Annotated in this window: 93 protein-coding genes and 1 pseudogene (1 of these 94 running past the window's edge); 75 read left to right on the top strand and 19 right to left on the bottom strand. The window is 34.6% G+C overall.

Annotated elements, in window-relative coordinates; genetic code table 11:
* The 11 genes from C8E03_RS17125 to C8E03_RS17080 all read left to right on the top strand — a co-directional run.
* Positions 1–1,460 carry the 3' portion of a peptidase domain-containing ABC transporter gene (locus C8E03_RS17125; RefSeq protein ID WP_110291684.1) on the top strand. The gene continues 736 nt to the left of window position 1, outside the view, so the window shows 1,460 of its 2,196 coding nt (coding positions 737–2,196); its start codon lies off the left edge, out of view; its stop codon occupies positions 1,458–1,460.
* 12 nt (positions 1,461–1,472) lie between these two features.
* Positions 1,473–1,991, top strand: a complete 519-nt coding sequence (locus C8E03_RS17120; RefSeq protein ID WP_094378414.1) for a hypothetical protein — start codon at positions 1,473–1,475, stop codon at positions 1,989–1,991.
* A 173-nt stretch (positions 1,992–2,164) separates the two neighbouring features.
* Positions 2,165–2,878, top strand: coding sequence for a LytR/AlgR family response regulator transcription factor (locus C8E03_RS17115; protein ID WP_110291683.1), 714 nt, complete (start codon positions 2,165–2,167; stop codon positions 2,876–2,878).
* A 251-nt stretch (positions 2,879–3,129) separates the two neighbouring features.
* A complete protein-coding gene (locus C8E03_RS17110) occupies positions 3,130–4,836 on the top strand; it encodes an ABC transporter ATP-binding protein (protein WP_094378412.1) in 1,707 nt (568 codons plus the stop codon).
* Positions 4,837–4,899: 63 nt separating this feature from the next.
* Complete coding sequence (locus C8E03_RS17105; protein ID WP_094378411.1) at positions 4,900–5,565, top strand: hypothetical protein; 666 nt, start codon at positions 4,900–4,902, stop codon at positions 5,563–5,565.
* Between the two features lie 62 nt (positions 5,566–5,627).
* A complete protein-coding gene (locus tag C8E03_RS22630) occupies positions 5,628–5,750 on the top strand; it encodes a hypothetical protein (RefSeq protein WP_278321197.1) in 123 nt (40 codons plus the stop codon).
* A 74-nt stretch (positions 5,751–5,824) separates the two neighbouring features.
* Positions 5,825–7,237 (top strand): Cys-rich peptide radical SAM maturase CcpM, encoded by a 1,413-nt coding sequence (gene ccpM / locus C8E03_RS17100; RefSeq protein ID WP_110291682.1) that lies wholly within the window; start codon positions 5,825–5,827, stop codon positions 7,235–7,237.
* Positions 7,237–8,319, top strand: a complete 1,083-nt coding sequence (locus C8E03_RS17095) for a TIGR04066 family peptide maturation system protein (protein WP_094378409.1) — start codon at positions 7,237–7,239, stop codon at positions 8,317–8,319. Before ccpM ends, C8E03_RS17095 begins: the two co-directional genes overlap by 1 nt.
* Before the next feature lie 10 nt (positions 8,320–8,329).
* The gene (locus tag C8E03_RS17090) at positions 8,330–8,578 is read left to right on the top strand and encodes a hypothetical protein (RefSeq protein WP_094378408.1); all 249 of its coding nucleotides are present in this window, start codon (positions 8,330–8,332) and stop codon (positions 8,576–8,578) included.
* Between the two features lie 177 nt (positions 8,579–8,755).
* Positions 8,756–9,595, top strand: a complete 840-nt coding sequence (locus tag C8E03_RS17085; RefSeq protein WP_094378407.1) for a GNAT family N-acetyltransferase — start codon at positions 8,756–8,758, stop codon at positions 9,593–9,595.
* Between the two features lies 1 nt (position 9,596).
* Positions 9,597–11,690, top strand: a complete 2,094-nt coding sequence (locus C8E03_RS17080; RefSeq protein ID WP_110291681.1) for a HelD family protein — start codon at positions 9,597–9,599, stop codon at positions 11,688–11,690.
* 183 nt (positions 11,691–11,873) lie between these two features.
* Here C8E03_RS17080 and C8E03_RS17075 read toward each other — a convergent pair whose 3' ends face one another.
* Positions 11,874–12,749: a LysR family transcriptional regulator gene (locus C8E03_RS17075; RefSeq protein WP_094378405.1), complete on the bottom strand. Its 876-nt coding sequence runs from the start codon at positions 12,747–12,749 to the stop codon at positions 11,874–11,876.
* A gap of 129 nt (positions 12,750–12,878) precedes the next feature.
* On the opposite strand from C8E03_RS17075, the gene C8E03_RS17070 reads away from it, so the two are divergent.
* Both C8E03_RS17070 and C8E03_RS17065 read left to right on the top strand, forming a co-directional pair.
* Entirely contained in the window at positions 12,879–14,213 is a 1,335-nt protein-coding gene (locus tag C8E03_RS17070) for a sodium-dependent transporter (RefSeq protein WP_207657815.1), read from the top strand.
* Between the two features lie 374 nt (positions 14,214–14,587).
* Positions 14,588–16,093 (top strand): methyl-accepting chemotaxis protein, encoded by a 1,506-nt coding sequence (locus tag C8E03_RS17065; RefSeq protein WP_110291679.1) that lies wholly within the window; start codon positions 14,588–14,590, stop codon positions 16,091–16,093.
* An 89-nt stretch (positions 16,094–16,182) separates the two neighbouring features.
* Here the strand turns inward: C8E03_RS17065 and C8E03_RS17060 are convergent, their stop codons facing one another.
* Complete coding sequence (locus C8E03_RS17060) at positions 16,183–17,715, bottom strand: PucR family transcriptional regulator (protein WP_094378402.1); 1,533 nt, start codon at positions 17,713–17,715, stop codon at positions 16,183–16,185.
* 260 nt (positions 17,716–17,975) lie between these two features.
* Here C8E03_RS17060 and C8E03_RS17055 point away from each other — a divergent pair, with 260 nt between their 5' ends.
* Together C8E03_RS17055 and C8E03_RS17050 are read left to right on the top strand one after the other, a co-directional pair.
* The gene (locus C8E03_RS17055; protein WP_110291678.1) at positions 17,976–20,789 is read left to right on the top strand and encodes an oxidoreductase; all 2,814 of its coding nucleotides are present in this window, start codon (positions 17,976–17,978) and stop codon (positions 20,787–20,789) included.
* Positions 20,790–20,846: 57 nt separating this feature from the next.
* Positions 20,847–21,623, top strand: a complete 777-nt coding sequence (locus tag C8E03_RS17050) for an SDR family NAD(P)-dependent oxidoreductase (RefSeq protein WP_094378400.1) — start codon at positions 20,847–20,849, stop codon at positions 21,621–21,623.
* 118 nt (positions 21,624–21,741) lie between these two features.
* On the opposite strand, the gene C8E03_RS17045 is transcribed toward C8E03_RS17050, so the two are convergent.
* Positions 21,742–22,386: a helix-turn-helix transcriptional regulator gene (locus C8E03_RS17045; RefSeq protein WP_094378399.1), complete on the bottom strand. Its 645-nt coding sequence runs from the start codon at positions 22,384–22,386 to the stop codon at positions 21,742–21,744.
* A gap of 447 nt (positions 22,387–22,833) precedes the next feature.
* On the opposite strand from C8E03_RS17045, the gene C8E03_RS17040 reads away from it, so the two are divergent.
* The 18 genes from C8E03_RS17040 to C8E03_RS16955 all read left to right on the top strand — a co-directional run bounded on the left by C8E03_RS17040 (position 22,834) and on the right by C8E03_RS16955 (position 44,611).
* Entirely contained in the window at positions 22,834–23,313 is a 480-nt protein-coding gene (locus tag C8E03_RS17040) for a RidA family protein (RefSeq protein WP_094378398.1), read from the top strand.
* A gap of 120 nt (positions 23,314–23,433) precedes the next feature.
* On the top strand, positions 23,434–24,801 hold the full coding sequence (locus tag C8E03_RS17035) for an ABC transporter substrate-binding protein (RefSeq protein WP_094378397.1): 1,368 nt from the start codon (positions 23,434–23,436) through the stop codon (positions 24,799–24,801).
* A 119-nt stretch (positions 24,802–24,920) separates the two neighbouring features.
* The gene (locus C8E03_RS17030) at positions 24,921–25,817 is read left to right on the top strand and encodes a carbohydrate ABC transporter permease (protein ID WP_408609923.1); all 897 of its coding nucleotides are present in this window, start codon (positions 24,921–24,923) and stop codon (positions 25,815–25,817) included.
* A complete protein-coding gene (locus C8E03_RS17025; RefSeq protein WP_094378396.1) occupies positions 25,810–26,667 on the top strand; it encodes a carbohydrate ABC transporter permease in 858 nt (285 codons plus the stop codon). The genes C8E03_RS17030 and C8E03_RS17025 overlap by 8 nt, the downstream gene beginning before the upstream one ends.
* 16 nt (positions 26,668–26,683) lie before the next feature.
* Positions 26,684–27,898: an enolase C-terminal domain-like protein gene (locus C8E03_RS17020; RefSeq protein ID WP_094378395.1), complete on the top strand. Its 1,215-nt coding sequence runs from the start codon at positions 26,684–26,686 to the stop codon at positions 27,896–27,898.
* Between the two features lie 21 nt (positions 27,899–27,919).
* Complete coding sequence (locus tag C8E03_RS17015; RefSeq protein ID WP_170123042.1) at positions 27,920–29,497, top strand: N-acyl-D-amino-acid deacylase family protein; 1,578 nt, start codon at positions 27,920–27,922, stop codon at positions 29,495–29,497.
* Positions 29,498–29,560: 63 nt separating this feature from the next.
* Positions 29,561–30,685 carry a hypothetical protein gene (locus C8E03_RS17010; protein WP_110291676.1) on the top strand — a complete coding sequence of 375 codons (1,125 nt, stop codon included), beginning with the start codon at positions 29,561–29,563 and terminating at the stop codon, positions 30,683–30,685.
* Positions 30,686–30,936: 251 nt separating this feature from the next.
* Positions 30,937–31,908, top strand: coding sequence for a Gfo/Idh/MocA family protein (locus tag C8E03_RS17005; protein WP_094378392.1), 972 nt, complete (start codon positions 30,937–30,939; stop codon positions 31,906–31,908).
* A 239-nt stretch (positions 31,909–32,147) separates the two neighbouring features.
* Positions 32,148–32,747, top strand: a complete 600-nt coding sequence (locus C8E03_RS17000) for a nitroreductase family protein (protein ID WP_110291675.1) — start codon at positions 32,148–32,150, stop codon at positions 32,745–32,747.
* Between the two features lie 214 nt (positions 32,748–32,961).
* Positions 32,962–33,402, top strand: coding sequence for an OsmC family protein (locus C8E03_RS16995; RefSeq protein ID WP_094378390.1), 441 nt, complete (start codon positions 32,962–32,964; stop codon positions 33,400–33,402).
* Positions 33,403–33,470: 68 nt separating this feature from the next.
* Complete coding sequence (lpdA, locus tag C8E03_RS16990; RefSeq protein WP_094378389.1) at positions 33,471–35,153, top strand: dihydrolipoyl dehydrogenase; 1,683 nt, start codon at positions 33,471–33,473, stop codon at positions 35,151–35,153.
* Positions 35,153–36,064 (top strand): lipoate--protein ligase, encoded by a 912-nt coding sequence (locus tag C8E03_RS16985; RefSeq protein ID WP_110291674.1) that lies wholly within the window; start codon positions 35,153–35,155, stop codon positions 36,062–36,064. Before lpdA ends, C8E03_RS16985 begins: the two co-directional genes overlap by 1 nt.
* Positions 36,065–36,149: 85 nt before the next feature.
* A complete protein-coding gene (locus tag C8E03_RS16980; RefSeq protein WP_170123041.1) occupies positions 36,150–36,590 on the top strand; it encodes a MarR family winged helix-turn-helix transcriptional regulator in 441 nt (146 codons plus the stop codon).
* 477 nt (positions 36,591–37,067) lie between these two features.
* Positions 37,068–38,774, top strand: a complete 1,707-nt coding sequence (locus C8E03_RS16975) for a methyl-accepting chemotaxis protein (RefSeq protein ID WP_094378386.1) — start codon at positions 37,068–37,070, stop codon at positions 38,772–38,774.
* A gap of 69 nt (positions 38,775–38,843) precedes the next feature.
* Positions 38,844–39,680 (top strand): MurR/RpiR family transcriptional regulator, encoded by an 837-nt coding sequence (locus tag C8E03_RS16970; protein ID WP_110291673.1) that lies wholly within the window; start codon positions 38,844–38,846, stop codon positions 39,678–39,680.
* Positions 39,681–39,913: 233 nt separating this feature from the next.
* Positions 39,914–41,395 (top strand): 6-phospho-beta-glucosidase, encoded by a 1,482-nt coding sequence (locus tag C8E03_RS16965; RefSeq protein ID WP_094378384.1) that lies wholly within the window; start codon positions 39,914–39,916, stop codon positions 41,393–41,395.
* Positions 41,396–41,553: 158 nt separating this feature from the next.
* The gene (locus tag C8E03_RS16960; protein ID WP_094378383.1) at positions 41,554–42,183 is read left to right on the top strand and encodes a DedA family protein; all 630 of its coding nucleotides are present in this window, start codon (positions 41,554–41,556) and stop codon (positions 42,181–42,183) included.
* Between the two features lie 172 nt (positions 42,184–42,355).
* Positions 42,356–44,611 carry a glycoside hydrolase family 95 protein gene (locus C8E03_RS16955; RefSeq protein WP_110291672.1) on the top strand — a complete coding sequence of 752 codons (2,256 nt, stop codon included), beginning with the start codon at positions 42,356–42,358 and terminating at the stop codon, positions 44,609–44,611.
* Between the two features lie 67 nt (positions 44,612–44,678).
* Here the strand turns inward: C8E03_RS16955 and C8E03_RS16950 are convergent, their stop codons facing one another.
* Positions 44,679–45,317, bottom strand: a complete 639-nt coding sequence (locus C8E03_RS16950) for an ECF transporter S component (protein WP_110291671.1) — start codon at positions 45,315–45,317, stop codon at positions 44,679–44,681.
* Between the two features lie 133 nt (positions 45,318–45,450).
* Positions 45,451–45,765: a DUF2089 family protein gene (locus C8E03_RS16945; protein ID WP_094378380.1), complete on the bottom strand. Its 315-nt coding sequence runs from the start codon at positions 45,763–45,765 to the stop codon at positions 45,451–45,453.
* Positions 45,766–45,962: 197 nt separating this feature from the next.
* Between C8E03_RS16945 and C8E03_RS16940 the strand changes: the two genes are divergently transcribed.
* From C8E03_RS16940 to C8E03_RS16905, 8 genes are all read left to right on the top strand, one after another.
* Positions 45,963–47,933, top strand: coding sequence for an alpha-L-arabinofuranosidase C-terminal domain-containing protein (locus C8E03_RS16940; protein ID WP_242993618.1), 1,971 nt, complete (start codon positions 45,963–45,965; stop codon positions 47,931–47,933).
* 85 nt (positions 47,934–48,018) lie between these two features.
* Positions 48,019–50,217 carry an extracellular solute-binding protein gene (locus C8E03_RS16935; RefSeq protein WP_094378379.1) on the top strand — a complete coding sequence of 733 codons (2,199 nt, stop codon included), beginning with the start codon at positions 48,019–48,021 and terminating at the stop codon, positions 50,215–50,217.
* 200 nt (positions 50,218–50,417) lie between these two features.
* Positions 50,418–51,116 (top strand): deoxyribose-phosphate aldolase, encoded by a 699-nt coding sequence (gene deoC, locus C8E03_RS16930; RefSeq protein WP_094378378.1) that lies wholly within the window; start codon positions 50,418–50,420, stop codon positions 51,114–51,116.
* A 26-nt stretch (positions 51,117–51,142) separates the two neighbouring features.
* A complete protein-coding gene (locus C8E03_RS16925; RefSeq protein WP_094378377.1) occupies positions 51,143–51,667 on the top strand; it encodes a DUF1097 domain-containing protein in 525 nt (174 codons plus the stop codon).
* Between the two features lie 10 nt (positions 51,668–51,677).
* Positions 51,678–52,604 (top strand): ribokinase, encoded by a 927-nt coding sequence (locus C8E03_RS16920; protein ID WP_094378376.1) that lies wholly within the window; start codon positions 51,678–51,680, stop codon positions 52,602–52,604.
* Between the two features lie 26 nt (positions 52,605–52,630).
* Complete coding sequence (gene rbsD, locus C8E03_RS16915; RefSeq protein ID WP_094378375.1) at positions 52,631–53,125, top strand: D-ribose pyranase; 495 nt, start codon at positions 52,631–52,633, stop codon at positions 53,123–53,125.
* 33 nt (positions 53,126–53,158) lie between these two features.
* Positions 53,159–54,277, top strand: coding sequence for a Gfo/Idh/MocA family protein (locus C8E03_RS16910; protein ID WP_094378374.1), 1,119 nt, complete (start codon positions 53,159–53,161; stop codon positions 54,275–54,277).
* A gap of 1 nt (position 54,278) precedes the next feature.
* Complete coding sequence (locus C8E03_RS16905; protein ID WP_094378373.1) at positions 54,279–55,178, top strand: sugar phosphate isomerase/epimerase family protein; 900 nt, start codon at positions 54,279–54,281, stop codon at positions 55,176–55,178.
* Between the two features lie 121 nt (positions 55,179–55,299).
* Here the strand turns inward: C8E03_RS16905 and C8E03_RS16900 are convergent, their stop codons facing one another.
* A complete protein-coding gene (locus C8E03_RS16900; RefSeq protein ID WP_094378372.1) occupies positions 55,300–55,680 on the bottom strand; it encodes a helix-turn-helix domain-containing protein in 381 nt (126 codons plus the stop codon).
* Between the two features lie 529 nt (positions 55,681–56,209).
* Here C8E03_RS16900 and C8E03_RS16895 point away from each other — a divergent pair.
* The gene (locus tag C8E03_RS16895) at positions 56,210–57,064 is read left to right on the top strand and encodes a GGDEF domain-containing protein (protein ID WP_094378371.1); all 855 of its coding nucleotides are present in this window, start codon (positions 56,210–56,212) and stop codon (positions 57,062–57,064) included.
* A 207-nt stretch (positions 57,065–57,271) separates the two neighbouring features.
* Complete coding sequence (dcm, locus tag C8E03_RS16890; RefSeq protein WP_170123040.1) at positions 57,272–58,564, top strand: DNA (cytosine-5-)-methyltransferase; 1,293 nt, start codon at positions 57,272–57,274, stop codon at positions 58,562–58,564.
* On the opposite strand, the gene C8E03_RS16885 is transcribed toward dcm, so the two are convergent.
* Positions 58,561–59,439 carry a PmeII family type II restriction endonuclease gene (locus C8E03_RS16885; RefSeq protein WP_094378370.1) on the bottom strand — a complete coding sequence of 293 codons (879 nt, stop codon included), beginning with the start codon at positions 59,437–59,439 and terminating at the stop codon, positions 58,561–58,563. The two genes, dcm and C8E03_RS16885, sit on opposite strands and share 4 nt — an antisense overlap.
* A 380-nt stretch (positions 59,440–59,819) precedes the next feature.
* Between C8E03_RS16885 and C8E03_RS16880 the strand changes: the two genes are divergently transcribed.
* From C8E03_RS16880 to C8E03_RS16840, 9 genes are all read left to right on the top strand, one after another.
* Positions 59,820–62,036, top strand: coding sequence for a helix-turn-helix domain-containing protein (locus tag C8E03_RS16880; protein ID WP_094378369.1), 2,217 nt, complete (start codon positions 59,820–59,822; stop codon positions 62,034–62,036).
* Between the two features lie 231 nt (positions 62,037–62,267).
* Positions 62,268–63,227: an ABC transporter permease gene (locus C8E03_RS16875; RefSeq protein ID WP_094378368.1), complete on the top strand. Its 960-nt coding sequence runs from the start codon at positions 62,268–62,270 to the stop codon at positions 63,225–63,227.
* Positions 63,228–63,237: 10 nt separating this feature from the next.
* Positions 63,238–64,161, top strand: coding sequence for a carbohydrate ABC transporter permease (locus C8E03_RS16870; protein WP_094378367.1), 924 nt, complete (start codon positions 63,238–63,240; stop codon positions 64,159–64,161).
* Positions 64,162–64,263: 102 nt separating this feature from the next.
* Positions 64,264–65,862 carry an extracellular solute-binding protein gene (locus C8E03_RS16865; RefSeq protein WP_110291670.1) on the top strand — a complete coding sequence of 533 codons (1,599 nt, stop codon included), beginning with the start codon at positions 64,264–64,266 and terminating at the stop codon, positions 65,860–65,862.
* A gap of 162 nt (positions 65,863–66,024) precedes the next feature.
* Positions 66,025–67,125 carry an alpha/beta hydrolase family protein gene (locus C8E03_RS16860; RefSeq protein WP_110291669.1) on the top strand — a complete coding sequence of 367 codons (1,101 nt, stop codon included), beginning with the start codon at positions 66,025–66,027 and terminating at the stop codon, positions 67,123–67,125.
* A gap of 98 nt (positions 67,126–67,223) precedes the next feature.
* Positions 67,224–68,714 (top strand): DUF1538 domain-containing protein, encoded by a 1,491-nt coding sequence (locus tag C8E03_RS16855; protein ID WP_110291668.1) that lies wholly within the window; start codon positions 67,224–67,226, stop codon positions 68,712–68,714.
* Positions 68,707–69,369 (top strand): P-II family nitrogen regulator, encoded by a 663-nt coding sequence (locus C8E03_RS16850; protein WP_110291667.1) that lies wholly within the window; start codon positions 68,707–68,709, stop codon positions 69,367–69,369. The genes C8E03_RS16855 and C8E03_RS16850 overlap by 8 nt, the downstream gene beginning before the upstream one ends.
* A gap of 292 nt (positions 69,370–69,661) precedes the next feature.
* Complete coding sequence (locus C8E03_RS16845; protein ID WP_094378440.1) at positions 69,662–70,819, top strand: trans-sulfuration enzyme family protein; 1,158 nt, start codon at positions 69,662–69,664, stop codon at positions 70,817–70,819.
* Between the two features lie 252 nt (positions 70,820–71,071).
* Positions 71,072–72,412 (top strand): sodium-dependent transporter, encoded by a 1,341-nt coding sequence (locus tag C8E03_RS16840; RefSeq protein WP_094378362.1) that lies wholly within the window; start codon positions 71,072–71,074, stop codon positions 72,410–72,412.
* 338 nt (positions 72,413–72,750) lie between these two features.
* Here C8E03_RS16840 and C8E03_RS16835 read toward each other — a convergent pair whose 3' ends face one another.
* Positions 72,751–73,566 (bottom strand): AraC family transcriptional regulator, encoded by an 816-nt coding sequence (locus C8E03_RS16835; RefSeq protein WP_094378361.1) that lies wholly within the window; start codon positions 73,564–73,566, stop codon positions 72,751–72,753.
* Between the two features lie 156 nt (positions 73,567–73,722).
* Between C8E03_RS16835 and C8E03_RS16830 the strand changes: the two genes are divergently transcribed.
* From C8E03_RS16830 to C8E03_RS16815, 4 genes are all read left to right on the top strand, one after another.
* On the top strand, positions 73,723–74,919 hold the full coding sequence (locus C8E03_RS16830) for a GDSL-type esterase/lipase family protein (RefSeq protein WP_110291666.1): 1,197 nt from the start codon (positions 73,723–73,725) through the stop codon (positions 74,917–74,919).
* A gap of 2 nt (positions 74,920–74,921) precedes the next feature.
* Positions 74,922–75,761: a polysaccharide deacetylase family protein gene (locus C8E03_RS16825; RefSeq protein ID WP_110291697.1), complete on the top strand. Its 840-nt coding sequence runs from the start codon at positions 74,922–74,924 to the stop codon at positions 75,759–75,761.
* Between the two features lie 18 nt (positions 75,762–75,779).
* Positions 75,780–76,580, top strand: a complete 801-nt coding sequence (locus C8E03_RS16820; RefSeq protein ID WP_110291665.1) for an alpha/beta hydrolase — start codon at positions 75,780–75,782, stop codon at positions 76,578–76,580.
* Between the two features lie 435 nt (positions 76,581–77,015).
* Complete coding sequence (locus C8E03_RS16815; RefSeq protein WP_110291664.1) at positions 77,016–79,046, top strand: beta-xylosidase family glycoside hydrolase; 2,031 nt, start codon at positions 77,016–77,018, stop codon at positions 79,044–79,046.
* 93 nt (positions 79,047–79,139) lie between these two features.
* On the opposite strand, the gene C8E03_RS16810 is transcribed toward C8E03_RS16815, so the two are convergent.
* The 3 genes from C8E03_RS16810 to C8E03_RS16800 all read right to left on the bottom strand — a co-directional run bounded on the left by C8E03_RS16810 (position 79,140) and on the right by C8E03_RS16800 (position 80,728).
* The gene (locus C8E03_RS16810) at positions 79,140–79,322 is read right to left on the bottom strand and encodes a hypothetical protein (RefSeq protein ID WP_146212340.1); all 183 of its coding nucleotides are present in this window, start codon (positions 79,320–79,322) and stop codon (positions 79,140–79,142) included.
* A gap of 103 nt (positions 79,323–79,425) precedes the next feature.
* Positions 79,426–80,049, bottom strand: a complete 624-nt coding sequence (locus C8E03_RS16805; RefSeq protein WP_110291662.1) for a hypothetical protein — start codon at positions 80,047–80,049, stop codon at positions 79,426–79,428.
* Positions 80,050–80,113: 64 nt separating this feature from the next.
* Positions 80,114–80,728: a hypothetical protein gene (locus tag C8E03_RS16800; protein ID WP_110291661.1), complete on the bottom strand. Its 615-nt coding sequence runs from the start codon at positions 80,726–80,728 to the stop codon at positions 80,114–80,116.
* A gap of 255 nt (positions 80,729–80,983) precedes the next feature.
* On the opposite strand from C8E03_RS16800, the gene C8E03_RS16795 reads away from it, so the two are divergent.
* The 6 genes from C8E03_RS16795 to C8E03_RS16770 all read left to right on the top strand — a co-directional run bounded on the left by C8E03_RS16795 (position 80,984) and on the right by C8E03_RS16770 (position 86,113).
* Entirely contained in the window at positions 80,984–81,709 is a 726-nt protein-coding gene (locus C8E03_RS16795; RefSeq protein WP_170123039.1) for a LytR/AlgR family response regulator transcription factor, read from the top strand.
* 103 nt (positions 81,710–81,812) lie between these two features.
* Complete coding sequence (locus tag C8E03_RS16790) at positions 81,813–82,718, top strand: LysR family transcriptional regulator (RefSeq protein ID WP_110291659.1); 906 nt, start codon at positions 81,813–81,815, stop codon at positions 82,716–82,718.
* Positions 82,719–83,242: 524 nt separating this feature from the next.
* Entirely contained in the window at positions 83,243–84,244 is a 1,002-nt protein-coding gene (locus tag C8E03_RS16785; protein ID WP_110291658.1) for a methionine ABC transporter ATP-binding protein, read from the top strand.
* Positions 84,234–84,902 carry a methionine ABC transporter permease gene (locus C8E03_RS16780; RefSeq protein WP_094378355.1) on the top strand — a complete coding sequence of 223 codons (669 nt, stop codon included), beginning with the start codon at positions 84,234–84,236 and terminating at the stop codon, positions 84,900–84,902. Before C8E03_RS16785 ends, C8E03_RS16780 begins: the two co-directional genes overlap by 11 nt.
* A gap of 21 nt (positions 84,903–84,923) precedes the next feature.
* Positions 84,924–85,751, top strand: a complete 828-nt coding sequence (locus tag C8E03_RS16775) for a MetQ/NlpA family ABC transporter substrate-binding protein (protein ID WP_110291657.1) — start codon at positions 84,924–84,926, stop codon at positions 85,749–85,751.
* A 92-nt stretch (positions 85,752–85,843) separates the two neighbouring features.
* Positions 85,844–86,113 carry a hypothetical protein gene (locus tag C8E03_RS16770; RefSeq protein ID WP_330410852.1) on the top strand — a complete coding sequence of 90 codons (270 nt, stop codon included), beginning with the start codon at positions 85,844–85,846 and terminating at the stop codon, positions 86,111–86,113.
* Here C8E03_RS16770 and C8E03_RS16765 read toward each other — a convergent pair.
* The 4 genes from C8E03_RS16765 to C8E03_RS16755 all read right to left on the bottom strand — a co-directional run bounded on the left by C8E03_RS16765 (position 86,110) and on the right by C8E03_RS16755 (position 88,372).
* Entirely contained in the window at positions 86,110–86,340 is a 231-nt protein-coding gene (locus C8E03_RS16765) for a hypothetical protein (protein ID WP_094378353.1), read from the bottom strand. The genes C8E03_RS16770 and C8E03_RS16765 overlap by 4 nt on opposite strands.
* A 40-nt stretch (positions 86,341–86,380) precedes the next feature.
* A complete protein-coding gene (locus C8E03_RS16760; RefSeq protein ID WP_110291656.1) occupies positions 86,381–86,569 on the bottom strand; it encodes a helix-turn-helix domain-containing protein in 189 nt (62 codons plus the stop codon).
* 15 nt (positions 86,570–86,584) lie between these two features.
* Complete coding sequence (locus C8E03_RS22060) at positions 86,585–86,737, bottom strand: hypothetical protein (RefSeq protein ID WP_170123038.1); 153 nt, start codon at positions 86,735–86,737, stop codon at positions 86,585–86,587.
* Between the two features lie 858 nt (positions 86,738–87,595).
* Positions 87,596–88,372: a hypothetical protein gene (locus C8E03_RS16755; RefSeq protein WP_110291655.1), complete on the bottom strand. Its 777-nt coding sequence runs from the start codon at positions 88,370–88,372 to the stop codon at positions 87,596–87,598.
* Between the two features lie 748 nt (positions 88,373–89,120).
* On the opposite strand from C8E03_RS16755, the gene C8E03_RS16750 reads away from it, so the two are divergent.
* Entirely contained in the window at positions 89,121–89,336 is a 216-nt protein-coding gene (locus tag C8E03_RS16750; protein WP_201798248.1) for a helix-turn-helix domain-containing protein, read from the top strand.
* Positions 89,337–89,521: 185 nt separating this feature from the next.
* On the opposite strand, the pseudogene C8E03_RS22970 reads toward C8E03_RS16750, so the two are convergent.
* Positions 89,522–89,836, bottom strand: a pseudogene (locus C8E03_RS22970) (DUF6017 domain-containing protein); the annotation flags it as partial.
* Between the two features lie 141 nt (positions 89,837–89,977).
* Between C8E03_RS22970 and C8E03_RS16745 the strand changes: the two are divergent.
* From C8E03_RS16745 to C8E03_RS16725, 5 genes are all read left to right on the top strand, one after another.
* Positions 89,978–91,129, top strand: a complete 1,152-nt coding sequence (locus C8E03_RS16745) for an ATP-binding protein (RefSeq protein ID WP_094378262.1) — start codon at positions 89,978–89,980, stop codon at positions 91,127–91,129.
* Positions 91,130–91,197: 68 nt separating this feature from the next.
* Entirely contained in the window at positions 91,198–91,779 is a 582-nt protein-coding gene (locus C8E03_RS16740) for a manganese efflux pump (RefSeq protein ID WP_094378263.1), read from the top strand.
* Positions 91,780–92,373: 594 nt separating this feature from the next.
* Positions 92,374–94,125: an aspartate--tRNA ligase gene (gene aspS, locus C8E03_RS16735; protein ID WP_110291654.1), complete on the top strand. Its 1,752-nt coding sequence runs from the start codon at positions 92,374–92,376 to the stop codon at positions 94,123–94,125.
* A gap of 198 nt (positions 94,126–94,323) precedes the next feature.
* On the top strand, positions 94,324–95,349 hold the full coding sequence (locus C8E03_RS16730) for a patatin-like phospholipase family protein (protein ID WP_170123037.1): 1,026 nt from the start codon (positions 94,324–94,326) through the stop codon (positions 95,347–95,349).
* Between the two features lie 217 nt (positions 95,350–95,566).
* Entirely contained in the window at positions 95,567–96,901 is a 1,335-nt protein-coding gene (locus C8E03_RS16725) for a diguanylate cyclase (RefSeq protein WP_110291652.1), read from the top strand.
* A 14-nt stretch (positions 96,902–96,915) separates the two neighbouring features.
* Here the strand turns inward: C8E03_RS16725 and C8E03_RS16720 are convergent, their stop codons facing one another.
* Entirely contained in the window at positions 96,916–98,247 is a 1,332-nt protein-coding gene (locus C8E03_RS16720) for a sensor histidine kinase (RefSeq protein ID WP_110291651.1), read from the bottom strand.
* A gap of 2 nt (positions 98,248–98,249) precedes the next feature.
* On the bottom strand, positions 98,250–99,002 hold the full coding sequence (locus tag C8E03_RS16715) for a LytR/AlgR family response regulator transcription factor (RefSeq protein WP_110291650.1): 753 nt from the start codon (positions 99,000–99,002) through the stop codon (positions 98,250–98,252).
* A 349-nt stretch (positions 99,003–99,351) separates the two neighbouring features.
* Here C8E03_RS16715 and C8E03_RS16710 point away from each other — a divergent pair, with 349 nt between their 5' ends.
* The 5 genes from C8E03_RS16710 to C8E03_RS16690 all read left to right on the top strand — a co-directional run bounded on the left by C8E03_RS16710 (position 99,352) and on the right by C8E03_RS16690 (position 111,697).
* A complete protein-coding gene (locus C8E03_RS16710; RefSeq protein ID WP_110291649.1) occupies positions 99,352–102,426 on the top strand; it encodes an EAL domain-containing protein in 3,075 nt (1,024 codons plus the stop codon).
* 112 nt (positions 102,427–102,538) lie between these two features.
* Entirely contained in the window at positions 102,539–104,515 is a 1,977-nt protein-coding gene (locus C8E03_RS16705) for a methyl-accepting chemotaxis protein (protein ID WP_110291648.1), read from the top strand.
* Between the two features lie 252 nt (positions 104,516–104,767).
* Positions 104,768–107,005 (top strand): AraC family transcriptional regulator, encoded by a 2,238-nt coding sequence (locus C8E03_RS16700; RefSeq protein WP_110291647.1) that lies wholly within the window; start codon positions 104,768–104,770, stop codon positions 107,003–107,005.
* A 189-nt stretch (positions 107,006–107,194) separates the two neighbouring features.
* Complete coding sequence (locus C8E03_RS16695) at positions 107,195–109,189, top strand: methyl-accepting chemotaxis protein (RefSeq protein WP_110291646.1); 1,995 nt, start codon at positions 107,195–107,197, stop codon at positions 109,187–109,189.
* A gap of 507 nt (positions 109,190–109,696) precedes the next feature.
* Positions 109,697–111,697, top strand: coding sequence for a methyl-accepting chemotaxis protein (locus tag C8E03_RS16690; protein ID WP_110291645.1), 2,001 nt, complete (start codon positions 109,697–109,699; stop codon positions 111,695–111,697).
* Between the two features lie 235 nt (positions 111,698–111,932).
* On the opposite strand, the gene C8E03_RS16685 is transcribed toward C8E03_RS16690, so the two are convergent.
* The gene (locus tag C8E03_RS16685) at positions 111,933–112,361 is read right to left on the bottom strand and encodes an Lrp/AsnC family transcriptional regulator (protein ID WP_110291644.1); all 429 of its coding nucleotides are present in this window, start codon (positions 112,359–112,361) and stop codon (positions 111,933–111,935) included.
* Positions 112,362–112,690: 329 nt separating this feature from the next.
* Between C8E03_RS16685 and C8E03_RS16680 the strand changes: the two genes are divergently transcribed.
* Entirely contained in the window at positions 112,691–113,953 is a 1,263-nt protein-coding gene (locus C8E03_RS16680; protein ID WP_110291643.1) for a Glu/Leu/Phe/Val family dehydrogenase, read from the top strand.
* Positions 113,944–115,149: a pyridoxal phosphate-dependent aminotransferase gene (locus tag C8E03_RS16675; protein WP_330410851.1), complete on the top strand. Its 1,206-nt coding sequence runs from the start codon at positions 113,944–113,946 to the stop codon at positions 115,147–115,149. Before C8E03_RS16680 ends, C8E03_RS16675 begins: the two co-directional genes overlap by 10 nt.
* Positions 115,150–115,343: the final 194 nt, after the last annotated feature.

The raw sequence follows: 115,343 nt of genomic DNA, 5'->3' as shown, positions 1-115,343 counted from the left end.
ATCATGTTATTAAACTTCCGATGAATTTTTTTGGTACGAGAAAAGTAGGAGAAATTATCTCAAGATTTAATGACGGTGATAAAATTAGAAACGCTATATCTTCTGTTACATTAACTTTAATGATTGATGTCTTAATGGCAGGTGTGGGTGGAGTGATTCTATATCTTCAGAATGCAAAATTGTTTTTTACATGTTTTGTTCCCATAATTTTATATTTAGTATTAGTATTTGGTTTTAAAAATATAATAAAAAAAGTAAATAGAAGAGTGATGGAAGATAATGCTTCTCTAACCTCTTTTTTAGTTGAATCATTAGAAGGGATAGAAACGGTAAAAGCTTTTAATGGTGAAGGTTTAGTACAGGTGAAGACGGAAAATAATTTTTTAAAGTTTATGAAAAGCTGTTTTAAACATGGATGCACTTATAATGTACAAGAGACATTAATGAATACCGTTAGTGGTGGATTTAGCATATGCTTATTATGGTTTGGGAGTAGTCTTGTGCTAAATGGTGAAGTCAGCATAGGTGAGCTTATTAGCTTTAATGCACTTCTTGCCTATTTTATTCAGCCGATAGGAAGATTAATCAATTTACAGCCACAGCTTCAAGGGGCAATCGTTGCCAGTGACAGATTAGGGGAAATATTAGATTTGGAATTAGAAAAATCGGAGAATGAATGTATCAAGCCAGAAACTCTTGCGGGTTGTATCTCTTTAGAAAATGTGAATTTTGCATACGGTGTGAGGGATAATGTTTTAAACGACATAAATATTCATATAAGCAATGGAGAAAGAATTGCTTTAGTAGGAGAAAGCGGATCAGGAAAAACAACGATAGCTAAGCTTTTAATGGGATTTTATGAAGTAAAGCAAGGTAAAATAATTATAAATAATTATGAGATAAATGAGATAGATAAAGAAATTTTAAGAAGTAAGGTAAGCTACATTTCGCAGGACTCCTTTTTCTTTTCAAGTACCATAAAAGAAAATTTAGAGTTTGCAAGAGAGGGCATCACTTATGAAGAGATGGTTGATGCTTGCAAAAAAGCTCAGATACATGACTATATAGAAAGTTTGCCATTAAGATATAAAACTCCTTTGGAGGAAAAGGGATCAAACCTATCAGGTGGACAAAGACAGCGATTATCTATCGCAAGAGCACTACTAAAGAATCCAGAAATACTTATCATGGATGAAGCAACATCGAATCTTGATTCTATAACTGAAAGAGCAATACAAAGAACGTTAGATGAATGCACAAGGAATGTTACTACAATCATAATCGCACATCGATTAAGCACGATTAAAAAATGTCAAAAGATTTATGTTATGGACAAGGGCAGAATAATTGAAGAAGGTGACCATAAAAAACTTTTGTATAAAAAAGGATATTATTACAATCTATGGGCAGAACAAACATTAGATAGTGAAGAACATAAAATAGTATCCAATAACGAATAGGAGGAAGCTATAGTGAGATATAAGATTGAAAACCTGGAAGATTTAACAGATGCTAAAAGTTTTGTGAATGGCTACTTAGCATCATGTTCCTATAAATTTTTAAAATATATCGTTTATATTATTGCGGCCATTTTAATTAGTATCGTAACATGGTCTTTGTATGCAGAAAAAGAGGTCGCAATCACTGCTTCTGGTGAAATAGACAGAAATCTTAATATATGTAAGATATATATTGAAAATACTAGTATAGGCAGCATCAAAGAAAATGATGATGTTCGTATAGAAATAATATCATTATCAAGAAGTGTTTATGGTGTGATAAATTCGACAATAGATAGTATTAGTCATGATGTAGTAGTAGATCAAAACAGTGGCATGAAATACTATACAGCATCTTGTATCCTTGATTGTAACGTACTTACTGACAAAAAAGGAAATATTGTAGAGATAAAAAATGGAATGGAAGCTAAAGTTAGTATAATTAGTTATAAGACAACCTATTTCAACTACATATTGGAAAAAGTAATATGATTTCATTATTGCTTCTTTATTGAAATTTAGTTGATAATATATTAGTTTTATTTCAGAGATAATACTTTGTTGTTCTAAAATTTTGTAAAGTATTACTCAATGAAAACTAATAAAATCAAATAGTATACCGATATATTTATTAATTCTATCAGTAATTTGGAGGTATTTAGAGATTGCTTAAAATAGCTATATGTAATGATGAAATATTTCATATAAAAAAAATAAAATATCAGTTAGATGATTTATTATTTCATTATAATATAAATGATTGTGAGATTAAGACATATGATTCGTTAACTAAATTTTGCAGTCTGGACTTAGAGGTATGTCAATATCAGGTTGTATTTTTTTATATTGATAGACCGGATATTAATTTTTTAGAAGTAACAAGAAAAATGAGAGAACTTAATAAGGAAGCATTTTTGGTAGTTGTATCAGAATTTATTTATTATGCAATTGAAGGATATAAAGTAAATGCTTTTCGATTTATATTGAAAGACAAGATTCATGATATGTTACCAGAGTGTTTAGAATCTATTATTCAAAAACTTGAAATTAGTAATTTAAAAGTAAAGTTTGATTTTCTGGAAGGAGAAACAGTGATATTAAGAGATCATATCATTTATATAGAAAGTAAAAAACATAAAGTGATATTTCATTTACTATTAAAAAGTGAGGTTACATATTCCTTGTATGATAAACTAGACCATATAGAAGAAATTTTAGATAGAAATAAGTTTATGCGAATTCATAAAAGTTTTCTAGTAAATCAGAAATATATTAGCAGTATTATTAGATATAAAGTTCAGTTAAGGACAGGAGAGTTTTTGCCAGTTCCGAGACAAAAATATAAACTGGTTGAAGATAAATATTATGAAATAAAATAGAATAATTTTTATAGTTATTATAGTATATATACTAATTATAGCATGTTTTTTTTTGCTCTTAAATGACGAATTATGTAGACGATATATAAATATAGAATTTTAAATGATATAATTAAAAGCAAAAGATAATTATATTTGACTGATGAAAATGAGATAGAAATAAAATATGCAATTTAAGAATTTAACTATTAAATGTATTGATATATAGACGCATATTAAATTTTGGCCGTATATATTAATGGGAGCTATTTATGAATGATAAAGAAGCAGTAAAAAAATTATTAAATTTGCTTAAAGATTATAAAAAAGCAATCATATCGATTATCTTGTGTTTGCTGATATCTACAATATTTAATATGTGTATACCTTTATTAAGTAAGAGTATAATGGATAAAGGTTTTATTGGAAGAGATCAGCAATTACTTGTAAAATTAGTGGTATTATCAGCTACTTTGTATGTAGCTAATTTGATCATTGATGTTTTTAAGGAGAAACAAAGGATTAGTATAGCAGCAAAAATAGAATATATGCTTAGCAAACAAGCCTTTTCACACTTATTGAAAATGAAGATAGATTATTTTGGAAACTTCAATTATGCTGAAATCTTGAATAGCATTAATACGGATATTAGCAAAATGACTTCCATTACTGATAAAGGAATGTTTTTTGTAGTAACACAAATGTTCTGCATAGCAGGGGGAATTATAGGTCTTTTTTTAATAAATTTTAAAATGACTTTAATAGTGCTTCTTATGATTCCGGTAAAATATTATTCGATGAAGTATTTTGCAAAAAAAAGAAAAACTTTAATGGATGTCTATATAGAAAAAAGTAGAGATTATGCTAAATGGTTTGGAGATTCAATTGGTGGAATACGTGAAGTAAAACTTTTTGGAATATATGAGAATAAATACAGTGAATTTAAAGAAAAGAAAAAGTTTGTAGTTTCAGAAGAAAAAGAATTGAATATGTTGGATCAATGGAATTCAACGATAGATGTACTGATAATTCAATTCTTAACTATGATTATATATATAATTGGAGCCAATATGGTATTTAAATTTCAACTCACGGTAGGAAGCGTGTTTGCTTTTATAACTTATAGTACATATGTGACAGAGCCAATCTCAAGTATATTAAATATAGGATATCTATTATCAGGTGTAATTCCATCTACAAAGCGTTTTTATGAATTTATGATATTAGAAGAAGAAATTGAAAATATAAATGTCAACGATAATCCAGATAGCGGAGATTTAGTAATCCAAAATGTTACTTTTTCTTATGAAAAAAGTAAAGTGGTATTAGATAATATAAATATTGTATTTCCAGAAGGAAGTAAAACAGCATTAATTGGAAGAAATGGATGTGGAAAAACTACAATTATAAATTTAATTAACAAGATGTATGAGCCAAATCAAGGAAAAATACTGTTAAATGGCCAGGATATATCTACTTATTCTCTTAAAAAATATAGAAACCTGATAGCTGTAGTAAGTCAGCAGGTTTATTTATTTAATAACACGATACGTAATAATATTGCACTATATAAGCGAATCACTGAGGCTGAGATAATGAGAGCTGTTAAGGATAGTGGATTGGAAAGTTTTGTAAAAGAAGTATCTTTGGATTATAACGTAGGTGAAAATGGAATACTGCTTTCGGGAGGACAGAAACAAAAAATAGCAATGGCAAGAGCTTTGATTCATAATAAACCAATTATTATATTGGATGAGGCAACTTCTAATGCAGATATATTTTCTGAAATGCAAATAAATAATTTACTATATTCTGGACTAAAAAATAGAACTGTTATCTTAGTTACACATAAACAAGATGTTTTAAAGAAAGTGGAACGAATTGTTTTTATGCAGTCAGGAAAGGATGTGGAAATAGGGGATTATGAAAGCTTATATAAAAATAATAAAATGTTTAACAGTATGATAGTTAAAATTTAAAGTGTTATTGCCAGTTAACAATTTATTTACTTAAAAAAATTTAGTTTTTATAAAGGAGAGCCTATGAATATTAATAGTATCAACAAAACAGTTAGTAATATAGCAGGAGAAAAACCATATAAAAAGGAAATGTCCAATTTTAAAAATAAATTAGACGCTATAATCAATAATGACTCAAAACTAGATACATATATACAAGAAAATATGGAAAATGAATTAGACAGTAGTATAACGTATAGTAAGGCAGATAGTACTATACCAATTCTAAACATGAATTCAAAAAGTAAAACCTTAAATATTAATGAAGATAATCAAGATAATTCTAATTTGGGTGTAAGTTCGTCTGTTAGTAAGGAAACTGCTGATGAAATTACTGAAAAGTTGGGGAATAAAGAATTTTGGAATAAAATATTTGAAGATTTAGAAAAAGATGATATTAACAGTTTAAAAAAGTCGGATAAAGCGAAAACAAATACTGATTCTGAAATAGTAGTTAAAGCAGATGGATCCAGAGTTCTTGTAATTACTACTAGTATGGGGGGAATGGAAGTGACAATGAGTTTGGAACTATCGAAACCAACAGAGACTCTTGTTGACGATCAGGGAAGAAATCACGGATTAAATAAAGCCGAAGAAAGCTCTGCAGATAATATTAGTTCAGACGATTCTCTTTCAAATGAAACGGAGGGAATGATAAACAATATAGCGGATATCGCCAGTCGCGCATAAGTATATACACAAAGAAATCTTTGTTAAGTATATAAATATTGAATACAAAGGAGGGATGTATAATGAAAAAACTTGGAAAAAGAACAACTGGGAGCTTTGACATCAGCACAACATATGGCAGTTGTTATTGCTTCAGCAAAAGCATGTATTATTATTGGGGAGAAAGACTTGAAAATAATATGTGAGTAAGATGGGTCATAATCATCTTAAACCAAGGCTATTGCTTAAAGCAATAGCCTTTTGACAAGGAGGAAATAGTATGAATGATAGTCCGTTTATACATTTATTTAACGTAGCAGATGAATATTTTCTTTATGATGTAAATAAAAATAATATTTTACAAATAGATTTTTTGTTATTTAAATACTTTGTGAATAAAAATTCAAAAGAAATGGATAAAAGTATATATTCGAGCATAGAACGATTAAAAAAAAGAGGATATTTATCTTGTAACAAAATTGAAAAAATAGAACATCCAATGAGCAAAATAATACAGAGCTATCTAACAAGTAAACTACAATCAATTTGTTTGCAAGTCACACAGGATTGTAACTTACGCTGTGAATATTGTGTATATTCAGGAAATTATTTGAATAGGTCTCATGATAAAAAAATAATGAGTTTAGAGACGGCTCAAAATGCAATAGATTTTTTGATTCAAAATAGTTCAGAATCAGATAGGGTTTGTATAGGCTTTTATGGTGGTGAACCTTTATTGAATTTCGATGTAATAAAAGATACTGTTTTATATGCTTTAGAAAAATATCCAGGTAAAAACTACTATTTTACATTAACTACGAATGGAACAGTTTTTAATGAGAACTATTTAAGCTTTTTAGAAGAACATAAATTTTCTATAACAATAAGTATTGACGGAGATCAGAAAATACATGATATGAATCGAAAATTTAAAGATAGTGATAAGGGCTCATTTTATACTATTATGAAAAATATTGAAAGGATAAAAGAAAGCTATCCTAATTTGGCTAAAAGAATGATGTTTAGTGTTGTTCTTTCTGTCTCGTCAGATTTTATGGGCTGCAATGAATTTTTCACAAATACAAATATACTAAAAGAAACAGAATTATCGGTTTCTACTGTTAGCAACCGATACAAGGATGGAGAACATAATGTTCAAAAAGAAAATAATATTATTTCTCAGCGCTACGAATTGTTTAAATGTATTTTAATTCTTATTGGAAAATTAGATGAGAGCTGTTGCTCAAAAATGGTTAAAAATTATTATTATAAATTAAGAGAACATTATAAGCAATTCTACATAACTGAAAATGGTGTAAAACCTATATCACATCCATCTGGGCCATGTATTCCGGGAGCATTTCGCTTGTTTGTCAATGTAGACGGTAATTTTTTTCCTTGTGAGAAAGTAAGTGAAATATCTTCAGTTTCAAAGATTGGAGATTTAAAAAATGGATTTTTTTATCAAAATATTAATACAATATTAAATATAGGCAAGCTAGGAGATGATATGTGTAAAGAGTGTTGGGCATACAGATATTGTAAAGTATGTGTTGCTTCTGTTGATAATCTGACAAATTTGTCAATTGAAAAGAAAAAAGATTGTTGTAAACGTATTAAAAAAGAAGTTGAAATGATGATGAAAGAATACTGCTTTGTTAGCAAATACAATGCAATAGAGGAGGGCAACTAATGAATAATAGAACGACATTGTTGTTTGCTGATCGTGAGACAATAGCATTAATGCGATATAAAAGTAAATTAGTAAATAATATGGATTTAAGTAATGCAGTTGTACTAACTGGGTGGGGAACGAAAAACCTATCAGATATAGATTATAGAGAAAATGATAATTCAATTCGTTTTTATAATTCTGAAGATATATTTAATATTGGTACTTTAATAATAAGTGAGCCGTATAGGTATTGCATATTAGAAAGTAATATTTTACCTTTTTTAGAAAATAATAAAAAAACTATTGAAAAAATTTTTTGCTATTGGGATAGTCAGTCAAAAACAATAGAAACATTTTGCAAAAAATATAAAATAGAATTTTATAATAATGAAAATGAGAAAGTAATAATAGAAAATAAGAATAAAAATTTGTATCAGTTAAGAGTTCCTATTGTATATATTTCAAGTATATCAGAAATGTCAGATAAATTTTTGTGTCAAATGGAAATGTTTAATTATTTTAAAGAAAAGGGTTATAACGTACAATTAGTTGGAACAAAATCATATAGCAAGTTGCTAGGTATCAAAAGCTTTCCGTCATTTATGATTGAAAATTATTTTTCCAATACCGAAAAAATCATTGCTTTTAATCATTATTTGAAATATATAGAGGACATAGATAATCCGGATTTAATTATAATTGGTATACCGGGTGGAATAAACGGATTTATAAATGAAGTACCTGGTTATTTTGATGATTTACAATATTTAGTATCAAGAGCGACAAAGCCAGATATTACAATAATATGTGGATTATATAATGAAGTTCAAGAAGCCGAAAAATTATCTAGCATTATAGAGAATAAATATGGATGGAGATTAGATGGAGTTTTTATAAATAATATGTTGTTTGATTTACAATTATCCAAAATCTATGATAAAAAAGAATATGTCAAAATAAACAACGAGGTAGTGCAACAAAAAATTATAGAAGCAAATCAAAATAAAATTACTTCTTTTTATTCATATGAAAATTTAAATAAGTTATATGAAAGTATAGAAGATAAACTAATAAGTTATGGGAATGAAAATTTGATTTAGGAGACCAAAAATGCAGGAAGAAATTAAAGAAAAAGTATTAGATATAGTTAGTAAAAAATTTAATAAAACGATAAAGGATTGTAACGAACCTTTATTAGGGCATAATATTAATTTTACTCCGGTAGAGTTGGCTATTTTTCTAAAAGAATTAGAAAAAGATTTTACTATATATTTTCAGCAGGAAGATATTATACTTGGAAGATTTACAGATATTGAAAACATTGTGTTGCTTATACAAAAAGAACGTGAAAAGTCTTGATGTTGGTTTTTTGAGATAAACTTAGAACATGTCTTTTGATGCTACGATAACAAAATTAGATAGACAGTGGCTTCAACTGTCCGATACATATATAAGAAATGGATTAAAAAGGGCAAGAATCATGAAAAAATGTAGTGAAATAATTGGTATAATCGTTGGTCAGGAGGTGGATTGTAATTGAATAAGAGGAAAAATGTCAGTGAGGTGATCTGTTTTATAGAGGAGCATCTTACTGAAAAACTAGATTTGGATATTGTAGCAAGAGGAGTCCATTATTCAAAATACTATTTGCATCGTATATTCACGAATACGGTAGGACTAACCATTCATGATTATGTACAGCGAAGACAATTGACGGAAGCTGCAAAGCTTTTGGTGTTTTCGGAAAAACCTATTCTGGATATTGCCCTAGAGGCAGGCTACGAGAGTCAGCAGGCCTTTACGGATAGCTTTAAGTTAATGTATAAGCAACCCCCGAATCAATTTAGAAGAAATGAGGTGTTTTATCCATTGCAGCTTAAATTTGAAATCAATGAGCATTTGGATTTATTGAATAACAAGAAGGTCAACTTAAAGCCAGAGATTTGCTTGGCAACAAAAGAAGACATTCCTCTGTGGATGGAGTTGGTACAGCACGTAATTGACGGGTTTCCTAATTTAGAAGAGAAGAAGCATATGCAGGTACTAAAACGCTATATCGATGAGAAACAGGCATTTATTATGAAAGATGAAACAGTTGCCATTGGTATAATGATGCTGTCGCATCAGACCGGAAGTATTGATTTTTTGGGCATCCATCCACTTTTTAGAAATCAGGGGTATACTAGAGAGTTTTTAGACAAGGCAATCCGTGAGATACTTAATAAAAGGCAAATCAGTATCACTACCTTTCGAGAGGGAGACAAGGCCGATACTGGATATCGTAAGGCTCTTAAGGAGCTGGGGTTTGCAGAAGCTGAGCTGTTAACGGAGTTTGGATATCCGACGCAGCGGATGATATTGTCTAAGGAGGGGTAATATGATCCAAGAAAAGACGATCAGTAAAAATGAAATTAAAAAGCAAAAGGTCACTAGTGAAGCTTCTTTTCCTGACGAAGCTTTTCATTTAGTGGATATTAATGGAAAGCTTGAGGATGCCATTCAAAAAGCGAATGTTTCCGTTGAAAAATATGATGGTGATTATAAAAAAACTAAGTTATATATGGTCGAAAACCGTGGTGAGATTGACCCGCATGAAATGTTTCAAAATGAATTACTGTTAAAGCAGATAGACCAGATAGGAGCATTTTCTGTAACCATATTAGATAAGCTAATGAAATTGCAGGATTCTCCTTATTTTGCAAGAATTGATTTTAGAGAAGAAAATGAAAAGCAGGCTATGGCTACCTATATAGGTAAATTTTCCTTTACATATGACAATGAATTACTTATATCAGATTGGCGCTCACCGGTAGCAAGTATGTTTTATGATTTTGATGTGGGACCTGCCTCATATGATGCTCCCATAGGAAAAGTCAGCGGGAGTTTAAAGAGAAAACGTCAATTTAAGATAAAAAACGGTGAGCTAAATTATGTATTGGAAAGCTCAACGAATATTCAGGATGATATATTACAGCAGGAGTTAAGCCATACATCTGATGAAAAGATGAAATCTATTATTACAACAATACAAAAGGAACAAAATCTGATTATAAGAAATGAAAATGCTCAAACTCTGATTATACAAGGAGTTGCAGGATCTGGTAAGACTTCGGTTGCATTGCATCGTATCGCTTTTCTCCTATATAGATTCAAGGATCGGCTTTCGGCACAAAATATTGTAATACTGTCACCCAACAAGGTATTTGGTGATTATATTTCAAATGTCTTGCCAGAGCTTGGAGAGGAACCTATCTATGAATTAAGCTTTAGCGATATTGCAAGAGTACAGCTTGAGGGAGTGATTGACTTTGAAGAAGAAAAAAATCCCCTTGAAACAAATGACAAACAATGGGTAAAACGAGCTTGCTATAAAACAACTCTAGAGTTTGTACAGACTATGGACAGCTATTTGGAGCAGGTTAATGAAACAATTTTTGAAGCAACAGATTTTAGCGTAAAAGAATTTTTTGTTGCTAAAGAATGGATAGAAAAGCGCTTTCATAGCTGTAAGGATTATCCGATAAAGCAAAGACTTCAAATTATTGCTGACAACATATATCATCGTTTGGAAGCAGACAATCCAATGGATGAGCCGGTTCCTAAGCCCAAAACGGTACTAAAAAGTCTTAACTCAATGCTGCAGATAAAGAGTACATTAGCTCTTTATAAGGATTTCTATATACGAATGGGTATTAAAGATCTGTTCGTAATGCCGGCAAAGAATACACTGGAATGGTCGGATGTATATCCCTTTCTATATTTTCATGCAAGGCTTCAAGGCCTTAAGCAAAGCAAATTAATTCGTCACCTTGTAGTAGATGAAATGCAGGATTATACACCAATTCAATATGCTGTTCTCAATATTATATTTGCATGTCCTAAAACTATTTTAGGTGATTATGGGCAGCTTATTAATCCAAATCATCAGCATACACTAAAACAGCTTTGTCAAATTTATCATGGAGCTGAGTTGATTCTGTTAAACAAAAGCTATCGTTCTACCTATGAAATCATCAATTTTGCTAAGCAGGTTCAAAACGACAGCAGTATTGATGTGATTGAACGTCATGGAGAAAAGCCAAGTATATTTTATTGCCAAACGAAACAAGAGGAAACGAAGCAAATAAAAAAGCAGATTAAGTCCTTTAAACAGAGTAAATATGCTACACTTGGTATTATTCTTAAAACAAATGACAATGCAAAAATGCTCTACGATGAATTGTCAAAGGATTATGAGGTTTCTCTTATCACACCGGACAGTACAGCCTTTCAAAATGGAATTATTATTACCTCTATACAAATGTCAAAAGGTTTGGAATTTGATGAGGTTCTGATTGTTTCCGTCAATCAAAACGAATATCATACAAGCTTTGACCGAAGTCTCTTATATATTGCCTGCACGCGAGCGATGCATTTATTGAATCTTACTTGTGTAGGAGAGCCTTCTTCATTACTTCCTGATTCCATGTAGTGTTGGGATGTTCCTTACCCCATCAAATACAATAATAAGCGTTATGAACAGAAAAATATAATCTGATTCATAACGCTATCTTTATGTAATAGTAATAGGAAATTGCGTCCTATTACATAAAAATGCTCCGCAGGATGCGCACGCAATGCAAGTGGAAAATGTCACTTTGGTTTGCGGAATAAATCAAATTTCAATAAATTGAATCAGCGCTTTCATAGCAGGAGTTAATGCTTTTCCCCTATGACAAATCAACTGAACCCAAACCGTAATTGGAAAATGGGGATTTGAAATAGGAAGAATACTTTTTTGTATTAGCTCCTTTTTTACGACAAATTCAGGGATAAATCCAATTCCATCTGAATCTAATATCAGTTCCTTAATTACCTGCACATTACCAATTTCATAGGTAGGAATGATAAATTGATTCAGTTTGGCCAGCTTATCATCTAAATCTTTACGATAGCTGATATTTTCTTCCGTTAGATAGATGGGATATTGTTTTATATCTGCTATTGCGACCTGCTTATTTTGGGCAAGAGGATGTTTAGAGGATAGATAAAAATTTGCATTTACAGCAGTTTCTTTTAAAATATAAAAATCAGGACGCTGTATTTTAAAATCAAGAGTACATACCATATCTACCTCATTATTAGACAGCAGGGAAAAGATTTCAGAAGTCACACCTGTTTTTATAATGATTTTAACCTTAGAATATTGATGTTGAAAATCAATCAGAATATTTGGGAAAATAGAGGTACAGATGGAATCTGCCATTGCAATGCGGATCGTTCCGGATAAATCAGTTCCGCCATTTAGCTGTGTATTCAGTTCTTCAGTTAAAAGCTGTATGTTTTGCGTGTATTGTAAAAAGAGGATACCGTTAGCTGTCAGTGAGATTTTATGACCAATACGGTCAAAAAGTAATTGACCCAATTCCTTTTCCAGATTTGAAATTTGTGTAGAGACTGCCGATTGTGAATAACCAAGCTCTAAAGCCGCTAAGGAAAAACTTTTAAGTTCTGCGACCTTGATAAAAGTCTGTATGTTTTTAAAGTCCATGTAACCCTCCTTTGTGTATCAAAATTATTGATAATAATATCTATATTATCGATTTTATTTATTCTAAGTAATATGATATAGTAATTCATGTAGAAAAACAACATAAAATACATAAAGGTGAGACACATGATGAAAAAGCGGGAAGAGACAACAGCAAAGAATGGGATATTTGACAGTAAATGGGGATTTATATTAGCCTGTGTAGGCTCAGCAGTAGGCTTAGGAAATATATGGCTTTTTCCATATCGCCTGGGACAATACGGAGGAGCGGCATTTTTGATACCATATCTCTTTTTTATTCTTCTATTTGGCTATGTTGGTTTATCAGCAGAGTTTGGGATAGGCAGAATGGCACAGACAGGTACTATTGGAGCTTATGAGACTTGCTGGAAGAACAATCGATGCAAAAAGGCAGGAAAAGCATTAGGTTGGATTCCACTTATTGGTTCTCTTGGGATAGCAACAGGCTACGCAATTATTATAGGCTGGGTGCTGCGTTCTTTATTCGGTTCTGCAACAGGAGAACTGTTTAATAGTTTAAGTTCTGATTATTTTGCGCAGGCAACAGGAGATTTTGGAAGCATTATTTGGCATTTTATTATTTTATTTCTAACACTTCTCATATTATTTACAGATTCCGTAGCAAGAATTGAAAAGGTGAGTAAGGTAATGATGCCGGTATTTTTTATTCTTTTTACTTTTTTAGCTGTGAGAGTATTCTTTCTGCCAGGATCTGTTGAGGGATATAAATTCCTCTTCATTCCGAAGTGGGAGGCTTTGTTACATATAAACACATGGGTTATGGCAATGGGACAGGCATTTTTTTCTTTGTCTATTACCGGTTCTGGTATGATCGTATACGGAGCTTACTTGAAAAAAGAAGAAAACATTGTAGAAGCGTCTTTGCATACTGCTTTATTTGATACGTTAGCGGCACTACTTTCAGCATTGGCAATTATGCCTGCAGTATTTTCATTTGGTATTGAACCAACAGCCGGACCATCGCTTATGTTTTTGGTAATACCTGATATATTCAGACAGCTTGCTTTTGGTAAACTATTAGCATGTATATTCTTTTTTTCAGTGCTATTGGCGGGAATAACCTCGTTGATTAATATGTTTGAGGCTGTGATTGAAAGCTTACAATATAAGCATAAAATACCTCGAAAAGCAGCAGCAGTAATTAGCGTTTTAACATCATTTATGATAGGTATCTTTTTGGAAAATGAAGTAAATGTAGGTAGCTTTATGGATTTTATTACGATTCTGGTCGTGCCGTTTGGAGCTGTATTTGGAGCGATATCCATATATTTCATATTAGGAAAGAATAAGATTGAAGACGAATTAAACTTAGGCAGAAAGAAAAAGCTGCCAAAACAGTTTTTTATAGTAGCTAGATATATATATGTTCCACTTACGATTCTGATATTTATATTAGGTATTATTTATAAGGGAATCGGTTAATTAAGGTTTTCCAAAACACAACAATAGATATAATTTACACAAGGATAAGAGTGAATCATTTGATTGGCTCTTATTCTTTATGTTTCAGATTTTTGTGGTGTATCGTGCATCATAAACAAATTGACAAATTAATATCATTTATGGTATACATTGCTTTTTTTCTGCTTTTTTATTATCATATATGATATTATGGACTTAATTTAATGAAAGATATGAAGTGATACAAAGAACAGGATTCGAAAAAGGAAAAAGGGGAGGAGATTAAATTTCTAAAAGAATCGAATTATCGTGTTTCATTCTGTAGCAGGTTTGTGTTTTACCAAGATAAAATCTTTTATAAGACTAAAATGACATAATGAATAAGGAGTAAAATAATGAATACTACAAATCAGGGGTTAAAAATCAGGAAATATAATGAAAAATCAGCCAGAAACAAAGTAATAAACTGGTTTATGCTACTTGGAACCACCATACTATATGCATTATATATTGGAGTATTAATCAATGGCTATTTGAAGCACACCAATACATTGCTCATTACAATCTTCATAATTGCCTGTTGTTGTTTGGCGATTGTTATTAATTGGGGCGTTTACATCAAGGATGCAACAGCCGATAAATTAGGCTGGGGCTGTCTGACCAGCTATATGGTAATATACTCATTTTTTCTACTCTTTGCAGGAAACAGCTTTGTAAGAATCAGCGCGGTTCCGGTATTATGCGCTGCAATTTTATTTTATAATGTCAAATTATCAAAGATATTTTGTCTTTGGGGTTCTGCTGTTAATGTGATCTATACACTGATTCTGGCATTTTCAAAGGCCGATAATATGTCACTGAACTATTTGGAACTAGTAATTATCCTATTAACCATCAACACTATTTATAAATGTACTGAAATTGGTCAACGTTTTACCTATGACTCTCTTCATGCGGTAAAGGATCAACAGGAGATTCAAGAGGCATTGCTTAAGGATATTTTGGAGATTGCCAAAATTGTTCAAAGCTCTACTACCCAAAGTAATGAATTGGTAATCGGATTAAGCGAATCAACACAAATCGTTAATTCTGCCATCGGTGAAATATCTGCAAGCACGCAGGCTAACGCAAATAACATTCAGGAACAAAATATAATGACACAATCCATACAACAATCCATTAATAAAACGGTAGAACATTCTGAACAAATGGTTTCTCTGGCTAACAACTCTACTGACTCAATTACGGACGGTCTGGAGATTATGAATGATCTTAAGGAGCAGTCATCTTCAATTGCATCGACTAATTCCATGGTAATTCAATCAATGGAAAAGCTTCAGGAAAAAACGAAGGAGGTTCAGGACATTACTAATATAATTTTTAGCATATCAAGTCAGACGAATTTGTTAGCACTGAATGCCTCTATAGAAAGTGCAAGGGCAGGAGAGGCAGGAAAAGGTTTTGCGGTTGTGGCAGATGAGATCAGACAATTGTCTGAGCAGACCAGAAGCTCAACAGAGAATATCTCGAATATTATTGGGGAATTGAATCTGAATGCACAAGAGGCTTCAGAAAATGTCAGAGAGTCTATCAAATCAACTGAGAACCAGGGGAGTATGATTTCCACAGCTTCACAAAGCTTTGAGAAGATTAATGACAATGTAGGTGTCTTAACAAACAACATTGCAGAAATAGATCAAATGTTAACAGAGCTTGCACAGGCCAATAATAAAATCGTAGATAACATCAGTCAATTATCAGCCACTACCGAGGAAATTATGGCAAGCTCACAGGAAGCAGCCGCTATTAGTGAGAGAAATCTTCAAAACGCAGAAAGCACAAAAGATAATCTAAATCATGTAATGCAAACGACAAATCGATTTGATAAATATTTACAATAGAATTCCCCTCTGGAAATCTGTTTTTGAAAGCGCAGTTCATACTGCGCTTTTGATAGTTAAAAACCAAGTTTTCATTCTTAAAATTATTTTTACTGCCATTCCTTGCTTGTGTTCAATTCGTTATATCGGTCTATGAGAAAGGAGAGTCGAAGCAGAAAGAGTGTATTAATATCCGAAAAATCAATCTGACAGATATCAGTAATGCGGTTTAGGCGATAGACCAAAGAGTTGCGGTGTATGTATAAGCTTTCTGATGTCAGTTTAATATTACACCCCTTATCAATAAAAACGCATAAAGTTTTGTATAGTTCGGAGCTGCTTTTATGGTCGTACTGCCTTAAAATTGCCAAAGCAGGATGGCAAAAGTGTCCTAATTTATCAGGATTTTTTAATTCTGAAAACAAATCATAAATCTGATAGTCTTGGTATCGGCAAATCAATTCTTCGGTTTTTAGCTTCTGCCCCAGTTCTAAGGCAGCATGAGCTTGCTCATAGTAATCTACGAAGTTTTCTATGTTGGTAAAGGAATTACTGATGCCAATCCGAATATGTTCTTTTTGACAAATATCCTTTAACATATTCAAAAGCTCCAATTCCATTTCTGCATCTTCCTTTAACGGAATCACCGCAACAATACCCTTGTTGTGATAGGTGGCATGAGTCCCCTGTATTTGCACTTTCAAATTCTTGTAAGTGAAGTTCTTTAAATATTGCGGTCCCATATATCTGGTGGGACGAATAAAGAGCACAAGCATCTTAGGTGGAAAAGGAAGTTCGGTAAGTCTTGGAAGAATGTCCTTTGACGGCGCACCAATCAGCATATCATATAATAATTCATGATACTGACTGTTGCCCTCAAATAAATCAGGTGTATAGTAGGCAATGGTATAGCTGATAACATGACTGATTGTACTCATCATTTCGTAATGGGATGGGAGTATATTGTTCTCGCTTTCAATCATCAACAAAAACCCAATCTGCGTTTGATTATGAAAGACTTTACTGCTAAGCTTTTGGTAAGGAGACTGCGGGCAGGTAACTTCAAAGGCAGCCGTAGTCGATGAAGCACTTTTGATAGATTTCAACTCCTTAACGCTGCTGATGAACTCGTAAGAGCAGTAGCCTTTTTTGGTATTCTCAACCCATAGAGGGTCAAGAACAGGAATGGTAGTGGAATAGGCAAGTATTTTATAATTCATGTCACAAAACAGCAATGAATTTCCAAGTCGTACTGAGGCAGTATTGATTACTGCTTCAAGGCAGTGAGTTTTATCGGCAAGAGCGGTAAGCTCTTCAAAGATTCCCTTACTGCGTGTAGCTTCAATGAATGCTTTTGCCTCATTAAATACAGTAAATAAATTGTCTTCTGTAACCAAAGCAATATTTGTCAGTGAAAAATTGGTAAGATTCATATCGGGCGTTTTAGCAAGAATGCATTGTGATGGCAAAAAGGCTAAATTTTTTAATTGTCTATCATAACCAAAGTATAGAGTGTTTTTGTAGGAATTGTCATGCTTGTTATCAATTAGGGCAACATCATGTATTTCCATATCCGTCCCAACCGATAAGATATCAATAGAATACTCTTTTGAAATTTTCTCTACTAGCTTTGTAAATGTCATGGTTTCCTCCATTCGTGCTGCTTATAAAACACAAAAAGTAAAATGCAAAGCAGTTATTTTGCACTTTTTCCTTATTTATCATTTCAGTATTAAAAACCTGCTTTAACTATAGTGCATCATAAACAAATTGTCAAATATTTATCATACATCATACACGTTGAAAATTGATTGCCTATCACGTATTCTTAGAACAACGGGAGGGTTATAGTAACTGTTGATTACCTATTATTTCTTTTTGAGTTCAGAGCAGGAGGTAGAAAATGTATCATAAGATATTTGAAGCCGGAAACATTGGAAAGGTAACACTTAAAAATCGATTGGTTATGTCTCCAATGGGGTGTGGGCTGGCTAACCTGGACGGAACGCCCTCAAAGGACATGATTGCCTTTTATGAGGCAAGAGCCATTGGTGGGGCGGGGCTTATCATACCAGAAATTACGCGTATCAATGATGTACATGGAGCAGGGCTGTTAAGACAGTTGTCTGTGACAAAGGACAGACACATTGAACCGCTGTCAAGGCTTGCACAGGCGGTGCATAAACATGACAGCAGGATTTTTATTCAGTTACATCATCCAGGACGTGAAACCGTGTCTGCGCTGATAGGAGGTCAGCCGGTGGTTGCTCCGTCTGCGATTCCGTGCAAATTAGTAAAGCAGGAAACAAGGGCACTTACAACGGACGAAGTGAAGCAATTAATCAATCAGTTCATTGAGGGTGCACAAAGGGTACAAAAGGCAGGCTGTGACGGCGTAGAGCTTCATGCGGCACATGGCTATCTTTTACATCAGTTTTTGTCTCCTTATACAAACAAAAGGGAAGATGAATATGGTGGAAGCTTTGAGAAGCGTCTTAGAATGCTTGTAGAAATCATTGAGGGGATTCGTAAGGTGTGCGGTCATGATTTTCCTGTCGGAGTAAGGCTTAGTGTAGAAGAATTCTTAGATAAGACAGGGGTTAGTGAGGACTACATTCATATTCAGGATGGAATCAAAATTGCAATGGCATTAGAACAAGCAGGAATTGATTTTATTGATGTCAGTTGCGGATTATATGAAACAGGTATGACCTGCATTGAACCAATTTCTTTCGCTCAGGGTTGGAGAAATGAAATGCTTTTGGCTGTTAAAAAACACGTTAGTATTCCTGTTATTGGAGTATCGGTTGTGAGGGAGCCGGTAGTAGCAGAGAGATTACTTGAGGAGAACATTGTGGACTTTGTTTCCATGGGTCGAACCTGGAATGCAGACGCACAGTGGGGGAAAAAGGTACAAGAAGGCAGAGAAAAGGAATTACGAAAATGTATCTCCTGTCTTCGCTGCTTTGAAAGTCTAAATGAATACAATAGCGCTGGTTTACCGCCGGAATGTGCGTTGAATCCTACTTATGCAAGAGAGATAAAATATGGAGATTTAACACAGGATACCGTAGGGCATAAGACAGTTGTTGTGGGAGCAGGTCCTGCCGGAATGTGTGCGGCACAAACGCTTGCACTACGTGGTGTGAAAGTGACCTTAATTGACAGACAAAGTGAACTTGGAGGAACGGTTAATCTGGCAAAAAAACCTCCGTTAAAGGAACGTATGCAATGGATTGCAGATTATTACCACAATGAATTTGACAGACTAGGCGTTAGCGTTAGATTAAACACAGAGGCAACCAAGGAGCTTATTATGGCAGAGAAGCCGGACGCAGTTTTGCTGGCTACAGGATCGGTGTCAATTATTCCTGAGAAAATAAAAGGAGTAAACAATGCTAATGTATATACAGTTGAATCTGTATTATCAGGTAAAGCTGCATTAAAAGAGAAAAAAATAGCAGTAATCGGAGCCGGACTAACGGGACTTGAAACGGCAGAATATCTCATGGAAGAGGGAAATCAGGTTACCATCGTCGATATGCTTGATCAACCTGCCCCGGGTGCAAACCATACAAATGTAGCCGATGTCTGTGGTCGTCTGGCCAAAGGAGGTGTAAGCTACCTGCTTGCACATTCTTTAACAGAAATTAAGGATGACTGCGTGATATTAAAGAGACTTGCCGATAATGAGGACGTAATACAAGAAGCAGATGCCGTTGTTTTGTCTTTGGGTTTTAAGCCGGATCAGACCTTAGTTTCTGATTTAGAAGAAAAGGGTGTGACGGTTAAGGTAATCGGAAGTGCTGTTAAGGATGGAACGATCGCTCCTGCTACGCGTATGGGCTATGAAGCAGGAAGAGAGTTATTTTTAAAGAAGCAAAAGAAGCCAAGCTTTAAGATAGCAAAAGAAGAGGTTTCTGACTTTGGCAAAATTTCTCTTATGGATAATCAAGAAGGAATTTACATAAGCTATCTGACAGATCCATCTGCCATTGCTAAAATTCTACCGCCACCTTTAAAGCCATTTTCTATGCCAGTTGTTACCATATCGATTTGTCATGTGAACAATCCAAGTTTTGCAGATGACTATTATGAAGCAATTTTAGGAGTATATGCAACCTATGGAAAATCGCTTGGATTATATACGGTGGGGCTTGTGCTTGGCGGAGCAGGAGCTGAGATGGCGGTACAATGTGGTCGAGACAATGGAAGCATTCCTAAAAAAATGGGAGCAGAGTTTGTCATTCGTAAAAATGATGATATAATAACAGCAGGAGTAACCAGAAGAGGAACACAGCTAATTGATGTGACCTTAAAACTTGGTGAATATAATAGTCCGCTGACTGCACCACTTTATCAATTTCCGGCTGCAGGCAAGCAGACCTTTGGCGGCGGTTTTTATTTTCATTTTGATCGTATTCCGGATGAAAATGGAGAAGCACATTTTGTAAATGGGGCGTTATTGATGAATCAATGTGAATATAACTATCAGGCATGGGAACCGGCAACCGTATCCATGAAACTGAAATCAAGCATTGATGATCCATGGGCAGAGCTTCCGATTAACACAATAATAGGAGGTGCTTATTCCAAGAATAGCTTACTGGTTCATAAATTAAATTTAGTTGAAAAATTAGAAGCAGATGATATTATTCCATACTTATTAACAGGAAGATATGATCGTACCACATTTATGGAGACGGGTCGTATCTAATACCAGTGTTTAAGGTAGCGTTATTACCTTTAAAATGAAAAGAGAGGATGTATGTACATGGAAAATTTATTTGATTTAACCGGTAAAGTAGCAGTCGTAACAGGAGCAAGTTCAGGACTTGGAGCAGATGCAGCACTTGCGTATGCAAAGTCAGGAGCAGATGTTGCCTTATTGGCAAGACGTGTTGAAAAGCTAAATGAGGTAAAAACAGAAATTGAGAAAACAGGAAGAAAAGTCATTGCTGTTGGCTGTGATGTGACAGACGAAGAAAGTGTTAAGACAGCCATGAAAACTGTTTTTGATACTTTTGGTCAGATTGATATATTGTTAAACAATGCAGGGATTGCGGTACGAGGCGGAGTTGACAGTATGACAGTAGAAGATTGGGACAAATCTTTTGATACCAATGTAAAGGGAATCTTTTTGGCAAGCAAATATGTCGTGCCTCATATGAAAGAAAAAGGCTATGGTAAAATTGTTAATATTGCATCCGTTAATGCGATTGTTGCAGATAAATTTGATGTTTTTATCAGACATTCTTATAATTCCTCCAAAGCCGCTGTAGTAGGCTTGACAAGGGGAATGGCAGCTTCCTATGCGAGATATGGCATTACGGTAAATGCCATTGGACCGGCTTTGTTTGAAAGTGAAATGACAAGTGGAACTTTGTTTAAGTCAGAAGAATTTTTGAACAAATATAATGCTTTAAATCCTGCCGGACGTCCGGGAAGCAGAGGAGAATTAAATGGTACAGTCCTTTATCTGTCAAGTGATGCTTCTAGTTATGTACAGGGGCAGTTTATCATTGTAGATGGTGGAGGAGCTTTGGTATAGGCGGATACAATCATTGCAATTGCTTCTTTTTTACGAAGTGTCTTTATATAAAAAAATTCCAACTACAATAAGAAACGCTCAATGCTTATCATTTATTAGGCATTGAGCGTTTTTATAATCAGGCATTAATATAATTGTACACGGTAAATCTGGAGATCCCAAGACGATCGGCTACCGCTTCAGCAGACTTTTTAATTAAAAATGCTCCTTTTTCATCAAGATATTTAACAATGTTTATTCTGTCGTCCTTAGACAGGTCGTTTATATTTTTGCCTGTTATCTCAATTGCCTCTTTTAGTAACACATCGATTAATTCATCCACATTTTTTGCAAAAATTTCATTACCTGATGAGCTTCTTTTGATATTAATATCATTGTTTATATTTGTGATTTGCTGTAAGCTGTTTTGCAGTGAAATTAAATCAGTAATATCATAATTAATGCATAAACTGCCGACAATCTTACCATTTTCGTCTTTAAAATATTTGCTGGAAGATTTGAATGTTCTTCCAGAATCAGAATAATTGATATAACCATATTCATCCTCTGCTTTTGCTGTACCTCGTAAAATGGCTAAACCCATGTTGGTTCCACCGTCTCCAATTTTTCTGCCTGTTAAATGTCCATGATAAATGGCAACAATTGTATTGTTGTAAGGTCTGGTTAGGTCGTGCAGTACTACTTCGCAATTAGAACCAAACTCTTCTGCAATACATTTTGCAATCTCTGACAACATTTCAAAATTATCATTTACAAAACTCATATAATTACCTCACTGATTATTCATATTAAAGAATTAATTATTTGAGGCTATCATAAAGCAATATCAACAAAATGTCAATATAGTACATAAATATCCCTTATATATGTAAAAAAATTAAAGATTAATTAAAAAATTTGTTTAAAACATGATTTATTTTTGTAATCGGAAACAATGACAAAGAATAACTGATTTTTGTAATGGAATTAAAAACCAAATTGCTAAAATCAACAATTTGTTTAACCTAAACATAAACATAAATCAACAAATTATCAAATCTATTACAGTAAAAAAACTCGTATTAATCAATAGATAAATCAATATAAATTAAAATTTCAAAAAAATGTTTAAAAAACATATTGCAAATTTCAACAAAATGTGATTAACTATAATTAAATTACTTTGAAATTTCAATTGTAAGTAAAAAAAGTAAATAATCAGCAGGAGAATATGTTTATGATGGATGTATATCAGATTTTAAAAGAAAAAGGGATTATACTGCCTTCCCCACCACCAAAAGGAGGTATTTACAGTCCAGTAATGAATTTTTCAACAAACTTACTTTATTGTTCTGGATGTGGTTGTGATATTGGTGACGGTAAATCATTTGTCGGCAAATTAGGTAGAGAATTTACGATAGAACAAGGGCAAGAAGCGGCATATAATTGTGTATTAAATTTATTGGCAAACTTAGATGCAAAACTTGGAGATTTAAATCGTATCAAAAAATTTGTGAAGATACTGGCGTTTGTAAATAGCACAGAAGATTTTGAACAACAGCCTATGGTGGTAAATGGAGGTTCAAAACTTTTACTTGATATTTTTGGAAGTGAGGCTGGTTTACCTGCTAGGACTGCAGTCGGCTGTAATACACTGCCAGATGGCATTGCCTGTGAAATGGAGGTATTGCTGGAGATTAAAGATTTGTAATTTTAGAGCAGTAAAATTTGAGGGTAAGAAGTCACTTTGATGCAAGAAGCGATTGAGAGGACTAGCAAGTTTATGAAGTGGTAACTATTTATAGTATAGCAAAAACTAGGAGGAATGAATATGTTAAAGAGATTTTTAGCATTGGTTTTATCGGGAATTATGGCAACAGCGTTACTAACTGGTTGTGGTGGCAGCACTGCAACAAATGATGCAGCTACAGATGGTAGTGCCTCTGCAACAACAAATGAGGAACAGGGGAAGGAAACAACAGAGGAAGAACCTGTTACTATATCAGTTATGTGTGCATATGCAAGCGAAGACCCTCATGGACAGTATGTTTATCAGTATGCAGATGCCTATATGGCAGCACATCCGAATGTTACAATTGAGATTACCGCAATCAGCAGTAATGATATTTATACTAAGCTTGCTGCAATGGCAACATCACCGGATGATCTTCCTACACTATTTTTTACAAGTGCGGATCAAGCCCCAACTTTGTACGATTTAGGTTTGACAGAAGACTTAAATAAATGGCTTGATCAAGATGTTTTAGGACAGTTTGCAAATGGTGTGGTGGAAGCATGTACGTTAGATGATACTATGGCTTTTTATCCGATTGATGTTCAGCCGTCCGCAGTCATCTACAGAACAGATTTATTTAAAGAAAAAGGTCTGGAAGTGCCAAAGACTTGGGAAGATTTTCTAAACTGTGCTAAGGCTCTTACAGGGGATACAAATGGGGATGGAGAAGTGGACCAATGGGGATTTTCCATGGTTGGTTCGAATAATTCCTCTGGACAAAGCCGTTTTATGAGCTATTTATGGAGTAACGGTTATGATTTGATTAGTCAAAATACAGATGGTACATGGAAAAATGATCTTGATCAGGAAGGCTTTTTGGATGCATTTTCTTTTTGGACAGATATGAATAACGTACATGGTGTGGTTCCTACCGGAATTACAGAGGTTGATTATGCAACAGCAGCAAATTACTTTGCTATGGGTTATACAAGTATGATGCTTTCCGGATCAAATGCAATAGGCGTTGCATATGCCAATAACGAGGATTTAAAAGGAAAAATTGGTTCTTTTAAGATTCCGGGAGATGCACCAGGTACTATGCTAAATGCGGAAGGTTATGCGCTTTGTAGTAAAGCAACAGAAAGTGAGAAAGCAGCAGCAGTTGATTATTTGAAATTCTTTACTTCAAATGACAGTGACTTAATGTTTTGGCAGTCAAGTGGTAAAATACCTGCAACGATTGAAGGACAAAAAGCAGAGTATATTACAGGTGATGATTATGCAGGTTACCTTGATACAATTGCCAGCGGATGTATTCCTACAGTAAACTTTGCAGGACTTAGTGGATTAAAAACAATTTTGGGTGATGGTTATTCATCTGTGTTCAGTGGTGAAAAGACGAATGAACAGGCGGTTGAAAATATGAAGACAGAGCTGGATACGCTACTGGACGATTATAATTAAAGAAATAATAAAATCCAAATCATGGGGACGGGTCAAAAGCTCATCCCTATGATTTCTCTAAAAGAACAGGATGCTTTGATATAGAATTTAATTAGAAATAGTGAGGTATTGCTCTTATGTTGACCAAATCAAGTGCAAAAATATCCAGAAATAAGATAAAGAATAAAGATGCAGCAGGATATGGGTTCATTTCACCGGCTGCTATGGCAATGTTAGCTTTAATTGTTTATCCAATGTTTTATGGCTTATACCTAAGTTTTTTCAATACAAATCTTGTGAATAAATGGAAGTTTGTAGGTTTTAAATACTACTTGCAGGCAATTACAAAATCAGATTTTTATTCATCCGTTTTCTTGACCTTTGGATTTATGATTTTAGTTGTTGCAGGGCATTTTATTTTGGGATTTATATTGGCTAATTGTCTTAATAAAAAATTTATAGGCCGTACATTTCTCAGAGTAATCTTTATGTTACCATGGTTATTTCCCGAATCGGTAATCGCACTGCTTTTTACATGGATTATGAATCCGATGTATGGGATATTGAATTCAATCCTAAAAGGACTGGGGTTGATTTCATCCAGCATTTCATGGCTGGGATCCGCTAAATTAGCTTTTCCAGCAGTAGTGTTTGCCTGTATATGGAAAGGGTATCCCCTAGTAATGACGATGGTGCTGTCTGGAATGCAAAGCATTTCCCAAGACCTTTATGAAGCTGCTGAGATTGATGGTGCCAATAAATGGAGACAGTTTTTAAACATTACAATTCCTAGTCTGAAACCAGTACTTACAACAACTTTAATCCTGGATAGTGTATGGTGGTTTAAACAGTATACATTGGTATATACCATGACAAACGGAGGACCGGGAACGGCAACAAACCTAATCAGTCTTAATATTTATGGAACTGCATTTAATGATTTACAGTTTGGTAAGGCGGCTGCTTGGGGAATTATTGTATTTATCATTTGTTATATTATTAGTAAAGTGTATAGGATGGTGCTAAAAGATGAATAAAAAAACATGGCTTGGACATAAGAAGAAAAAATGTTTAGGAGTGTTGCTCCGATATTTGTTGCTAATCGTTCTTGCTTTATTTGTAGTAGTACCGATTCTTTGGATGCTTTCTACTGCTTTTAAGTCGGAGGCGCAAACCTATTCGCCAACACCAATTTGGATACCGAATCCGATTTCCTTTGATTCCTTTAAAAAATTCTGGAAGCTTTATAACTTTGGTAAAATGACCCTGAATAGCTTAATTACTTGTCTGGGAGCAGTAGTACTTTGTGTTACTTTTTCCTGCCTTGCCGGTTATGGAGTGACAAGATTTAAGTTTAAAGGGAACAAACAATTTATGGGATTTCTTCTTATCACGCAAATGTTTCCAAGTGTAATGCTTGTGGTACCTTTTTATTCTGTACTTACAACCTATCACTTAACCAATTCTTTGATTGGTTTGATTATTGTATATGCAGCTACTAACATTGCATTTAGTACATGGATGATGGTATCGTATTTTAAAACAATTCCAGTAGAATTGGATGAAGCTGCACGTGTTGACGGAGCATCCAATTTTAGAATATTTTGGAATATTGTTCTGCCATTGACGGTTCCGGGAATTGCAGCGGTGGCTATCTTTGTGCTAATTAATGGCTGGAATGAATATATGTTTTCTTCCGTACTGATTTCAAATGATTCATTAAAAACATTGACCGTTGGTATTGTTGCATTAAATACGCAAAATCAGGTACATTGGAATGATATGATGGCGGCTTCTTCCGTTTCTTGTCTGCCATTAGTAATTTTATTCTTATGTTTTCAAAAATACTTTATTGCAGGTATGACCGGCGGTGCTGTTAAGAACTAACAGGTTAGGAGATAAAATGAATACCGTTACAATTCGTGATATTAAAGTTTTTGTTACAGCACCACATAACATCAATTTGGTTGTTGTAAAGGTACTGACAAGCGAACCTGAGCTTTATGGTTTGGGTTGTGCTACTTTTACATGGAGATATAAAGCTGTAGTAACAGCAATTGAAGAATATTTGCGTCCATTTTTGATTGGAAAGAATGTTGCTAATATTGAAGATATTTGGCAGTCTGCCATGGGAAGCTCCTATTGGAGAAACGGTCCAGTTTTAAACAATGCTCTGTCAGGCGTGGACGAAGCGCTTTGGGATATAAAGGGAAAGATGGCTAATATGCCGCTTTACGATTTGTTTGGCGGAAAATGCAGAGAAGGCATAGCGGTTTACCGACATGCAGACGGTAATAGTATTAAAGAAGTAGAAGAGAAAGTACTTGGTTTTATGGATCAAGGTGTGCGATATATTCGATGCCATATGGGAACCTATGGAGGGAATTTTGACGGAACAATGCAAACGATGGTTCATCCGATGAATTCACCTAAAGGTGCTTACTATTCTCCAAAAGACTATATGAAAAGCGTAGTGAAATTATTGGAGCATATTAGGAATGACATTGGCTGGAATTTGGAAATTATGCATGATGTCCATGAAAGACTGTCTCTTGCAGATACGCTGGATTTTGCAAAAGAAATGGAGCAGTTTAAGCTCTTTTTTCTGGAAGACAGCCTGGCTCCAGATCAGAGTTCCTATTTTGAATTTTTAAGAAAGCAAACATCAGTACCTCTTGCAATGGGAGAGCTGCTAACCAACCCAATTGAATGGAGAATAATGGTTCAAAATCAATGGATAGATTTTATACGCTGTCATTTAAGTGATATTGGTGGATTGACGCCTGCACGAAAGCTGGCTGCATTTTGTGAAGCATATCAGGTACGTACTGCCTGGCATGGTCCCAATGACTTATCACCGGTAGGTATGGCGGCACAAATGCATTTAGACTATTCAAGCTCTAACTTTGGTATTCAAGAATTTGCTGGTTTTAATGAAGAAGAAGAGGAAGTGTTCCCGGGATGTCCTATAGTAAAAGATGGATATGCATATTTAAATGATAAACCTGGAATTGGTGTTGATTTTGATGAAAAAGCGTCAAAGAAATATCCTTGTGTAAATATGGATTTTAGTTGGCTTTATAGCAGATTACCTGATGGAACGGCTGTGAGACCGTAAAGTGATAAGGAGATGGATGAAATGGATGTCTTGATTAAAAATGGTATCGTAGTAGACGGAAGCGGCAATCAACCGTTTATTGCAGATGTGGCAATAGAACGGGATATTATATGTGGTATTGGTCATTTTGAAAAGTCAGAGGCCAGGAGAGTGATTGATGCGGCAGGAAAAATGGTTACTCCGGGTTTTATTGACGGGCATACGCATGCTGAGCTTACTTTGCTAAAAAATCGACAGTGCCCAAATGAAGTATATCAGGGAATATCTACTATTGTAACCGGACAATGCGGACTTGGTTTTGCTCCGATAAAGAATGACCAGTTTGAGGATTCTATCAAAATCAATTCAGGAATCTTTGGAGATTGCAGACACTATTTAAAGCATTGGAATTCATTTCAAGAATTCTTAAATCAACTGGATGGTGCCGCAATCAATGCAGCGGCGAATGTTTCTCATAACGCGATTAGACAAATGGCTTTGGGTTTTGAGAATAAACCGTTAAAAGGAGAGGCCTTGCAGATAGCAAAGGAAGCACTGGATCAAGCAATGAAAGAGGGTGCTCTTGGAATGTCGGTTGGTTTATCTTATTATCCGGGTGGCTATAGTGACACCAATGAGCTGATTGAATTGTGCAAAATAGTGAAAGAAAATGATGGGCTGTTTTGCACACATTTAAGGCTTAATAACAATCAGATACCACTAAGTCCTGTAGAAGAGATGGTGCAAGTGGTTAAAAAGACGGGTGTTCGTCTTAATATGCTTCATTATCGAACAGGAGGTTACGAAGATATTTCAACACTCTTTCAGCCATTTAAGGAGCTTGAGGAGCGGGGAGCGGATATTCATTACGAGTATTACCCTTATCTGGTGGGAGCAGGATTGGTATTGGCACTTGTGCCAGACTGGGCGCAAGAAGGCGGATATTCAATAATTATGGAGCGCCTTCAATCAGCAGAATTACGTGATAAACTGTTGAAAGATATGAAAGAGCGGCATCAATACTTCTTTGCAAAGGGTCAGACTGCCATGATTAATATAACAAAGGATATGTATGCAAAAGAGATTGGAAAATCTATTTCTGAAATTGCTGAGGAGCATGGAGAGAGCTTTTCAGAAGCAGTCATACGATTGCTGATAGAAAATGAATTACAGGTTGGCTTTATTGGGATTGAAAATCAATCAGAGGAATTAAAAAGTAAGTTATATGAGGATCAATATCAATTGTTTATGGATCCCCGCTACACGATGGGAAGCGACACGATACCAGAAGGAGTAATATGCCATCCGCGCGGATTTGGAAGTTTTCCAAGAACGATATGCCAAATGAGAGAGAGAAGTGTAGCACCGGAATATATTATACAGAAACTAACCTCTGTTCCGGCACAGCTTTATCATTTAAAGGACAGGGGATTGATTGATGTTGGTAAGAAAGCAGATGTATGCATACTGGATTTTGATAAGGTAAGGGATACGGCAACCTTTTTAGATACAAGAAGACAGCCAGAAGGTATTGAGTCATTATTGGTTAATGGTCTGCCTGTCATGTTAAATGGTTCCCTGACTGGTATACTAAGCGGCAGAGCTTTGAAAAAAGAATAAGAATATCTGCTGATAGAGAGAATGTTAAGACATTAAAATGATGTTTAGTTAGAAGGAGAAGGTATGAATTTTTATGATAAAATGGGATTAACTCCAATTATTAATGCAAGTGAAACATACACCATTTTAGGAGGATCACTTATGGATTCCAGAGCCCTTCAAGCAATGGCAGAAGCTGCTTCTGGTTTCATAGATCTGAATCAACTAATCAGTGCAGTGTGCCAAAAAGCGGCAGAGCTTACTAAAAACGAAGCAGCTTTTGTGACAACAGGGGCGGCAGGTGGTATTATTTTATCCGCTGCAGCATGTATTTGTAAAGGAGATACTGCCAAAATGGATATGCTTCCGGTAACAGATAATTTTGAAAAAAATGAAATACTTATCTATGATGGAAACTTTCATGAGCTGGTTCCCTATTGGAAATTAATTAAACTTACAGGAGCCAAAATTGTCAGTGTGAAACCTTCCTTAGATGCAATTTCAGAAGCGGTGAATGAACGTACCGCTGCCTTTTTTCTGTTTCCAGCTTCATTATATGAAAAAGGAATTCCGGCCTGCGAGGAAACGATACCTGTGTTAAAAAGATTAGGAATACCAGCGATAGTTGATGTTGCGGCTCAATTACCACCTGTCTCTAATTTGTGGTATTATACCCGACAGCTTGGAGCTGATGCAGCAATTTTCAGTGGAGGAAAACACATCAAAGGACCACAGAGTACAGGTTTGATTGTTGGAAATACTGATTTTATAAACAGTTGTAAGCTTTTAGCAAGCCCGAATTGCAGAATCGGACGTGCATTTAAAACTGGTAAAGAGGAACTGGCTGGTTTTATAACAGCACTAGAGCTATTTGTAAATGAATCTGAAGAGGATAAGTTTAATCGACAGTTACTGCTTCTTAAGGAAATAGAGAAGAAACTTTCCCTAAATAAAGAACTACATTTGGAGATGATTATGGAAGGCAGACTGGGAACTCACCAGCCTCTTTTGCTCGTCACTCTGCCAAAAGGAAAAACAGCCAAGGAATGCAATCAATTTACTAGAAATTCTAAAATTCCAATTGATATAGGGGTATATCCACCAGAATTTGAAATGCAAGAAGATGTCATTTTTCTAAATGCCTATAACTTGAATAGTCAGTGCGTGGACATCGTTGTGAATACTGTATTGGAATATTGTAAGGCATAAAACGTAGAATCCATTATTTTTAGTATAATTGTAGAAAATAAAACAAATAATTTTAATAATTTTTATTTAAAATCAGCCATGCCAGTGTAATCCGGCGTGGTTGATTTTTAAATTAAGGGAGACATTCAGCGTTTACATAGGGATTATCTTGTAATCAAACAGGAAAAATTATACAATGTATGCATAGAATAGTATTGGTATACTGATTTATATAAACGATATCTTGAAAACATAGAAAGAAGGAAGAGAGAATGAGTAAAAAAATTGTAAATTGGGGCGTGATTGGATGTGCGGGCATTGCTAAAAGCTCAGTGATTCCAGGAATACTCAATGCGGATAATGCCAGACTTTATGCAATTTCAAGCAGAGGTGAAAGTAAATTAGAGGAATTTCGTAAAGCATTTCAACCAATTAAATCTTATTCAAGCTATGAACAACTATTAGAGGATCCGGAGATTGATGCCGTTTATATTCCACTTCCCAATGGCTTACATTGTGAGTGGACAATAAAAGCAGCAGAAAAGAAGAAACACATTCTGTGTGAAAAGCCTATGGGCGTGAATGCAAAAGAAGTGAAAGCGATGAAAGAAGCTGCCGATAAAAACGGAGTGCTTCTTATGGAAGCATTTGCCTACCGTCACAGTCCTTTAATTCAAGAAGTAAAATGTCTGGTTGAGGAAGGAAGCATTGGGAAACCCAAATTTATAGAGTCTCATTTTGGCTACTATTATATGAATCCAGAGAATGTAAGAATGAATAAGAATCTATCGGGAGGGGCAACCTATGATGTAGGCTGCTATAATTTAAATGTCATTCGTCATCTGGCAGGTTCTGAACCTATTTCAGTTTATGCGATTGGAGAAATCGAGGAAGACAGCAAAGTTGATATCAGCAGTTGTATCATGATGGAATTTGAGGGAGGCTTAAAGGCAGTTTCCTATTGTGCCTTTAATAGCAGAGAGAGAAGCGAATACACGATTGTAGGAGAAAAAGGAATTATTCATGTACCTGTTATGTTCAATGCACAAGGAGATACAAAAGTTATTATGACAAATGATTCTGGTAAGCAAGAGATAACCATTCATTGTCCTCAAAATTATATGCTTGAGGTGGAGCAATTTGGAAGATGCATTTTAGAGGGAGAAGAGCCGCTTATTTCGTATGATGATTCTCTTAATAATGCAAAGGTAATCGAAGAAGCATTAAGCCAGATTTTTAAATAGTAAAAAACACCTTAAATTGAAGCGTAAATACAAGTTGGTTTCTGCCATTTAGTTTCTTTGATGTGTTAATGTAAAAGTATTTAAGTGCTTATTAAATATACCAATATATCTTGACATTAAGATATTTATATTGTAATATTATATTAAACAAAATAGTATTTAACACAATTTAATTTAATGCAATATATAATAAAGCTCTAAATAACAAGAAAGCTCAAGCATTTAAAGGAGGAATTAGAATGACAAAAAATTTTCAAGACGCGATAAAAGCAAGGCGTTCCTATTATGGGATTAGTAAGGAAAAAGTTACTTCTGATGAAAGAATCGAAGAAATAGTAAGAGAATCAGTAAAATACACTCCATCTGCATTTAATTCTCAAAGTGCCAGAGCAATATTATTGCTTCAGGGTCAACACGACAGTTTTTGGGACATTACAATGGAAGCCCTAAGGAAGGTGGTTCCCGAGGCTGCATTTGCCAATACGGAGGAGAAAATTAATTCTTTTAAGAATGGTTATGGAACTGTGCTCTATTTCGAAGATCAGATTACGGTAAAATCTTTGCAAGAGCAATTCGCTCCCTATAAAGACAATTTTCCTGTTTGGTCACAGCAATCAAGTGCAATGCTTCAATTGGTAATATGGACAGCTTTAGAGGAAGAAGGTTTTGGTGCATCTTTGCAGCATTATACGGAATTGATTGAGGCAGAGATAAAGAAGGAATGGAACATTCCTAAGGAATGGAAAATGATTGCACAGATGCCATTTGGAAAGCCAAATGTACAGCCTGATGAAAAGCAATTTAATATCCAAGAAGAACACATTAAGGTTTATAAATAAGAAATCAATCATAAAATATAAATTATAAAAAGGAATATAGATTCTTAGCAGAAATAAACTAAGAGGAGATGTTCCTTTTTTATTTGAAAAAATAATACGAATAAATAAATACTTAGCTAACTATTGAATTTGACGCTGTAGTATGTTATATTGTTAACAGAATAAATAGAGGTATATATGATTCTATACCATCTAAGGAGAAGGAGAGAGAATTATGTTAACTACATTTAAAGCCACAGCTAAAAAGTTACCAGAAGGATTACAGGTAGAAACAAATGCAAGAGGGTTTAAAATTCTTTTTGATGAACCAGAAGATTTAGGGGGAACCAACACAGCTATGAATCCTGTCGAAGCTCTTTTGTGTGCATTAGGTGCATGTCAGTCAATTGTAGTCAGTGCATTTGCAGCAGCTCATGACATTACCTTTGAAGAGTTTCATGTGGAGCTGGAAGGAGATTTAGACCCTGACGGATTTATGGGGCTGGCAGATGTACGAAATGGCTTTCAGGAAATTCGCTTTGTCATGCATTTTAAGACAAATGAGCCAAAAGAAAAGATGGAAGAATACGCAAGATTTATAGAGAAGACATGTCCTGTTGGTGACTGCTTATCAAATGGCGTAAAATTGGTATTATCAGGTGTTGCAATCGATTAATTATGTTATACCACAAAGGAGCCTCTGTTACAAAGTGGGCTCCTTTTTGATAAAAAGGAGAAATAAACATGATCATAAAAATGTCAGTCATTCCTGGGGGAAAAATGGGTAAAATAGGTAAGATCAGTGTCAAGATTGGAGACAAGGTAGAAGATGGCGATATTCTTGCACAGGTAGAAACAGCGAAAGGAAACCGTCCCATAAAAGCGCTGTCAGCAGGTATTGTCTCTAAAATATTGTCTGAAGAAGGGGCAGAAATTGCATCCAATGCAGATATGTTTGAAATAGAGGAAGATACTATTTTAAATGAAGCAAAGGAAGAAAATATAAAAAGCGAATCGCAAAAGGTTTTAAAAGAACTTTCTACGGATTTACTTATCATTGGTGCAGGTCCAGGTGGGTATGTGGCAGCTATTTATGCAGCTAAGAACAAATTAAAGGTAACGCTTGTGGAAAAATCCGAAATGGGCGGTACTTGTCTAAACGTTGGCTGTATTCCTACAAAAGCACTTGTTAAGTCGGCTGAGGTATGTCACAATCTCAATCATGCTTCACTGTTTGGTATGGAAGTAGAAGGTAAGATTGCAGTTAATATGAAGCAAGTCATAGAACGTAAAGATAAGGTAAAGAACAGACTTATTTCTGGAATTGATTTTCTAATGAAGAAAAATGATATCAATGTAATTAAGGGTCAGGCAGCTTTTGTTAATCAGGATACAGTAGCAGTAACGGGAAATGAAAACTTCATAATAAAGGCAAACGATATTATTGTAGCAACAGGATCTAAAATATCAAAGATTGCGATTCCTGGTATGGACTTACCATTTGTATGGAATAGTACGACTGCGTTGTCCAATACAGAATTGCCAAAATCCATTTCAATCATTGGTGGCGGGGTAATCGGTATGGAATTTGCATTTATATATAAAAACTTTGGAGTTGAAGTACATGTGATTGAATTTATGGACCGTTTATTAACCATGGTGGATCGTGATATATCGAATGAAATTCAAAATATCGCAGAAGAAGAGGGAATAAAAATACATACCGGATCTAAAGTTATGAAAATCCAAAGCTCAGTGGATGGTAAGGCAGTCATTACTTATGAAGATAAGACAGGAGAACATTTATTGGTAAGCGATAACGTTTTGGCAGCTATTGGAAGGGAGCCAGATTTAGACGGACTATCAATTGAAAAAAGTGGCGTTACATTAAATAGCAAAGGCAAAGGTATTCAGGTGGATGCTTCTATGCGAACAAACATCAGTCATATTTATGCAATTGGTGATGTAACTAATATAATACAATTGGCTCATGTTGCTTCTCATCAAGGCATTGTTGCAGTAGATAATATATTAAAAAAGCAAGAAGTAATGGAATATTCGTCCGTTCCAAATGTAATATTTACAGTGCCAGAAATCGCAAGTGTTGGAATAGGTGAAAAGGAAGCAAAAGAAAAGGGTATGAATGTCTCAGTAAGTAAATTTTCATTTGCAGGAAATGGAAAAGCATTAACTATGAATGAGCCGCGTGGTTTTATTAAACTAGTTAAGAACAACGAAACAAGTAAAATAATTGGTGGTTCCATTATAGGTGCTGACGCTTCCGCCTTAATCAGTTCCCTGACTTTAGCTATTGCAAATGGATTTACCGAAAAGGAAATAACTAAGACAATATTTTCACACCCGACAACGGGTGAAGTCATTCATGAAGCAGCACTAGAATTTGGAATTGGAGCATTGCATCAGTAATGAAAAAAATAATAATATCGGAAGAATTTAATCCTTATTTTAATATAGCTGCGGAGCATCAACTGTTTTTAGACTCTGAGGAAGAGATACATTTATTCCTATGGCAGAACGAGGATTGCGTTATTATAGGAAGAAATCAAAATCTATACGCAGAATGTAACCTTGCATATCTTAAGGAAGAAAATATTAAGGCAGTACGCAGATTTTCTGGTGGGGGTGCTGTGTATCAAGATAGAGGTAATATCAATTTCACCTTTATTACCAAAGATCAATCAGCCAATCAGGTACAATTTATTAAACTGATTCAGTCGGCTATGTTAAAGCTTGGGATTGACTGTGAATTGAGTGGAAGAAATGATTTATTATACAAAAACCAGAAGTTTTCAGGTCATGCTTATTATACAGACTCTAATAATTTCATGTATCATGGTACAATGCTGGTGCGTGTGAATCTTGAGCACTTAGGAAAAGTCCTTACACCATCGCCGTTAAAATTACATTCCAAAGGGATTGAATCTGTAAAAAACAGAGTAATTAATTTATCAGATATTAACGCTGCGATTACAATAGAAAAAGTGTCTCAAGCATTTATAGAGATTTTCGAGTGCGAGAATATAGAGCATATCAATGAAACTAATTTCGAAGCTCCATTAAAAACACTTCTTGCGTCTGATGAGTGGCTGTATGCCCAGTCTCCTGATTATGATGTAGAATTAGAACGTAAATTTTCTATTGGTAATGTTACTGTGCATATTTGTGTGGCAAAAGATTTCATTCAAAAGGTTAAGATTAACACCGACAGTTTAAATCTTTATGATTTTAAAGCCTGTGAAGATAACTTGATTGGGAAACATTTTTGTGAGCAAATGATATGGGAATCTATAAGTCAGTACTTTGAAAAGAATTCATAATTTTAATCTAACTGTTAAAATAAACATAGTATCTCCAAGAGTTTTATGATAATATATAGTAAAATAAAATTTGATGGTGATTAAGATGTTTAATTTAGAAGACTGTATTGCTTTTGTTACATGTAATAGTGCTAAGGAACTAGCAGATTGTTTGGAGAAAAGGCTGAATTGTTATAGTATAACAAGAACGCAATGGATCGCATTGTATTATATTAGTAATAATAAAATGATGACACAAAAACAATTGGCGGATAAAATGTCTCTGAAAGAGCCAAGTGTAGTTCGATTGCTGGATAAGCTGGAGCTGCTTGGATGGGTAAATAGAATAAATAACGAAAACGATAAAAGAATTAAGTTCTTAATTCTTACGGATAAAGGACAAAAAATCGAGACAGAAATGTTGAATGTAGTAGAACAATTTAAGATGGATGTGCTGAACGATATTTCGGCAAGGGAATTAGACGATTTTAAATCAACGTTAAGTAAAATGGTTAATAATATACATACAGATTTTATAAAAGAATAAATGTCAATCATAAAAGAGGCTGTAGCAAAAGGACTAAATTCTAGTCGTCTTGCTACAGTCTCAGTTTTTTATTTCATACGAGGAAATAAGTCAGGAATTAGGGAGCCAATGTAGACTTGTCCGCTTTGACGCTTAAAATTTATTAAATTTTATTTTGTGTTTGTTGTACGGTTTTTATGAAAATGGTATACTTAAAAAGCATAGAAACAATCTATGAAATTAAGATTTGATAAGTAAAAAATAGGGGGCATAAAGGCTTTCTTATAAGATACTCAAAGGTTATTTGATTAAACCAAAAAGAATAAGATTAACAGCTGCAAGCTTGGAAAATTAATCGAAATCAGAGAGTTTTATTTGAAGCAGTATTTTAGGTGAGTATAAACGATAAGGTAGAGTAATGATGATGGTAGTTACTCTTTCGGCTATGAATTACTTATTTGAGACAAGCAAAAAATAAAAGATCTGGAGGAAATTAAGATGAAGAGATTGAGCATCAAGACGAAGTTGTTTTTATTAATTGGCTTTTTAATTTTAATTGTTATTATGGACAGCGCATTTGGAGGAATGGGTACCATCCAAATTAGCAATGGATTGGAAACTGTATATAAGGATCGCGTAATCCCCCTGCAACAGCTTAAAGCGATATCAGATATGTATGCAGTAAACATAGTTGATACAACCCACAAGCTAAGAAATGGAAATATTGATTGGGAGCAGGCAAGCCAGAATATAAATAATGCGCAGACTGCAATTGAAGAAAATTGGAGCTCATATTATTCCACTGAATTAACACAACAAGAAAGAACAATGGCTGATGATGTAGAAGGGCTATTAGAGACAGCCAATGCATCGGTTGAAAAGCTGAAAGGATTTATTACAGATAAAGATCAAACAGGGTTGGAAACATTTGCAAAGGAAGAGCTTTATCAATCTATTGATCCTGTATCAGAAAAGATAAGTGAATTAGTTCAGCTACAGCTTGATGTTACGGATCAGGAATACATTTCATCTCAAAATAATCTGAATTATATAATGAATGTTTATAAGATAATTGCTGTTTTAATTCTTGTTTTAATGGTCATTGCGATTCGAGTTGTATTTAGCATTACAAGATCACTCAAGCTGATGAATGTAAAATTAAGCGATTTAGCAAAAAACGGCGGTGATTTAACTCAAAAGCTTGCCGTTAACACAGGGGATGAAATAGAGGTAATGTCTCATTCAATTAATGATTTCTTAGAACTGTTGAGAAACATTATTACAGAGGTTAAAAAGTCCTCAGGTAATATGGATGAATCCTCAGGAAAAATGGTAAAAAGTGTAAATGATTTAAACGAAGGTCTGGGGGATATCTCTGCTACAACGGAAGAAATGTCAGCAGGAATGGAAGAAACCAATGCTTCAACAGAAGAGATTTTATCAATATCCTATCAGGTAGATAATATTTCAGGAGATATAAGCAATAAAGCAGTTTCAGCCTCAAAAAATGCGAAAGATATAAGCAAACGTGCAGACACAGTTCAAGAAATGGCATTAAAGTCCAGAGATATTGCGAACAGTATTTACAATCAATCAAATAAAAAAATGAAGACTGCCTTAGAAGATGCACAGTCAGTAAATGAGGTACATCTTTTGGCAGAATCCATCATGTCTATCACGACGCAAACTAATCTGCTTGCGCTGAATGCTGCTATTGAGGCGGCAAGAGCAGGAGAAAGTGGTAAGGGCTTTGCCGTCGTGGCAGAAGAAATAAGAAAGTTAGCTGAAAATTCGAAAGAAAATGCAAGTAAGATTCAAGAAGTGACCAAAACGGTTATAGATGTCGTAAACGGACTTTCTAATAGCTCTTCTGAGTTGTTAAGCTTTGTTGATGAGCAGGTAATAGCAGATTATGAAAGACTGGTTGATATCTCAAAGCAATATAAGTCAGACTCGGAGTACGTACTAGATATGTCAAGCGACTTAAGTAATTCATCAGAGAAGATGTCAGGAATTATTGAAAAGGTGGTCAGCTCGATTGCAGAAATATCAAAAGCAACAGAAGAATCCACAAACGGTTCCGTTTTAATTGCAGACAGGATTACAGATATTAGCAGCGAATCTGGAAAGATATACCAATTAGCCTGTGAATCTCAAGAGGCTTCTGCTAAATTAAATGAAGTAGTAAGTAAATTTATTGTTTAGGTAACACTTTTGCAAATCATTGTATTTCAGGTGGTTTACAAAGAAAGATATTTATTAAGAGGAAACAGTATGGTATTGGAAAAATTACGTAATCAATCTGGCTTTACGGAAAATGAAAAGAATATTGCAGACTACATACTCAGTCATATGAAAACAGTGCAGCGCTTAACTGCCGAGGAGATGGGCAGAGAAACACTCACCAGCAAGTCCACGGTTGTGCGTTTGTGCAAAAAACTTGGTCTTTGGGGCTATCAGGAGCTTAAAAAGCAGATACTTGTGGAGCAGGCGCTTGAAAATAACATGAAAAGGAAGCATGAGCCTCCTGTCATAGACGGCAAAAGCAGATATACTGATTATTTAAGTGCATTGGATTGGGTGTATGAAAGTGCAATTGGCAAAATGCATGAGCAGCTCAATCACAACATAGTAAAGCGGGTCATAAATCAATTAAATAAGATGGAACGAATTGAATTCTATTCTTCTGGTCTAGGTTATGCAATAGGAGAAGCAACAGCGCACAGATACAGTACCTTAGGGATTGAAAGTACTGCCTATAGCTCCATTAACGAAGTATTTTTGGCTACCAACAAAAGTAACCCCAAAACGGCTGCATTTGTAATCAGCCTTTCCGGAAAAAATCCATCTGCCATCAATAATGCTGAAATGTTAAAACGATATGGAATCTACGTAATAGGGATTGTTGGTGCCTTTTCAAAGGAAATTGAACAGCATTGTGATGAAGTGATTCATATGATGGAGGGAAAGCTTATCCCGGGAACAGAGCATATGACGGTGGTTCTTAGTGCTAACTATATTTTTGATTTTATATTTATGGGACTTTTGGCAAAAAGATACGATAAACAAATGGAATTATATAAGAAAATCAATTCAGATTACAAGAAATAGATGCCATATTTAGCCAATTACATATAAGTTTACAAACGCTTCCAACAGTGACACGAAAGTGTCAAAATTGGAAGCGTTTTTTGACATGTTTGTCCAATATAATATGGAAGTAAGAAAACATATTTTGGTTATGCTATACTTGTCATATCACAGTAAGATCAAAATAATATTATAAATCTACAATTTGGGTACTGGAGTACAATTATATTAATTATGTATAAGGAGGAATCATTATGAGTTTACCACAGAATTTCTTATGGGGCGGTGCAACCGCAGCCAATCAGTTTGAGGGCGGCTATACTGAGGGAGGAAAGGGCTTAAGCACTGCTGATGTTATTACGGCAGGCAGTCATACACTAGCCAGACAGATTACCTATACAACGAAAGAAGGTGTAGAATGCGCACAGCCTATCATGCCATTTAAAGATTTGCCGGATGGCAGTAAATGCGGCGTACAGAAAGGCCAATATTATCCCAGCCATGAAGGAATTGATTTTTATCATCACTATAAAGAAGACATTGCCTTGTTTGCAGAGATGGGCTTTAAGTGCTTCCGTCTTTCCATCAACTGGGCAAGACTTTTCCCTATGGGAGATGAAAAAGAACCAAATGAGGAAGGACTAAAATTCTATGATAATGTATTTGATGAATTAAGAAAATATAACATTGAACCAGTTGTTACAATTTCTCATTATGAAACTCCGCTGGAATTAGTAAATCAATACGGCGGATGGCTGGACCGCAGATGCATTGATTTCTTCGTGAATTATTGTAATACTTTATTTACACGTTATAAGGGTAAAGTAAAATACTGGATGACCTTTAATGAGATCAATATGATGGGATTTCTACCTTTCTTCGCAGGCGGGGTAACAAAATCAAACCCTCAGGCACAGGCTCAGGCAGTGCATCATCAGTTTATAGCCAGTGCAAAGGCAGTAAAGCTTGGACATCAAATTGATCCGGAAAATCAAATTGGTCTTATGATTGCATATGGAGCGACTTATGGTTTAACTTGTAAACCTGAGGATCAAGCTCTGGCGATGGAAGATACAAGGAAACGTCACTTCTATTCTGATGTAATGTCAAGAGGCTATTATCCTGCTTATAAGATTAAGGAGTATGAACGTCTTGGCGTAAAGGTTTCGATGGAGGCAGGAGATGAGGAATTGTTAAAGGAAGGCTGTGTTGACTATCTTGCATTTTCTTATTATACCTCACATTGTGTTACTTCAGAAGAAGGCGAAGCCATTGGCGGTAATTTCTCAATGGGAGTAAAGAATCCTTATATCAAGGCAAGCGACTGGGGTTGGCAAATTGATGGTATTGGGCTGAGAATTGCATTGAATGCTTTATGGGAGCGTTATCAGAAGCCATTGTTTATCGTGGAAAATGGACTTGGCGCTGTTGACAAGGTGGAAGAAGATGGAAGTATTCAGGATGACTATCGAATCGCTTACTTAAAAGAGCATATTGAAGAGATGGACAAAGCAGTCAATCAAGATGGTGTAGAGCTTATGGGATATACGCCATGGGGCTGCATTGATTTGGTTTCAGCAGGAACCGGAGAGATGAAAAAAAGATATGGGTTTATCTACGTTGACAGAGATGATAATGGCAATGGAAGTCTGGCTCGTTCCAGAAAAAAATCGTTCCATTGGTATCAACAAGTAATTGAAAGTAATGGAGCCAATTTAAAGGATATTCAATTGTAATCATTCAATACCTCTAACATGCAGGTGATGTACTAGCACAGCCAATAATCTAGTTACCAGTTCAAAGAAAAGCACATAGATAAAACATTTTAGAATATTTTCCATTTATCAGCGTATTTATTAATATAACTTTTCAAATAGGTGAGCTAGTAAAAATCATGCAAAATTGGATTCTTGATATAATGAATAAATATGGATATTTTGGAGTTATGTTTTTAATAGCGGTTGAAAATATTTTTCCGCCCATACCTTCAGAAGTAATACTTACCTTTGGTGGCTTTATGACAACTTATACATTTTTAAATGTTGGAGGTGTCATAATTGCTGCCACCTTTGGTTCTGTAATTGGTGCAGTCATTTTATATGGTGTGGGAATCTATTTGTCGCCAGAGCATCTTGGCAAATTGCTTGATGGGAAGTTTGGAACATTAATAAATTTAAAAAAAGAGGATATGTTAAATGCTTGTGAATGGTTTAATAAGAAAGGAAAAAGGACAGTATTGTTCTGCCGCTGCATACCAATAATAAGAAGTCTGATTTCTATACCTGCCGGTATGGCTGAAATGAAAATGAGTCTTTTTTTATTCTACACCACAATTGGTTCAGTTATGTGGAATACATTATTAGTCTGTCTGGGAGCAGTGTTAGGTGCCTCATGGGAGAAAATTGTTGAAAAAACCGGTGTTTATTCACAAATAACGTTTCTTGTTTTGACTTTTGGTATAACCTATGCTGCAATACAGCTTGTGAAAAAGAATCTTTGCAAACGAAGTGAAAAAGAACAATAAAAAACACATCATGGAATGATTACCATAATGTGTTTTTTCTAATGCTGATAAAAACTATTTTCGTAAAATTTATTGTGTGCTACAATGTCAATAAAAAGGGGATTGATTTACAGAATGATGAAAGGGATAGGTACAATATAAAACTGTAAATGAAATAAAGGAGGGTAAAATTATGAAATTATGGTATCAAAAGCCGGCTGCCAGCTGGGAAGAGGCTTTGCCGATCGGAAACGGACGTCTTGGTGCTATGGTATGCGGAGGTATCCAAAAAGAATTGCTTTATCTAAATGAAGACAGTATCTGGTATGGAAAATCGATCAACCGTATTAATCCTGACGCATACAATAATTTAGACAACGTAAGAGAACTTATTTTAAATGGAGAAATTCAAAAGGCAGAAGAGCTTTTGAAAGTTGCATTTTCGGGTACACCACAAAGCCAGCGTCCTTACCAATCGCTGGGGAAAATGACAATCACGATGCAGGGGTTAAAGGAAGAGTCACAAAATTATGTCAGAAGCCTTGAGCTTGAAACAGGAATATGTACCACCACATTTACAATTGGAGAAGCTGTTTATACAAGAGAGGTATTCTCCTCTTATCCGAATAAAATAATGGTAATGCATATGACTTGCAGTCAAAAGGCAAGCATCAGCTTTCAAGCATTCATGAGCAGAGAGCGCTATTATGATAATGCGGGAGCAGTGAATAACCATACAATTTATATGGACGGCAATTTAGGTAAGGGTGGTGTTGAATTTTACTGTGCCCTTATGGTAAAGGCAAACGGCGGAAACGTAAGAACTGTCGGTGAGCATTTAATTGTAGAAGAGGCAGACAGCGTTATGCTATGCTTTGCAGCAGATACCACCTTTTACTCAAAGGAACCTAAGAGAAATGTGCAAAAGCTTCTAAATGCCGCAGCGAAAAAGTCCTATGACAAATTAAAATTAAAGCATATAACTGATTTTTCTGAGTTAATGCAGAGAGTTTCTTTTACATTAATTGATGGAGAAAACGCTTCCTTGCCTACCGATGAAAGAATCAAAGCCTTTGGAGCAGGGATAAAAGACAACTCTTTAGCGGCATTATATTTTCAATACGGCCGTTATCTGTTAGTATCCTCAAGCCGACCGGGAAGTCTTCCTGCTAATCTTCAAGGGATATGGAACAACAATATGACACCATGCTGGGACTCTAAGTTTACAATCAATATCAATACAGAAATGAATTATTGGCCTGTAGAAATATGCAATCTCTCAGAATGTCATCAGCCGCTTTTTGAACATTTGAAACGACTGGTTAAGACAGGTAAGAAAACGGCAAAAAAAATGTATGGCTGCCGTGGTTTTTGTGCACATCACAATACCGATCTATGGGCTGACAGCGCACCCCAGGATATATATACCCCAGCTTCTTATTGGACACAGGGCGGTGCTTGGCTATGCACTCATCTTTGGATGCATTATCAATACACCATTAACAAGGAATGGCTTAAGAAAGTGGCTTACCCAATTCTAAGAGAGGCGGTATTATTTTATACAGACTTCTTGGTGGAAAAGGACGAATATTTGGTGACCTGTCCATCCGTTTCACCAGAGAACACTTACATACGAGTCGATAAAAAACAGGTGGAAGGTCAGCAGACAACCAACGTGACATCAGGCTGTGCTTGTTATGGCCCTACTATGGATAACCAGATTCTGCGAGATGTATTCAGTCAGTTTATTGAAATGGTCAGGGAATTGGAATTAGACGATGACCTAGAGAAGCAGGCAAAACTGATTCTTACCAAGCTGCCGCCAAACCAAGTCGGTAAATATGGGCAGATTATGGAGTGGTGTGAGGATTATGATGAAGCAGAGCCTGGACATCGACATATATCCCATTTATACGGTCTGTATCCGTCTCACCAGATAACGGTTGATAAAACACCGGAGCTGATAGAAGCTGCTAAGACTACATTAAAGCGCAGACTCGATAACGGGGGTGGACATACAGGCTGGAGTTGTGCATGGATTATAAATTTCTATACTCGCTTGCATGATGGGAATACAGCACTATCCTTTTTGCAGCGAATTATGCGTCAGTCAACCTACCCAAACTTGATGGACAATCATCCGTTAGGCTCTGGATCTGTATTTCAGATAGACGGAAACTTTGGAGCTTGTGCGGCAATTGCGGAAATGCTGGTACAATCAGATGATGATAAGGTATGGCTGCTTCCGGCTCTTCCAGACGAATGGGAAGAAGGAGAAGTTAAGGGACTTTGTGTATACGGAGGTGCTTCTATAGATTTAATGTGGAAAAACCATAAGCTTAAGACGGTAGAGCTTCATTCAAGGCGGATTTATCCGATTACTCTAATCTACCGTGGAACAGAAAGAACAATTCAAACGGATTGCAATAGATTAGAATTCAATTTATAAATAGGATCAGATGCTAGAAATGCTGAAATTGTTAAAATGTTTATTAATAGATAGGGGTATGATTTAGTTAGGAAATCATATCCCTTACTTGTTTACTATTCATTAAGGCACGGCAGATTCCATAGGTTACAATACCTGCAATAACAGCCTCAGGAATTCCATTTGCGAATATAATTGTAAGAACTGCAGAATATACGGTGTCTATCGGAATATTTCTTGCAGCGGCATAAGAATCCTTAAACATAAAATAGATTCCATTCATAACAAGTAGTGTATTGGTGAAAGAGCCAGCAATACCAGCCAAAACATAGGTAATAAGGTGTTTTCTTCTTGCAAACAGCTTGTCCAGTAGCCGATAAACGTAAAAAGGTACTATTCCCACCATTATACGCGGAATAAAACAGATGATTAATGCCATTAAGCTGCCGCTATCAGTTCCTGGTATTGGAATGAACGGAGAAAATGCAAAGGACAGAATAACGGGGGTAAAAGTATTGCTGATTAGGCTGGTTAAGCCAAACAAAAAACCAAGAAATGCCCCCTTTTTTGGTCCAAGCAGGATAGCGCCCACAATGACAGGGATATGAATAATGGTGGCCTTAATTATTCCAAGTTGAATAAAGCCTATTGGAGTAAAGGCCAGAATAAAAATAATTGCTGCAAATAGAGAAATTAGTATCAATTGCTTTGTTTTAAGGGGTTGCATCCAGTTTTCACCTTTCTTGAAAATATTTTAACGATACCGTATTTTATAATTACTAAATACCATTTTAATTATACTAAAATGTTGGCTGAAAGTGAATTAAAAATTCAGCCTGGTCAAGGAAATCCCCCACTTTTTAAAGCGGGGGTATGGTAGTTACTTTCATTTGCTTTTTATATTCTGCAATTAATATTTTTGCTGTATCGAACTCTAATCGTTCACTGATTACCATACGCTTTATTAATGCGATATAAGGTTCGTTTTCGTTTTTGTTATTCAGTTTAATTTTTTGAATTAATTTATCAAGTCTCAGTCTTACAGTAGGATATGTTACATTATAATGTTTTGCAATTTCTTTTAATGAACCAGATTTTAATATAAAATTTTTTATAAAAGATATGTCTTCATCTTCAAGATTAACCATCCATTCCGGAACTATATCTATAGTCATAATAAACCCATCCTTTAATTTTGTATTTAATAATATTAATTATAAAGTTAAATAATATTAAAATCAAGTTATTTTTGTTATGTGATTGTTTTTCATTATAAAAGAATCGTATTGAAAATTCTTTACTCTTGCAATTTGTTTTAAATAATTATAAAATAATTAAGATAAATATAAAATAATAGAAAGGATGAAAGTAAATGGTGCAAATTAAAATTTCTGAAAAAAAACGTGCTGTTATAGCAACGGATATGATTGGACTATTTTTCGAGGACATTAATTACGCGGCAGATGGTGGTCTGTATGCAGAGATGCTAGAAAACAAGAGCTTTGAATTTCTAGATGCTTACGGTGATAAAGGGGATTATTATTGTATTTATGACGGTGGTTATGGCTGGAAACCATATCCTGTGAAGGCAAAGGCAGATATGCTGTATGTAACAGGAAGTCCTGTTGCAGAGGAAAATCCACACTACCTTCGGTTTGTTGCAAGGGAAGATCATTGCGGCTTTTCCAATCAAGCCTATGAAGGAATTGTGTTAGAAAAGGAAAAGAAATATAAAGTATCCTTTTATGCCAGAAGTGTTCAGTATCATGCGAGCGTTACCGTTGCAATAAAAAAAGACGAGATTACTTATGCAAGCAGCCAGGTGGTATTAAAGAGCGGTGAAGCACAGCAGAAAAAAAGCTGGAACAAATATGAGCTTGAATTAACAGCAAATGCCGATATAGAGGGGGCATTGTTTGTAATCACATTGGAAAAATCAGGTATAGTTGAATTTGATTTTATCTCTATGATTCCTAGTAATGCAGTTGCAGGAATTTTTCGAAACGATATATTCGAAATGCTACAAGCGCTTAAACCGGGATTTATTCGTTTTCCGGGTGGCTGTATCGTTGAGGGTAATACGCTGTCAAACCGATACCGATATAAGGATACATTAAAGCCAATTGAACAAAGAAAAAATAATTGGAATCGTTGGGCGGTGCATGGAAATGAAGAAGCAAATCAGTACCATAGCAGATTTTCTCATTACAACCAGTCTCTGGGAATTGGCTATTATGAGTATTTTTTATTATGTGAGCTGTTGGGTGCAAAGCCCTTACCTGTACTTCATGTTGGACTCGCATGTCAATACCAGTCCTTTGAGCTTGTGGAGCCCGAAACAGAGGAATTTATGGAATATATACAGGATGCACTTGATCTAATTGAATTTGCAAACGGTGATGTAACAACCCAATATGGTGCCTTGCGTGCAAAAATGGGACATAAACAGCCATTTGGACTAGAGCTTATTGGAATTGGAAATGAGCAATGGGAGACAGATCAGTCACGCTTTTTTGAACGTTATATCATACTAGAGAAAGCAATTCATGAATGTAATCCGTCAATTCAACTGATTGGTTCAGCAGGTCCTGACATTACATCAGATAAATATCATAAGGCATGGGAGTTTTACCATAAGGAAAGCCTCAAAAAAAATAATTTTGTTTATGCAGTAGACGAACACTATTATGTAAACCCCCAATGGTTTTATGAGAATACAGATTTTTATGATAACTATGACAGAAATGTCAAGGTATTTGCAGGTGAATATGCAGCACATCCAAAGAAGCTAGAGCTTTCACAAAAAAATACGTTAGGTGGTGCACTCTCAGAGGCAGCATTTTTAACCGGAATTGAGCGCAACGCAGATGTGGTAGTGCTGGCTTCCTATGCACCACTCTTAGCAAGAGAGGGTTATGCCCAGTGGGCTCCTGATATGATATGGTTTGATGCGGCAAAGGTTTATGCAACACCAAGCTATTACGTTCAAATGCTCTATTCAAAATACAAGGGCAGCGTAACTTTGGATACACTTGAAGGTCAGAAAGCTCTTATAAAAAATAACATTTATTATAACATAGTACAAAACGAAAACACTGGAGATATCTATGTAAAAATAGTCAATGCAAATGAGGAAACGGTGACGGTTGAGCTGGTACACGAAGCAGGAGAAGAAATTCATATCAGTGAAATTGTATACATAGGAGATAAGGACAAAGATTCCTGTAATTCATTAAAAGAGCCATTTGCTATTTCACCTAGTCAGCAGATACCAAAGCAGAGGGTCAATCAGGTAACACTTAAAAAGAATTCCTTTACCGTGTTAACGATGAAAAGATCTTAGATGTAAAATGGGAGTAAATAAAAGGTAGAAAAAGTATATGAAATAGGGTATGATATTGTTATATGAATCGTTTTAGGAGGGACATATGGCAACAATTAAAGAAGTAGCAAAGCTTGCAAAGGTGTCCATTGGAACTGTGTCAAACGTTTTAAATGGAAAGACATTAAATACAGAGCTGATTGACCGGGTAGAAAATGCCATGCAGCAATTATCCTATCGCCCTGATGCCAACGCACGCAGTCTAAAGAATACAAAAAGCAAGCTGATTGGAGTAATTCTGCCAAATATCATACATCCAGATTTTTCACGCTTTTTATCGGAGCTTGAAATATTATTAAGAGAAAAAGGCTATGGAATTTTACTTAAAATAAGTCAGAACAACCGCCTGCTAGAAAAAAAGAGCATTGCTCAGTGCTTAGAACAGTGTGTGGATGGAATTATTTTATATTCTACGGCGAATAAGGTTGTAGAAATTACGAACGAGGACATTGCTTTTCCCATTGTCTTAATCAGTAAGTATCAAGTGCCAGATTTTGTGGGAGATACAATTATTATTAGTTATAAAAAGGCATTGGAGCAGGCTTATGAGCAGCTTAGAAAAAAAGGTATTGATCAGATAGGACTTATTTTTGAATCGCAGCTTTTGCTTTCAGAGGCAGCATCAGACTTGTATGAAAAATATGAGACATTAGAGCGATATGTTAAAATTGTGGATTATAGTAAGGAGAGGGGCTTCAAAGCTGCTTATGAGCTTTTCTTTGAACACCCTGATATGAAAGGAATTATTGTCAGTAACAGCTTGATTGCGGCAGGGGTCAAGAAAGCATTAGAGCTATTGGAAATAAAGGATATGTTTGTTTTTACCTTGAAAGAAAATAATTGGCTGGAGGATAGTGATTATAACGCTGGAATAATCAGTATTTCTCAAAAGGAAGTAGTTGAACAGGCAGTTGGCAGACTGATAGAGGCCATTGATAATCCAAATGTGCACGAGCGAATGACACAAGTAATTCAGGCACATCTTGAATATGAGACTAAGCCGTTGGTACCTGTTTACAGCGGAAAGAAAAAGTTAAAATTTGCTATGTTTGATTCACCCGTTTCAAGGGGACTTTTAATGCTGGCTCGTAACTATCAGGAAAAGACAGGTGTAAGACTGTTTTTTGATCTCTTGAGTTATCGGGAATTGGAAGAGTTGATTATTAAGAGTGCAGAGGAAAAAAGCAGTGAATATGACGGCTATATGCTAGATATTACGTGGCTAGATGAAGCAGTTGAGCAAGGAGGAATACTTTGTCTTGAGGATAGCTTTGGAGAGGATACAAGGTATTTAGACGGCTTTATTGATGAAATGCTTCGTGAGTATGGGATGAATCAGAACAAGCTGTATGCTCTTCCCTTTATGTCTGGAACGCAGCTTTTATTTTTCCAGAAAGATTTGTTTGAGGATCAGAGTTTAAAACGCCAGTTTATAAGGCAGTATGGGGAAGAGCTGGTACCTCCTTCCAATTGGGCTCAGTTTAATCTGGTATCCGAATTTTTTACCAGAGCTATTAACCCTAAATCTCCGATACTGTATGGTAATTCTTGCGTCAGAGGGGAAAATGTATTTAATTCCATTGGATTTTTAAATCGGCTTTGGTCTTATGGAGCTGACCTGTTTGATGAAGCGGGTAAAGTAACTATTAATTCACAAAATTCCCTTACCGCTTTAAAGAATTATATAAAAAGCTTTCAATTTACTGCTTCTGATGAGAAGATAAATTCATGGGATGACATGGTATCGGAATTTAAAAAAGGCAGTACGGCAATGGCAGTTATCTATGATTCTCATGCCATGGAAATTAATGATTACACCAAATCTAAGATTGCAGGAAATATCGGAAGTGTATTGATTCCTGGAAGTGCGCCAGTGCTTGGTGGATGGAGTCTTGCATTGAATGCATATAGCAAGGAAAAAGAGGCAGCGATGCAATTTTTAAAATGGGTTTGCAGTGAACAAAATTCTATCCCATTATCTTTACTGGGAGGTTCCACAGTAAGAAAGAGTTATTATGAAAGAGCCGATTTGGAAAATATGTATCCTTGGAAAAAGCTTATATTGGAAAGTTATAAGCGAAGCAGAAAGCGTAAATTTCCAAGTAACAGCACAAAAACGATACGTAAAAACGAAATCTATATGAGAATTATACCGCATGAAATCAATCGGGTTTTATTGGGAGAAATCACAGAGGAGGAAGCCCTTTCTAATATGGAAGCAAAAATAGAAATGCTGTTTGGATAAACGAGAGGAAACGAGAATCATTGTTTCGCTTGTCATATCACGAATTTGATTAGTCACTATGAATAAATAGTGACTAATTTTTTTGTGCCTTTTTAACAAGATTAAAAAAAAATAAAAAAAGTACTTGCAATCCATAGAATATAAGATTAATATAAATACATGAAACGATTCATGAAACAAAAATAAACGGAGGTACGAGCATGATTGATTTTAATGACAAGAAGCAGGTGGCAAAAGCGATTCAGTACACAAATGTGAATCCGAATTTAACAAAGGAAGGAATGCTAAAACACTTAGAGACTTGTATGCGATACGATTTTCAAGCAGCAATGGTAGCTCCTTGCTTTGTGCGTCTTGCAAAAGATGTGTTAAAGGGAACCCAAATTGAAGTAGCATCTACGCTGAATTTTCCTATGGCAAATGACACGTTAGAGATGAAGCTGGCCGCCTTAAAGGAATTAATTAAAACGGGTGTCGACCAATTTGATTTTCCGCCAAATCCAGGTCTTCTAATCGGGGGCTTTGAAGAGGAATATTTTGAAGAAATGAGACAGGTAGTAGAGATTTCTCATGCCAGCGGCGTTATTGTAAAATCAATGCTTGAATTTGGCTACCTAAATGAAGAGCAAAAAGTAAAAGCAGCAAGACTTGCCTATAAAGCTGGGATTGACTGGGTAAAGCAATCAAGTGGATGGGGCATCGGTGGATGTGCCGCTACGATAGAGGATGTTAAAATATTAAAAGATAATATTAAGGCACCTTGCCGAGTGAAAGTATCAGGTAAGGTAAATACCTTAGAGAAAATGAAAGATATGTTCATGGCAGGTGCAGAATTAGTAGGAACCAGTTCCGGCCCTGAAATCGTAGATGGCTTGGTCGGAGATATCAACGCTTATTAAAGAGCAGACAAAATTGGGAGGGTAATATGAACAAAAAAACACTTAATTTAGTGATTTGGGCGACATGGATTGCATTGCTTGCATTGATGATTCAGATTATTGACCAGTTAATAGGAACGAAGATGCCTATTGGTCATACGGGAGCTTGGATTGCTTTTCAGTCCTGGGCGGTATATTTCCTTGGAGGCTGTACGCCAAAAGGAGGTTTCAAAGGTTTTATCTCTTATGTAGTGGGAATTACAACAGGCATTGTTATTTTTGAATTAGCCGGAATTTTATCTTTTGCAGGAGCATTTTGGTGTGTGCCAATTGCTATTTTTATTCCAGTCATTCCCGTTATGTGTTTTGAAAAAATTCCGGTATTAGACTATATTCCGGCAATTTTTATTGGATGTGGAGCATTCTTTGGAATTATGAACTATGTTCCTGATGCAACCTATGCAGGTGCAGCCGCTTATGAACTGATCTTTTGTGCACTCGGTTTAATATTTGGCTGGATTGCAATTACGGGAAAAGGAATCATTGACAAAAGGATACCGGTAAAGAAATAGGAGGAGCGCAATGAAAGTATGTATAATTGGCAGCTATGCAAAGGCATTAGTTATGACATCAAATCGGATACCTTTGGCGGGTGAAACCTTAATCGGCTATGACTACAGGGAAACCTATGGCGGAAAAGGCTCTGATATGGCGGTACAGGCGGCAAGGCTAGGTGCAGATGTCAGCTATATTGGCGTAGTTGGTAAGGATAGCTTTGGCAGTGAATTTATAGACCTGATGGAGAAGGAAGGCGTAAAGACCAAAGGTATTCGTATTACAGAAGAAAAGCCAACAGGTGTAGGCTTTATAGTAAAAGACATCAATGCAAGCAATGTCATTGTTGTAGATATGGGCGCAAATGAATTAATCTGTTCTAAGGATATAGAAGAGAATATGGACTTGATAAAGGGGGCAGATGTAGTTCTGGCACAGCTTGAAATACCAATTGATACGGCACTTTATGCATTAAAGAAAGCAAAAGAATTAAACAAGATAACCATTTTGAATCCAGCACCAGCAGTCAGTCTTTTGAATTACGATTTAAGCTTTGTAGATATCATAACTCCGAATGAAACGGAAGCAAGGATTACCATTGGTGAATTGCCAAAGGTAAGCATGACCCATCGTGAAGTCGCTTTGAAGCTTTTAACAACGGGTTGCAAGAAAGTAATTATGACCCTTGGAGGTGATGGAGTAGACATCCATACAAAAGAAAGTAGTAAGCATGTAGAAGCTTATAAGATAGAGGTGGTGGACTCTAATGGCGCCGGTGACAGCTTTAATGCATCACTTTCAGTGGCTTTGGCAACTAAAACGTCAGAGGAAGAGGCAGTGGACTATGCCAGTGCTGTAGCGGGACTTTGCTGTACGAAATGGGAGACGGTACCGTCTTATCATACGGCAGAAGAAGTGGAAGCGTTTAGAAAGGGATATAGAAAAGGAAAATAAAATATAGTATGATTGGAGGAGAAGAAATGAGACCAGGTCGTATTTTACACCCGGAATTGGCAAAAGCACTGGCCACTTGCGGACATACTGATATAGTGCTAGTTACAGATGCAGGATTTCCAATACCAAAGGATGCCAACCGAATTGATTTGGGGTATTATGCAGGACAGGCAGATGTTTTGGATATACTAAAGATGCTGAGGCAGGAAATCTTTGTAGAGCAAGTAGCTTTTGCAGCTGAGGTAAAGACACATCATCCCGCACTTTATCAGGAGCTGCAAAAAATTTATACAGGAGCTGGTGCCACATTTAAGAAAACAACTCATGAAGATTTAGTTGAGAATATTGCACCAATGGCAAAGGTAGTCATTCGCTCAGGTTCCTTAAATGCGTGGGCTAACTTTGCTCTGACTTGCAGCACCGATCCATTTGCATGGTTTACAGAAGAGGATATTACAATTTTACCTGCATATGTAGAAAGAAGAAAAAGAATTGCTCAAAATGAAATTCCAATGTTATAGATGTCGATAATAAAATAAGAAAAGGTGGGTTTTATGAACGATATTAAGAGAGAATTAGAAATGGCAACGCTTCCTACGCTTCCAAGACGTAAGGATTATAAGATAGGGATTATTGGTGCAGGTTTTATCGTGCGAAATTGTCATCTGGTGGCTTACAAAAAGGCAGGATTTTATCCATATGCCATTAGTTCTCTGTCTTTGGAGCAGAGTAATGAGGTTGCTTCGTTGCATCAGCTGGAGAAGGTTTATGAGGATTGGCATGCATTAGTAGATGATGAAAGCATTGAAATTATTGATATTGCTGTACCTCCGCATGCGCAGCTTGAAATTGTGGAATATATCTGTTCGAAGAAGCACATTAAAGGAATATTGTGTCAGAAACCAATCGCAATGTCGGTAAAAGAGGCAAAGAAAATTGTAGAATTGGGAAAAGAGGCACAAATTCCAATTGCAGTTAATTCTAATATGCGTTACGACCAGTCCATGAGAGCCTTAAAATACATTTTAGACAAAAAACTGATTGGAAAACCAGTGATTGCTAGCATTGACATGAGAGCGATACCAGATTGGCAGGCATTTTTAAAGGATTATCATAAACTAGAAATTTATGCAATGGCAGTACATCATATTGATGTATTCCGCTATTTGTTTGGTGATCCCCAAAAAATTACGGCAGTGTGCAGAACGGATCCAAGAACCAAATTTGAGCATACGGATGGAATCGTTCAATATACTTATCAATACGAGGACGGACTTATGGCAACCAGTTTAGATGATGTGTGGGCATGGCCGGAGGAGCCTTGCAAGAAGCATAATTATATTAACTGGAGAGTAGAAGGAACAGAAGGTTTTGCAGAAGGAGATATTGGTTGGCATAAAAGAGCACCAGAATTTTGTGGAAGTACATTAAGGCTTACCTGTAAAGCTTATCCGGATCAGTGGATTGAACCAAAGTGGGATACGCAGTGGTTTCCGGATGCTTTTGTGGGTACGATGGCAAATCTGTTGTGTGCAGTAGAAAATAAAACCGACCCCGAAATCAGTGCAGAGGATAATGTAAAAACTCTTGCCTGTGTAGAGGCTTGCTATCAGTCAATTGAAGATGAGAAAACAGTTTATCTGTCAAACGTTTTAAACGAGGAGGTACAATAGTATGATTTCAGTAGGAATTTTTACAGGTTATTATCCATATACGTTAGAGGAAACTATTACAAAAGCAAAAAAGGACGGCATGAATTGTGTGCAGCTAGATTTAGAATTTAAGGATATTGATTTATCAAGAGGTCATATTACGAAAGAAAAAGCCAATCAGGTACGAGATGCATTTCGTGATGCCAATCTCCCGGTTGTCGCGATTTCGGCCTATACAAATTTGGTGCACCCAGATCCCGTTAAAAGAGAAGAGAATATCCATTATGTAAAGGAAATCCTTGCACATGCAAGAGACTTTGGAACACCATATGTGGTAAGTGAAACTGGAACCTATAATGTGGAAAGTGACTGGCTCTATGATCCAAAGAACTCAACTGAGGAAGCTTATCAGGAGTTTAAAAAAATTGCTTTAGATATTGCGAAATTTGCCTATGAGCATGATGCTGTATTCCTAGTAGAAAATTATGTTAATAACATTGTTGGATCAGTCGACCAAGTGGCCAGATTATTGCAGGAAATAAATCATCCGGGAATTGGATTATTACTAGATCCAACTAACTATTTTGATGATTCTAATATTGATGATGTCAATCCAACCATTGAGAAAATTTTCCATGTTTTGGATGATAAAATTAAGGTTGCGCATGCCAAGGATTGTAAGAGAGCTGAAAATACAGGAGAAAAATTCGGAGGTGGCAGTGCAGAACATAATAGTTTTCGTGGCGCGGGTGCAGTTGAACTTCCGGCTGCCGGTCTAGGAGTGCTAAATTATGAATTGTACGTAGAGAAGTTGTCCAAAACTCATCCAAACATTCCGATTATTATTGAGCATTTGGATGAAAGCGATATTCCAAGAGCTAAAAAATTCGTAGATGATACGCTAAAGAAAATGGGTGTATAGGTCTTAGTTTTAAGTCAGTTAATATAAAAATGATCAACGCATATGGTAACGGAGAAAGAAGTTTGACATATTAAACAAAGTCAATCAATCGTTCTCCTTTACCATATTTTTGTAATAACATTTAATCCTTTGTAAGAAGATTTCCGCTTTTTATCATCATTTCCTTAAGCTTTTGCAATTCGATATATTCAAGTACTGCACGTCGTCCATTATTACTTAGTGAGAGTACATCAGAAATCAGTTCTCCTGAGGTATATTCCCCAATTACTGCTTGATTGAGTGCATTGACACCTTGTTTACATGCAGTTTGCCCAAGTAAATAATCAGTTGAAACATCATAAAAATTAGCTAGAGAAATAACGGCACGAGTTTGAAGGTCAGACTCTCCTTGCTCACATCTTGAATAGTGTTGCTGAGTTGTACCTATTACTCTAGCAATGTCTAATTGTCTCAAATCCTTATCTTCTCTAAGTCCACGTATGATTTCATATGATTTTTTCATATATTCATTTCCCTACTCCTTTACATTTTATTTGTGTATTAAATAGTATCACACACTATATTGGTGTATTGACATAAACTTATAATTAATGTACAATGATGTTTAATACATTTATCATGTGTATATATGGTGGCTTTTATCCATTGCGATTATTTTACAGCAAATATCTAAAGTAAATATGGTATATTGATGAATTAATTTAATACATTTGCATATAAGGCATTACAGACTGACTCAATGTTATTGCGCGCATATTTGAGTCATTTTCCTTGCCTAACGAGCAATGACTTTTAATTAAAATAGGATAGGAATTTAGAGCATGTAAGAAGAAGGTGTCAGCAAAAGCTGATTATACTTGAGATACCAAATATTGCAAGTCCACAAATAAGGGAAAAGGACATAATACGCTTTCACATGAAGCTTAATTGCAAATAGACAATTGCGCAGTCGCTTATATTGAGTGATTACACCTTCTTATAAATTATGAATATTTGTTATACACATATTCTTTTAAGAAAGGTGAGTGAAGATGATTTTTAATAATTTAGGGGATGTATTATATATCATTCACGCGCTAGAGTCGATCAACACATCAATATGCATTACTAATACCAGGCAGGAAATTGTTTATCAAAGTTCAAGAAAAAATATTGCGCATAATTTGGCTGCAAATGACGTAAAAAGAGTTATCGAAACATTACAGCAGTCGCAGAATGCGAACTTTAAAATACAAATGATTGATGATTGGATTACTGCAATCACTTCTGTAACCCTTTTAATTGGAAGCGAGACATATTTGTTAGAATTCAAGCAGTTTATTTCAAGTTTATGGCATTTTAATACGGAATGTCATAATTTTGATAATATGTCAATACATCAAATTAAGGAGATGGCTATTACTGATTCTCTTACAAAACTTTATAATAGAAGATATATTGATGAGCGGCTGCCCATTGATATGCAAAGTTCGTTTGAATTAGACAAACCAATCAGTATACTGTTTATTGATATTGACTATTTTAAGAAAATCAATGATAAGAATGGACATGCAGCAGGTGACCAGATTTTGCAAGATTTAGCACTATTGCTTCAAAAGCAGTTTAATAAAGAAAATGGCTGGGTTGCCAGGTATGGGGGGGACGAAATTTTAATTTGTTTACCTGGATGTACAAATAAAGTCGCAAAAAGAATGGCTCACAGATTGAGAAAGACAATTGAGAAAACCGCTTTTCGCATTGCAAAGTCGGAAGTAACGATTACTTGTAGTATCGGGGTGAAAACGATCCTAAGAGATTCCGGTGTTACAAACATATCTGAACTTATGATAATGGCAGATAAGAACTTGTATCAGGCGAAGCAAGAAGGCCGAAATAAGGTAGTTTGAGAAATTACATCAAGCTTTGAATAAAAAGTCTAAAACCATGTTAATACGGTTTTAGGCTTTTTCTGGTTTAATAGGAAAAGCAGGTAATGATCAAAGGGGCAGCTTACGAACAATAATAAAATAGTACCAGAACAATTGTTTGCTTTGACTTGACTTAAGAGGTTGAGGATGTTAATATATTTTCATAACTTACTAGGAGGGTTACTTATGGAATATGTAATTGACAAAAGTAAAGTACATATCGTTATGGAAAAGAAAAATATAAAGACACAATCGGAATTGGCAGAAAAATTAGGAGTAACAAAAAATCAATTATCGGTTATTTTGTCAGCAAACAGCAACCCTTTAAAAAGTAATTATCAAAAACTTTGTGATGTTCTTGAAGTTAAACCAATGGATATCATTATTCCAAAAGAAATAGTAGAAAAAAAGAAAAAAGATAAGATTACTGGAAGTCGATTAGAATATGTTGATGTTACTGCTGTTAAGGCTAGTAGACATTATAATTCGGTTGAACTATTTGCAGGAGCCGGGGGATTAGCTTTAGGCCTAGAAATGGCTGGATTCCATGCACAGGGATTAATTGAAATTGATAAATACGCTGCACAAACTTTGAGAGAAAACCGACCTAAATGGAATGTAATAGAGGATGATATAGTTAAGGTATCGGAGAATGGGGTAAGGAATTATTTGACAAAAAATTGTGAAATTGATTTTGTCTCCGGGGGATACCCTTGTCAGGCTTTTAGCTATGCAGGACATAAATTAGGATTGGATGATGTACGAGGAACGATGTTTTTCTATTTCGCAAAAGTAATTAAAGATTTAAATCCAAAAGTATTTCTTGCAGAAAACGTAAAAGGGTTAACGACACATGATAATGGAAAAACTTTGCAAACAATGATTACTATTTATGAAAATATGGGTTACAATGTGACTTGGAACATCTTAAAAGCAAATAATTATGGTGTTGCACAAAAAAGAGAAAGAGTTGTTATAATAGGAATCAGAAAGGATATTGACATACAATATCGTTTGCCTAAGGAGTATGCGTACAAACCTGTTTTAAAAGATGCATTAAAAAATGTACCGGAATCAATAGGTGAAAAATATCCCGACAAAAAACGTAAAGTATTAGAACTCGTTCCTCCGGGAGGGTATTGGAGAGACTTACCAGAGAATATTGCTAAGGAATATATGGGAAAAAGCTATTATTCAGGTGGGGGAAGAACCGGTATGGCAAGAAGAATTTCATGGGAAGAACCGAGCTTGACATTAACATGTAGTCCTGCTCAAAAGCAGACTGAAAGGTGTCATCCAAATGAAACTCGACCATTTACCGTTAGAGAATATGCTAGAATTCAAAGTTTTCCTGATGAATGGAAGTTTTCAGGTTCAATGGGACAACAGTACAAGCAGATTGGTAATGCAGTTCCGGTAGAATTTGCTAAAGCAGTTGGTCTGTCAATCATAGATTTGTTAAATAAGGCAGAGGGTTAATCCTCTGCTTTTTCTATTTCTGCAGACAACCTTTTGATAACAGTCTCTAGTAGTTCGCGGCCATCATATTCAGAAGCAACTTCATCAATGGCAGTAGTTAATTCTTTATAGAAGTTACAGTCTCCAGTCAACCGATACCAAAAATCTTGTCCAATATATACGGGATAATCTTTTTGAATTTTTCTATAATGATTACTTAAATTTTTCTCTTCTCCATAAAAAACACCTACAATTAAGTCATTAAGACCTATGTTAAGATTGTTGGTTCTAGCTAAGTTTTTTACGCCTGCGAAGTGATCTGAGATAGTTTTAACATCATCCTTATTAATTGTGTTTGGTCCTGCTTTAATTTGGCAGTATTTTCTTCTTCCATCTGTAAAATCCTCAAATTCAATATCAATGCCTGAAGTAGTGGAAGCATAACCAGATAAGATATCACTGCAAAACTTTTGCAGGTTAGTACCGAAAGTGGTATTGATGGATGTGCCTAAAGCTCGTGCATACACCAAAGCAGTTGCCTTACTTTTGGGGGAATTATCACCTAATAGGAAGTTAGCCTTATAATTATCTAAAAAGGGATTAAGGTTAAATTCATTTAAATGTTCAAGCTTCAAAGTATTTTTACGATGATTTTCAGCAATTTCCTCACGGAAAAACTTTTTCCATTTCTGAATAATTTCTGTTTTCTGTTTTCGTGCAGCAATAATAGAACCAAGGGCATCTTTGCCCAATCGCTTGTATAATATAAATTCTGACTCATTTAAACCAAGAGTACCGTAATTATCTGAGCTTTCACATATAAGAGATACATGCTTATCAAATTCATCGTAGGATATCTCATTATTAATATATTTATCAAAAAAAGTGTTGTCCATTGTATGCCTCCAGATTAATGAAAAATTTAAGTATATTATACTTTATATATAATGTAAAGTAAAATAGATATAAATAAAAATAGTAACATCAGAATTCACAACCGCTTTTCATATGACTTTACTAATTGTAGGGTTTTATGATGAATTTAATCTATTATTTAAAAACACCTATAAAGCGAACAATAGAACTAAGAAATTGGATAAATTGAACTAAGAAAAAAATGAACCTTTTTTTTCGTGCGTTAAATAGTATAATTATAAAGCAGAAAAATTGAATAATTGGAAGTGTAATTAAACTGCATTAGGATCACGCGGGTTATAATTTTAACTAGAGAAGAAGCATATAAAAACGATAGATAAATACTGGGGAGACAAAAAACATGGTTATAATAAAAAAAGTAAGGAGACTTGTTTCGAAAAAAGTGAATCTGAATCACTTTAAAAGTAAATTATTTATAAAACTGTTTATGTCATATCTTATTATAATTACCTTATTTTTAGTAGCGTTTTCAGGACTTGTTATATATAATGCCACTTCGGTGTTTTTTAATAAGAAGAATCAGGAGTACCATCTAAAAATAGAGGCATTGGCCAATTCAATGGATTTGCAGGTGCTTAGTGCCAAGAATATCATAGCAAGTGTTAACAGCTCAGAAACGATTAGAATGATGTATGCCAGCACAGTGGTTGAAAACAAAGTAATGGATTCCTATTTACTCTATCAAGGTCTTGGTGAGCTTACAAGCATGAAAAAGCTTAGTAATAATTTAGATATTTTTAACATCATTGTCTTATTTAAGGGCTATAATAGGGCTTATACAGGTTCAGGCGTTATTCTTTTGAAGGATAATTATGAGGGTGAACTTAATGATACACCTTATTACAATGTTGCAACAGCTGGCGAGGTATTAGATATGCCTGATATATATGATTTAACTTTCAGCAAAGAAAACATTGTTTATGGTGATAATTATAGCTACTCCTCTACGAAAGGAATTGTAAATGGAACAATTCTTGCTATGTTTAACAAAAAAAGTTTAGAAAATAAGCTAAGCACCATTGTCGGCAAATACAATGGAATGACAATAAACTATAAGGAAAATACAGTCGTCAGTTATGGAATTTCGAAAGGAGTGATATTTTCTTGTATCTCCGGTGTAGATCGAAATCTGGTATTTCATATCTATATTAATAAAGAGGATTTTAAAATGGAACTGGATGATTCCGTTTATTTTGGAGTTGGATTTATTGTACTAACCAGTATTCTTTTCGTGTTAACAGCCTATGTGATGTCCAATCGGTATTATTCTCCCATTGATAACATTGTAAGCATCATTATGCCGCCCCAGTCAGAAGGCGATGAATTTGATCATATTATTAATGGAATTCAGACACTAATTGGTGAAAGAAACGGTTATCGGGAAAAGATGGTTACGATATCTCCGTATGCCAGGCAAGGTATGCTCCATGGTATTTTAAACGGAAACATGGAACAGGACAGGCTGAAAATACTAAGTGATAATAATTTTATTGATTTAAAAAAGCCATATTTTGAGCTGGTACTAGCTAATATTGATTATCAGGGAGCAGGACAGATTAGAGAGATTCACTATATGGATATGATAGATATTATACAAAGTGTATGCATTGGCTTATCAACGGAAGAAATACAGATACTATGCTATATTAAGGATAATAAAAATTTGTTTTTGATAACAAACAGCGAGGAAGAGCAACAATTAGAAAATACGGTCTACAAGCTTCATCAGGTCATTTTAAAGGAAATTGATGACGAAAATTTTATGATAACCTTTGGTGTAAGCAAGGTGCAAGACAATATAAATTATTTAAAAGCAGCGTGTCAGGAAACTATGGATGCACTAGACAATATGCTGACTGGTGGAAGAAATGCAGTATACTTTTATGAAAGCTCCTATGCTGCTGATAAAAAGGATTACTATTTTCCTAAGGATGCGACAAGACGTGTGGCTAAGGACTTCAGGGACAGAAATATGACAGATTTAAAAAAATTTCTGGACGAAATATATAAAAACAATATGGATAAATACGATGCTACACCAAGAACCATTCGACTATTGGTGGATGAATTACATATAGCCACATTAAATGCTTTGAAGATTAATAATGTCTTTAACACGACGCAAATTCAAATTGATAAAATAGAGAATAATGTTACACTAGACGAAATTTTTAACTATTATCATGCGATTTACGAAACCATATGCAGTCAATTAGAAGATTTGGTCACTCCCAATCAAGATATTGAGAAGTTAAATCAAGATATTATTAATTACATGAAAGATAATTTTACCAATGCAGAATTATCGCTGGCTCATATTGGAGCACTTTTCGGAGTAAGTAATAAATACATTTCCCTTATGTGTAAGAATTGTCTTGGAGTGACTTACCTACAATATGTACAAGAAAAAAGAATTGAATATGCCAGCCACCTGCTACAGACCACCGAGTCGTCCTTAGAGCAGATAGCCGGTATGTGTGGCTACAGTAATATGTTGACCTTTCGAAGAAATTTTAAATCCATTATGGGTATGAATCCAAGTGATTATAGGAAATAAAAAAAAGACCAATAAAAAGGTTTGAAAAAATGAACCTTCGTATTGGTCTTTTTTTGATGCGGATGGAAATAAATTCCTAAAATGAACCATGAAAAAAATGAATCTTTTATAAAAATGTGCAAGTAGTACAATTGTGATATAGAATTTGAAAGATTCAGGGGAAAGTGCACAAATAGAATCAATAGTGTACTTGAATGGATTTGAAATATGACAAGGAGTGATCAAAAAAGAATGCTGAAAAAAAGTAATATTGTAAAAAAAACGAAAGAGGAAAAGCGGCAGGAATTTAAGAAGAACATTAAAAGAGATAAATTTCTCTTACTTATGTTTCTTCCAGTTGCCATATACTATCTTATATTTTGCTATCTCCCAATGACGGGGCTTGTTATGTCATTTCAAGATTTTAAGCCGGGGCACGGATTGCTTGGGATATATACGGGAGATTGGGTTGGTCTTAAATGGTTTCGGCAGTTTTTTGGCTCGACCTTTGCTTGGCAGCTAATAAGAAATACCTTTTTATTATCCTTTTATTCCTTACTATTTGGATTTCCCATACCTATCATATTTGCAATATGTATTACACAGATTAGAAATAAGCATGTTCAAAGAAGTGCACAGCTTATTACCTACTTACCATATTTTATTTCCACTGTAGTAGTAGTAGGTATGCTGACCAATTTCCTGTCTCCCTCAACCGGTATTGTGAATCAAATTATTACAAGACTTGGCGGTACGCAGATTAATTTCATGAGTACTCCGGGTTGGTTTCGCTCTCTTTATGTCATATCAGGTTCATGGCAGTCGTTTGGATTTAATTCTATCATATTTGTTGCTGCAATTATGGGTATTTCTCCGGAATTATATGAAGCAATGAGAGTAGATGGAGCAAATAAAAGAGAGCAGATTCGCTATCTGATCTTACCAATGATTAAATCAACTATTATTCTGCTTTTGATTATGTCGTTAGGCAACCTATTAAGTGTAGGCTTTGAAAAGGTGTATCTGATGTATAACTCCGCAGTATATGAAACGGCTGACGTCATATCTACCTATGTATACCGTCAGGGTATCGAAAATAAAAATTTCAGCTATGCGACAGCAGTAGGTTTGTTCAACTCACTGGTTGGCTTTACCATTGTTAGTATTTCGAACTGGTTTAGCCGCAAATTTAATGAAACCTCGATTTGGTAAAGGAGCAGCCATGAAAAGTCAGATAATAAAAAAGAAAAGCTTTTTAAATGAATTTTTAAATGAAGGATTCGGAGACAGGGTATTTGATATTATTGTAAGATTACTTGTATTGCTTGCAGTTATTATTACGTTGTATCCGTTCTTATATGTACTTAGTATATCAATTAGCTCAGGTTCTTCAGTAGCAAGAGGAGATGTCATCTTATGGCCTGTGGGCTTTGAATTTGATACATATAATATTGTTATGAAAAACAAGCAGCTTTGGGTTTCCTATGGCAATACTTTTTTCTATACCGCAGTAGGTACGTTTATGAATATAGTATTTACCTGTATAGCAGCGTATCCCCTATCCAGAAGACAATTTTTCTTAAGAAGAAAATTAAACTTTTTTATTGCATTTACCATGTATTTTAGCGGAGGGTTGATTCCGGGATATATGGTAGTTACAGGACTTGGCCTGTATAACAGTAGATGGGCAATGATTATTCCGTTTTTGCTTAGTGCCTATAATGTCATGATATGCAGGTCGGCAATGGAGGCAATACCAGAGGATTTATTTGAAAATGCAGCTCTGGAAGGCGCTAATGATTTCCAGATTCTATTAAAAATTGCTATTCCTCTGATTAAGCCGACGCTCGCAGTGCTTACCCTTTATTATGCAGTGGCAAGATACAATGATTTCTTCAATGCCATGCTATATCTGGGAAAAACAGAACTTCAGCCCTTGCAGATGTATTTGAGAAAAACATTGATTCTGGCATCAACAGAGATATTGCAGTCAGCAGGCGCCACAGGAGTGGCAGCAGCGGCGCAGTCAACCTTGAAAATCCGCTATGTCTGTATTGTATTGGCAACCATTCCAATTATTGTCATATGCCCGTTTTTGCAAAAGTATTTAGTAAAAGGTACCATGCTTGGAGCAGTAAAAGAGTAAAAATATAACCATGTATTATAATTAGAAAAGGTTGTTCTCGCACTATTGCTGGGATAATGATTCTGATTATTAATAAATCAAATTAATAGGAGGATTTATTTTATGAAAAAGATCAAGAAATTGACGACTATCACTCTTTCTCTTACACTGGCGGCAGCTTCACTGGCGGGGTGTTCAACAAGTAAAAGTGTAGAAAACAGTCAGGGAGAAAGAGAGGATACCTACAATTACACAGGAGAAGGGCCTATCACTGATCAAGAGAATGCATCCATTAGTATTTTAGCAACAAATTCATGGTATTCTACGGTAGACTTAACAAGTGACGATGCACTAATTGTTAAGGAAGTGGAAAAAAGAGCAGGTGTAGATGTAGATTGGACCATGATTGATCCAACAACTTATACCGATGCAGTTAGCCCGATGCTTGCATCTGGTACGGACTTACAAGATATCGTATCGTTGCCTGACCTTGATTTGAACTCATCCTATATTAAGTCAGCCTTATTTGAGCCGTTAGACACGCATTTTGACTTAATGCCTAATTACGAGGCTTATTTAGAGGCAAACCCAGAGGTCAAAGCATCTTTAACAGCAGAGGATGGACATATCTATTATGTTCCAACAATCGGACTTGCTGATAACTACCTGCCTTGCATTATGTACAATCAAAAATGGCTGGATCAGCTTAATATGGAACAGCCTAAGACCTTAGATGACTTTGTAACGATGCTTAGAGCTTTTCGTGACAACGACATGAATGGAAATGGGGATACTACAGACGAAATTCCTATGAGTGTGAAAGCAGATTTCTTGCCTAGTATGTTTGGACCTGCTTTTGGTCTTGACCTTGACAACGGTTTTTATGTGGATGAAAATAGCATTGTGCACTATGCGTATTATGAAAGTGAAAATTATAAAAAATATTTGAGCTTTTTAAATGAACTGTATACAGAAGGTTTGCTGGAAATGGAATATACTTCACTGACTCGTGATCAGATTACAGAACGATTTGCTCAAAACATGACGGGAGTAACATTTGATTATAGTTGGCAGATGTCACAATTATATAGCAAGCAGTTCCAAGAATATGACCAAGAGACGGGTATCGTTGTTGGAGGAGAACCACTTTCTGGAGAATATGAAGGCGCATATGTTGCAATTAACCCTGTAAAATGGATTTATGGTGTAACTACGGATAGTAAGAATCAAAATCTGGCGATTAAATTCTTGGATTTTGCTATGAGCGAAGAGTGTCAAAAGCTATATGCATGGGGAATAGAAAATGAAACTTACACCGTTACTTCAAAAGGAGATAAAGAATTTACAGAGAAAGCATTGTCTGACAATCTGTGGTTACAGACTTTAGGCATTAACCCGGCGTGTCTGCCTTACCATAATAGTATTGAAGCTACGAATGTATTACTGCCGCAATGGCATGTAGATATTGATGAGAAGCTGGCAACAAAGACAAGAAAACCTTGGCCTCAGATTTATGCAACACAGGAAGAAACAAGTGTGCTTTCTCAATATCTTGTTGATATAGAGACTTATGTAGAGCAAATGTCCGTTGCCTTTATTACAGGAAATACGAATATGAATGAATTTGATAATTATATTTCATCTCTAAAGAGTATGCATGTGGAGGATATTATTAAAATTAAGCAAGACCAGTATAACAGATACTTAGCAGCTTTAGAATAAATTGGATTGATCCAATTCCAAATGGGACTACTGTAGTTATGCAGTAGTCTCTTTCATATACCAGTAAATTTGGATTCATTTCCTGGTATATGAAACCCAACGAGGGGTATGGCAGGTACTTTTTCGAATATAGCGCACAATTAAAAGGAGAGATGGATTGATATGGAAAGCAAGAACCAAACTACAAACAAAAAGAAATACTATACCTGTAAGGAGCATTTTGATAAGCGTTTTGATAAGGGGAGAAAAAACAGGTTTATGGCAGAAACAAAGGAAGAATATTTTATCTGGAGAGAGAATACAAGAAAGCTTTTAAAGGATCTGATTGGCCTTGATAAAATGGAAGCCTGCGAGCCAGAAGCGCAAACGCTTGAGATTACTTTGCTAGAAGATGGTATGTTAAGAGAAAAGGTGGTGATACAGGTAGAACCGGATGTATATATGCCAGTTTATGTACTGATACCGCCTAAAATACGTGAGGATGAGATACAATGTTATCTTGCCCTGCCTGGACATATGGGAGCAGGAAAGTATAGTGTAGCAGGCTGTTATGATATTCCAGCCGCAGCCAAACAGATTAAAATATTTCATTATGATTATGGAATGCAGCTTGCCAGACTTGGCTATGTAGTGCTGTGTCCCGATATCAGAGGTTTTGGAGAACGAAGAGAAGAAGCACTTCAATCGGAGGAGGAGTATTCCTTTATCAATGGAAGCTGCTTTCATTTGGCACATATGGCTGAACCTTTGGGACAAACCGTAATTGGTATGAATGTATGGGATATGATGAGATTGTTGGATTATGTGAAAGAGCGGGGTGAATGGACCCAAAAAGGGGTCGGATGCATTGGATTCTCTGGGGGAGGTATGCTTTCCTTGTGGCTTACTGCGTTAGAGGATAGAATTGAAACAGCATTCATCAGTGGTTATCTATATGGCTACAAGGACTCTTTGCTTGGAATGAATGGAAATTGCAGTTGTAATTATGTGCCACATCTGTGGGAGCATGTAGATATGGGTGACATTGCGGCTTTAATGGCACCCAAGCCTGTTTTGATACAGTCTTGCAGAGAGGATCATTTGAATGGAAGCAGAGGTCTTGTCAATGTATACGAGCAGTTAAAAATTATGAGTAAGGCTTACATGATATTTGGCAAGGAGGAGAAAATTTTGCACGATATTAGAGAAGGGGGACATTGTTTTCACAGTGAAGCACTTGGGAAATTTTTGGGTATTGATAAATGCAGGAACAAATGTGTGTAAAAGGTTGACATTATCAGCCAGGTACCTTATCCTTTGGTCATGGGAGGTGATAAAACTTTTCTATATGAGCAAAATCAGAAAGAAAGGAAGAGATTAACTTGAGTGTAATTTTATCTAAAATGAAAGAGGTTTTTATTTCAATATTGCCAATCACCTTACTGGTAATAATTTTAAATTTTACATTAACACCGATTGACAGCATTTTAATGGCAAGATTCTTAATTGGAGCAGTTTTGATTGTATTTGGTCTTACCATATTTTTAATTGGAGTTGACATCGGAGTAACTCCAATTGGAAATACCATGGGAGCAATGCTCGCTAAAACAAATAAAGTCGGGATCGTAGTTGCAGTTGGGCTGATTCTTGGCTTTTTTATAACGATTGCAGAACCTGATCTTCATATACTTGCCGGGCAGGTAGATTCGGTTACGTCAGGTTTGATATCTAAAGTAGATATTGTTTTGGTGGTGTCTTTAGGAATTGCTGTTTTGCTAGTGCTGGGGTTCCTTCGTATAGTTTACAATATAGCACTATATAAAATACTCACTGTACTATATGGAATTATTTTAATTTTGTCTTTGTTTACCTCTAAGGAATTTATGGCGATTGCCTTTGATGCATCGGGCGCAACAACAGGGGCACTTACTGTTCCGTTTATTCTGGCGCTTGCGATTGGAGTATCAAACCTGAAAAAGGATAGCAAATCCTCTGAAAAGGATAGCTTTGGACTGGTTGCAATTGCCTCAGGGGGAGCCATTTTATCAGTTATGCTTATGAGTATTGTAACAAATGCAAATGAAATAACAGGCACGCTGGATGAAAATGAAGCTGTAACCGTATCTGTAATCGAACCCTTTATACAGAAGCTGCCACTGCTGGCAAAAGAGTCAATCATTGCTTTAGCACCTATAATCATTGTATTCTTATTGTTTCAAAAAGTTTCTTTTCATTTATCAAAACAGGCAGTTCGTAAGATTTTATTTGGAATGCTATTTACCTATATTGGTCTGGTGCTTTTTTTACTGGGGGTAAACGCAGGCTTCATGGAGGTAGGAAGCGTTGTTGGTTACAGCGTTGCGGCACTTGAAAACAAGGCTTATGTTGTCGTGATTGGCTTCATATTAGGTGTTGTTACGATTTTGGCAGAACCTGCCGTTTATGTTCTGACTCATCAGATCGAGAATGTTACAAGTGGTTATGTTAAGAGAAAGGCTGTTATGATAACACTTTCCATTGGCGTTGGTGTGGCAGTTGCATTGTCTATGATTCGAATCTTGATTCCTCAATTACAGCTATGGCAGTATTTACTTCCGGGTTATGTGATTGCAATCGCGATGATGTATTTTGTGCCCAAGCTGTTCGTGGGTATCGCCTTTGACTCAGGAGGTGTAGCCTCAGGACCTATGACGGCAACGTTTATACTTGCTTATGCACAGGGAGCTGCACAGGCAGTGGAAGGAGCAGATGTATTGGTGGATGGTTTTGGAATGATAGCAATGGTAGCAATGACACCATTGATTGCATTACAAATTTTAGGTTTACTATTTCAATTAAAATCAAAGAAAGGAGAGAAGAAAGCAAATGGATAATCAGGCGGAAGCGATAGATTTAATCTGTGTGATGATAGACTTTGGAATGGGCAGCAAAATTATTAAGTCAGCCAAGCATCATGGTATTATGGGTGCGACGGTAACTCTTGGACTTGGTACGGTAAACAATCGTATTTGGGATTTTATAGGACTGTCAGAGGTCAAAAAAGAAATTATATTTATGATTGCCAGACGAAAAACTGCCTATATAGCGCTAGAAGAGATGAATAAAGAATTTAAATTCTGTAAGCCAAATCATGGAATTGCTTTCACCACCTGCGTTGGTGAAGTAATAGGAGCCAAGTATATTATGGATGAGATGACAGAGAAGGAAAGAGTGGAGGAGCAGGTTATGTATCAGTCGATTACAGTCATTGTAGATAAAGGAAAGGGCGAGGAGGTTATTGACGCAGCAACAAAGGCAGGCTCCAAGGGTGGAACAATTATGAATGCAAGAGGCTCAGGTATACATGAAACCAGTAAGCTTTTCGCTATAGAAATTGAGCCGGAAAAGGAGATTGTTATTATTTTGTCTGAAATAGAAATGACAGATGCGATTGTTGATTCAATTAGAGAACATTTGAAAATTGATGAACCTGGAAATGGTATTATCTATATCCAAAAAGTGAATAAAACGTATGGTGTTTATAAATAAGAACTGAATTATTCAAAATATATGGAGTAAAAATAAGCTGGTTATAAGTATTTCTTATGACTGGCTTTCGCTTTTTTGTATTATACAAATTCCTACTGTTTTACTATAATAATACTAGGAGCAAAAAGTGCGTAACTATTCGTAGGTATCAGGAACAAAATACCTTTTGATCCCGATATACTATAATATAATTATGAAACAAGTAATGATAGCATGAAAAGGAGGAAATAGGTTGAAAAAACAAGATAATCGAATAAACACTGCGATTTCACCTTTGCAGGAAAGTAAAATCATGCGTGCCAAAAGGAATCAATCCATAGAAACAATCTGCATTCATGGTAAAGATTTAAGAAGAGCTGTCGACAATACGGGTGCAGTCAGTTTTCCGATTTACCAGACCGCGGCATATGCACATCCGGCAGTAGGAGAGAGCACCGGCTATGATTATTCCAGACTCCAAAACCCTACCAGAGAAGAAACAGAAAGAATCGTGGCCGATTTAGAAGAGGGAATTGATGCATTGGCATTTTCTTCCGGCATGGCAGCGATTACAACCTGCTTCGAGCTTTTTAAGCCAAATGATCATCTTATTGTGACGGATGATTTGTATGGGGGAACGATTCGTTTGTTAGAGCATGTAAGCAAAAAAAACGCTCTGGAAATATCTTATGCAGATACCAGTCAGTCCGATCATATAATTAGTAATATTAAGGATAATACGGTTGCTATTTATATAGAAACGCCAACTAATCCAATGATGAAGGTAACTGATATTGCAAAAGCAGCCAAAATTGCCAGAGAAAAAGGAATATTATTAATAGTTGACAATACATTTTTGACACCCTATTTTCAAAAGCCCTTATTATTAGGAGCTGATATTGTGGTACATAGTGGGACAAAATATCTGTGTGGACATAATGACACGATAGCCGGGTTTTTGGTTACCAATCAAGATGTAATAAGTGAAAAGCTTCGCTTTCTGATAAAGACAACCGGTGGGGGATTGTCTCCCTTTGATAGCTGGCTTCTTCTTAGAGGAATGAAAACCTTGGCTCTGAGAATGGAAAAGCATCAGCAAAATGCAATTTCAATCGCTCATTTTCTAAAGGAACATAAAAAGGTTGCACAGGTATATTATATTGGCTTATCTGAACATCCCTCCTATGAAATACAAAACAGACAAGGCAGCGGCTATGGAGGTATGCTTTCTTTCAGGGTAAATAGTGAGAAGACAGCAAAGCAGGTTCTTCAAAGAGTAAGACTGATTCAGTTTGCAGAAAGTCTTGGCGGGACAGAAAGCCTGATCACTTATCCGATTTATCAGACTCATGCGGATGTTGTGGAAGAAAAGAGAAAGGAACAAGGAATTGATGAATGTCTGCTGCGTATTTCAGTAGGGATTGAGAATGAAATGGAATTAATTGCCGATTTAAATCAGGCATTGGGGTAAAATAGGAGAAAAAAAGACAAAATAGGGTAAAAAAGTACAAAATATTAAAATTTTTAACATAAAGCATTGCAAATCTTAATTTTCTAATTTAGAATATATAATTAGCGCTTCTTTTTTGTAGAAATAACTGTTTTGATGAGAGAATGCTAATCCAGAATTCTGCATCCGTTTTGAGAATCACTAGAGTTATGAGAAGAAAAGAAGGGATAAAGAATATAATTAGAAAATGAAAGAAAGGATTTATGTTAACCTATGGGAGAGAAGAAAAAGTTCACAGGCAAGATCGGCTTTATACTTACGGCAGCAGGTTCGGCAGTTGGTTTGGGAAATTTGTGGCGTTTTCCATATTTGGCGGCGAAGTATGGCGGAGGTACATTCTTGCTCACTTATCTGATATTGGCTGTGACATTTGGATTTACATTAATGCTGACTGAAATTACAATTGGTAGAAAAACAGGAGCCAGTGTTTTAAGAGCATTTGGCATATTAAATGAAAAGTATAAATTTATTGGATATCTGACTGCTATTGTACCAATTATAATTTTTCCTTATTATTGTGTAATTGGAGGATGGGTTGTTAAATATTTTACAGTATATTTGGCAAAAGAAAGCATGGCAGCAGCACAGGATACATACTTTGAGAGCTTTATCAGTCAGACGACACAACCTATTTTGTTTCTATCCATATTTTTAATTGCTACAGCTGGGATTGTTGTAGGAGGTGTGGAAAAGGGTATCGAGAAGTTCAATAAAATTTTAATGCCTATTTTGATTTTATTATCTATTTTTGTTGCAGGATACGGACTTACTGTACCGGGGTCTATGAGTGGTCTTATGTATTACATTACTCCGGATTTTCATAAAGTTTCATTTCAGTCAGTGGTAGCGGCTGCCGGACAGCTTTTTTATTCCTTGTCGCTTGCAATGGGTATAATGATAACCTATGGATCCTATATGAAAAAGGACGAGAAAATTGAAAGCTGCGTAAAGTATATTGAAATTTTTGATACCGGAATAGCGTTTATAGCAGGTCTGATTGTAGTACCAGCAGTATTTGCGTTTGCAGGTGGAGAGAAGGCGGCATCTACCTCAGGTCCTAGCTTAATGTTTGTTATGCTGCCTAAAATATTTGCTAATATGAAATTTGGAAGTGTAATTGGCGGAGCGTTTTTTATGCTGGTATTATTGGCGGCAATTACCTCTTCCATTTCATTAATGGAGACAATTGTATCTATGATAGAGGAAAAAGTTAGATGGAATCGTAAAATAATTTGTTTCATAGTTATTGTAATCGGTTTTGCTATGGCAATTCCATCTACTCTTGGCTTTGGAATTTGGTCAGAATTTAAAATTCTTAAATTCTCAATTCTTGATTTCTTTGATTTTATCAGTAATACAGTTCTTATGCCAATAACTGCACTATTGATGTGCCTCTTTGTCGGATATGTTTTAAAGCCGGAAGCTATTGCTGAAGAAATTAATAAATCAGAAGAATTTAAAAGAAAGAAGCTTTATAATATTGTTATTAAGTATATTGCACCAATATTTTTAATTATTATTTTAGCAACATCTATTTATAGCACCTTTCACTAATAAAATAAAAGCAGGATGTAAAAGAAGATCTCTTTTCATCCTGTTTTTTTGTTCAATAAATGATAGAATTAACCGATAAAAGAGAGATAGTTTATTTTCCTCAAAGCACAATTTACTTATTTATACATTAAAAAAGAAACAGATATGGAACAATCTGACCTGACAATGAGAAAATAAGAGTGGAATTAATATGACACAGTATCAGAATAGAGAAAAGTAAACAGAGAATGTAAAAAAATGACCATAAACTAGTACAAAAAAGAAAAGAATTATAAAATATTAACTAATATAATTATAAATATATATATAGAAGAAGTTATTTCAGGCAGTGTCAAGGATTAACGTTTGATGAACTGCTTTGGAGTACAGCCATATAGTTTTTTGAAAGTAGTAATAAAGGATTTAATATTGGGAAAACCGTTTTGAGCGGCACACTCAGTCAAGGTAGCATGTGTATCTAAAAGCTGTTGCGTAGCATGATGCACTCTGACAAAGTTTAAATAGGCATAATAATTAACGCCCACAGTTTCTTTGAAAAAGCGGGAAAAATAAGAGGGAGAGTATTTAAAATAGTTTGCAATTTCATTTAATGTAAGATTTTCGTGGTAATTAATTTCAATGTAATCAAGAAATTCAGTTACTTTCGCCAAATTCTTATGAAAAGGTTTGTGGTAAGGAGTATCTTTTTTAATACAACTTTTGGAAACAACAAGTAAAAGCTCACATAGCTGTTTCATTAAATACAAGGAATATTGAGAATCGATCTCGTGAGTATATATTTCTTCAGCTATTTTTTTAATCTGCTGTGTTACTTTCAAATTGTGCGGATTATAGAAAAACAGATCTTTACCAATCCAGGTTTCAATAAATGGAAGTGAGATCAGAATTGAGATACCGCAAAAATGATCAGAAAGATTAATATAGCGAGAGGAATGTAATTCACTGCTATTTACGATTAGCCAATCATCATCGGAAAAATCGAAATTATCACTTCCGACATTAATAATTAAGCGACCCTCAAAAGCAACAAAAATTTCAATACTGCGATGCCAATGTAAGGGAGCCCAAATGAATTTACCTTTTAGATCATGCTTATAAAGTTTAATCGGTAAGTGATTGTAAGTATCATTAAAAGACTCATATAAAGTTGCCATTTAATACCTCCAAATTAATATGAAAGTTAACATAGTAAATAATATTATAGCATTTTGCTAGTTTTAATGCTAGCATATTAACCCAAATCAAATATTGTAAGTAAATCACATGACATCGATAAATCTTGTAGGTCATAGTGTAAAGGAGTAAATCTTATGGAATGGAAAACGGCATGGAGCTATCTTCCGATTAACTATAATACCACGATTGGTACAGTGGAAGATATTACACAGAGAACATATTTTAATAATAATTTAAACGGTTCAAAAATAAAAATAAAATTTTCAAATTTATATTCACAAGACAAAATGATACTAAACAAGGTTGTAATTGGTCAAAAAAAGCCCGGTAACCAACAGATAGAAGATCTTATTGACATCACTTTTCAGGGAAATAAAGAGATTACACTTGGTGCAGGGGAGGAATTCTACAGCGATGAAATTGCTTGGAATATCAAGGCTCAAACTCAAATCGTAGTATCAATATACATTAAGGAAAAAACGAAAATACAATCTGCTTGCTCTACTTGGTCAGCAATAAGCTGGCATACTGCATATGGCATGAATGGTGATTATACCAAAGACCAGCATTTTGAGGAAAAGGAAAGCAGACAGATCTATCCTTTTGTCGAGGCAGATGCAAATAAATCAAATATTATTACTGGAATTTCCGAAATAAAGCTATTGACAGACGAAAGCGTTAAGACAGTAGCTCTCTTTGGTGATTCCATTACACATATGTCTTATTACAGTGATGCATTAATAGAGCGTGTCTATGCAAAGTTCTCAGGAAAAATAACCATTATTAACCGAGGAATTGGAGGCAACCGCATTTTACATGATGCAACCTACGTATCGGAACTACCGGGACATGGATCATTTTTTGGAAAAGCTGCAATAAAACGTTTTGAAGAGGATGTATATTCAAATGAATGTCCGGAAAGTGTATTCGTTTTAGAAGGAATCAATGATATGATGCACCCCTATCTTTTTGAGCACATGGATGAAGTTGTCAGTGTCAAAGATTTGCAGGAAGGGATTAAAGCTATGATTCAAATTGCTCATAATAGGGGCAGCAAGGTATATATTGGAACTGTGATGCCGTTTCGCCAAGATGGCCAGCAGTGGCTTGACGAAAGTGAGAAAGTAAGACTGTTATTCAATGAGTGGATTAGAAAACAGACACTATCTGATGGTGTTATAGATTTTGCAAAGCGAATGGAACAGGAAGATCAACCTGCATATATAAAAGAAGGGCTTCACATTGGTGATGGTCTGCATCCAAATCAGGAAGGAGGAATTGCAATGGCCGAAATAATACCAATGGAATGGATTTGGGAGGAGGAAAAATGAATATGATTCAACTAGTTTTTCCAGAGGGTAAAAGAAAAGCTTTTACTGTAAGCTATGACGATGGTGTAAAGCAGGATGAAAGACTGTTAAGGCTTATGAATCAATACAAAATTAAGGGAACCTTTAATTTGAATGCTGGATTGCTGGGAAAGAAAGAACATGCAATTATTGATGGTTTTGATACTGACGTTACCCGATTTAACAAGGAAGAAATTGCTGTTATGTATCAGGGGCAGGAAGTTGCGGCGCATGCACTGACACATAGTAAGCTGACCGATATTTCAGTGCAAACTGTCACTTATCAGATATTAGAGGACAGGAGAAGTTTAGAGGAGCTTGTTAACGGTTTTGTTTTGGGCTTTGCTTACCCTTTTGGACTTTATGATGACATAGTTATACAAAGTTTAAAAAGCTGCGGTATAGAATATGCAAGAACAGTAAACAGATTAGGCAGCTTTCAACTTCCGGATGATTTTTACAAGTGGCATCCAACCTGCCATCATAATGACAGTGATCTTTTACAGCTAGTAGAGAAATTTATAAGGCAAGATAAATTGTTTGGATCACCGCAGTTATTTTATTTGTGGGGTCATTCTTATGAATTTGACCAAAGGAATAACTGGGATGTCATAGAAAAAGTATTTGCATTTTTGAGTCAGTATCACGATGATATATGGATGGCTACAAACGGGGAAATATGCAACTACGTGAATCAATTTAAATTATTGAAATTCTCAACAAAAGGAGATTGGATACTGAATCCTACTGCATACAAAATATGGCTGTTGGCAGATAATTGCGTACATAGCATTCAGCCAGGACAAAAATTAATAATTAATTAAAAAGAAAGGATTAAGAAAATGGCACTATTACAAGTTAATTATTTTTCAGAGGCACTAAAGAAAATCACTACTTTTCACATATTTTTACCAAATGATGTACAACCAATTATGATTCAAGGAAATAAGCATTATGAGAGAGAAATTAAGACTCTCTATTTGTTACATGGCTTCTCGGGAGGAACGATTGATTGGATGCTAGGAAGCAGTGCTCAGGATATGGCAATCAAATATAATATTGCCATCGTTATGCCCTCAGGAGACAACAGCTTTTATTTAGATGCCAAAGCGACCGGAAAAGCATATGGGAGATTCGTCGGAGAAGAGTTAGTAAGCTATGTGTCAAAAACATTTGGACTCTCTGAAAAAAAGGAAGACCTATATATCGGAGGGCTTTCAATGGGAGGCTTTGGAGCAATTCATACAGGGTTTTTGTATCATGATACATTCCATAAGATATTTGCCTTATCGTCTGCTTTGATTATTCATAATATCAAGGATAAAACGAAAGAATATGAGGACATTATCGCAAATTACGAATATTATACGCTAACCTTTGGAGACTTGAGTAAGCTGGAACAAAGTGAGAACAATCCGGAATATTTAGTAAAGAAACTTAAGAAAGAGAATAAACAGTTGCCATCACTTTTTATGGCCTGTGGTACAGAGGATTTTCTTTTGCAGGAAAACAGGAGATTTCACAAATTTTTGGTAGATGAAAATGTAGACGTGGTATATCAGGAAAGCCCGGGTATTCATGACTGGAAGTTTTGGAATGAATATTTAGAGCCGGCTATAGTCTGGATGCTTGGAAATAAATAAAATTCATTGATTTGAAGTATTAAAATTATAATACTTAATTTAAAAAATGCTTTTATGAGTTTATCAACTCAAAGAAGTGTTTTTTTAAGTTTGCCCGCCACAGGCGGTTTTTTTATTTCATAGAAAAGACCTTGTTGTGATGCGGACTTGCCCGCTTTTGTTAGTAAAAGTCTCTAATATTCGTGGATAAAATAAAGTAAATTAAACGAGGAGAACATCTTAAAAAAATGACGAAAATTATGTCGTAAAGACTAAAAAAATAGACAAAATTAAGAATATATGTTAAAATAATATATACTCTTTTAGAATAATGTAACAAAAAAGGGGTTTGGCACAGTAAAATAATAGTAAAGGAGGGTAGTGAAATTTTTATGTAAAAAGGGAGTTATATAGTGTAAATGCAAAAATAAAGGTATCAAGAGAAGGGGAATAAATATGATAAAAATGGTTAAAATAGGTTCCATTATTATGGTCTTGTTGGCTACCTGTATGTTGAGTAAATCTGCAAATGCAGCTACAGCTACAAATCCATATATATGGGCAGATGTTCCAGATCAGGACGTAATTAGAGTAGGCAATGTATATTATATGTCAAGTACAACAATGCACATGAATCCAGGAGTACCAATTATGAAGTCCTATGATTTAGTAAACTGGGAAATTGTGAATTATGTATACGATACGCTGGAAAGTAATGACGCTCAAACATTGAGCAACGGAAAAAATGAATATGGAAAAGGTTCTTGGGCAAGCAGTTTAAGATATAATAATGGAACCTATTATGTTTGCTTTTCATCAAGTACAGCAGGAAGAACATACATATACCAGACGAAGGATATTGAAAATGGACCTTGGACAAGATCAGTAATTCAGGGAACCTATCATGATATGTCTTTGATGTTTGATAACGGCAGAGTATTTATGGTGCATGGAAACAGCAATATTAGCATTGTAGAGTTAACTGCTGATGCAACAGCAATTAAATCAGGCGGTCTGAACAAAACATTAATAACCAATGCGGGTTCTATTGCAGGCTCAGGAGGACTTGGTGCTGAAGGCTCACATTTTCAAAAAATTAACGGAAAATATTATTTATTTTTAATTTCATGGCCGTCAGGTGGAATGCGGACCGAGCTTTGCTACCGTTCAGACACGATAGACGGAACCTATACCGGGAAGGTGGTATTAAAAGATTCGGGAATTGCACAGGGTGGTATTGTGGATACTCCTAATGGAAAATGGTATGGAATGCTGTTTCAAGATAGTGGATCAGTGGGGAGAATTCCATATATTGTACCGGTAACATGGAGTGATGGCTGGCCGGTATTTGGCGCAAGCGGTAAGGTTCCTTCCTCAGTGGCCTTAGAGGCACAGGGAGATACCTCTAAGAAAATTTATGCGTCTGATGAATTCAATTCTACTGCATCAGATAGTGAACTCATGGAAAACGGTGGCTTTGAAAACTCAGCAGTTACACCATGGACCAATACAGGATCTGCTAAGATATCATTAAACAGTCAAGAGTATAGCAGCGGATCAAAAAGTTTATTGGTGCAAAATAGAAAAAATACAGGCGATGGACCTAAGCAAATTTTGACAGGTAAGGTAAAGGCTTTGGAAACTTACACCTTTAGTGCAAAGGTAAAATATACAACAGGACCTGATACCAAGCAGTTTAATCTTTGTATACAAAATGGAGCAAGCTATCAGGGAATTTCAATTCTTGGCTCAAGCACCATAACAAAAGGGCAGTGGGGAACCATTCAAGGTACTTATACGTTACCTGCGAATGCAGATCTGTCACAAAACTTTATTTTTGTGGAAACTAACTATGTTGCAAGTCCTAATCAAACGAACGATTTAATGGACTTTTATGTGGATGATATTTCGTTTAAAACCAGCACTGCTAAGCTTCCATTGGTATGGCAGTGGAATCATAATCCAGACAATGCGAATTGGTCGTTAACAGCAAAATCAGGATATTTAAGACTTACTACTGGAAAGGTGAGTTCAAGCATTCTGGATGCAAGAAATACATTAACACAAAGAACCTTTGGACCTACCTGTTCAGGAAATGTTGCAGTAGAAATCGGAGGAATGAAAGACGGAGATTATGCCGGTCTTTGTGCTTTCCAGAGTAAATATGGGCTTGTGGGTGTTAAAATGTCCGGAAACTCCAAATCCATTGTTATGGTCAATGCAAGCTCCGGTTCAGCAGTAGAGGTGGCCTCTGTTCCGGTTACGCAAAACAGAGTTTACTTTAAGCTTTACTGTGATTTTAAAAATAGAACCGATAAGGCATATTTCTATTACAGTCTTGACGGAACAAATTGGACTTCAATTGGAAATACCTTACAAATGTCCTATACCCTACCTCATTTCATGGGTTACCGATTTGCTTTATTCAATTACGCTACCAAATCAACTGGTGGTTACGTAGATTTTGACTATTTCAGAATACAGTAGAATAAAGAAAGCTTGAGCAGATATAGAAACAGAAGCTGTGAAAAACGAACATAATTAGTACGTTTTTTACAGCTTCTCTGTTTAATATAGCTGCTAAATTAGATGAGAATTTTGATTTGGCTTTTTAATTATTTTTATATTTCTAACTTCAACATCCTCAGGATTATTAGGATTCATATCTTTTTTGGCATCCGCAATAAAATCCTTCTGAGTACTCGTTCCTTTTTCTCTGTGATAATATTGTTCGCGTTGACCGAATATACATTTACAGCTCATAAACATAATATTATCTCCTTTCATAATAATTTTATATTTTTTATAATGCTATATAAATATTGATGGAAGATTAAATGCTACATACCTAATTCAATCGATACGTTTATGATTCTTTGCATTCATTGAAAACCGGCTTATTATCAACTAGTTCACAACATATTTCTAAATTCTTTTCATTTTTCAAATCAATTTTCTCCCAGGTTGTATAGTCGTTTCGCATGTTGTCTATTAAAGCGTTAATATCAATATAATCCGTGTTTCCAATGCTTAAGAATAAGCTTTTACGAAGCTCTATTGTTGTCGTTTGTTTTGGCATTAAAGGACAATTTAAGCTTGCAAAGGTATAATAATCGTTTATTTTGAAAGATAGTTCCAAATTGATATCTGTTTGATTTACTATCGATATTTCATTATCCTTTAGATTATCAACATGATTGGCTTCACTAAATTCCAAAACCTTGTCTTTCCTTACAATAGTATACTCAGCTTTGGGCAGCAAGTAATTGCTATTGATACAGATCTGACCGGCTATTGTCTTATACTTTGCAACAGAAATAACCTTGTTAAAATCCAATTCTATCTCGGCTTGACCTTGAACTGGAATATTAAGCTTATTGCTTTTTGTTATTGGAAATACAAAGTTATCCTGACTGTTAATTATTATTACATACATCAAATATTGATTAGATAATTCCTCAATATTATTGTTTCTTAATATTATTTTCATTAATATCGGTATCTACAGATTAATTGAAACCTGTAGATACCTGCCTCCTGATATTTAATTCTTTTTAATATTTTTGATTGGTTATTGTAAAGATAGGTGTATTACTTATAGGATCAAGAGTTACGTGAATATCAGCACTTTTTAAGCTGTTTGGAATTGGAATTGTTTTTAAAGCTGTCCAAGTCTGAACCTCAAAATTCTCACCTTTTACTTTACTTCCTACGGTTAAATAGAGGTTATTCTCAAGCTTAAAGGTTGACTTGTCAGTGTTTAACAAATTTTCCTTTGATTTACATACAGGATTATGATTCAGACACCAGATTGCTTTCAAACTTTTTACACTGGAATTATTTTCAATATAGCATAACTCATTAGATAATTTATTATCCTTAACAGGCTCACTTAATCTAATGTCAGCAGGGGTTTCGCCTATAATTTTAGATATTGATTGCAGAGGAATTACTTGCTCAGCCGTTACATATCTATCTGCTTCAATCATAGCAGAAATTGTATTATTGATTGTTGGCAAAGTTACAGACCCTCCAATCTGAGGAGTCACTGATTGCCAGGCACAAGATATAATATTTTCATCAGCCTCCGGCTTTAAATAAACGAGAACTCTGTTAGATTCTGCATTTAAAGAAATACCATCATTAAAAATTTTAAAATTCGTTTCCATAAAAATATCTCCTTTTCTATCTTTTATTCAAAATAGGTTATTTCACGCGTGAATGACATGAACAATATTGTAATATTAGTTATAGCCTTATAAGCTTGTATCATTCTGAATTTACGGTTAAATGCAATATACCGATTTAAAATTCATTATATGTCGTTGAAAATCTTTTCGGTTTATCGTTGGTGTGCCAGATTGTAAGAACTTTTATATTATGGGAAACTAATTTTAAAATTTATGATAAAGGGAGCGGTTCATATGCTTAAAATTACTGTCATTTCACAAGAAATATGTGTAAATGATAAATTAAAACAAACATTACAAGATGATAATATTGTTATAGATGAATATTGTAATAATTCAGTATTTTTGAGTAATGCACAGATAAGACAAAAATCGGATATTATCTTATGGGATATTGATTTTTATAATTATTATAGTGTAGTAATATCTAATATATATCAAAAACAAAATCACCCTTTTGTAATTATTTTACTCTTAAGCAGTAAAGATAAAAGAAAAGAATGGTTAAAGAAAAACAGTATTTTGTATATTACAATACCAATACAGGTAAACGAATTAGAAAATCTGATTCAAACACGATCAGTGAAAGAAAAGATAAACAGCAGCAAAAAAAAATTAACCTTTAACTCCAAAATTGCAGCATATAAAGAGGAAAAAATCTTCCTGATTGATCTATCTAATATATATTTCTTTTCTTCGGAGGAAGGGAAAACAATCATTATTACAAAAGAGGATGAAATTTTTACTTGTAATCATACTTTAAAATACTGGGATGATAGATTAACTGCAAATAATTTCTTCTTCAAATGTCATAGATGCTTTATTATTAATGTGAATTATATAGAACAAATAACACCTTGGTATAACAATACGTTGCAAGCTATTTTAATAAATTCCAAATTTACTATACCAATTAGCAGAAATTACATAAAAGATTTTAAAGAATTCATTGGAATGTAGAAAATAATATTATAAATGAGATATTTATCATAGACTATTTTCAGTAAATTATCTATTATAGTATTGAGTGGGGGAAAGTTTTTATTTTGAAAGAGGTGAATCTATGACATTACAACAATTAAGATATGCAATTATGATTGCAGACTGTGGCTCGATGAATGAGGCGGCTAAGAGGCTCTTTATTTCTCAGCCGAGTCTGTCAGGAACGATGAAAGAATTAGAAGCAGAAATCGGAATTGATATATTTTACCGTTCCAACCGTGGCATTGTAATTACGCCGGAAGGAGAGGAGTTCCTAGGCTATGCAAGACAGGTAGCCGATCAGTACCAGCTTTTAGAGAATAAATACATTGAGAAAAAGTCAAAGAAGAAATTCAGCGTTTCCATGCAGCATTATACCTTTGCAGTCAAAGCATTTGTAGAGGTGGTAAAAAAGGCAGGAATGGAAGAATACGAATTTGCGGTACATGAAACAAAAACCTATGAGGTTATTGAAAATGTTAAAAATTTCAAGAGTGAATTAGGAGTATTATATCTCAATGATTTTAATGAGCAGGTAATGAAGAAGATATTAAGAGAAAACAGTCTTGAATTTACAGAGTTGTTTCAATGTGACACGTATGTATATCTATGGGGAGAGCATCCATTGGCACAGCAGGAGCAAATTGCTATGAAAGAGCTTGAGGAGTATCCTTGCCTGGCATTTGAGCAAGGAAAAAACAATTCTTTTTATCTTTCAGAAGAAGTGCTGAGTACCTATGAATACAAGAGGATTATTAAGGCAGATGACAGAGCAACCATGCTTAATCTTATGGTTGGATTAAATGGATATACACTTTGCTGTGGAATAATTTGTGAGGAGCTAAACGGAGATGATTATAAGGCTGTGCCACTGTTAGAAAGTCAGAAAATGAGAATTGGTTATATAAAGAGAAAGAGATCGAATATAAGCAGCTTAGGTGAAATTTATATTGAAGAATTAAGAAAATACAGTAAATTTGTTCTATAAGATTTAAATTAAAAAATTTTAGGTATAGTTTTTACCTATACCCGATTATTAAATTTACGTATTAGTATATTCTAAAAAGGTTTGATATAATGTAACATATTAAAATGAAAAGGAGAAAACGATTATGCGTACAGTAAAAACGAGCAACAAAATGATGTGTTGTCTAAATAAATGCATGTGTTATATGATGCATCACCAAGTGCGCTTAAATCGGTTTTCTATATGAGATAGATATTCCCTATGACTACTTAATCTTAAATAGATAAGCAGAGAAAACAGGCGCAACGTATCAGCTGCCTGTTTTTTTTTATAGAATAGACAAAAAAGATTACTGAAGATGCGCACGAATGCAAGAGAAAAATGTCACTGCGTAACAGCATATGGCGCGAAAAGTACCTGCGGCCCTCATTAGTGAGGATTGATAGTTAAAGTGCCACAGGTACACTGTCGAAAAATAGTAGATGCAGGTTTTCCGATAAAATGATAAACTATACTCTATTATGATAGATAAGAAGGAGAAAAAGATGATACGAATTGAGAATGTAAGCAAAGCCTTTCAAACTTCAAAAGATAAAATTAAGGCTGTTTCACATATCAACCTGACAATTGAGGATGGAAGTATATTTGGAATTATCGGTTTGTCAGGGGCGGGAAAATCTACTCTGGTACGTTGTATCAATCTGTTAGAAAGGCCAACGAAAGGTAAAATTTTTCTAAACAATATTGAATTAACTGCTCTACCCCCCAAACAACTAAGAAAAGAAAGAGAAAAAATAGGCATGATTTTTCAGCAATTTAATTTGCTTGAACAAAGAAATGCAATAAGAAATGTCTGCTATCCTCTTGAAATAGCGGGAGTTTCCAAAAAGGAAGCTATGATAAAGGCTGAGAAGCTATTAAAGCTGGTCGGACTGGAGGATAGGATGAACAATTATCCGTCACAGCTCTCAGGAGGGCAAAAACAAAGAGTTGCCATTGCAAGAGCACTTGCGACTGACCCACAGGTATTGTTATGCGATGAAGCTACCAGTGCGCTGGATCCTAATACGACACGTTCTATTCTGGATTTGCTAAAGAGCATAAATGAAAGCATGGGAGTTACGATAGTAGTAATCACACATGAAATGAAAGTTGTAGAGCAAATATGTAATCAAGTTGCAGTTCTTGATCAGGGTTGTGTAGTTGAAACGGGTGAGGTAAAGGATATATTCCTGTCACCGAAATCTAGAATTGCACAGGAGCTGATTTTACCCAAAAATAAAGGCATCGCAAGTCTTCAGGGAAAAAGAATTGTTCGTCTTGCATTTGATGGGCAGTCCTCGTTTGAACCCGTTATTGCAAATCTTGTACTAAAATGTCAGACCATGGTCAATATATTAGGAGCCAGTACAGAAGATGTCGGCGGAAAGGCCTTTGGACAAATGTTATTGCAGCTTCCGGATGATGAGTTAGCGATTGCAAGAGTCAAAAACTACCTGGATTCAATTGGAATAAATTATGAGGAGAGTGATGTAAATGGAATTTAATCAGCTATTGCCATTACTTTTAGAGGGCATAAAAGAAACACTATATATGACAGTACTATCAACCGTTTTTTCATATTTACTTGGAATACCGGTCGGTGTGATTTTGTTCATCACTGATAAAAACGGAGTATGGGAATGTAAACCGATTAATATGATATTAGGTATCATTGTCAACTTAGCACGTTCCATTCCTTTTATCATATTACTGGTAGCGATTTTACCGTTTACAAAAGCAGTGGTCGGAACAACGATTGGTTCTAATGCAACCATTGTACCTTTAGTGGTGGCAGCCGCCCCGTTTATAGCAAGAATGGTTCAATCCTCCCTAAAGGAGGTAGATGCAGGTGTTATCGAAGCTGCGTTGGCGATGGGATCTAGTCCATTACAGATTATTTGGAACGTGCTTTTGCCGGAGGCAAGACCATCTTTAATGATTGGCTGTACCATTGCTATCACTACAATATTAGGTTATTCTGCGATGGCAGGCTTTGTCGGAGGCGGTGGACTTGGTGCCATAGCGGTTAATTATGGCTATTACCGTTACCAAACCAATATTATGTTTATTACGGTGGCTTTACTCGTTATTATTGTGCAAATCTTTCAGGAAATTGGAATGAAGCTTGCCAATAAGACCGATAAGAGAATAAAAAATTCATAAAGCAAGAAGGAGAGGAAAATTATGAAAAAAAGAATAACGTCTATCATTTTATTATTAGCGATTATCACAGTCACTTTTGGATTAGCAGGCTGCTCAAAAGCAGAGGGTAAGGAAAGTGATGACAAAACTATCGTTGTTGGAGCAGGAATTACACCTCATGCAGAGATATTAGAGCAAGTAAAAGATGTATTGGCACAGGAAGGTTATACTTTGGAAATTGTAGAATACAATGACTATGTATTGCCAAACACGGCTTTAAATGATGGAGAACTTGATGCAAATTATTTTCAGCATCAGCCATATCTGGATGATTTTAACCAAGAAAATAAAACCAATATGGTATCAGCGGCCTCCATTCATTTTGAACCATTTGGAATCTATGCAGGAAAAACAAGCAGTATTTCAGACTTGGCAGAGGGTGCAAAGGTAGCAATCCCGAATGATACATCAAATGAAGCAAGAGCCCTTTTATTATTAGAGGCGCAAGGATTGATTACACTTAAAAAAGATGCAGGACTGACAGCTACGGTACTTGACATTGAAGAGAATCCGCTTAATTTAGAAATAGAAGAAATAGAAGCAGCACAGATCGCTCGTGCATTGAGTGATGTGGACATTGCTTGTATCAATGGAAACTATGCCATTCAAGGCGGCTTAAGTGTATCTGATGCATTGGCGGTAGAAAGTGCAGACTCACTGGCAGCAAGCACCTATGCAAATATTCTTGCAGTCAATGCAGGACATGAAAACGATGAAAAGATTCAGGCACTTGTTAAGGCCTTACAAAGTGAGGAAGTACGTAAGTTTATCCAAGATAACTACGATGGAGCAGTTGTGCCTGTATTCTAAATTGATTATAATATGAGGGTATTCTTATGCTGGATTGCTTAAGAAGACCCTCATTCAAGCATAATCAATATAAATTGGAAAGGATGAATCAAATGAACAAAGAAGAAGCTTGGAACCTTTTAAACCAATATAATAAGGAAGAATTTCACTTAGAACATGCACAAGTTGTGGAACAGACCATGAAATATTTTGCACGTAAATTAGGTTATGAAAAAGAAGAAGAATTCTGGGGCATCGTAGGACTGTTACATGACTTGGATTTTGAACAGTATCCAAACGAGCATTGCATCAAGAGTCAAGAGCTTATGAGAGAGCATGGTGTAGAAGAAAGTATCATTCATGCAACCGCCAGTCATGGTTAAGTATTACTTTGGTCGGTAGCTTCTTCAAGGCTCTCTTTTTTTATTACTTTGAATCCATTATTTTGCAATAGCTCTGTAGCTTTTTGTATGTCAATTTTTTCTATTGCTTGTGCCACTTCTTCTTGGTTGCCAGCTCCCCACATTTCATGGAAATCATATAGAATATAATTGTTACTACTATATCCACCATCAGCTCTATTTCTCTTTTGAATAGATATAATTCCCATTTCTTCTAATTTCTTTAATGTAGTTTGTACCTTTTTTTGCTCATAAACTAATTTCAGATAGCTTGTTTAAGCTAGGAAAGCATTGATTTTTAGAATCTGCAAACTTCTTTAGTGCGATAAAAAGCATTTTTTCATAAGAAGTCTTTAATAAATCACTTTCTAAAAAGTCATGATATAACATTACAAAATGTCTTTGGTCGGTAGCTGTCTGAAATTTCTTTCTAGCCATTTACTACTACCTCCATTATTTTTCTTTTTTGTTTGCTGCTAAATCTTCTTTAATCAAACTCACTATATACTCTTGAAGCGTAGTATTGTTCATTGTTACATATAATTTTACTTTCTGGTGAAATTCAGGTTCTACTCTTAATACAATATTTTTTTTATTATCTGCCACAATATCTACTCCTAATATTTTTATAAGTATTATATCATCGACAACGCATTTGCATTTTTAAATAATTGCGTTATTAGTCAAATCTACTCTATCATGATAGATTGATTGAATGTAGTTCAAATGAATATAATTAAATGAATATAGTTATATAGTCTGTCGTACCATAGGCAATGGTCTGTCGTACCATAGGGAGAACATATATTCTTGTTGTAAATAGCATAAAATAAGTGCTTTGAGAAAAGTAATAAAGTAATATAAATTAATTAACAAAAATTATTGAAATTTATTTTTTGATAAGATAGATTGGATTACGCCCAAAATCTGATGATCTATGTCAATTCAGAAACAATTCTGAATAATGACCTTTTTTCTCTCCTTATATAGAGGAAAGTTATCCACAGTAACTGATAAAAACATTTTTCAATTACCTATTTATCATTTACTATTTGTTTTTTTTATAATCATGTAAACCGTACAACATGATTATTTAAAAAAACGAATGCAATAAAAATTAATAGTACTAATATTATAAAAATTATAATTTTTTTAATATTTATTTTCATACTTTCCCTCCTAAATAAAATATTAAATTATAGAAATCCATAAAATTGAAATTAATTATAACATAGACAACTATAAATGCAAACAACTAATTTTGTAAAATAATATTTTAGTCATCATAAGTGTTGCAGACCCTCGGAGAGCGTGACATTAGTTATGTATGACCCGATAGGGTCGTACATAACTAATATTGAGTTACTTTTGTACAAAAGTAACAAAACTTTAAGTTGAGAAAGAGGGCAATTTGTTGAATTGCATAATTAGAGTATACTCTACGGAGTTGTTAGTTTAGAAATATTAGATTCCACTTTTTATACTTTGAGTTTTTCCTGCTTTAGTACATTTATACCCAACTGTTATGGTATAAGTTTGCATGTTCCAATGGTTGTCTTGCCATGTAAGTCCCCATCCAAATGTACCAGAAGCTTTAAATTGTGCAGTTTTATTAGAATCATTGGTACTAGTGCTACCTTTCCAATTATCTACGTTCCATGCATTTAAAACACCATATTTCGCATAATCATAATCTACCATGTACGGAGTTGGTGTAGAAGAACCATTATAAGAGAAATATCCTTCCGCCCATACTTCTAATACAACATAACCTAATACATTATATGCTGAAGCTACTGACTTTACAGTTGAAGTATTTGACGAAGCTTTTTTATTAGCATTTATAGAATTTGCAGCACACATATTTGACATAACAGGCACATCTACAGTATTTACAGTATCATATACAAGAAAATCACCTGATGCAAAAAACACAATAGAAGTATCTTCATCAATATCAACAACTTCATCTACCTGAGCTTCAATATAAGTAATATCTTCTTCATTAACATTACTTGTATTACTTTTAAGTGAAGAAGTAATGTTTGCTGTTTTATTGGTTGAATTTAATAAATTTTTAAGACTGTCTTCCCTTTGTTCATATGGTGTATTAGTAATGATTTTTTCAATACTATTTTTCTTGTTTCTTGATAAAGTTGTAGTAGTTGTTGTAGCCATACTTGGTATAACTGGTAAGCTTATCATTATTACTGTTAAAAAAAATGATATAAATTTTTTCAATTTAATATCCTCCATTATTTATAAATTATTTATTTTGTTTTTTATTAAAAAATTATGTAATCCGCACAGCATAATTATTTATAAAAACAAATGCTACAAAAATTAATAGTACTAATATTATTAAAATTATAATTTTTTTAATATTTATTTTCATACTTTCCCTCCTAACATATTATTTTAAATAATTATAACTATATACTTAGCTGACTAATTTTGTCAACATATAAGTAATATTTATAATATAGTAAGCAATAGAAAAAAGTTAATAAAAAGAGCAATATAGGCTCTTTTTATTAATTAAAACTTTTCTATATCCCAAAAAGCTAAGTCCAATTGTATTGGATATAATCCAGACGCTAAAAGAATAGGTCATTTTAAATTTGCAAATTCTTCGGGTCTGATTAGTGGTATTACTTGCTCTGATCTACTCTCACTTATTAGACAACACTTTACTTTTCATTTTAGCAATGAATAATAAGCAAATTCCAAGCAACGTAACGAAAATCTATCGTAATTAAATAGTAAAATTTCAATAAAAGAACTGCAATATACATTTGCAGTTCTTTTAACCTATAAAGGAATTATTTAATTGATTCTATTTTTAAAAAGAGGGGGGGTGAATAAAAAGAGAATTAATTAATGTATATTACTAACTAATAAGGCTAAATTATTAGCAATGGCTTATATATTAGCAATATACAATATAATAGTCATAAATCATAATTTTGTCAAGGAGGTATTAAAAATTATGATTAACTATGACCCTTTTTGGCAGACCTTGAAAAATAAAAACGTAACAACATATGCCTTGATTAATAAGTTTAATATCAGCAATGGCACGCTTTATCGTATGAGAAAAGGATTACCTATCACAACAAATACAATAGATCAATTTTGTAAAATTTTGAATTGCAGCGTAGAAGATATAATTTTATATATTGACGATAGTAACTTTCTTCTTTAAATAAAAGACAAAAGAAAGGTAAAAACATAAGTTGTCTTAAATGGCTTAGAGATGAAGTAAGTTGCAGCCAATATCATGACCACACGTTTGACGTGTGGTTTTTTGAGCTTACACGCTTTGCTTATTCAGCCAAGATAAAACCATAAAAATAACCATCAACATGATTCGTTGATGGTCTATGTATATTATTCTTTATCGTTTTCATACATATTGTGCCTTACTAAATTAGTAAAGTGAATGTCCATTTTTGTATAGGAATTGTATAAGCTATTAATAAGATAAGCGCTCTTGTTTTTAATAATCTCCGTTTGGTTAGAAATTTCTGATTGCACATATTGAATATGCGAATAATTAAGCTTTAATAATCTGCTTTTTACAACTTCAATAGGCTTGTCCTCTTTGTTTATTCTAATAGTTTTAGCATTACTATTTAATATCTCTAGTATCAACTCTAAAATAGCATTAAAAGAATTTTTTTCATATGGATAATTATTTATTAATACTTCAAAATCAAAATATCATCTATCATTTTTCTTGTAAACGTAATATATCATCGTCCATAAAAAAGAAGAATTGCGTAAATATGCTTTTCTTAGTATAATCATTGCATATATGTATAAATGTAAATGATGGAGTGAACAATGAGCACATTAAATATTACAATAGAACAGATGAAATTGTTACAAGAGGAATATCAGTTAATTGATATGAGAGACAGCATTGCCTATTCTCATGGCTTTATACCGGGTGCTGTCAATATAAAACAGGATGAATTGTTAGAATCTGATAAGTTATCTAAGGATAAGAAATTAATTCTTTATTGTATGAAAGGTATCATCAGTAGTGACGCCGCTAAGGAGCTTTCAAAAAGGGGTTATGATGCTTATAATCTGGAGGGCGGTTATGGTAAATGGCTGCTTGAGAGCTTCAAGGAGGACAAACGCTGCGAGGAAATAGAAAAGAGTATCCAAAAGAAATTTCACAAGGACATCATGAGTAAATTTACCAAAGCGGTGAGGGAATATGAGCTTGTAAAAGAGGGAGATAAAATTGCGGTCTGTATATCAGGCGGTAAGGATTCTATGCTGATGGCTAAATTATTTCAGGAGCTTAAGCGCTACAACAAATTTTCTTTCGAGGTAGAGTTCTTGGTCATGGATCCTGGTTATAATGAAACTAACAGACAGGTGATTGAAAAAAATGCCAAGCTTTTGAATATACCAATTACTATTTTTGAAACAAATATTTTTGAAGCAGTGTATGAAATTGAAAAATCTCCCTGCTATTTATGCGCCAGAATGAGAAGAGGACATCTTTATAGCAAGGCAAAGGAGCTTGGATGTAATAAGATTGCACTGGGACATCACTATGATGATGTCATAGAAACGATATTAATGGGAATGTTGTATGGAGCACAGATTCAAACCATGATGCCAAAGCTTCACAGTACGAATTTTGAGGGTATGGAGCTGATACGTCCTATGTATCTGATTCGTGAGGAGGACATTAAGTGTTGGAGAGATTATAATGATTTGTATTTCATCCAATGTGCCTGTCGCTTTACCGATACATGTACGACCTGTCGTGACGATCAAAGCTCGGTTTCAAAACGAATAGAGATCAAGAATTTGATTGCAAACCTAAAAAAATTCAATCCTTATATTGAGAGCAATATATTCAGAAGCGTAGAAAATGTAAACTTGAGTACGGTTATCGCCTATAAAGAACATGGAGAAAAACATCATTTTTTGGAAAACTATGACAAAAGTTTTTTACAGGATGAAAATGATTAACAAGTCACATAACCTTTTACTTACTTTTATCATAATATAGATTTTGAATAAAAGTATGGTGAGATTCAATGTATCTTGTCAAATTAATAATCATTATATTTGCCTCCACAGCGGATAGTTTTATCATAGGCTTTAATTATGGTTTAAAAAAGATAAGAATTAATAATATATCTAATCTTTATATAGCTTTAGTTACCTGCATAGGAACATTTTTATCCATGCAATTTGGAAGATTAATCAATTCATTTCTTTCTACACATCAGTCTGATATGATAGGTGGAGCTGTACTGATCGGTCTTGCTGTTTATATGTTAAAAAGTACTTTTTTTCCCCAAAAAGGAAAAATACAGGATTTGACAGAGAATCCTGCAATTGTAGATACAGACCACTCAAGTGTAATCGAATTAAGAGAATCTTTAGTAATTGGAATCCTGCTCTGTATTAATAATATTGGTATGGGAGTTGGTGCAGGAATTACAGGAATGCCAAGCTTTTTGACCTCATTTTTATGCGCAGTTGCAAGCTTTATATTTATCCGGGGGGGGAGTGTTTTGGGAAATTTAATCCACACCGGCAAAATATCCAAATATCTTGAAGTGATATCAGCTTTGCTTGTGCTTTGCTTGGGAATTTTAGGTTTTTGCAGTTAATTCTATTAAATCAGCCAAAGATAGCAATACAGGCGTAATAGCCGTTGACAACTTCATGGCAGTATTATATAATTTGAAAATAGCGATGACGAAGAGAAGTAGTGCAAATTATCGTTTCCAGTGAGTGAGGGATAGTGAGAACTTCATAAAGTGAATTTGCGTGAATAACACTTTAACAGCTGCAAGCCAAACATTAGGATTCAATTTTGTTGAATTACAAGATTGAATTTTCAGATTAGTAGGTAAGCCGCAGACTGTGCGAGAAACAGCAGGTTTTTTGTAAGAACCAATGAGTGACTGTTTATCAGTAAATCAGGTGGTACCGCGGACATTTAACTGTTCGTCCTGAACGTTTCGTTTTGGATGAACAGTTTTTTTATTTCATAGGAAGGATCTTGTTTTGGTAACGTATAAAGTATTAGTTCCTATGAAATAAAAATACAATGCACACGAATGTAAGTGGAAAAAGTCACTGCGTGACAGCATTCGGCGCTGGAAAATACCTGCGCTCCTTAACAATGAGGAGCCTGGGAGCAGAAGTGCCGCAGGCACTTTATAATAATAGGAAATATTCATTAACTTGGAGGAGAATTTATGAACACGTCAAATATTTACCGTAACAAGACAATGGACCATATTAGTGAGAGTGATATCAAACAGACATTAAAAATTGCAGGCTGGGTTGAAAATATCAGAGATCACGGCGGTGTTTCGTTTATTGATTTAAGAGATATGTACGGTGTGATGCAGGTAGTTATGCGTGATACCGACTTATTGGAAGGAATCAACAAAGAAGATTGTATCTCAATCGAAGGAATGATTCAGCTTCGTGACGAGGAGACTTTTAATCCGAAGATTCCTACGGGGACGATAGAATTAGAAGCACATACAGTGAATGTATTGGGAAAGGTTTATAAGCAGCTTCCATTTGAAATCATGACATCAAAGGAAATTCGTGAAGACTTACGCTTAAAGCATCGGTACTTAGACCTTCGTAATAAAAAGGTGAAAGACAATATTATTTTCCGTTCTCAAGTAATCAGTTTCTTGAGACAAAAGATGACAGAGATGGGATTTTTAGAAATTCAGACTCCGATTCTTTGCGCATCCTCACCGGAAGGTGCCAGAGATTATATAGTACCATCTCGTAAATTCAAGGGGAAATTCTATGCACTTCCACAGGCGCCACAGCAATATAAGCAGCTTTTAATGGTGTCAGGCTTTGATAAATACTTTCAGATCGCACCTTGTTTTCGTGATGAGGATGCAAGAGCAGACCGTTCTCCTGGAGAATTTTATCAATTGGACTTTGAGATGAGTTTTGCAACACAAGAAGATGTATTTCACACTGGAGAAGAAGTACTAACTGCTGCCTTTGAGAAATTCGCTCCCGAAGGCTATGAAGTAACTAACGCGCCATATCCGGTCATCAGTTACAAGCAAGCAATGCTAGAATTCGGATCGGACAAGCCTGATTTACGAAATCCGCTGAGAATTGTGGATGCAACTGACTTCTTCCAAAGATGTACCTTTAAGCCATTTCACGGAAAAACAATACGTGCCATTAAGGTACATGCAGAAATGTCTAAGGGCTTTCATGAAAAGCTTCTTAAATTTGCAACCTCAATCGGAATGGGAGGTCTTGGATATTTGGAAGTGCTCGAGGATAAGACTTACAAAGGACCAATTGATAAATTTATCCCTGATGATATGAAAAATCAAATCGCCGAGATTGCAGGACTAGAAGCAGGAGATACCATTTTCTTTATTGCAGATAAAGAAGAGCGTGCAGCACTTTATGCCGGACAGCTTCGTACCGAGCTTGGAAATCGCTTAGATTTATTAGAAAAGAAAGCATATCGTTTCTGCTTCGTAAATGATTTCCCGATGTTTGAGTATGACAAGGAAGCAAAGCAGATAATATTTACGCACAATCCATTCTCCATGCCACAAGGAGGTTTAGAGGCCCTTAATACAAAGGATCCACAAGATATACTTGCTTATCAGTACGATATTGTATGCAACGGTGTGGAATTATCCTCTGGTGCAGTAAGAAATCACAATCTTGATATTATGGTTAGGGCTTTTGAAATTGCAGGCTATACAGAAGAGGACTTAAAGCAGAAGTTTGGAGCACTATATAATGCATTCCAATATGGAGCACCACCACATGCTGGAATGGCACCCGGTGTAGACCGAATGATTATGCTTTTAAGAAATGAAGAAAATATTCGTGAAGTTATTCCATTCCCAATGAATGGTAATGCTCAGGATTTAATGTGCCAAGCTCCAAATGAAGTTTCAGAAATGCAGCTTCGTGAGGTTCACATTAAAATAAGACAGTAATAATATAGGCAATACAGTAAAAGGTAACGATGTAAGAATCGTTATCTTTTTTTATAAAATAGGATATTTAAAAGCTGACTGCTTTAATTGACATGAGAGTGAAATTTAAACAATTGCAAGATAAAAGACATTAAAATATAATTACAAGAGGTAACAAGTACAAGCCTTTTTGCGTATTCTAAGCTGGGGTGAATATCTTTGAATAAAAAAATAAATGCTGTATTTGAAGGGGGAGGAATCCGTGGAATCGGGCATGTTGGTGCAGCTTGTGTATTTGAGCAAAAGGGCTATGAATTTATCAACTTGGCCGGTTCTTCAGCCGGTGCCATTGTAGCATCATTACTTGCAGCAGGTTATCAATGTGAAGAAATAAAAAAGGAAATGAGTACACTAAATTATCTGAAATTCAAGCAAGAATCATTCCTTACTCGTTTTGGAACGGTTGGAAAAGTTATCAGTGTACTACAAAATTACGGAATGTATAGCTCTGACTATTTTGAAAAATGGCTCAACGACTTACTAAGGAAAAAAAATAAAGTATTTTTTGGCGATATTAAAAATTACAGATATCCATGTGGGAATGTACCTTATACCTTACAAATCACGGCATCTGATTTAACGGATAAAAGGCTTTTGATTTTACCAAATGATTTGCCTGACTTTTGTATTGACCCAGATACCTTTAGCATAGCAAAAGCTGTGCGAATGAGTATGAACATACCTATTTTCTATAAACCTTACAAACTAAGAGATTGCAATGGTAAGGAGCATTATATTGTAGATGGTGGGTTACTTAGTAATTATCCCATCTGGTTATTTGACCATGTACAATCAAACTGCCAATGTTCGACGGTAGGCTTTAAGTTTGTGAACCAGAACAAGAATGTAGAGGAAAGAAAAATGAATCAGACTAACATGAATATTGTAGATTATGTTATGTCCTTGGTAGCAACAGCTTTGAATGCAAAGGATAAGCAGTATATATCTAGTTCAAAGGGTGATTTTCAAAGAACCGTAACCATACCAACTGACATAACGATAAATAGGAGAACAAAAAATATAAGTGCTACAGATTTTGGAATTAGTAAGGAAGAAAGCGAAGCATTATTTTATAATGGTGTGAAAGCTGCAAACCAATTTTTAAATATATGGAATTATGACCAGTGGAAGAGAAGCTATCAAAAACCAATCCAGCAAGGAAATTTAATATATATGAAAAAATAGATAGTAGAGATTCAACCTATTAATCCTCATATTTTACATATATAGAATTCACTGTTTTAGTTCATTTTGGGTAAGAGAAATAATCAAATCGAATGAATTTTGGAACAAAAAAGTTTGTATTGGGAACATTTTGTATCCCAAACAAAAGAATTTGGAATAAAATTAAAATTAAAAAGTGAATTTGAAAATAGTTTATAAAAGGATTGTGAAGAATAGTATGGCATTTAATAAAAAGTTTAAATTTGATAAATATATTTTGATTTTGGGACTCGCTACCTTTTTATTTGCTTGCTTTGAGCTATTCCGAAATTACGGTCAGAATGGACAGATCATTAATGAAATAACAGCGAAACAAATAAAACCGCAGATATTTTTATTTCAATTTCAAAATATGACGATTCTTTTTACTATGATTCTTATGAACTTTATAATGTATATGATTGTGAAAGAAAAAAGATATCTGTTACATTCACTGTATTTATTAGTTATGTTGCTTTTTTTACTACAAATTTCTGGAGTACTAAACTTTATAGTAAGTTTATCTATTTTAAGCGTCCAAAGCTTTATGGAAAATTTCATCTATCTGATTACCGCTGTAGAAGCGGTAATATTTACTAGTGTAATTATGAGCGAAATAAAATCTGAAAAGTTAAATATTCAAGAGCTTGAATTAGAGGCCAAGACAGATAAACTGACAGGCCTGTATAATAGAAACTATTTTGATAAGGTTATATTACCTCAGGTATATGAATATGAGCAAGATCGTAAAAACATATCCTTGTTCATGCTGGATATTGATCATTTTAAAAATATAAATGACACATTAGGTCATAACGTTGGTGATATTTTATTGTCTGAATTAGCAAATATAATTACATCCTCCGTTCGAAAACAAGACTGTATCATTCGCTGGGGCGGCGAAGAATTTATTATAGTTATGTTTGAAACAAATATATACGATGCAGCCGTACTTGCGGAAAAAACAAGAGAAATCATCGAAAACTATGATTTTGAATATGTAAAGCACATTACTGTAAGTATTGGAGTGACAGAAAAATGTATCAGCGATACCAATGAAAGTTGGGTGAAAAAAGCGGATGAAGCAATGTATCGAGCTAAGAGTGATGGAAGAAATAGGATTTCTGTAAACTTTTCAAATATTTTACCAATTAAAATAAATTGGAGCAGTATTTTTGACTGTAAAAATTATCAAATTAATACCGAACATAGAGAATTAGTTTTTTTAATGAATAAAATGATTGAAGAATGGTCAATAGATGGTAGGGAAGATACCTTTTTTAATTTGTTTGAACAATTACTGGCAAGCACAAAGATACATTTTGCAAACGAAGAAATCATTTTAGAAAAAAAAGAATATCCTCTGCTGGAGATACATAAACATATGCACCAGTTAATTTTACAGGAAGCAGATGAAATAAAAAATTTATTGATCAATCACCAAATATGTCCTTTGAAAGTAATTGAATTTCTAATTGATATTGTGGTTGGGCATATGATATCAGAGGATATCGGCTTTTATAAGTATTTATAAGAAAATTCTTGTGTTTATTCGACGGATATTTGAGGAATATGAAGGCTTAAATGAAATACTGTATTGTCAGATGATGACTCTATATGCACAAAGCCACCCAAGTCTTCTATAATTTCCTTTACAATTTTTATACCTAGACCATGTGATAGTTTATCTTGCTTTGAACTTACAAGTTCTTCACCAAAATAGGTCAACATGCCATTAAAACTATTGGTAATGTCAATAGAAATCCAATTGTTCACACAACAGCTTTTAATTTCAATAAATCGCTTCGAAGTATCTAGTTTAGTACAGGCTTCAATAGCATTCGTTAATACATTAGTTATTACACGAACAATGTTAAAATCGGATAGCGGAAGCTGTGAGGGAAGGTGAAGCATGCAAGAAAAATGTATTTCAGCTTCTTCACATAGATTGGCTGCATCTTGCATAATAGCATCAACAATTACATGATCTGAATACATTTTATGAACCATAACAGTATTATGCAGGCTATTCTGCATTTCGTTGATTAGTTCAACGGCCTTTTCATTTTCGTTGCTTATAATTAATACTTTTAAGGAAGACATCATACTATTATTATCATGTTTAAATGCACGAAAACTTTCCGTGAATTTTTGGTAGGACTGATAATGTCTCATCTGGCGCTTGAGCTGTTCTCTTAACTGATTGGTATGTAGCTCATGCTCTAGTAAAGCTGATATGTGAATGGCATGGTTAGATAAAAACAGTAATACAAATTTACTCATAATACAAGAAATAAGGTATAGAAAGCTAAACCATTTTGTATTAAGATTACGAAAACGTCCATCATCAATTAATAAAAGATAGACCATCAAAAAAAATTGAGATGTAGTAATAAATTTCAACTCAATTGTGTTTCTTGATAATTGTTTTAATTTGCTGTTTGGTGCAATTTTTTTAAATATATTACGATCTAGAAAAACAGAGTGTAAGAAAGCGATGATCCAAATTAAGCAGTAGTAAGCAGGGTTTTTTAATAATGCGTGAATGGTTTCTGAAAGTATCAATGAACATATGGAAACGATAATCCCGCGGCTGCTATATATTGAGAACATGTATAATGTGGCAAGATATAAAGCATTTATTTTATTAATATAAAATAAAGCAAGAAAGCCCATCATAACTACTCCCATAATTAAAAATATGCCGGTTCGATATAAATTAAAATATATCGTTGCGAGTGTGGAGCTAATGCATAATAATATAAATGCAGAATAACAAATAAAGTGTTTATACCTTGATGTAAATAAAATTTTAAAATCATATAAAAAAAGTGAACAATAAGAAAGCGTTATTAGAACAGTCAAAATTAACTGTATCATGATTACCTCCCAAAGCTTCCTGAGTAATACATATTTGTCTTTGAAATATATTGAAAAAAATTCCTCTTAACCTCTTTTTGGTAGGTTATCCCGATTGGTATATAATCACCGGTTTTTAATAATATGCATTGTTTCTCAAACTTAGTTATATAGGAAAGTTGTAACAAATAAGAACGGTGGACACGTACAAAATCCCGATTTATCAATTGTTCTTCAAGCATTTCTAAGGTTCCATAAAACTGTTTGATTTCTTTACTATTATAATGTATCGTTATAATTCGTTTGCTGATTTCAAAAAAAGCAATATCTCGTAAAGGAATCATTTGAAGTATGCCACAGGCCTCATATAAAAACATTTCCGTTTCTTTTTTCTTCACCATAGAAAGTGCGCGAAGAAAAATTTGTTCATGTCTTTCCATAGAGGTAGAATCTTTCAATAAGTATTGAATTGGAGAAATATCAAAGGCATCATAAACATAATCTTCGCTCGTGGTTAAAAAAATTATTTCTGCTTTACAACCATGTGCTCTCAATCGTTTTGCAACGTCTATACCATTTATTGTTTTCAAAAGTATATCCAAATAAAGAATGTCACAGCTGTTAGGGGACTCAGATAAATAAAAGAGCAATTCTTCTCCGCTTCGAAACATTGAGAAGAAAGTGGATTCGTGATGTTTTTCTGCTATTTCTTGTAAAAGATTTCTATATTTATCTAACGCTTTATCATCATCATCACATAAAAATACATTGACCATAATTACACCATCTTTCTGACTTGCTTATTCGACAAAATACCGTTTAAACAGACAAAACAAATTTGAGTAAATTATAACATAATATTACAAATAGTTCATGAAGTAAATTAAGATTAAAAGTATTTATAATGCTATATGGTGGCAAATTACTAGAGTTTATGCCTGAATAATCATGATATTTCATTCTGGCTTTATACTGTACCCATTTTGAGCAATAAAATTAATAACTCAAATTCATATCATTTATTGGAATAATGATTGACTTGTCAATTAATATACGTTAAATTGTTAGTAACAGTTTCGATAAAATTCAGCAAATTTGTATAAAAAATTTAGGGTGAGGAAGTATATGAATTATATAACAGTTTTAATATCGGGTCTATATCTTATGGTGACTTTCCTATGTATCATGCTTGGTGTTTATTTCTTGTATATGAATAACAATACGATTTTGAATCGACTGGCATTTTTATTTTGTATCTCATTAAGCTGCTGGTGTTTTGGTGCTGCACTTTCTCTGACTGCATCAAATGCAATAGATGCTGTGCTCTGGCTTAAATTTTCAGCTATAGGTGCGGCAGGATTTTGGGCCTTTTTATTGCACTACATGATTGTATTGACAGATAGTGAAAGGCTTTTGAAAAAAAGATGGATGAAATATGTCATTTATGTACCGGCTATTATTATGATTTATGTTAGGGGTGTTTCAAAAGAAATACCAGAAGAATTATATCATTTTAAGAAAATCTCATTGGGATGGGTCAGCAATACCGGTTTTAGCTTTTGGACATTACTATTTGATTTATATATGATAAGCTTTACTCTGGCTGGAATATTTTTGATCTATAGATGGAAGAAAAAAATTAAGGACGATCATCAAAGAGAGCAGGCCGGGAATATTTATAATTCTTACATTATATCTTTTCTGATTGCAATTCTTGGAGAGCTTTTGGATCACTTACAAATGGGGTGTTATTTTCATAAATTGACGCCTTTTATTCTACTTGTACCAATATTAATTCTTTGCTATTCCATTCGTAATTCTAATTTAATGAAAGGAGATACGCAAAGTGATGATATTGTTTTTATGGAACAATTCAGAACTAAGATTGCAAGACATCTTTCAGAAGCGTTTTGCTTTGGCGGAATTCTATATCTGATTTCGCAATGCTATTTTATTAAATCAACGGATATAAAACGAGTTGTTGGATTCTCAATCGTATTATGCTTATTTGGTTTGGGTGTATATTTAATATATAAATTAGCTATCAAAAAAGATGCAAAAGTAATGCTTTATTCCATTTTGCTTTCTATCGCAATACCAATTATTACATTAAATTTTACAGACTATGCAGCAATAACAGTATGGGCTTTTCCGTTTATTATTATTATAGCTACTCTTCTGTTTAACAATTCAACAATATTAACAATGGTTTCTACATCTATCATACTAACGCAGCTTTTTATGTGGATAAAGGTGCCAAACAGCCTTGTTAATGTTGATACATCAGACTATTTTACACGAATTGGGCTTTTGGGAGTGGGAATTGGTTTAATTTACTATATTAATAAAATATATATATTCAGATTAAGCCAGCTATCGGAGCGAATTAAAACACAGGACTTGCTATACTTGATATCGTCTCGTGTAATCAATGTTAACTGCACTAACATGAAAGAAAAAATGGATGAGGTGCTTAGTCTGGTATGTGAATATGTGCAGGCGGATAGAGCTCATATTTATTTTAATATAAAAAATGATATGGAACATGCGGATTATTATTGCTGGTGTAATGAATTTAGCAAATTAAAGGATGAAATTTTGCAAGATACCCGAATTGCAAAGTATGAATGGCTGAAGAAACAGGTCAAAGAAACGGGCGTAGTAATGATACCAGATGTCGCAGAGTTAACACAGGAAGCAGAAAAGGAAAAAGATTTTTTAGAAAAACAAAACGTCAAATCCATGCTATCAATTCCGCTAATCAGTCATGAACAAAAAATAGGCTTTTTAAGATTAGATTATGTATTAAAATATAAAACATTCGATGAAGCGTTTATTCAGATATTGATGACAGTTGGCAACATTCTTGGTGAAGCCTATAAAAAAACCTATTCAGAGCAAAAAATAGAGAAAATGGCTTATTATGACCAGTTGACCAATATACCAAACAGGCAATTGTTTGGACAACGCATCAATCAAGTTATTGCATCCGCAGATAAAAGCGGCGATTTATTTGGAATTATATTTTTAGACTTGGATTCCTTTAAAATAATAAATGATACACTTGGGCATCATTATGGAGATAAAATACTGATAATGATAGCAGACAGATTGACAAAATGTATCCGAAAGACAGATACTGTGTGCCGCTTTGGCGGTGATGAATTTCTAATTATGCTAAATAATATTATGTCCGAAAAGGATATAGAAACGGTTGCCACCAAAATTATTAAGCAGCTTGAAGAACCTTTGTTTATTGAAGGACAAGAAATTTACATAACGGCAAGTGTTGGGATATCTGTGTTCCCAACTGATGGCATGGATAATGATACACTAATTAAAAATGCTGATATTGCTATGTATAAAGCAAAGAGCAGTGGAAAAAATCAGTTCGTATTTTGCTCTCAGGAGATGAAAGAAGAAATTGAGCAAACAATGGTCATAACCAGTAATCTGTATCATGCACTGGATCGAAGTGAGTTAGCTATTGTTTATCAGCCTCAAGTATCAATTGAAACAGGTCAGATTATTGCAGTAGAAGCATTGGCGAGATGGTATCACCCAGAGCTTGGACTAATTTCACCTGCAATTTTTATACCAATTGCTGAACATACAAGTTTAATAAATTTAATAGGTGAATGGATTTTAAAAGAATCATGCCAGCAGATTAAAAAATGGCATAATAAAGGCTTACTACCAATCAGAGTAGCAGTGAATGTTTCAGTAAATCAATTGCTAAATACTAATTTTGTAAATAAGGTGATGAAAATATTGGCTGATACGGGACTAGATTCAAAATATCTGGAATTAGAAATTACAGAGAATATAGCGATTCAGGAGTCCGATTATATTTTTGATGTTCTGTCTAAATTAAAGGCTCTTGGAATATCCTTGGCCATAGACGATTTTGGAACAGAGTATTCTTCGTTGAACCGAATCAAACTGCTGCCAGTTGACCGCCTAAAAATCGATATGCATTTTATCAGTGGTATACTTAATAATGAAAAAGATAAGGTTATAGTCGATGTTATCATTAAATTAGCAAAGGATTTAAATTTGAAAGTAATTGCAGAAGGTGTAGAAACACAAGAGCAGCTTAACTATTTACTTGAGAAAAAATGTGATGAGGTACAGGGGTACTTTTTCTATAAGCCATTATCAACAAGTGATATGGAAGAGGTTTTAACGAATCTAATATAATTAACAAATATAAAAAAAAAATTAACAATTATGTCGTTTATTGAATTTTAAAGAGAGTGTGGTATCATAGTACTATATTATTTACTAAAACTATATATTGGGGGTGCATTTTATGAAATTACGTACATTACTAGTCATTTCCTTCACCAGTATTATTTTTACTGCCGTTGCTGTTTTGGCAATTTACGCAGATCATTCCATGCAAAAGCAGACATCAGCCAAAATAGAAACTGAGTTAACTGCTAAAACAACTCATTTAGAAGATTATATCTATGGATGGTTAATGGGTAAGGCACAGGTAGGTGATTCTGTTGCAGCTTTAATGAAGGAGGGAATCAAAAATAATGTAACCCCTGAGTATTTAAACCAAGTATTACAAACAGCCGATAATAAAGGCGTAGTATCTGACCTATATGTCGGAACCGTGGATGGAAAAATGATTGATGGTTCCTTATGGGATGTTCCGGCAGACTATGACCCAAGGGAAAGACCTTGGTATCAGGCCGCAGAAGACAGTGATGGATTAGTATTTACCGATGCCTATATTGATTTGACAACGAGTCAGTTGGTTGTTTCAATTGCAACTCCGATTCGTTCTGATTCTTCTACATTACAAGGTGTACTATCAATGGATTTATTACTGGATACAATTACACAGCAGGTAAATTCAGAGACAATTGGAGAGACTGGATATGCATTTATGCTAGATCCTAATGGGGTGATTTTAGCACATCCTGAACAATCACTTCTTAATACAAATATCTCAGATATAGAGGACATGAAAGATATTTCTTCCAAAATGTTAAGTACTGATTCTGGCTATGAGTCGTATACCTATAATAATGAAAAAAGAATTATGGTTTATCAGAAAATGCCTGAAACATCATGGATTGTGGGAGTATCAATTACAGAAGATGAAGTATATAAAGAACTTATAACAATGAGAGTATCCTTTGCAATTATACTGTTAGTGCTACTTTCAATTATTGTTGCAATAGCAGTAATAGTTTCTAACATTCTTGCAAAACCTATTAAGGAGATGACAATTGGAGCAAGACAGGTTGCAAAAGGAAATCTAAGTGTTCAAATTAAGAATAAAGGTGCGAAAGAAATCCGTGAATTGGGAGAAGCATTTAATAATATGTCTTCCAATATAAGAAAATTAGTTATGGAAATAAACAATGCAGCTAAAATGGTTGATCATTCATCGGGTGAAGTAAATAAATTAATAGGGAATACCAAATATATAACTGGAGAGATTTCAAAAACTACGAATGAGCTGGCAAGAGGGGCTATGGAGCAATCGCAGTCAGTAACAGTGGGGGCAGATATGGTTGCCGGTATAACACAAGCGATTAATCGTATAATGCTTAATAGTATGCAGTCTAATGATATGATTAAGCAGGTGGATCAATCGGTGCATGATGGTATTCATGTGATAGATAATCAAGCAGCCCTGATGCAGTGTAATAAGGAATCAACGAATAAGGTTGGAGAAGCAATAAGCCAATTAGAAGAAAAGTCGCAAGTAATTAGACAAATTGCAGAGGTGATAGGTGATATTGCAAACCAGACAAATTTATTGTCTTTGAATGCTGCAATTGAGGCAGCTAGAGCAGGAGAGAATGGAAAAGGTTTTGCGGTTGTTGCTGATGAAGTTAGAAAGCTAGCAGAGCAGTCAGCTAAATTCAGTGGAGAGATTGGAGTTTTGTTGCAGGGTATTCAGGAAAAAACGCTGCAAAGTGTGAAGGAAGTTTCAGATGTACGGCAGATTGTGGCAGATCAGGAAGTATCGATTCAGGAAACCAGGAAGCTGTATCTTGATATTGAGCAAAAGGTGAATGAGGTTGTTAATCGAACACTTCATATTACTGATGAAACAAGGCAAATACAAATTCAGTCAGAAAAGGTGACACAATCAATTAGTGAGGTAGCTGCTGTAACACAGGAAAGTGCAGCTGCAACCGAAGAAGTAGCAAGCTCTGCGGAGGAGCAAAACAACTATGTAATGAAGATAAATGATGAAGTTGAAATTCTTGTTAACGAGGCTAATGTATTATTAGAAGCAATTAAGCAGTTTGATATATAGATAATATTAATAATTCAAGCACTCACAAGTTATAAGGCAAGGGAAACCTTGCCTTATAATTTGTGAGTAAACAGGAAGATGTATTACTCGATTTGCATTAATTAATGCTTAATAACTATGTGAAACTTAAATGTTTTTTGCAGTTATTAGGTATTGCATACATGGTTGCTGATTTTGGGGAGAGAGAAATTAGCTGCAGTAAAACTTGATTGTTAATTAAGTGTTTGTAACATAAATGGAGGGAAGTATCATTTGGGGATTAAAAATTTAAAAAAAATTTATAAGCATGATATTATCATGCAGTTTAAAATATCATATTTGATTGTACTAATCTTACCATTGTTAATATGTTTTACCGGATTCAAGCTATACTTTCAGGCTGCAGAAGAAGAGGTAATACATGGGAGAATGAATGCATTAAGTTACAGCACCAATGTAATAGATTGCAATATGAAGCAAATACATACTGCAGCTTTGCAGATTGCCAAAAGTGAAACAGTTCAAGATTTGGCTGAGGAAGAGATAAGTACAGACATTAATGCATCCAATACAGAAGATGCCATTTCTAAAATAAATAACATCTTGGAATATCTTGCAGTAGATTTGCTGGAAAATGTGGTCATTTATTTTGATGAAGAAAACTATTATCTGGTGAATGGTACTTTATTTTGTGACAAGGCATCGGCACAAGATACTTATAAGGATATGAAGGGATTGCTTGAGGGAGAAGATGATTCTAAGGCACATTACCAATTGAATGATAATACATTGCAATGGATTCAGCCTATTATGGGAAGTGATGGTCATAGCTTAATGGGGGCAGTTATATGTAATTTTAATATGGATTATATCAATCATCTGTTTCTTGAGGATGATAATGAAACCATGTCACTATTAATGCAACAGCAGGATGGAAGCATTTCCTATCAGACAAATCAAAATGAAACAGAGACTGATTTTTCAAGTATATTAATTGAAGGGCTGCAAGGATATATAAAGTTAGGAAATGATATAATCATCTATTCGGTTTCTGGTGAAAATACTTGGAGGTATCTTTTGATTTTCAATCGAACTGAGCTTATGAAAAGTTTTAATTTTATTAAAATAAGTCAGTATTTTATCTTGCTGTTGGCATTAGCAATTGGGATTATTCTTGCACACTATATGAGTATAAGGTATGGAAAACCAGTCAATAAAATATTTGACAACTACATTCCTAATGCAGAAAGAAATACAAGTAAGCTTGAAGAGATGTTTAACAGTATCGTTTCAGACAATCAACATTATCTAAATGAAAGTAAAAATGAAAAACCTTTGTTACAATATGCGTTTCTATATAAACTGCTGCGAGGTGAATTTGCAAACGAAAAGGAGCTTTTTGTGCTAGCCTCTAAGGTGGGATATCATGTAAGTTCAAAACTATATCGGGTTTTGGCATTTCGTTTTGAAAATAAGGATATTAATGAGGCGGAAAATGAAACACTAAAGAAGAATCAAATGGCTTTTTGCTATCTTCAAGCTAAATTACGAGAATTCATAAAGGAGGAAGTTTGGTTTTACGAAGTAGATCATTTGATTCATTTAGTCATTTTACCTTGTATGGGACGGGAATCAAAACCCGATGAGATTATTTCTTATATTCAAGAGGGGATACTAAGAGAGTATAAAATAAATCCTTTGTGGGGTGTCAGTAACCATTGTGTGCAGGTTATGGAGCTTTGGCGTGCCTGTGAAGAGGCTATTGCAGCTTTGGAATTCGCATGTGAAAACAAGCAGCTTGTATTTTATAAAGATATTGCGAGAGAGCAGTCTAGCTTCTATTATCCAGAGCAGTTTGAGGAAAGATTAATCTACTGTACACAGTCAGGAGATTTACATCAAATAAAGGAACTGTTGGATTTATCATTAAAAGAAAATTTTGAAACTAGAAATCTGACAAGAAGTCAATTTTTGAAGTTAAATAATCAGTTTATTAGCACATTAATTAAGATAGACAAATCAGATTTAGTGTCACAGCATACAGAGCAATTGAATGCCTTTGCAATTCATTATTATGAATTAGAGATTCAGGATTATTACGCACTGCTATTGCAAGCCTTTGGTGTAATCGGCGATAGTTCACAAACAAATAAAGGTGACAGAGGAAGTAAGTTGAATGAAAGATTGAAAGACTATGTTGATACACATTATATGGACTCAAATTTAGGACTGGCAATGTTAAGTATAGAATTTCATATTTCCGAAGGCTATGTATCAACCTTGTTTAAAGAACAGACGGGTACTAATTTTGCAGATTATGTTGAGAAGTTAAGGATAGAACGTTCCTGTAATCTGTTAAAGGAAAGCAGGCTTACTATAGTTAAAATAGCAGAGGAAGTAGGATATAATAGTATACAATCATTTCGCAGAGCGTTTAAAAAAGTGAAGGGTGTTAGTCCAAGCAAATTAAGAGAAGCAAACGATAGAGAAAGAAAAAAGGGAAAAGACTAATTAATTTATTAAAGAATCGTTCCTTTTTAAAGTTTAGTTAAAAAATGGTTCCTTATTCATGGATTTTTATATGAAAAATGCGCTCAAATTCAAAGTATTGTATCTACAATTTGAGGATAACGAATGTTAAATTTAAAGTATCGTTAAAAAAGAGAAAAAGGATTATAACGATGAACGAAAGGAGGAAAAATGAAACATAAAAAATTGAAATTTAACAGTATACGAACTAAGCTGATTGCGGGAATTATGGCAATTTGCATCTTACCGCTTTTAGCGATAGGAATTGGTTCCTTTATGCAATCAAAATCTATATTGTATGACAAGCTGACATTAACAAGTTCTCAAACGTTATCACAAATAAATGACAGTTTAAATGAATATTTTAGCGGCTTATCAGAGACGGTTACTTTGACAACAAATAATTATAATTTGGTAAATGTTGAAACTGGCAACAATATAGATTACGTACAAGATTTACTTATGAGCGTAAAGGATACCAAATCCGAGCTTCTTTCGGCATACTTTGGAACAGCTACCGGAAAATTTGTTAATGCGCCGGAAGATGTAATGCCTGATGGCTATGATCCGACTACAAGAGATTGGTATCTAATGGCGGTAGAAAAACAAGGAGAAACGGTAATTACATCGCCTTATCAGGATGCTTCCACAGGTGATAATATTGTTACAATTGCGAAAACAGTTGAAAAGGATGGAAAAGTAGTTGGTGTGGTTGCAGTGGATTGCACTTTGACAGCACTTACCCAGCAGATTGCAGAAAAAAAGGTTGGTAATACGGGGTATGTATACATATCAAATGTAGATGGAACCGTTTTGGCACATCCTCAAAGTGATCTTATTAATACAACAACTCAGTTGTCATTTTGGGACGAGGTTAAGACACAGGACAGCGGTTTTGTAAAATATACCTATGAGGGACAAAATAAATTTGGTGTTTATCAAACCAGTGCAATAACAGGCTGGAAGCTTGTTGCCGTATTAGATGATTCTGAATTGACGACAGATACTAGCGCGATTTTAATGACGACACTTATTATAATTATAATTATGCTTGTTATTTCATCTCTACTCTCCATATTTTTAAGTAGTGGAATTGCAAAAAACATTATAAAGCTAAAGGAAGTATTTGCAAAAGCATCAGATGGTGACTTGACGGTATCTATAACGGCAGCGACAAAAGATGAGTTCAGGGATTTAGCAGAATCCTTTAATAAAATGATTGGAAATATATCTGATTTGATGAGGAATGTTACAAAGTCTTCCCAGACAGTTTTAGAAACCTCTACTAATTTAGCATCCATGTCATCAGAAGTAGCAACTTCGGTTGGTGAAGTGGCCAGAGCAATTGAGGAAGTATCCCATGGAGCGGTAAATCAAGCTCAGGATGCTCAAAATGGAGCATTTCAGATGGATAGTCTATCGAATAAGTTAGATGAAATTAATGAAAATTCAAATGAAATGGATGATATTTCAAAGAGTACAAAATCATTAAGCTCTAAGGGGCTTTCTATGGTAGAGACTTTAATTAAAAAATCCGATAAAACAAGATTATCGACTGATCAGGTGAATCACATTGTAGATGATATGTATGAAAGTACAAAGCAAATCAGTGCTATATCAGATACCTTATCCAGCATTACTAATCAAACCAATCTGCTGTCACTGAATGCCAGCATTGAGTCGGCTCGTGCAGGTGAAGCAGGCAAGGGGTTTGCTGTTGTAGCAGGTGAAATTAGAAAGCTTGCGGAAGAATCGCATAATTCAACAGAGGAAATCAAGCAGATTATTGAAACAATACAAAGTAAATCGGAGATTGCGGTAGAAGCAATTCAAGAAACAAAACAGGTTGTGGAAGAACAGGATATTGCAGTAGGTCAGACCAAAGAAATATTTAGTGAAATTCTGGATGCAATCGATAAGATGTTGATTAAGGTTGAAGAAATCAGAAAATCTATCACGATTACAAATGATAATAAAAGCTCTCTTGTGGTTGCAATAGAAAATATTTCAGCGGTATCAGAAGAAACTGCATCAGCTTCAGAAGAGGTTACCGCTTCAACAGAAGAGATCACAGCGGCTATGGAAGAGTTCACCAGATTTTCAACTGAACTTCAAGGTATGGCAAATCAGTTGGAAAGTCAGATTGGAAGATTTAAGGTACTATAAAATACAAGGTTAAAATAACGAGGCTATTGGGACTTATCTCAATAGTCTCGTTATTTTTATATGTAAGAATAGTTCAGTTCTGATATTTGATAGAGAAGCTAATTTTCTCTTTGCTATTATATAAAATAGAAATGGTTATTAAAACCATATTATTACTCTTTTGAAAAGATTAAGAATAAAAGTTGCTTATAAAATTATTATTAAATTAATTAAAATAAGAATAAATATAAATAAATAATTTTTATAAAGTATAATGTACAAAAAAGTTTGAATATAAATAATTTATGGGTGCATATTTACAACTATAAATAGTGATGATAATATTAAAATATACATAATGCATAATAATAAATTTTAATAAATAAATTAATGTGCATAATGTACAAATGCGTGATGCGCTATAATTTAAAAGTAAGGCAAGGAAATATTCCTTGCCTTAAAAATAGAAATGGCTTATTTTAAAGATTGCTGAAAAGCTGGTCGTAAGATAAAGCAAAAGGAGGAACTATGAAAAGAAAGAAAGCAAAAATGAATAGTATCAGAACCAAGTTGATTGCAGGAATTATGACTATTTGTATTATTCCGCTTATTGTAGTTGGAATAGGATCGTATTATCAGTCAAAGACAATTCTAAATGATAAACTAATGCTTACAAGTACTCAAACCCTTAATGAAATTAATGATGGTGTGAATGAATACTTTGATGGGTTAATGGAGTTGGTTTCTATAACAGCAAGTAACAGTCATTTCATAGACATTGACAGTGCAGACAACATAAATTATATACAAGACATATTGGATCACATACAAGATAATAAACTGGATTTGTTGGGAAGTTATTTTGGAACAGAATCTGGAAAGTATATCATATCTCCACAACAAGAGATGCCGGCAGGATATGATGCAACTCAAAGGCCGTGGTATCAGCTGGCCGTAGAAAACAGAGGAAATGTAGTGTTGACTTCAGCATACTTAAGCGCTTCAACCGATGACATCGTAATAACGGTTGCGAAAACGGTTGAAAAAGACAATCAAATCGTTGGTGTAATGGCTATAGATTGCACATTATCTGATTTAACGCAGAAGATAAGCCAGAAGAAAATAGGAAATAACGGATATGTATTTATTACAGATACGGAAGGTATTATTCTAGCACATCCTCAAAGTGATCTATTGAATACGGATGCAGCCCAAAGCTTGACATTCTGGAATGATGTCAAGTCACAAGAAAGTGGATTTGTATCCTTTGTAGAAAATAAAACGAAGCAGTTTGGTTTATTCCAAACAAACTCGATTACCGGATGGAAATTAGTTGCTATTTTGGATGATTCAGAATTAACAAAAGATACACGAGCGATTTTAGTTACGATGATTACAATGATACTAATCATGCTTGTTATTTCATCAGTATTATCATTGCTTTTAAGCGGCGGTATTGCAAGAAATATTATAAAGCTGAAAGAAGTTTTTGCTAAGGCATCCGCAGGGGATTTGACAGTAGATATTATGGCAGCAACGAATGATGAATTTGTGGATTTAGCACAATCCTTTAATAAAATGATTCAAAGTATTTCCGAGTTAATAAAAAATATCATGCACTCCTCAGAAACAGTCTTACTAACATCATCTGCACTTGCAAATATGTCATCAGAGGTAACATCTTCAGTTGGTGAAGTGGCCAGAGCAATTGAAGAGGTATCTCATGGAGCACTCAATCAGGCACAGGATGCGCAAAATGCTGCGCTTCAAATGGAAAGCCTTTCAAATAAGCTAGATGAAATTCATGGTAATTCGAATGAAATGGATGATATTTCAAAAGAAACTAAATTATTAAGTTCAAAGGGCTTAGGCATGGTAGATGCCTTAATTGAAAAATCAAATAAAACAAGATTTTCTACCGAAGCCGTAAACAACATAATTGATGATATGTATGAAAGCACGAAGAAAATCAGTGATATTTCAGATACATTATCTAGCATTACCAATCAAACGAATCTCCTTTCTTTAAATGCAAGTATTGAGTCTGCCCGTGCAGGAGAGGCGGGTAAAGGGTTTGCTGTTGTTGCAGCAGAGATAAGAAAACTTGCGGAAGAATCCCATCATTCGACAGAGGAAATAAAACAAATTATTGAAGCAATACAAAAAAAATCAGAGGTTGCCGTAGAAGCAATACAGCAAACAAAAACTGTAGTAGCAGAGCAGGATGTTGCAGTGGTACAGACAAAAGATATATTTAGTGAAATAATGGAAGCTATTGGTGGGATGATGATTAAGGTTGAAGAAATAAAAGGCTCAGAAATGGTTACAAATAATAATAAAAATTCTCTTGTGCTTGCAATTGAAAATATTTCTTCGGTGTCGGAAGAAACTGCATCAGCTTCAGAGGAAGTTACGGCTTCAACCGAGGAAATAACAGCGTCTATGGAAGAATTTAATAAATATTCAAATGAGCTGCAGGAACTTTCTAATCAGCTAAAAAATCAGATTAGCAGATTTAAGATTAATTAGTTATTTACAATTAAGTTATCGTTTTAAGTATTGCAATTATTTATTTTGTAAAACAATAAAAGGGCGTCATCTGGTATGGATTAAACGCCCTTTTAAAAATCTATATTAGGAATTGGTGTTGCGTATTAAACAATTATTTGCAAACATGATTTAATGAATCGTTGTATAAAAAAAGTGGTGTATGCAAATAATATGTTAGGTTAAATTGCTATGCCACAGTATGTGCTTTCTCATTTCAAAAAAACGGCCTTTGAGAAATGGGGCGGGAAAGAACAAGTAAGGTGTTAGTATCTCCATACTGCTGTACCAAATTAACAACATGTTCTAAATCGGTCATTGATTTACAATAAACCGTAACCACCATGCAATAGGCTCCTGTTACATGATAACACTCTGTTACAGAGTCTAGACTCCGTATAAACTTATAGAATTCTTTGTGTTTGTCAGCTCGCATTGATACGTTGATTAAGGCAAGAATACTTAATCCTATTTTCTGGGTATCAATAATTGCAGTATAGCCCAATATAATACCTTGATTTTCCAAACGTTTGATACGTTCGCTAACGGCGGGAGGAGTCAGATTTATTTGAGCACTTAAATCCTTAATCGAAACTCTCCCGTTGTGCTGTAATGTTTTTAGTATTTTTTTGTCGATTTCATCCATTTTGTTACCTCCTAAAAGTGTACTTTAAATTTTATTATTTTGTAAAAGAAATCTTATATTTGTCATAAATTGCAATAATAATTCTAAATAAAGTATAAGTCAACCTTAACTTTTTAAAAATAGTAGCGAAATTAATAAAAAAAAGTAAAAATTTAATTTTATTTATTTTTATAAAGCATTTGGATTAATTATTTTATATTATTAATTATTTTATCATACATATTTACAAAAATAAATAGCAATGTTAATATTCGCTTATACACAATCAACAAGAATAAATGTTAAAACCAATTTTAATTATGCACAACAACTAAAAGGAGGAGTTAGTAATGCCAACTAACGAAAAAGAAAGAAATCCATTTAAAATCGCACAAATGCAATTAAAAGCAGCTTGTGATGCATTAGGAGAAGATGAATCAGTATATCTTTTACTAAGTGAACCAGAAAGAGTATTAAAAGTGTCCATACCAGTAAAAATGGATGATGGATCAAGCAAAATGTTTACAGGATACCGCGTACAGCATAATGATGCACCTGGTCCATGTAAGGGAGGTGTTCGTTTTCATCCAAATGTTACAGAAGACGAAGTAAAGGCGTTGGCTACCTGGATGACTTTTAAATGCGGAGTTATGAATTTGCCATATGGAGGAGCTAAGGGAGGAGTTGTTGTAGATCCGAATGAGCTTTCTCAAGGTGAGCTGGAAAGACTGGCAAGAGGATATGCTAAGGCTATTACTCCAATTATTGGCGAGAGAAGAGACATTCCGGCACCGGATGTTAATACGAATGGCCAAATTATGGTTTGGATGACAGATGAATATTCAAAATTAAGAGGTGTAGGACAAACATTAATGGCAACCTTTACGGGAAAACCGGTAGAATTTGGTGGATGCCATGCTAGAAGAGAAGCAACCGGCTACGGAGTTGCGCTTATGGCAAAAGAAGCAGTAAAATACAAAGGCCTTGAAATGAAAGGACAGCGTTCTGTCGTTCAGGGATTTGGAAATGTAGGAAGCTATGCGGCTTTATACTTAGAGGAACTTGGTAGTAAAGTAATAGCAGTATCAGATGTTAATTGCTGCTTATATCATCCTGACGGACTGGATATTAAAGCTCTTATGAAACATACCGAGCAAAATAAAACCATTAAGGGATTTGCCGGAGCTGAAAAAGAAATGGATAGAGAAGATGTATTTAAAGTTGAGTGTGATATTTTTGCACCTTGTGCGCTTGAAAATGCCATTACAGTTGACAATGCAGATGCCATTAAAGCGAAGATTATTTGCGAAGGCGCCAACGGTCCTACTACACCAGCCGCTGAAAAGGTATTGTTAGATAAAGGAATATTTATAGTTCCTGATATTTTAGCAAATGCCGGAGGTGTTACCGTTTCTTATTTTGAATGGGTTCAAAATCTTCATAACTTCTATTGGACTTTTGATGAAGTGCAGCAAAAACAGGAATCCAAGATGATAGATTCTTTTAATCAAATTGTTGAAATAATGGAGAAAGGATATGATATGAGAACAGCTGCTTATATGTTTTCAATCAAGCGTATCGCTACTCCGATGAGATTAAGGGGGTGGTTCTAATTCCTAAGCAGTTATCAAAAAAGAACCAAAAGATTACATCTTCTGTAACGCTTGAAATTACTGCAAAAGCTAAGAAAATGAAAGAGCAGGGCGAGGATGTAATATCACTCAGCGTGGGTGAACCAGATTTTAATACACCGGAAAATATCAGAAAAGCTGCTTTTGAAGCTATGGAAAGCGGAAAAATAGGATATACACCGGCATCCGGATTAGTACAATTGAAAAAAACGATTTGTGAAAAGCTGGCAAAGGATAATCATTTGGAATATGATGTAAAAAATATAGTCGTATCAAATGGTGCCAAACATTCCTTATTCAATTCGTTACAAGCAATCTGTAATCCTGGGGATGAAGTAATTGTAGGAGTTCCATATTGGGTAAGCTATCCAAACCTGATAGAAATGTCAGATGCAATTCCTGTATATGTTGAGATGAAAGAATGTGATGGATTTAAATTTACCAAAACCGCTTTAGAAAATGCATTAACCGAGAAAACGAAAGCGATTATAATCAACAGTCCGAATAATCCGACAGGAACTGTATTTACAAAAGAAGATCTACAGGTAATTGCAGATTTTGCAGTAAAAAATGATTTATATGTAATTTCGGATGAGATATACGAAAAGCTGATTTATGAAGGAGAGCATACTAGTATTGCTTCCTTAGGAGATAAGATTAAGGAGTTGACAATTGTTGTAAATGGAATGTCAAAGTGTTATGCAATGACAGGCTGGCGTATTGGCTATTCAGCATCTTCTGAAAAAATAGCTAGTATTATGAGCAACATACAAAGTCACGCTACATCAAATCCAAATACAATAGCACAATATGCAAGTATAGAAGGTTTAAAGGGACCGCAAGATTCAGTCGAAACAATGAGAAAATGCTTTGAAGAAAGAAAAAATTATATTGTTAAGGCAATTAATTCGATTGATGGATTATCTTGCAGGAATCCGGAGGGTGCATTTTATGTAATGGTAAACATACAAAATTTTACAGGAAAGCATTATAAAGAAAAACAAATAAATAATTCCTTTGATTTTTCAGAGGCTCTTTTAGAAAATGAAAAGGTTGCAGTCATACCAGGTATTGGTTTTGGGCAAGATGGATACATCCGATTATCCTATGCTGCTTCCATAGAGATGATTCAAAAGGGGATTGAAAGAATAAAGAAATTTGTTGATTACTTAAACTAGTTTTTTGGAAATTGCTTATTGACAAAGAAAGGGAAATGCGATGTGCATTTCTCCTTTCTTCTCATAAATTTATAAGCTATAAAAAATTAAGATAAAACAATAAAATTATTGGAGGATGGTATATGGAAAAGAAAATGCCAAATGTATTACAATCTTTATTTGTGTTGGTAGGGTTTTTGATTCTAGCGTTTTTA

Origin of the sequence: Lachnotalea glycerini (assembly GCF_003201285.1) — a bacterium.
GTDB lineage: Bacteria > Bacillota > Clostridia > Lachnospirales > Lachnospiraceae > Lachnotalea > Lachnotalea glycerini.
This window is presented reverse-complemented; position numbering and strand designations above follow the sequence as displayed.

Coding starts and splice junctions, on each gene's coding strand:
- C8E03_RS17010 (WP_110291676.1), top strand. CDS start 29,561: ATGAATTTTTATGATAAAATGGGATTAACTCCAATTATTAATGCAAGT.
- C8E03_RS16925 (WP_094378377.1), top strand. CDS start 51,143: ATGAACAAAAAAACACTTAATTTAGTGATTTGGGCGACATGGATTGCA.
- C8E03_RS17055 (WP_110291678.1), top strand. CDS start 17,976: ATGTATCATAAGATATTTGAAGCCGGAAACATTGGAAAGGTAACACTT.
- C8E03_RS16985 (WP_110291674.1), top strand. CDS start 35,153: ATGAAAAAAATAATAATATCGGAAGAATTTAATCCTTATTTTAATATA.
- C8E03_RS16885 (WP_094378370.1), bottom strand. CDS start 59,439: ATGGACAACACTTTTTTTGATAAATATATTAATAATGAGATATCCTAC.
- lpdA (WP_094378389.1), top strand. CDS start 33,471: ATGATCATAAAAATGTCAGTCATTCCTGGGGGAAAAATGGGTAAAATA.
- C8E03_RS16785 (WP_110291658.1), top strand. CDS start 83,243: ATGATACGAATTGAGAATGTAAGCAAAGCCTTTCAAACTTCAAAAGAT.
- C8E03_RS17070 (WP_207657815.1), top strand. CDS start 12,879: ATGAAAAAGCGGGAAGAGACAACAGCAAAGAATGGGATATTTGACAGT.
- C8E03_RS16875 (WP_094378368.1), top strand. CDS start 62,268: ATGCTGAAAAAAAGTAATATTGTAAAAAAAACGAAAGAGGAAAAGCGG.
- C8E03_RS16840 (WP_094378362.1), top strand. CDS start 71,072: ATGGGAGAGAAGAAAAAGTTCACAGGCAAGATCGGCTTTATACTTACG.
- C8E03_RS17050 (WP_094378400.1), top strand. CDS start 20,847: ATGGAAAATTTATTTGATTTAACCGGTAAAGTAGCAGTCGTAACAGGA.
- C8E03_RS16945 (WP_094378380.1), bottom strand. CDS start 45,765: ATGACTATAGATATAGTTCCGGAATGGATGGTTAATCTTGAAGATGAA.
- deoC (WP_094378378.1), top strand. CDS start 50,418: ATGATTGATTTTAATGACAAGAAGCAGGTGGCAAAAGCGATTCAGTAC.
- C8E03_RS16685 (WP_110291644.1), bottom strand. CDS start 112,361: ATGGATGAAATCGACAAAAAAATACTAAAAACATTACAGCACAACGGG.
- C8E03_RS16740 (WP_094378263.1), top strand. CDS start 91,198: ATGTATCTTGTCAAATTAATAATCATTATATTTGCCTCCACAGCGGAT.
- C8E03_RS16940 (WP_242993618.1), top strand. CDS start 45,963: ATGGTGCAAATTAAAATTTCTGAAAAAAAACGTGCTGTTATAGCAACG.
- C8E03_RS16780 (WP_094378355.1), top strand. CDS start 84,234: ATGGAATTTAATCAGCTATTGCCATTACTTTTAGAGGGCATAAAAGAA.
- C8E03_RS17040 (WP_094378398.1), top strand. CDS start 22,834: ATGTTTATGATGGATGTATATCAGATTTTAAAAGAAAAAGGGATTATA.
- C8E03_RS16835 (WP_094378361.1), bottom strand. CDS start 73,566: ATGGCAACTTTATATGAGTCTTTTAATGATACTTACAATCACTTACCG.
- dcm (WP_170123040.1), top strand. CDS start 57,272: ATGGAATATGTAATTGACAAAAGTAAAGTACATATCGTTATGGAAAAG.
- C8E03_RS17090 (WP_094378408.1), top strand. CDS start 8,330: ATGCAGGAAGAAATTAAAGAAAAAGTATTAGATATAGTTAGTAAAAAA.
- C8E03_RS16825 (WP_110291697.1), top strand. CDS start 74,922: ATGATTCAACTAGTTTTTCCAGAGGGTAAAAGAAAAGCTTTTACTGTA.
- C8E03_RS17075 (WP_094378405.1), bottom strand. CDS start 12,749: ATGGACTTTAAAAACATACAGACTTTTATCAAGGTCGCAGAACTTAAA.
- C8E03_RS16805 (WP_110291662.1), bottom strand. CDS start 80,049: ATGAAAATAATATTAAGAAACAATAATATTGAGGAATTATCTAATCAA.
- C8E03_RS16715 (WP_110291650.1), bottom strand. CDS start 99,002: ATGGTCAATGTATTTTTATGTGATGATGATGATAAAGCGTTAGATAAA.
- C8E03_RS16895 (WP_094378371.1), top strand. CDS start 56,210: ATGATTTTTAATAATTTAGGGGATGTATTATATATCATTCACGCGCTA.
- C8E03_RS16690 (WP_110291645.1), top strand. CDS start 109,697: ATGAAAAGAAAGAAAGCAAAAATGAATAGTATCAGAACCAAGTTGATT.
- C8E03_RS16800 (WP_110291661.1), bottom strand. CDS start 80,728: ATGGAAACGAATTTTAAAATTTTTAATGATGGTATTTCTTTAAATGCA.
- C8E03_RS17025 (WP_094378396.1), top strand. CDS start 25,810: ATGAATAAAAAAACATGGCTTGGACATAAGAAGAAAAAATGTTTAGGA.
- C8E03_RS17105 (WP_094378411.1), top strand. CDS start 4,900: ATGAATATTAATAGTATCAACAAAACAGTTAGTAATATAGCAGGAGAA.
- C8E03_RS16820 (WP_110291665.1), top strand. CDS start 75,780: ATGGCACTATTACAAGTTAATTATTTTTCAGAGGCACTAAAGAAAATC.
- C8E03_RS16850 (WP_110291667.1), top strand. CDS start 68,707: ATGGATAATCAGGCGGAAGCGATAGATTTAATCTGTGTGATGATAGAC.
- C8E03_RS16745 (WP_094378262.1), top strand. CDS start 89,978: ATGAGCACATTAAATATTACAATAGAACAGATGAAATTGTTACAAGAG.
- C8E03_RS16815 (WP_110291664.1), top strand. CDS start 77,016: ATGATAAAAATGGTTAAAATAGGTTCCATTATTATGGTCTTGTTGGCT.
- C8E03_RS16900 (WP_094378372.1), bottom strand. CDS start 55,680: ATGAAAAAATCATATGAAATCATACGTGGACTTAGAGAAGATAAGGAT.
- C8E03_RS16910 (WP_094378374.1), top strand. CDS start 53,159: ATGAACGATATTAAGAGAGAATTAGAAATGGCAACGCTTCCTACGCTT.
- C8E03_RS16955 (WP_110291672.1), top strand. CDS start 42,356: ATGAAATTATGGTATCAAAAGCCGGCTGCCAGCTGGGAAGAGGCTTTG.
- C8E03_RS16865 (WP_110291670.1), top strand. CDS start 64,264: ATGAAAAAGATCAAGAAATTGACGACTATCACTCTTTCTCTTACACTG.
- C8E03_RS16705 (WP_110291648.1), top strand. CDS start 102,539: ATGAAATTACGTACATTACTAGTCATTTCCTTCACCAGTATTATTTTT.
- C8E03_RS17095 (WP_094378409.1), top strand. CDS start 7,237: ATGAATAATAGAACGACATTGTTGTTTGCTGATCGTGAGACAATAGCA.
- C8E03_RS17035 (WP_094378397.1), top strand. CDS start 23,434: ATGTTAAAGAGATTTTTAGCATTGGTTTTATCGGGAATTATGGCAACA.
- C8E03_RS16790 (WP_110291659.1), top strand. CDS start 81,813: ATGACATTACAACAATTAAGATATGCAATTATGATTGCAGACTGTGGC.
- C8E03_RS16795 (WP_170123039.1), top strand. CDS start 80,984: ATGCTTAAAATTACTGTCATTTCACAAGAAATATGTGTAAATGATAAA.
- C8E03_RS16960 (WP_094378383.1), top strand. CDS start 41,554: ATGCAAAATTGGATTCTTGATATAATGAATAAATATGGATATTTTGGA.
- C8E03_RS17020 (WP_094378395.1), top strand. CDS start 26,684: ATGAATACCGTTACAATTCGTGATATTAAAGTTTTTGTTACAGCACCA.
- C8E03_RS16905 (WP_094378373.1), top strand. CDS start 54,279: ATGATTTCAGTAGGAATTTTTACAGGTTATTATCCATATACGTTAGAG.
- C8E03_RS16935 (WP_094378379.1), top strand. CDS start 48,019: ATGGCAACAATTAAAGAAGTAGCAAAGCTTGCAAAGGTGTCCATTGGA.
- C8E03_RS16775 (WP_110291657.1), top strand. CDS start 84,924: ATGAAAAAAAGAATAACGTCTATCATTTTATTATTAGCGATTATCACA.
- C8E03_RS17060 (WP_094378402.1), bottom strand. CDS start 17,715: ATGACATTTACAAAGCTAGTAGAGAAAATTTCAAAAGAGTATTCTATT.
- C8E03_RS16995 (WP_094378390.1), top strand. CDS start 32,962: ATGTTAACTACATTTAAAGCCACAGCTAAAAAGTTACCAGAAGGATTA.
- C8E03_RS16765 (WP_094378353.1), bottom strand. CDS start 86,340: ATGGGAATTATATCTATTCAAAAGAGAAATAGAGCTGATGGTGGATAT.
- C8E03_RS16970 (WP_110291673.1), top strand. CDS start 38,844: ATGGTATTGGAAAAATTACGTAATCAATCTGGCTTTACGGAAAATGAA.
- aspS (WP_110291654.1), top strand. CDS start 92,374: ATGAACACGTCAAATATTTACCGTAACAAGACAATGGACCATATTAGT.
- C8E03_RS17065 (WP_110291679.1), top strand. CDS start 14,588: ATGAATACTACAAATCAGGGGTTAAAAATCAGGAAATATAATGAAAAA.
- C8E03_RS16710 (WP_110291649.1), top strand. CDS start 99,352: ATGAATTATATAACAGTTTTAATATCGGGTCTATATCTTATGGTGACT.
- C8E03_RS16950 (WP_110291671.1), bottom strand. CDS start 45,317: ATGCAACCCCTTAAAACAAAGCAATTGATACTAATTTCTCTATTTGCA.
- rbsD (WP_094378375.1), top strand. CDS start 52,631: ATGAGACCAGGTCGTATTTTACACCCGGAATTGGCAAAAGCACTGGCC.
- C8E03_RS16725 (WP_110291652.1), top strand. CDS start 95,567: ATGGCATTTAATAAAAAGTTTAAATTTGATAAATATATTTTGATTTTG.
- C8E03_RS17015 (WP_170123042.1), top strand. CDS start 27,920: ATGGATGTCTTGATTAAAAATGGTATCGTAGTAGACGGAAGCGGCAAT.
- C8E03_RS16810 (WP_146212340.1), bottom strand. CDS start 79,322: ATGAGCTGTAAATGTATATTCGGTCAACGCGAACAATATTATCACAGA.
- C8E03_RS16695 (WP_110291646.1), top strand. CDS start 107,195: ATGAAACATAAAAAATTGAAATTTAACAGTATACGAACTAAGCTGATT.
- C8E03_RS16860 (WP_110291669.1), top strand. CDS start 66,025: ATGGAAAGCAAGAACCAAACTACAAACAAAAAGAAATACTATACCTGT.
- C8E03_RS16920 (WP_094378376.1), top strand. CDS start 51,678: ATGAAAGTATGTATAATTGGCAGCTATGCAAAGGCATTAGTTATGACA.
- C8E03_RS17000 (WP_110291675.1), top strand. CDS start 32,148: ATGACAAAAAATTTTCAAGACGCGATAAAAGCAAGGCGTTCCTATTAT.
- C8E03_RS16965 (WP_094378384.1), top strand. CDS start 39,914: ATGAGTTTACCACAGAATTTCTTATGGGGCGGTGCAACCGCAGCCAAT.
- ccpM (WP_110291682.1), top strand. CDS start 5,825: ATGAATGATAGTCCGTTTATACATTTATTTAACGTAGCAGATGAATAT.
- C8E03_RS16720 (WP_110291651.1), bottom strand. CDS start 98,247: ATGATACAGTTAATTTTGACTGTTCTAATAACGCTTTCTTATTGTTCA.
- C8E03_RS16750 (WP_201798248.1), top strand. CDS start 89,121: ATGATTAACTATGACCCTTTTTGGCAGACCTTGAAAAATAAAAACGTA.
- C8E03_RS16830 (WP_110291666.1), top strand. CDS start 73,723: ATGGAATGGAAAACGGCATGGAGCTATCTTCCGATTAACTATAATACC.
- C8E03_RS16770 (WP_330410852.1), top strand. CDS start 85,844: ATGAACAAAGAAGAAGCTTGGAACCTTTTAAACCAATATAATAAGGAA.
- C8E03_RS22630 (WP_278321197.1), top strand. CDS start 5,628: ATGAAAAAACTTGGAAAAAGAACAACTGGGAGCTTTGACATCAGCACA.
- C8E03_RS16845 (WP_094378440.1), top strand. CDS start 69,662: ATGCGTGCCAAAAGGAATCAATCCATAGAAACAATCTGCATTCATGGT.
- C8E03_RS17045 (WP_094378399.1), bottom strand. CDS start 22,386: ATGAGTTTTGTAAATGATAATTTTGAAATGTTGTCAGAGATTGCAAAA.
- C8E03_RS16880 (WP_094378369.1), top strand. CDS start 59,820: ATGGTTATAATAAAAAAAGTAAGGAGACTTGTTTCGAAAAAAGTGAAT.
- C8E03_RS16760 (WP_110291656.1), bottom strand. CDS start 86,569: ATGGCTAGAAAGAAATTTCAGACAGCTACCGACCAAAGACATTTTGTA.
- C8E03_RS17005 (WP_094378392.1), top strand. CDS start 30,937: ATGAGTAAAAAAATTGTAAATTGGGGCGTGATTGGATGTGCGGGCATT.
- C8E03_RS16975 (WP_094378386.1), top strand. CDS start 37,068: ATGAAGAGATTGAGCATCAAGACGAAGTTGTTTTTATTAATTGGCTTT.
- C8E03_RS16980 (WP_170123041.1), top strand. CDS start 36,150: ATGTTTAATTTAGAAGACTGTATTGCTTTTGTTACATGTAATAGTGCT.
- C8E03_RS17080 (WP_110291681.1), top strand. CDS start 9,597: ATGATCCAAGAAAAGACGATCAGTAAAAATGAAATTAAAAAGCAAAAG.
- C8E03_RS16870 (WP_094378367.1), top strand. CDS start 63,238: ATGAAAAGTCAGATAATAAAAAAGAAAAGCTTTTTAAATGAATTTTTA.
- C8E03_RS17110 (WP_094378412.1), top strand. CDS start 3,130: ATGAATGATAAAGAAGCAGTAAAAAAATTATTAAATTTGCTTAAAGAT.
- C8E03_RS16680 (WP_110291643.1), top strand. CDS start 112,691: ATGCCAACTAACGAAAAAGAAAGAAATCCATTTAAAATCGCACAAATG.